This window comes from Nostoc sp. (genome assembly GCF_036918015.1).
In the GTDB taxonomy this organism is placed as follows: domain Bacteria; phylum Cyanobacteriota; class Cyanobacteriia; order Cyanobacteriales; family Nostocaceae; genus Nostoc.
Map to the genome: position 1 here is coordinate 1 of NZ_JBALEO010000007.1, position 115,343 is coordinate 115,343.

The 115,343-nt window shown below is 41.8% G+C and carries 94 protein-coding genes and 3 tRNA genes (1 of these 97 running past the window's edge); 54 read left to right on the forward strand and 43 right to left on the reverse strand.

Annotated elements, in window-relative coordinates:
• A partial coding sequence (locus tag V7K61_RS00765) for a FecR family protein (protein WP_335050064.1) occupies window positions 1-1,175 on the reverse strand: 1,175 nt, incomplete at its 3' end.
• Window positions 1,176-1,725: 550 nt separating this feature from the next.
• On the opposite strand from V7K61_RS00765, the gene V7K61_RS00770 reads away from it, so the two are divergent.
• Window positions 1,726-3,042, forward strand: coding sequence for a hypothetical protein (locus V7K61_RS00770; protein ID WP_442936283.1), 1,317 nt, complete (start codon window positions 1,726-1,728; stop codon window positions 3,040-3,042).
• A 127-nt stretch (window positions 3,043-3,169) separates the two neighbouring features.
• On the opposite strand, the gene V7K61_RS00775 is transcribed toward V7K61_RS00770, so the two are convergent.
• Window positions 3,170-4,060, reverse strand: a complete 891-nt coding sequence (locus V7K61_RS00775) for a sulfurtransferase (RefSeq protein ID WP_335050066.1) — start codon at window positions 4,058-4,060, stop codon at window positions 3,170-3,172.
• 25 nt (window positions 4,061-4,085) lie between these two features.
• On the opposite strand from V7K61_RS00775, the gene V7K61_RS00780 reads away from it, so the two are divergent.
• From V7K61_RS00780 to V7K61_RS00795, 4 genes are all read left to right on the forward strand, one after another.
• Entirely contained in the window at window positions 4,086-5,009 is a 924-nt protein-coding gene (locus V7K61_RS00780; protein ID WP_335050068.1) for a tRNA (5-methylaminomethyl-2-thiouridine)(34)-methyltransferase MnmD, read from the forward strand.
• 500 nt (window positions 5,010-5,509) lie between these two features.
• Complete coding sequence (locus V7K61_RS00785) at window positions 5,510-6,754, forward strand: two-component system response regulator (RefSeq protein ID WP_335050070.1); 1,245 nt, start codon at window positions 5,510-5,512, stop codon at window positions 6,752-6,754.
• Between the two features lie 392 nt (window positions 6,755-7,146).
• Window positions 7,147-8,526 carry a bifunctional UDP-N-acetylglucosamine diphosphorylase/glucosamine-1-phosphate N-acetyltransferase GlmU gene (gene glmU, locus V7K61_RS00790; protein WP_335050072.1) on the forward strand — a complete coding sequence of 460 codons (1,380 nt, stop codon included), beginning with the start codon at window positions 7,147-7,149 and terminating at the stop codon, window positions 8,524-8,526.
• Window positions 8,527-8,642: 116 nt separating this feature from the next.
• The gene (locus V7K61_RS00795) at window positions 8,643-9,065 is read left to right on the forward strand and encodes a DUF29 family protein (protein ID WP_335050074.1); all 423 of its coding nucleotides are present in this window, start codon (window positions 8,643-8,645) and stop codon (window positions 9,063-9,065) included.
• Here V7K61_RS00795 and V7K61_RS00800 read toward each other — a convergent pair.
• Entirely contained in the window at window positions 9,056-10,009 is a 954-nt protein-coding gene (locus V7K61_RS00800; RefSeq protein WP_335050076.1) for an isoaspartyl peptidase/L-asparaginase, read from the reverse strand. The genes V7K61_RS00795 and V7K61_RS00800 overlap by 10 nt on opposite strands.
• Entirely contained in the window at window positions 10,009-10,203 is a 195-nt protein-coding gene (locus tag V7K61_RS00805) for a DUF2256 domain-containing protein (protein ID WP_094350216.1), read from the reverse strand. The genes V7K61_RS00800 and V7K61_RS00805 overlap by 1 nt, the downstream gene beginning before the upstream one ends.
• Before the next feature lie 767 nt (window positions 10,204-10,970).
• Between V7K61_RS00805 and V7K61_RS00810 the strand changes: the two genes are divergently transcribed.
• Window positions 10,971-11,177, forward strand: coding sequence for a hypothetical protein (locus tag V7K61_RS00810; RefSeq protein ID WP_335050078.1), 207 nt, complete (start codon window positions 10,971-10,973; stop codon window positions 11,175-11,177).
• A 107-nt stretch (window positions 11,178-11,284) separates the two neighbouring features.
• Window positions 11,285-11,533: a hypothetical protein gene (locus V7K61_RS00815; RefSeq protein WP_335050080.1), complete on the forward strand. Its 249-nt coding sequence runs from the start codon at window positions 11,285-11,287 to the stop codon at window positions 11,531-11,533.
• Between the two features lie 897 nt (window positions 11,534-12,430).
• Here the strand turns inward: V7K61_RS00815 and V7K61_RS00820 are convergent.
• The 5 genes from V7K61_RS00820 to V7K61_RS00840 form a co-directional block, all read right to left on the reverse strand.
• Window positions 12,431-13,288, reverse strand: a complete 858-nt coding sequence (locus V7K61_RS00820) for a PEP-CTERM sorting domain-containing protein (protein WP_335050082.1) — start codon at window positions 13,286-13,288, stop codon at window positions 12,431-12,433.
• A 954-nt stretch (window positions 13,289-14,242) separates the two neighbouring features.
• Complete coding sequence (locus V7K61_RS00825; RefSeq protein ID WP_335050084.1) at window positions 14,243-17,299, reverse strand: hypothetical protein; 3,057 nt, start codon at window positions 17,297-17,299, stop codon at window positions 14,243-14,245.
• 198 nt (window positions 17,300-17,497) lie between these two features.
• Entirely contained in the window at window positions 17,498-20,245 is a 2,748-nt protein-coding gene (locus tag V7K61_RS00830; protein ID WP_335050086.1) for a tubulin-like doman-containing protein, read from the reverse strand.
• Between the two features lie 20 nt (window positions 20,246-20,265).
• Window positions 20,266-22,098 carry a vWA domain-containing protein gene (locus tag V7K61_RS00835; RefSeq protein WP_335050088.1) on the reverse strand — a complete coding sequence of 611 codons (1,833 nt, stop codon included), beginning with the start codon at window positions 22,096-22,098 and terminating at the stop codon, window positions 20,266-20,268.
• Between the two features lie 998 nt (window positions 22,099-23,096).
• Entirely contained in the window at window positions 23,097-26,021 is a 2,925-nt protein-coding gene (locus tag V7K61_RS00840; protein WP_335050089.1) for a GAF domain-containing protein, read from the reverse strand.
• Between the two features lie 133 nt (window positions 26,022-26,154).
• On the opposite strand from V7K61_RS00840, the gene V7K61_RS00845 reads away from it, so the two are divergent.
• The gene (locus tag V7K61_RS00845; protein ID WP_335050091.1) at window positions 26,155-26,541 is read left to right on the forward strand and encodes a hypothetical protein; all 387 of its coding nucleotides are present in this window, start codon (window positions 26,155-26,157) and stop codon (window positions 26,539-26,541) included.
• Window position 26,542: 1 nt separating this feature from the next.
• Window positions 26,543-27,676: a quinone-dependent dihydroorotate dehydrogenase gene (locus V7K61_RS00850; RefSeq protein WP_335050093.1), complete on the forward strand. Its 1,134-nt coding sequence runs from the start codon at window positions 26,543-26,545 to the stop codon at window positions 27,674-27,676.
• 62 nt (window positions 27,677-27,738) lie between these two features.
• Here V7K61_RS00850 and V7K61_RS00855 read toward each other — a convergent pair whose 3' ends face one another.
• Window positions 27,739-28,461, reverse strand: a complete 723-nt coding sequence (locus tag V7K61_RS00855; protein WP_335050095.1) for a hypothetical protein — start codon at window positions 28,459-28,461, stop codon at window positions 27,739-27,741.
• A gap of 323 nt (window positions 28,462-28,784) precedes the next feature.
• Between V7K61_RS00855 and V7K61_RS00860 the strand changes: the two genes are divergently transcribed.
• The 4 genes from V7K61_RS00860 to V7K61_RS00875 all read left to right on the forward strand — a co-directional run bounded on the left by V7K61_RS00860 (window position 28,785) and on the right by V7K61_RS00875 (window position 30,949).
• Window positions 28,785-28,914 (forward strand) — tRNA-OTHER (locus V7K61_RS00860).
• A 73-nt stretch (window positions 28,915-28,987) separates the two neighbouring features.
• A tRNA-OTHER gene (locus tag V7K61_RS00865) sits at window positions 28,988-29,114 on the forward strand.
• Between the two features lie 70 nt (window positions 29,115-29,184).
• Window positions 29,185-29,310 (forward strand) — tRNA-OTHER (locus V7K61_RS00870).
• A 37-nt stretch (window positions 29,311-29,347) separates the two neighbouring features.
• Window positions 29,348-30,949: a TROVE domain-containing protein gene (locus V7K61_RS00875; RefSeq protein WP_335050097.1), complete on the forward strand. Its 1,602-nt coding sequence runs from the start codon at window positions 29,348-29,350 to the stop codon at window positions 30,947-30,949.
• 194 nt (window positions 30,950-31,143) lie between these two features.
• On the opposite strand, the gene V7K61_RS00880 is transcribed toward V7K61_RS00875, so the two are convergent.
• Window positions 31,144-33,108: an ATP-binding protein gene (locus V7K61_RS00880; protein ID WP_335050099.1), complete on the reverse strand. Its 1,965-nt coding sequence runs from the start codon at window positions 33,106-33,108 to the stop codon at window positions 31,144-31,146.
• A gap of 151 nt (window positions 33,109-33,259) precedes the next feature.
• Between V7K61_RS00880 and V7K61_RS00885 the strand changes: the two genes are divergently transcribed.
• A complete protein-coding gene (locus tag V7K61_RS00885) occupies window positions 33,260-33,919 on the forward strand; it encodes an exonuclease (RefSeq protein WP_335050101.1) in 660 nt (219 codons plus the stop codon).
• Between the two features lie 96 nt (window positions 33,920-34,015).
• Here the strand turns inward: V7K61_RS00885 and V7K61_RS00890 are convergent, their stop codons facing one another.
• Window positions 34,016-34,861, reverse strand: a complete 846-nt coding sequence (locus tag V7K61_RS00890) for a peptidoglycan-binding domain-containing protein (RefSeq protein WP_335050103.1) — start codon at window positions 34,859-34,861, stop codon at window positions 34,016-34,018.
• Window positions 34,862-35,125: 264 nt separating this feature from the next.
• Here V7K61_RS00890 and V7K61_RS00895 point away from each other — a divergent pair, with 264 nt between their 5' ends.
• On the forward strand, window positions 35,126-37,423 hold the full coding sequence (locus V7K61_RS00895) for an NB-ARC domain-containing protein (protein ID WP_335050105.1): 2,298 nt from the start codon (window positions 35,126-35,128) through the stop codon (window positions 37,421-37,423).
• Window positions 37,424-37,607: 184 nt separating this feature from the next.
• Here V7K61_RS00895 and V7K61_RS00900 read toward each other — a convergent pair whose 3' ends face one another.
• Entirely contained in the window at window positions 37,608-39,980 is a 2,373-nt protein-coding gene (locus V7K61_RS00900) for a CHASE2 domain-containing serine/threonine-protein kinase (protein WP_335050107.1), read from the reverse strand.
• Between the two features lie 487 nt (window positions 39,981-40,467).
• Here V7K61_RS00900 and V7K61_RS00905 point away from each other — a divergent pair, with 487 nt between their 5' ends.
• The 5 genes from V7K61_RS00905 (at window position 40,468) to V7K61_RS00925 (ending at window position 44,437) form a co-directional block, all read left to right on the forward strand.
• On the forward strand, window positions 40,468-40,596 hold the full coding sequence (locus V7K61_RS00905; protein ID WP_335050110.1) for a hypothetical protein: 129 nt from the start codon (window positions 40,468-40,470) through the stop codon (window positions 40,594-40,596).
• Window positions 40,597-40,720: 124 nt separating this feature from the next.
• Complete coding sequence (locus V7K61_RS00910) at window positions 40,721-41,242, forward strand: LabA-like NYN domain-containing protein (protein ID WP_041565194.1); 522 nt, start codon at window positions 40,721-40,723, stop codon at window positions 41,240-41,242.
• A gap of 95 nt (window positions 41,243-41,337) precedes the next feature.
• Window positions 41,338-42,942 carry a 2-isopropylmalate synthase gene (locus tag V7K61_RS00915; protein WP_335050112.1) on the forward strand — a complete coding sequence of 535 codons (1,605 nt, stop codon included), beginning with the start codon at window positions 41,338-41,340 and terminating at the stop codon, window positions 42,940-42,942.
• Window positions 42,943-43,017: 75 nt separating this feature from the next.
• A complete protein-coding gene (locus tag V7K61_RS00920) occupies window positions 43,018-43,524 on the forward strand; it encodes a GNAT family N-acetyltransferase (protein ID WP_442936284.1) in 507 nt (168 codons plus the stop codon).
• A gap of 232 nt (window positions 43,525-43,756) precedes the next feature.
• Window positions 43,757-44,437 (forward strand): ester cyclase, encoded by a 681-nt coding sequence (locus V7K61_RS00925; RefSeq protein WP_335050114.1) that lies wholly within the window; start codon window positions 43,757-43,759, stop codon window positions 44,435-44,437.
• A gap of 168 nt (window positions 44,438-44,605) precedes the next feature.
• Here V7K61_RS00925 and V7K61_RS00930 read toward each other — a convergent pair whose 3' ends face one another.
• Window positions 44,606-47,062 (reverse strand): HEAT repeat domain-containing protein, encoded by a 2,457-nt coding sequence (locus V7K61_RS00930; RefSeq protein WP_335050116.1) that lies wholly within the window; start codon window positions 47,060-47,062, stop codon window positions 44,606-44,608.
• Window positions 47,063-47,492: 430 nt separating this feature from the next.
• Between V7K61_RS00930 and V7K61_RS00935 the strand changes: the two genes are divergently transcribed.
• The 4 genes from V7K61_RS00935 to V7K61_RS00950 all read left to right on the forward strand — a co-directional run bounded on the left by V7K61_RS00935 (window position 47,493) and on the right by V7K61_RS00950 (window position 50,552).
• Window positions 47,493-47,750, forward strand: coding sequence for a type II toxin-antitoxin system ParD family antitoxin (locus tag V7K61_RS00935; RefSeq protein WP_335050118.1), 258 nt, complete (start codon window positions 47,493-47,495; stop codon window positions 47,748-47,750).
• Window positions 47,747-48,040: a type II toxin-antitoxin system RelE/ParE family toxin gene (locus tag V7K61_RS00940; RefSeq protein ID WP_335050120.1), complete on the forward strand. Its 294-nt coding sequence runs from the start codon at window positions 47,747-47,749 to the stop codon at window positions 48,038-48,040. Before V7K61_RS00935 ends, V7K61_RS00940 begins: the two co-directional genes overlap by 4 nt.
• A 304-nt stretch (window positions 48,041-48,344) precedes the next feature.
• Entirely contained in the window at window positions 48,345-48,752 is a 408-nt protein-coding gene (locus tag V7K61_RS00945; protein WP_335050122.1) for a hypothetical protein, read from the forward strand.
• Window positions 48,753-49,109: 357 nt separating this feature from the next.
• Entirely contained in the window at window positions 49,110-50,552 is a 1,443-nt protein-coding gene (locus V7K61_RS00950; protein ID WP_335050124.1) for a RecQ family ATP-dependent DNA helicase, read from the forward strand.
• 226 nt (window positions 50,553-50,778) lie between these two features.
• Here V7K61_RS00950 and V7K61_RS00955 read toward each other — a convergent pair whose 3' ends face one another.
• Entirely contained in the window at window positions 50,779-51,792 is a 1,014-nt protein-coding gene (locus tag V7K61_RS00955) for a hypothetical protein (protein ID WP_335050126.1), read from the reverse strand.
• Between the two features lie 88 nt (window positions 51,793-51,880).
• On the opposite strand from V7K61_RS00955, the gene V7K61_RS00960 reads away from it, so the two are divergent.
• Window positions 51,881-52,027, forward strand: coding sequence for a hypothetical protein (locus V7K61_RS00960; protein ID WP_335050128.1), 147 nt, complete (start codon window positions 51,881-51,883; stop codon window positions 52,025-52,027).
• A 27-nt stretch (window positions 52,028-52,054) separates the two neighbouring features.
• On the opposite strand, the gene V7K61_RS00965 is transcribed toward V7K61_RS00960, so the two are convergent.
• The 6 genes from V7K61_RS00965 to pheS form a co-directional block, all read right to left on the reverse strand.
• Window positions 52,055-52,381, reverse strand: coding sequence for a DUF4926 domain-containing protein (locus V7K61_RS00965; RefSeq protein ID WP_335050130.1), 327 nt, complete (start codon window positions 52,379-52,381; stop codon window positions 52,055-52,057).
• A complete protein-coding gene (locus tag V7K61_RS00970; protein ID WP_335050132.1) occupies window positions 52,378-52,710 on the reverse strand; it encodes a DUF6883 domain-containing protein in 333 nt (110 codons plus the stop codon). The genes V7K61_RS00965 and V7K61_RS00970 overlap by 4 nt, the downstream gene beginning before the upstream one ends.
• Before the next feature lie 85 nt (window positions 52,711-52,795).
• Window positions 52,796-53,371: a Uma2 family endonuclease gene (locus V7K61_RS00975; RefSeq protein WP_335050135.1), complete on the reverse strand. Its 576-nt coding sequence runs from the start codon at window positions 53,369-53,371 to the stop codon at window positions 52,796-52,798.
• 174 nt (window positions 53,372-53,545) lie between these two features.
• Complete coding sequence (locus V7K61_RS00980; RefSeq protein WP_335050137.1) at window positions 53,546-53,716, reverse strand: type II toxin-antitoxin system RelE/ParE family toxin; 171 nt, start codon at window positions 53,714-53,716, stop codon at window positions 53,546-53,548.
• Window positions 53,713-53,928 (reverse strand): hypothetical protein, encoded by a 216-nt coding sequence (locus tag V7K61_RS00985; RefSeq protein ID WP_099100612.1) that lies wholly within the window; start codon window positions 53,926-53,928, stop codon window positions 53,713-53,715. Before V7K61_RS00985 ends, V7K61_RS00980 begins: the two co-directional genes overlap by 4 nt.
• 45 nt (window positions 53,929-53,973) lie before the next feature.
• Window positions 53,974-54,966: a phenylalanine--tRNA ligase subunit alpha gene (gene pheS, locus V7K61_RS00990; RefSeq protein WP_335050140.1), complete on the reverse strand. Its 993-nt coding sequence runs from the start codon at window positions 54,964-54,966 to the stop codon at window positions 53,974-53,976.
• 447 nt (window positions 54,967-55,413) lie between these two features.
• Between pheS and surE the strand changes: the two genes are divergently transcribed.
• From surE to V7K61_RS01050, 12 genes are all read left to right on the forward strand, one after another.
• Window positions 55,414-56,220, forward strand: a complete 807-nt coding sequence (gene surE, locus V7K61_RS00995) for a 5'/3'-nucleotidase SurE (RefSeq protein ID WP_099100611.1) — start codon at window positions 55,414-55,416, stop codon at window positions 56,218-56,220.
• Between the two features lie 276 nt (window positions 56,221-56,496).
• Window positions 56,497-57,393: an MBL fold metallo-hydrolase gene (locus V7K61_RS01000; protein ID WP_334718755.1), complete on the forward strand. Its 897-nt coding sequence runs from the start codon at window positions 56,497-56,499 to the stop codon at window positions 57,391-57,393.
• A gap of 132 nt (window positions 57,394-57,525) precedes the next feature.
• A complete protein-coding gene (locus V7K61_RS01005; protein ID WP_335050143.1) occupies window positions 57,526-58,599 on the forward strand; it encodes a bifunctional riboflavin kinase/FAD synthetase in 1,074 nt (357 codons plus the stop codon).
• A gap of 138 nt (window positions 58,600-58,737) precedes the next feature.
• The gene (locus V7K61_RS01010) at window positions 58,738-59,646 is read left to right on the forward strand and encodes an AAA family ATPase (RefSeq protein WP_335050145.1); all 909 of its coding nucleotides are present in this window, start codon (window positions 58,738-58,740) and stop codon (window positions 59,644-59,646) included.
• A 274-nt stretch (window positions 59,647-59,920) separates the two neighbouring features.
• Window positions 59,921-60,178, forward strand: a complete 258-nt coding sequence (locus tag V7K61_RS01015; protein ID WP_335050147.1) for a type II toxin-antitoxin system RelN family antitoxin — start codon at window positions 59,921-59,923, stop codon at window positions 60,176-60,178.
• A complete protein-coding gene (locus tag V7K61_RS01020) occupies window positions 60,168-60,530 on the forward strand; it encodes a type II toxin-antitoxin system RelE/ParE family toxin (RefSeq protein ID WP_335050149.1) in 363 nt (120 codons plus the stop codon). Before V7K61_RS01015 ends, V7K61_RS01020 begins: the two co-directional genes overlap by 11 nt.
• A gap of 185 nt (window positions 60,531-60,715) precedes the next feature.
• The gene (locus V7K61_RS01025; protein ID WP_335050151.1) at window positions 60,716-61,318 is read left to right on the forward strand and encodes a cytochrome C; all 603 of its coding nucleotides are present in this window, start codon (window positions 60,716-60,718) and stop codon (window positions 61,316-61,318) included.
• A 286-nt stretch (window positions 61,319-61,604) separates the two neighbouring features.
• Window positions 61,605-64,397: a preprotein translocase subunit SecA gene (gene secA / locus V7K61_RS01030; RefSeq protein ID WP_335050153.1), complete on the forward strand. Its 2,793-nt coding sequence runs from the start codon at window positions 61,605-61,607 to the stop codon at window positions 64,395-64,397.
• 104 nt (window positions 64,398-64,501) lie between these two features.
• Window positions 64,502-64,960, forward strand: coding sequence for an aspartyl protease family protein (locus V7K61_RS01035; RefSeq protein WP_335050155.1), 459 nt, complete (start codon window positions 64,502-64,504; stop codon window positions 64,958-64,960).
• A gap of 101 nt (window positions 64,961-65,061) precedes the next feature.
• Window positions 65,062-66,543 carry an HNH endonuclease gene (locus V7K61_RS01040; protein ID WP_335050158.1) on the forward strand — a complete coding sequence of 494 codons (1,482 nt, stop codon included), beginning with the start codon at window positions 65,062-65,064 and terminating at the stop codon, window positions 66,541-66,543.
• A gap of 250 nt (window positions 66,544-66,793) precedes the next feature.
• Window positions 66,794-67,126: a low molecular weight protein tyrosine phosphatase family protein gene (locus V7K61_RS01045; protein ID WP_335050160.1), complete on the forward strand. Its 333-nt coding sequence runs from the start codon at window positions 66,794-66,796 to the stop codon at window positions 67,124-67,126.
• Window positions 67,123-67,806, forward strand: a complete 684-nt coding sequence (locus tag V7K61_RS01050) for a class I SAM-dependent methyltransferase (protein WP_335050162.1) — start codon at window positions 67,123-67,125, stop codon at window positions 67,804-67,806. Before V7K61_RS01045 ends, V7K61_RS01050 begins: the two co-directional genes overlap by 4 nt.
• Before the next feature lie 293 nt (window positions 67,807-68,099).
• Here the strand turns inward: V7K61_RS01050 and V7K61_RS01055 are convergent, their stop codons facing one another.
• The 4 genes from V7K61_RS01055 to V7K61_RS01070 are packed head-to-tail and all read right to left on the reverse strand — an operon-like array spanning window position 68,100 to window position 70,115.
• Window positions 68,100-69,011, reverse strand: a complete 912-nt coding sequence (locus V7K61_RS01055; RefSeq protein ID WP_335050164.1) for a metallophosphoesterase family protein — start codon at window positions 69,009-69,011, stop codon at window positions 68,100-68,102.
• 14 nt (window positions 69,012-69,025) lie between these two features.
• Window positions 69,026-69,445 carry a cupredoxin domain-containing protein gene (locus V7K61_RS01060; RefSeq protein WP_335050166.1) on the reverse strand — a complete coding sequence of 140 codons (420 nt, stop codon included), beginning with the start codon at window positions 69,443-69,445 and terminating at the stop codon, window positions 69,026-69,028.
• On the reverse strand, window positions 69,442-69,732 hold the full coding sequence (locus V7K61_RS01065) for a peptidase (protein WP_442936285.1): 291 nt from the start codon (window positions 69,730-69,732) through the stop codon (window positions 69,442-69,444). Before V7K61_RS01065 ends, V7K61_RS01060 begins: the two co-directional genes overlap by 4 nt.
• A gap of 26 nt (window positions 69,733-69,758) precedes the next feature.
• Window positions 69,759-70,115 carry a hypothetical protein gene (locus V7K61_RS01070; RefSeq protein ID WP_335050170.1) on the reverse strand — a complete coding sequence of 119 codons (357 nt, stop codon included), beginning with the start codon at window positions 70,113-70,115 and terminating at the stop codon, window positions 69,759-69,761.
• A gap of 489 nt (window positions 70,116-70,604) precedes the next feature.
• Between V7K61_RS01070 and V7K61_RS01075 the strand changes: the two genes are divergently transcribed.
• Together V7K61_RS01075 and V7K61_RS01080 are read left to right on the forward strand one after the other, a co-directional pair.
• Window positions 70,605-71,279 (forward strand): sigma-70 family RNA polymerase sigma factor, encoded by a 675-nt coding sequence (locus V7K61_RS01075; protein WP_335050172.1) that lies wholly within the window; start codon window positions 70,605-70,607, stop codon window positions 71,277-71,279.
• Window positions 71,280-71,376: 97 nt separating this feature from the next.
• Window positions 71,377-72,108, forward strand: a complete 732-nt coding sequence (locus V7K61_RS01080; protein WP_335050174.1) for an anti-sigma factor — start codon at window positions 71,377-71,379, stop codon at window positions 72,106-72,108.
• A 587-nt stretch (window positions 72,109-72,695) separates the two neighbouring features.
• Here the strand turns inward: V7K61_RS01080 and V7K61_RS01085 are convergent.
• From V7K61_RS01085 to V7K61_RS01115, 6 genes are all read right to left on the reverse strand, one after another.
• Window positions 72,696-73,139: a hypothetical protein gene (locus tag V7K61_RS01085; protein ID WP_335050176.1), complete on the reverse strand. Its 444-nt coding sequence runs from the start codon at window positions 73,137-73,139 to the stop codon at window positions 72,696-72,698.
• Between the two features lie 202 nt (window positions 73,140-73,341).
• Window positions 73,342-75,885: a penicillin acylase family protein gene (locus V7K61_RS01090; protein ID WP_335050178.1), complete on the reverse strand. Its 2,544-nt coding sequence runs from the start codon at window positions 75,883-75,885 to the stop codon at window positions 73,342-73,344.
• A gap of 87 nt (window positions 75,886-75,972) precedes the next feature.
• Window positions 75,973-76,800: an ABC transporter permease gene (locus V7K61_RS01095; protein ID WP_335050180.1), complete on the reverse strand. Its 828-nt coding sequence runs from the start codon at window positions 76,798-76,800 to the stop codon at window positions 75,973-75,975.
• Window positions 76,801-77,097: 297 nt separating this feature from the next.
• On the reverse strand, window positions 77,098-77,916 hold the full coding sequence (locus V7K61_RS01100) for an ABC transporter permease (protein ID WP_335050182.1): 819 nt from the start codon (window positions 77,914-77,916) through the stop codon (window positions 77,098-77,100).
• Window positions 77,913-78,905 carry an ABC transporter ATP-binding protein gene (locus V7K61_RS01105; RefSeq protein WP_335050184.1) on the reverse strand — a complete coding sequence of 331 codons (993 nt, stop codon included), beginning with the start codon at window positions 78,903-78,905 and terminating at the stop codon, window positions 77,913-77,915. Before V7K61_RS01105 ends, V7K61_RS01100 begins: the two co-directional genes overlap by 4 nt.
• A gap of 516 nt (window positions 78,906-79,421) precedes the next feature.
• The gene (locus V7K61_RS01115) at window positions 79,422-80,300 is read right to left on the reverse strand and encodes an NmrA/HSCARG family protein (protein ID WP_335050186.1); all 879 of its coding nucleotides are present in this window, start codon (window positions 80,298-80,300) and stop codon (window positions 79,422-79,424) included.
• Window positions 80,301-80,430: 130 nt separating this feature from the next.
• On the opposite strand from V7K61_RS01115, the gene V7K61_RS01120 reads away from it, so the two are divergent.
• The 5 genes from V7K61_RS01120 to V7K61_RS01140 all read left to right on the forward strand — a co-directional run bounded on the left by V7K61_RS01120 (window position 80,431) and on the right by V7K61_RS01140 (window position 85,006).
• Entirely contained in the window at window positions 80,431-81,348 is a 918-nt protein-coding gene (locus tag V7K61_RS01120) for a LysR family transcriptional regulator (RefSeq protein WP_292738891.1), read from the forward strand.
• Window positions 81,349-81,653: 305 nt separating this feature from the next.
• Entirely contained in the window at window positions 81,654-81,995 is a 342-nt protein-coding gene (locus V7K61_RS01125; protein ID WP_335050188.1) for a hypothetical protein, read from the forward strand.
• Window positions 81,996-81,997: 2 nt separating this feature from the next.
• The gene (locus V7K61_RS01130) at window positions 81,998-82,393 is read left to right on the forward strand and encodes an HNH endonuclease (protein WP_335050190.1); all 396 of its coding nucleotides are present in this window, start codon (window positions 81,998-82,000) and stop codon (window positions 82,391-82,393) included.
• A gap of 123 nt (window positions 82,394-82,516) precedes the next feature.
• The gene (locus V7K61_RS01135; protein WP_335050192.1) at window positions 82,517-83,257 is read left to right on the forward strand and encodes an RNA methyltransferase; all 741 of its coding nucleotides are present in this window, start codon (window positions 82,517-82,519) and stop codon (window positions 83,255-83,257) included.
• Between the two features lie 174 nt (window positions 83,258-83,431).
• Complete coding sequence (locus V7K61_RS01140) at window positions 83,432-85,006, forward strand: serine hydrolase (protein ID WP_335050194.1); 1,575 nt, start codon at window positions 83,432-83,434, stop codon at window positions 85,004-85,006.
• Window positions 85,007-85,323: 317 nt separating this feature from the next.
• On the opposite strand, the gene V7K61_RS01145 is transcribed toward V7K61_RS01140, so the two are convergent.
• Together V7K61_RS01145 and V7K61_RS01150 are read right to left on the reverse strand one after the other, a co-directional pair.
• A complete protein-coding gene (locus tag V7K61_RS01145; protein WP_335050196.1) occupies window positions 85,324-85,860 on the reverse strand; it encodes a peroxiredoxin family protein in 537 nt (178 codons plus the stop codon).
• A 157-nt stretch (window positions 85,861-86,017) separates the two neighbouring features.
• Window positions 86,018-86,629: a peroxiredoxin gene (locus V7K61_RS01150; protein WP_094350168.1), complete on the reverse strand. Its 612-nt coding sequence runs from the start codon at window positions 86,627-86,629 to the stop codon at window positions 86,018-86,020.
• A gap of 131 nt (window positions 86,630-86,760) precedes the next feature.
• Here V7K61_RS01150 and V7K61_RS01155 point away from each other — a divergent pair, with 131 nt between their 5' ends.
• From V7K61_RS01155 to V7K61_RS01165, 3 genes are all read left to right on the forward strand, one after another.
• Entirely contained in the window at window positions 86,761-88,956 is a 2,196-nt protein-coding gene (locus V7K61_RS01155; protein ID WP_335050198.1) for an amylo-alpha-1,6-glucosidase, read from the forward strand.
• A gap of 466 nt (window positions 88,957-89,422) precedes the next feature.
• Complete coding sequence (locus V7K61_RS01160; protein ID WP_335050200.1) at window positions 89,423-90,907, forward strand: galactose oxidase-like domain-containing protein; 1,485 nt, start codon at window positions 89,423-89,425, stop codon at window positions 90,905-90,907.
• Between the two features lie 207 nt (window positions 90,908-91,114).
• Window positions 91,115-92,050 carry a hypothetical protein gene (locus tag V7K61_RS01165; RefSeq protein WP_335050202.1) on the forward strand — a complete coding sequence of 312 codons (936 nt, stop codon included), beginning with the start codon at window positions 91,115-91,117 and terminating at the stop codon, window positions 92,048-92,050.
• Between the two features lie 439 nt (window positions 92,051-92,489).
• Here V7K61_RS01165 and rpsU read toward each other — a convergent pair whose 3' ends face one another.
• Both rpsU and V7K61_RS01175 read right to left on the reverse strand, forming a co-directional pair.
• Window positions 92,490-92,681, reverse strand: a complete 192-nt coding sequence (rpsU, locus tag V7K61_RS01170; protein WP_069073774.1) for a 30S ribosomal protein S21 — start codon at window positions 92,679-92,681, stop codon at window positions 92,490-92,492.
• A 132-nt stretch (window positions 92,682-92,813) separates the two neighbouring features.
• Window positions 92,814-93,140 (reverse strand): RNA recognition motif domain-containing protein, encoded by a 327-nt coding sequence (locus V7K61_RS01175; protein WP_292730931.1) that lies wholly within the window; start codon window positions 93,138-93,140, stop codon window positions 92,814-92,816.
• A 464-nt stretch (window positions 93,141-93,604) separates the two neighbouring features.
• Here V7K61_RS01175 and V7K61_RS01180 point away from each other — a divergent pair, with 464 nt between their 5' ends.
• From V7K61_RS01180 to V7K61_RS01195, 4 genes are all read left to right on the forward strand, one after another.
• A complete protein-coding gene (locus tag V7K61_RS01180) occupies window positions 93,605-94,999 on the forward strand; it encodes a TldD/PmbA family protein (protein ID WP_335050204.1) in 1,395 nt (464 codons plus the stop codon).
• A gap of 534 nt (window positions 95,000-95,533) precedes the next feature.
• Window positions 95,534-96,064, forward strand: coding sequence for a pentapeptide repeat-containing protein (locus V7K61_RS01185; RefSeq protein WP_334836549.1), 531 nt, complete (start codon window positions 95,534-95,536; stop codon window positions 96,062-96,064).
• Window positions 96,065-96,714: 650 nt separating this feature from the next.
• Window positions 96,715-98,208, forward strand: coding sequence for a DUF1565 domain-containing protein (locus V7K61_RS01190; RefSeq protein ID WP_335050206.1), 1,494 nt, complete (start codon window positions 96,715-96,717; stop codon window positions 98,206-98,208).
• A 131-nt stretch (window positions 98,209-98,339) separates the two neighbouring features.
• A complete protein-coding gene (locus V7K61_RS01195; RefSeq protein ID WP_335050208.1) occupies window positions 98,340-99,140 on the forward strand; it encodes a hypothetical protein in 801 nt (266 codons plus the stop codon).
• A gap of 67 nt (window positions 99,141-99,207) precedes the next feature.
• Here the strand turns inward: V7K61_RS01195 and V7K61_RS01200 are convergent, their stop codons facing one another.
• Window positions 99,208-101,277 (reverse strand): tetratricopeptide repeat protein, encoded by a 2,070-nt coding sequence (locus tag V7K61_RS01200; RefSeq protein ID WP_335050210.1) that lies wholly within the window; start codon window positions 101,275-101,277, stop codon window positions 99,208-99,210.
• Between the two features lie 484 nt (window positions 101,278-101,761).
• Between V7K61_RS01200 and V7K61_RS01205 the strand changes: the two genes are divergently transcribed.
• Both V7K61_RS01205 and V7K61_RS01210 read left to right on the forward strand, forming a co-directional pair.
• Window positions 101,762-102,022 (forward strand): hypothetical protein, encoded by a 261-nt coding sequence (locus V7K61_RS01205; RefSeq protein ID WP_099102761.1) that lies wholly within the window; start codon window positions 101,762-101,764, stop codon window positions 102,020-102,022.
• A 321-nt stretch (window positions 102,023-102,343) separates the two neighbouring features.
• Window positions 102,344-102,901: a PEP-CTERM sorting domain-containing protein gene (locus V7K61_RS01210; RefSeq protein WP_335050213.1), complete on the forward strand. Its 558-nt coding sequence runs from the start codon at window positions 102,344-102,346 to the stop codon at window positions 102,899-102,901.
• Between the two features lie 162 nt (window positions 102,902-103,063).
• Here the strand turns inward: V7K61_RS01210 and V7K61_RS01215 are convergent, their stop codons facing one another.
• On the reverse strand, window positions 103,064-105,424 hold the full coding sequence (locus tag V7K61_RS01215; RefSeq protein WP_335050215.1) for a PhoX family protein: 2,361 nt from the start codon (window positions 105,422-105,424) through the stop codon (window positions 103,064-103,066).
• Between the two features lie 504 nt (window positions 105,425-105,928).
• Window positions 105,929-108,268 (reverse strand): PhoX family protein, encoded by a 2,340-nt coding sequence (locus tag V7K61_RS01220; RefSeq protein WP_335050217.1) that lies wholly within the window; start codon window positions 108,266-108,268, stop codon window positions 105,929-105,931.
• 266 nt (window positions 108,269-108,534) lie between these two features.
• On the opposite strand from V7K61_RS01220, the gene V7K61_RS01225 reads away from it, so the two are divergent.
• Window positions 108,535-109,488 (forward strand): glycosyltransferase family 2 protein, encoded by a 954-nt coding sequence (locus tag V7K61_RS01225; RefSeq protein WP_335050219.1) that lies wholly within the window; start codon window positions 108,535-108,537, stop codon window positions 109,486-109,488.
• A 199-nt stretch (window positions 109,489-109,687) separates the two neighbouring features.
• On the opposite strand, the gene V7K61_RS01230 is transcribed toward V7K61_RS01225, so the two are convergent.
• The 5 genes from V7K61_RS01230 to rpsB form a co-directional block, all read right to left on the reverse strand.
• Complete coding sequence (locus tag V7K61_RS01230; RefSeq protein WP_335050221.1) at window positions 109,688-110,035, reverse strand: hypothetical protein; 348 nt, start codon at window positions 110,033-110,035, stop codon at window positions 109,688-109,690.
• A gap of 246 nt (window positions 110,036-110,281) precedes the next feature.
• Window positions 110,282-112,777 (reverse strand): ATP-dependent DNA helicase RecG, encoded by a 2,496-nt coding sequence (gene recG, locus V7K61_RS01235; protein WP_335050223.1) that lies wholly within the window; start codon window positions 112,775-112,777, stop codon window positions 110,282-110,284.
• Window positions 112,778-112,914: 137 nt separating this feature from the next.
• Complete coding sequence (locus V7K61_RS01240; protein ID WP_335050225.1) at window positions 112,915-113,757, reverse strand: hypothetical protein; 843 nt, start codon at window positions 113,755-113,757, stop codon at window positions 112,915-112,917.
• Window positions 113,758-114,000: 243 nt separating this feature from the next.
• Complete coding sequence (gene tsf / locus V7K61_RS01245) at window positions 114,001-114,945, reverse strand: translation elongation factor Ts (RefSeq protein ID WP_335050227.1); 945 nt, start codon at window positions 114,943-114,945, stop codon at window positions 114,001-114,003.
• A gap of 262 nt (window positions 114,946-115,207) precedes the next feature.
• Window positions 115,208-115,343 carry the final stretch of a 30S ribosomal protein S2 gene (gene rpsB / locus V7K61_RS01250; RefSeq protein ID WP_335050229.1) on the reverse strand. Its footprint extends 659 nt past the window's final position, so 136 of the gene's 795 nt are visible here — the last part of the coding sequence; the start codon falls outside the window, past its right edge; its stop codon occupies window positions 115,208-115,210.

Below are 115,343 nucleotides of genomic sequence, written 5' to 3' on the forward strand. Positions count from 1 at the left end.
GTTACGGGTATTACGGGTGTTGGGTCTGTTGGCGTTACGGGTGTTGGATCTGTTGAGGTTACAGGTGTTGGTGTTACGGGTATTACGGGTGTTGGATCTGTTGAGGTTACAGGTGTTGGTGTTACGGGTATTACGGGTGTTGGATCTGTTGAGGTTACAGATGTTGGCTCAATTGGGGTTACTGGTGTTGTCTTAGTTGGGGTTACTGGTGTTGTCTTAGTTGGGGTGACTGGCGTTGTCTGAGTTGAGGTGTCAGATGTTGTCTTAGTTGGGGTGACTGGTGTTGTCTGAGTTGAGGTGTCAGATGTTGTCTGAGTTGAAGTGTCAGATGTTGTCTTAGTTGGGGTGACTGGTGTTGTCTGAGTTGAGGTGTCAGATGTTGTCTGAGTTGAGGTGTCGGATGTTGTCTCAGCTGGGGTGTTGCGTGTAGGAGGTAGATTCATTTCAAATACTCCCTCGCCTTTTATCGGTGGCTGTGCTTCCAAAGCCGCAGCAGTTTCAGCTTGAACACTGGTGATTGCAGGATCGGGTGTAGGCACAGGACTCTGCCTGTTCAAATCAAGTTCCCGAACCATCTGGCTCGTTTCATAAAAATTTCTGAGATCAAAATCATATAACCTCTGAAATTCGCCTTTAACTATAATCACCATTTGCCCTGCTTCCAACACCTGAGTTTGAGAAGCTTTCTTATTAGAAACTTCAATGCCGCTATTTGTTAGCGCGCCTACAATCGTGGTATCTGTTTGTTGGTCGTAGCGTACAAATAATGCTGAACCACGAATTGCTGCTGCTGCATTTGGTGTTTGTATACGTGTTTGCCCCTTTCCTGGTGGGATGAGCAACAATACAGTCCCATTTGTCAGTTTAAAGTCACGAGTCTTCGGCAAAAATTGAAATAACGCTTGTTCTCCAACTCGTGCCAAAGAGCCATCATTAAAACGCAAATCTGCTAGAGAAGCTCGACCAGTTGACAACCCGTCTCCAGGGGTCATTGCATCTAATTTGCGTGCAGGACGTTTCTTCAATTTATCTTTGGGTATCAGTTGTACGATGTTGCGGAGGTTCTGAATCTCTGCTCGCGTTAGAGGAGTTATAGCGCTTACGCGATTTGGCAGAGGAAGTACTATAACTCCCCATAAACCAATCACCAATAATGGAAACGATTTATAAAACATAGTTTGAGAAATTTTGACCTTCAACTAATATCATAAAAATTAAAGTTTAAGCTAATGCTAATTGTTGTAAGAGTTTTTTAGGTAAATTAGTTTAAATTTTAATTTTAATTTAATGCATAAAATAGATAATAAGTAAAATATATGTATTTAATTGATCTAAGTTTTTTTTATGAATGAAACTGAAATTGTATGTAATCAAGTCCGTGGGAAATTGGGAAGTTAGTATTTGATATAAAAAAATAAACAAGAAATACCTTACATATAATCCTTTCTAATCACTTCAGGCAGAGGGTCATTAATTATGGGGTACAATAACTTGCTAAGATTTATTGTTAAATTATCCACTAGCTGTATTTCACTAAAATTTAAGCAGGTATTTTATCGAAGCATCTCAGTTTTACAAAAAAATCTGGGAAAAATCCGAAAAGAAGCAATTTTAGTTTGTAGTTTCAGTATATACCTACAAAGCTAAAATAGATGCAATCAACTGTATCTTTGTAGTCGGAACTTCCGATACAGCTTGTGGGTCTACATTTGCCAAACGCAATCAATGCGATCTAACCAGATGCGACTCAAGAACTGGAAAAATTTGTTTTTTTGTATTTTGTTAACATCCAGTGGTGGAAGCTGGTGTTGCATTAGAGTAGATGCGGCAGAATCTGCAATTACAGATGTTTTGCATCCTAATCATTTAGCAACTATACAGTTAACTCATGAGCAGTTATGTCATAAGTTGGAGCAAAAGGCAATTAACTCTTTGTGCAACCTGTCGAGTGAGTCACATACTTTAGACTCTCGGATGCCATTAAATCTGGCACAGCAAACATCAGAAACGACTCAAATCCCAGATCAAACTGAAGAACCTATAGATACTCAAAAGCAAAATGAACCGCCACAGCTAGAATCTCCGCCAAATAATTTGCCCATATCTCCTTCAGACTCAAAGGAGCAACTATTAAATTTACCTGAGAGAAAGTATTCTCAAAGGCGAGAGAGGTTGATAGAACTGCTACGATCGCCAAAACAACCGTTTGAATCTGATAGCGATCGCGAATTGGGGTTGCGGGTGCGGTTACGACCCCTAGAACAACAGCTACCACCACCCACAGAACAACCTGTACCTCAGTTTAAACCTATTGGCTATCTACAAGGACGTGTCGGCTACTTCCAGACGAGTAACATTTTTTCCTCAAATGATAGCCCCATAGAAGATGGTTTAATTATTTCTGGACTGACACTAGCCTCTACATATTTCCCTTTAGGATCTAAGACTTTTGTAAATGGCTCAATTGATGGCAATCTGATTCGTTATATAAATCAGTCACAATATCATTACAATCAGGTGAGATTCAATCTCAGTCTTTACCAGCAGCTATCCCAACGAATGTTTGGAGAAATCAGTTGGAGCAATCAACAGTTATTTTATGCCAACAGCAGCGATCGCTTCGATAGCTTCAAAGCAGGCGATCGCTTTTTAAATGAAAATTCCCTACAACTGTCTTTGGGACGGCGAGATCCCTTAACTTCAAGATTAACCCTAGATAGCTTCTACGAATTGAGTGTAAATTTTGCCGATCCCCAAAGTCGTAATCGGATAATCAATTCCTTTTGGGTGTCTCTGAACTACTACTTGCAAAAGCCTCTCCAGGTTGGTATTGACTACCAAATGAGTTTATCAGACTTTACACAGCGCGATCGAGAAGACGAATTTTATCGGCTATTCGGACACTTAAATTATCGAATATCCGATACCATTTATATGAATGTCCAGGCTGGAGTAAGTTTAGGTAGTTCAACCGCCGAAAACATTGATTTTGATGGCTGGTTCTTCAGTATTAATTATGGCTTGCAATTAGGTAAGTTTTGAAATTTGTCCTTTGTCATTAGTCATTTGTCCTTTGTGATTTATCCTTTATTAAAAAAACTAATGACCAATGACCAATGACCAATGACTAATGACCAATGACCAATGACTAATGACCAATGACCAATGACTATAAATAGGAAATCCAATCACTCCAGCTACCAGCATAAAGTTTCCCCTTGCTAATACCAGCTAATTCTAAAGAAAGTAAATTCACACAAGCAGTAACGCCAGAACCGCAATAAACCAATATTTCTTCGGCTGTTTTTAGCTTTTCCCACCGACGCTGTTGTTCTTCTTGAGGAAGTAAGTAGCCGGAAGAGTCTGTAACTTCTTGCCAGGGATAGTTAACTGCACCGGGAATATGTCCGGCAATTCGATCTATTGGCTCTCGTTCGCCTCGGTAGCGATCGCTCTCTCTTGAATCTACCAATACGACCTCGTGGCTATCTTTCCGGCTTTTCACTGCTGTAATATTTACCACCTTTTCTGTTTGTACTTGAGGGACAAACGTACCCATTCGCGGGGAAGAAATAACATCTGTAACAGAATACCCAGCTTTTTGCCATCCAGCCAAGCCGCCATCCAGTACTGCTACTTGCTCATGTCCTAGATAGCGCAACAGCCACCATAGACGAGATGCAAAAGCAAAGCGCGAATCATCATAAGCTACAACTAAACTTTTTTGATAATTTACCCCAATCGCTGCCAATTTGTTAGCTATATCATTAGGGTTAGGTAAAGGATGTCTTCCGCCATGCTTACCCACTGGACTGGAAAGATCCTGATTCAAATCTAAGTAATATGACCCCTCTATGTGACTTATTTTATACTGTTTATGTCCTAGTTGTGGATCGGCTAAAGAAAAGCGACAATCCACAATAACGACTTGCGGATCTTCTAGATGTTCAAACAGCCAAGCTGGCGAAACAACAAATTGGGGACTTGTACTGAGCGAAGCCGTTGGCGTGGTCACTGAGCGTAGTCGAAGTGCAGCCTCTCCAAGAGTTGTATTGGGCATTAGTCATTATTGAGTTTTTTATAAGATGTCAAACTTAGAGAATTTTACACCTAAGTTAACAGCAGATGGTTCTTTCACCTTTGTCTCTCAAGAGTTTGGTGAATCTTTTCACAGCGATTCTGGAGCTACGCAGGAAAGTTTTTGCAAGTTTGTGGAACCTACTCAACTGGCTACAGCAGCGCAAAAACCAGTCTTGCGACTATTGGATGTTTGTTATGGTCTAGGATATAACACAGCTGCTGCTTTGCAAACAATTTGGGCAGTGAATCCTAGTTGTTGTGTTGAAGTAATCGGTTTAGAACTGAATCCAGCAGTTCCACAAGCGGCGATCGCTCATCGATTGTTCGACAATTGGAACTGTAACTATATTGAAATTTTGAAAAAGCTAGCTTTTGAGCATCAAGTACAAACACCTTACCTGAAAGCAAAGCTACTAATTGGCGATGCTAGAACTACGATCGCCCTAGTACATCAGTCGGGTTTCTGGGCAGATGCAATTTTCCTCGATCCCTTTTCACCACCACAGTGTCCTCAATTATGGACTGTTGAATTTATTAAACAGTTGTCATTGTGTTTACACCCAGATGGTTTATTAGCCACTTATTCTTGTGCTGCTGCTGTACGTACAGCACTTTTGGCTGCTGGCTTAGTGATATATTCTACCCCACCCGTAGGAAGGCGATCGCCTGGTACTGTGGCAACACATTCTCAAAATGCTGATTTTAAAGACCACTTCCCAATCACTACCCTCTCAGAAGTTGAAAAAGAACACTTGCTAACTCGTGCTGCTATTCCCTATCGCGATCCTCAATTGAGCGATCCAACTGAAGTCATAGTCAGGCGGCGACAACAAGAGCAACAAACCTCTTGTCTAGAACCTGCCTCTCATTGGCGAAAAAGGTGGCTATTCGGAACACAAGGCAGGCATTTTATGGGAACTAGTTTGTAGTTTGATTACAATATCATACAATATGCTACGCCTTTGAGCTGCAAGCCTAATTGAACGAGTTTTTACAAGCCAAATAGCTTAACTATATGTTAGTATTCAATATTACATCCTCTTTAACAGTACTGGAGTATTCCCATAATTGAGTAAAAACATTTATATCTAAATGATTACTATAAAGACTTGAAACTCAAAATCCGATATCTCAATGTAAAGCACGCAATTATAACGCTTTCTGACGCCACAAGGCTAAAAAATCTCCGTAAAAAACCTGATTTAACATTTGTGAGAATTTATCATACTGGAATTACAAGCAAAAAATTTGACAACAAGAGACACCTTGTTCGTAACATAAAAGATACATGCTGCGAAAAATTCCATCGGCAGCTTGACATCATGCATAATCCATATAGAAACTCTGACTCAGATACAGTCGAATCTTAAATTTGTTTTTAAAATCTGACACTGTTAACTAAACTTGTGCAAAAACTTGGAGTGCCTTTGTGATTCAATGGAAATCCAACTATACAGGCTTTACAGAAAAAATTGTTAATGGGTCAAACCCCATTAGCACAGTGAAGAGTATCGGTTCAAATCATGCCGTGGAATCGCAAAATGCGGAAGGTTATTCTTTAGGCTTATCTCAAGAAGACCTTATGCTTGAAGATAGGCAAGCAATGTCTTCTTGGATAAAATCTGATGTTAATTGTGATGATGATTCATTGGTCTCTAGAACACTACAAGCCAAAGGTTCTAAAGTGAATGGGTTTGATTTAGATCCACCGAAGGTTTTAGTTGTTGACGATCATGCCGCCAGTCGGATGACTGCTGTCGCCCTCTTGGGGATGGAAGGATACGAAGTGATTGAGGCGGACAGTGGTTCTATTGTTGTGGGATTGGTAACTCAAAAACAACCAGATTTGATTTTGCTGGATGTCATGATGCCAGGAATGGATGGATTTGAAGTCTGCCAATTGCTTAAACAGGATGAGCAGACTAGGCTAATCCCAGTAATTTTTATTACAGCGTTAAATGACAGGCGATCGCGCATTCGGGGAATTGAAGTTGGGGCAGATGATTTTCTCACTAAACCCTTCGATCGGGTGGAACTAGCGGCGCGTGTCAAGTCCTTGGTGCGGCAGAAACGTCTAAACGAAGACTTAGACCATGCCGAACAAGTGCTATTTTCCATTGCCATGTCTATTGAAAGCCGCGATCCCAATACAGGCAACCATTGCGAACGTCTAGTAAAACGGGGACAAGTTTTTGGTGAATACCTCAACCTCTCACGCTATCAAATTCGAGATTTGATGTGGAGTGGTTATCTCCACGATATCGGAAAGGTAGGTATTCCCGATGCTGTGCTGCTAAAAAAAGGCAAACTCACCCCCGAAGATTGGCAAATTATGCAGCAGCACGTTTTGATTGGAGAAAAAATCTGCCAACCACTACGGAGTATGCGCGGTGTAATTCCGATTATTCGTCATCACCACGAACGCTGGGATGGCTCAGGCTACCCCGATGGACTCAAGGGGGATGATATTCCTTACCTAGCGCAAGTATTTCAGTTAATTGATATTTACGATGCCCTAACCAGCGAACGACCTTACAAAAGAGCTTTTACTTCAGCAGAAGCACTTTTAGTGATGCAAGAAGAAACTGATTCCGGTTGGCGTAACCCCAAATTAATGCAGCAGTTTGCAGAGTTTATTCGCTCTTGTCAGGAAAAAGGGAAGAGTAAGGAATAGAGAGTAATGATTTGTAGCTGCTGTCAAGAACGCTAATTGGTATGATGTTGAAGAAGAATTCAACTATTCTGAATTCAGGAGTCAGAATAAATCAGTCGGGGATTCAGACCGGCGCAGGTCTTGTTGCACCACCAAATTTTCAATTTGGTGGGGGCGCAAAAACGCCGATTATTCATCCGCTTTTTCGGAAATAATTCATTGCTGAATTCTGACTCCTGACTCCTGAATTCTGTTCGATAATCTCTGCTTTTGAGGAGTAAAGTTATACCGACTCCTGAATTATGACTCCTTTGATATTTTCAGTCTTCTATAATTAGCTGGTATGATTTGAGCCGAGATTTTAAAGTACCAACAGCATTAATCACAATTTCACTGATAGCTGATAGCTAATTATGGTAGTTGTAGCAATTCTAGCGGCGGGACGCGGCACACGGATGAAATCACGCTTACCCAAGGTTTTACATTCTTTGGGTGGGCGATCGCTAGTAGAGAGAGTTCTCGAAAGTGTAGAACCACTTTCGCCCTCACGGCGAATCGTGATTGTGGGATATCAATCCGAGGAAGTTCAAGCCGCCATGCATTCAATTCCCAGTTTGGAGTTTGTCGAACAGACTGTGCAATTGGGGACAGGTCATGCTATCCAGCAATTACTTCCTCACTTGGAAAATTACACTGGAGATTTGCTGGTACTTAACGGCGATTTACCGTTAATACGCAGCGAAACTCTTAAGCAGATGTTACAAACTCACGTCCGAAATCAAAACTCTGCCACTATTCTCACCTCGCACCTACCTGACCCCACAGGCTACGGGCGAGTTTTTTGTAACGATGAAAATATTGTGCAGGAAATGGTCGAACACAAGGATTGTACGGCTGTTCAAAGAGAAAATCAGCGGATTAACGCTGGAGTTTACTGCTTTCGCTGGCCAGATTTGGCAAAGGTGCTTCCTCACCTCCAGGCAAACAATGCCCAAAAAGAATACTATCTCACTGATGCCGTGACTCAAGTCGGAAAAGTGATGGCAGTGAATGTGGAAGATTACCAAGAAATTCTCGGCATTAACGATCGCTTGCAACTGGCAACAGCATCCGAAATTTTGCAAAAACGAGTCAAGGAAAAATGGATGCTGGCGGGTGTCACCCTCATCGACCCCACAAGCATCACCATTGATGAAACAGTGGAATTGCAGCCAGATGTAATTATTGAACCCCAAACTCACCTGCGGGGAAATACGGTAATCCAAACAGGAAGTCACATTGGACCGGGGAGTTTAATTGAAAATAGTCAGTTAAGTGAAAATGTCACAGTGCAATATTCAGTAGTCATAAATAGCACCGTGCAGGCCGGAAGTCGAATTGGCCCTTATACTCATTTGCGCGGTCAGGTACAGGTGGGTGCTGGTTGCCGTGTGGGGAATTTTGTGGAATTGAAAAATACGCAATTAGGCGATCGCACCAATGCAGCACATTTGTCATATATAGGCGATACAGTTGTCGGCAATCAGGTGAATATTGGTGCTGGTACAATTACTGCCAACTATGACGGCGTAAAGAAACATCGTACCAAAATAGGCGATCGGACGAAAACTGGTGCCAATAGCGTTTTAGTGGCTCCAATTACCTTGGGTGATGATGTCTACATTGCAGCTGGTTCTACTGTGACAGAAGATGTGCCTGATGATTCTCTGGTAATTGCCCGTAGTCGTCAGGTGGTGAAACCAGCTTGGCGAAGGAAAAATGTTGAAAATGAAACCACAGATCAACATAAATAATTCATCGGTGTGAATCGCGTTTGATCTGTGGTTTTAGACTATAAACCACGATTTTTGCTAGATGTCTAATCTAGCTAAGATTAGTAGTATAGCCAAAATCTCAACACATAACATACATGGAAGAACTGCTAGAACTTAGGCAATTTCTAGAACAAGGCAAAATCCATGAGGCGCTACTGTTGGTGGATGAGTTAGAAGAAATGAGCCTCAGTGACAAAATCAATAAAATTGATAGTTATGGTGTGATTCTGCTCATCCATTTAATTAAACAAATGGCCGAAAAACGTTCGACTCGCTCTTGGGATGTTTCAATAGAAAATACAGTGCGGGAAATTAACAAAATAAACAAGCGCCGCAAATCCGGTGACTTTTACTTGAATCAAGCAGAATTAATCGATATTCTGGAACAAGGATATCAAGTGGCACTGAAAAGAGCGGCGCTAGAAGCTTTTGAGGGGCGTTATGAAGCCCAAGAATTGGCCGCAATAGTTGACCAGCAAGAAACTTTAGCCGAAGCCCTGAAACTGATTCAACAATAGCCGATCAGTTCGTTGCCAGTCCATTCCAAAGTATCACCAACTTTTTCGCCATCGTGGTAGGCGGCGAGTAAGATTTCGCTAGTTTTTCCCCAAGCGATCGCTCCACTAGCATCTAAGGCGATCGCTCCCAAATCGCGTTTGTTCTCGTGGGCTTCCCCAAAGGATCGCTGCATCGCCTCCTTCAGTGACATCCCATCAGTGACACGCACTACAATCCGGGCAGCTAAACACTCATCAATGATATCTTCGCCAATGCCAGTACAGCTAACACCAGCATTACTAGTCGCATAATTACCTGCTGGCATCGCCGAATCACTTACCCTGCCAATCCGCTCAAATCCCTTACCACCAGTAGAAGTACCAGCAGCTAGCTTACCAGATGCATCTAAAGCTACTACACCGATGGTACCGCGTCCGGCATTGCTGGTTTCTAGCAGTTCGGGTTCTGCTACCACGCCAGCCATTGTGCTTTGAAAATTATCCTGGCGCTCTTGTATCCACTCTTGTAACCGCAAATCAGTTAAAGCGTTATAGCTGGGAATTTGCATTTCCCGCGCCAACTCAGCTGAACCAAAATCTGATAGCACTCGGTCTGGCGAGCTTTGTAAAAATTGCGCTAAATCAATCGGATTTTTCACCCGCGAGATATTAATCACACCACTAAACCGCCCTGATGCACCATCCATCAGGGAAGCACTCATACGAATTTGTCCATCAGATTGCAATACCGAACCAGTACCAGCATTAAAGCGGGGGTTGTCTTCGAGCATTAGGCAACCCTGCACCACTGCCTCTGAGGCAGTTGCTCCTGACAATAATAGAGAATAAACTTCCTCTATTACTGTATGGAGCGATCGGCGCACCGCCTCTAATCCGCCTTTACCGTGGAGAGAACTACCAGCCCCTCCATGAATAATTAATTTAGGTTGCACCTGTAACTCCATTAATCTCTTGCGCTATTTGCGTCTGTATTGCGGTTGGTTTCATTTTGAGCTTCAGAACGGCGACGACGACAACGTTCTGAGCAATATTTCACATCGTCCCAACAATCTTGCCACTTTTTACGCCATGTAAAAGGACGTTGACATACCGGACAGATTTTTGTGGGTAGGTCAGATTTAGAACGAACACGTCCCATATAAATACTGTGTAGATGAGAATTTAATTTCTGAGGGAGATGGAAGATAATTATAACCAGTTTGCTACGAAGGCAGGATAAATTCGACGAACAAATATATTGTCAATCTATCCTTTGACTTATTTGCAATATTTTTTCGTAGATGAGAATTGAATTTCTGAGGGAGATGGAAGATACTTGTAACCAGTGTGCTACGAAGGCAGGATAAATTCAACGAACCAATGTATTGTCAATATATCCTTAGACTTATTTGCAATATCTCTTCTAAAAAGAGAGAGGCTTTGAATCTTACTATCCTTCTCTTTTAGGAACTTGCAAAAAATCAATTATCCCAAATTATTTGTAAGTAGGTAGGCAGAATAAAACTAAACTATGTTAACAAAGATAAACAATACTCAAACCCTTTTCCCTCCTGCTTTCTGTCTCCTGCCTCCTGCCTTATCTCAACTACAAATATTTACACCCATCTACTTAGCTCTGCTGACAATATAGCTAAGAGATCGAATGAAACAGCCCTGGAGTTAGGGGGATTTAAAACTGCCTAAAGTCAGAGCGAAACACTTTTCAAACTAATCTCGAAATACTAAACACGTAAATAGCCTGATAGTATCATGTTTTTTGTTGTCGTCAGCAATAAAATAAAATTTTACGTAAAACTACTATTCATAAAATTCTAATAGTGCTATTGTTTGTATGCTGCTAAAAAACAAGTTGTAGTGGCACGACAACAAACACGTTTACCTTACTAACTCTTAGGAAAGAAAATCATGATTATCAACGATCTTTCTCATGTAGAAACCGTTCTTGAAAATGAGAATGTTCAAGGTGGAATAGCTTTTGCAGATGCTACTTCAAGATCACGCGCTGCTGGTAGAACCATCGCTATCACAAGCATTCAAACTGATACCATTGCTATCTCCGGCAGAATCAGCGTATCTGCTAGTGCTGGTACATCTAGTGCTACTGCCGCCTAAATATGCCTTAGTCCTACAGTGTACTACAGTGCATTTTAGATAGAAAAATTGCTGAAAGTTCTCAAAAACTTTCAGCAATACACTCGTTTTTCAAAGAGAGCTTTTTTATGGAACGATTAAGAATTTCCGATCTCAGTTTTTGTGAAGATGAAGTTTCCGATCTTAGTCAAGTACAAGGGGGAGTTGTATCTGCTTACGCACGTGGTTATTCTACTGCTAAAAATAGCAGTTATAAAGTAGAAAACGGCACTATTACAGCTACTTATAATGCTGCTATTGCTGTCGGTGTTGCTGCTGCTATTGTTGATGATGGTGAGGTTCTTGCATCTGTCGATACATCGGCAACAGTTTTCTAAAGCTGGCATAACCAAATTGTAGGAAGCTTTTATGGGCTATATCCATAAAAGCTTGTTAGGAATATTTTTATACCTCTATCTTATACCACATATAGCAGTATAAGACAGTAGGTAAAAGCGACACTTCGGCGTTGCTTAATGACTATGCTTGTTTTTGAGTTCAAAGCTTATAAAAAGTCAGCCCAGATAACAGCAAGTAGATAATGCAATTCTGACTGTAAAAATTCATTCCAAATAGGCTGTATTTGGCTATAGATGAATTTTAAAAATACAGCTAAAAAAGATTTGCATAAATTATTGAATTGATTGTGCTGTATTTGCAGCTAACTTTCCTTTTGCTAATGAACTTAACTTAATGGCAAGACTTACCAGTGGAGAACAAGCATGGTCTTCTATCTCTTAGTTTTACGACAACTGTAAAAGGGGTACTCCGGGTTTAAAACGATATCCACAGTTCCAAAAATATTGTCGCCCTGTTGATTACAAAAAATCAGGGTAGAAACTTGTGGATGATCGAAAATCTATAACTTTTAACAACAAAAAAGCATTGGGCGATTAAATTAAGAAAGCGTCAATGACCTATAATATCGGCTAGAATACACGTTTGTAAGTGTGGCCGTGTAATGCGTAGGGACGAAAACGCAGAAATAAAGTGCGATTCATTCAGTCGAAACTAAATAATCGGGGGATTACTGGCCTCTACAGGGTAATCCATGAGGATTGAGTTCGCACTTTAATCCCTTCTAGATGACAACTTCATTTTTATCGCTATTTATTTGCATTTCTTTAATGCTTGTCTATCAGGGTGCAAAATCACAAAATTATCTGCATACCTAATGACTTGGGGTTTCCATAAATGCCATTTCCCAGACCTGAACTTCTCTTAGTGCAAACATACTAAACAGACCTTAAATCCTGATTAACCAACAACGCAGCCGAAGAAGCTCTTTTACGCTTGCGTATTGAGACAGCACCAAACATAGCGCAACTAAACAGCGAACCTAGAATTGTTGAGGGTTCTGGGATAGTATAGACACTCACCTGATTAATTTTAGATTCTATTAATAATAAACGAGTTGACTTATCGAAAGTACGGGAATATTTACCCTTAAAGGTAGTCAAAGCATATTCTTGTGTTCCGCCAAAAGATTTATCAGAAGTCTTTGAATCAAAAGTTATGTTACTACTCGGTTCAAATACAAAAGCATCATTGTTGCCTATAGTTGATAAATTTCCAGAAATCTTGAAAGAGTCCAAAGGCTTATCACTATCACTATCGATGTCGTATAACTCATATAAGAACTCTCCACTAGCATTTGCACGTTCGGTCACTGCATCATCAATGGATGTTTTAAGGTTAAATAAGCCACTGAAATCAAAAGAAAACTCTTTGTCTACTATAAAATAATAACCGGTAATCGCAGCCAAGCTTTCCGCCGACCCTGTATAGCCATCACCCTCACCTCGAGCTTGACTCAAGGACAAATTAGAGGCAGAGTTGTTTGCCTTGATATTAAACTCAGCCTCAGCCTTAGAATCAGCAGTTACTTGACCACCTGTGCTAATTGCTGTGGTAACATTATCAGTTTCAGTCCCAACATCTAAAGTGCTGCTACTAAAGTTGTAGATGTTAAATGTTGACTCAGAATAGGCAAAGGTAGCAGCTTGGCTCGGTAAGGTTGCAAATATCGAAGTAGCGATCGCTGGAGTAACCAATGCCAAAAAACGCTTCACAACTTTGGTGTATTTTTTCATACAATTTTTTGTTTTTCTTTCACGATGTTAAGATTGCAAATTTGTCATGCTTGTCTACTGCCTTACTAATGAGTAAGAACAAATTATAGGCAAGCAGGATGGTCAGCTTGGGAACTTTTCAAGCCATGTTTGTCTTATGTAGAAGAAATCTTCTATTTAAGGACGAATTTTTATTTACCAGTTCTACACCTTTATATAAGTAATAACCGTATAAGTAATTTACTCATTAAGTCTGGGGTGCAGTGAATTGGTTACATACTTATACTAGTCGTGCATCCACTAGTTTCTTGTAAAGCTTGAGTAAAAAAGAGCGTTTTTTAATTGGAATTTACGTAAGGATTCCGTAGGGAGAAGTTCACAAATTCAGTAGGGAGAGTTCACATAAGTGATGTTGGGGCCAGAGCATCCTTTGATAGCAAGCAAGTCACTGTAAAATCAAGCAACGATCGCCTGTACCAATTGTCGAAGTCAGAGTTGGTAGCAATAAGGTTCGGTTAAAGTGCATAGTCTAAAGATCGCCCTTAGTCCCCCTTAAAAAGCTACGGTGTACACGCAAGTCCTAAAAACCTAGCTTGATAAGACTTTCCTCATTCCAAGTCCGAAACTGGGAATGCATTCATTGAGTCAGAGACTCAATATCTGACTGGAGGCATAAGACCTTCATTGGTGTCAACTTAAGCCCCAGCGAATCGAATTCGCGGTTACACAAACAAAGTCCGCCTGCGCGGACTAAAAAAATTGAGTGTTTGAAACCCACGGAGGTGGGTTTTGTCTGTGTAGATGCGATTTCTAACTGCCTATTTAACGTTAAGTTGACACCAATGTAAGACCTTGCGACCCTACGTTCGCGGAGTGTCCCGCAGGGATGGAATATTTTTTTAAATAGAAGTCCTTTAGGGGCTGGGGTTAGGTCTATATTCAATTTCCAGAGAAGTAAAAAAGGTGATTGAATGCCTAATTCAGAGGGTTATAGTCTGAGAGCAGACGATCTAAAAGTTTACGTTCGTAAGGATTTAAAGATGAGGCAGATGTTGCGAATTCCTGTAATTTATGGTAAATAAAATGACCTTCAAATGTTTCGATATGTTCTTCTAAGTCTCCATAGAGTTCCTGAAAGGTGAACTCAGTTGCTAAAGCTAAAGTAATTTGTTCTCGGTCTTTACCAAGTGACCGACCGTTAAATTGATAATCACCTTGAGAATTCTGGGATAATAGCCGAAGAGCGATCGCTAAAATCACTGTTTGATAAGCTAGTTTTAATTCCCTACCAGAACCAATTTCTTCTGGGATTAAATCGGGAATGTTTTCGTCTTCATCGATTTGTTCGCTCTGAGTCCGTTCATAGCAGTCTCGATAATACTCAATTTGACTGAGAAAATAAGCCGGAAAGCCCAAGGAACGAGTCAAAATACACAGCCTTTGCTCATCTTCAGCTACTAAGGCGGTTAAACTACGACTAAAGCGGCTGTAAAACGCAAAAATTTGTTCTTTATCTTTTGTTCCTACCCAGAGGGTAATCTCCCGTTGAGAAGTTGGGTTTAAGTTAGTGTCAATATCTTGAATTCGCAGCAACAAATTAGCACTATCATAAAGTTGATTCAAACGCAAATTAGCTGTATTGGCGGCAATTAAATCTGATTGCTTTAATACTTCGCCAATAGACAAATTACCCAATTGCTCGAATTGCTGACGAGCAAAGGGGATAAGTTGATTCTGAAATTCTTCAGTAGAAATTTTCCACGACTGAGAACGGCTAACCTGTTCCTGAGTAAACTTCTCTGTCGGTAATGTGGAAAGGAAACTTTGGTAATAAGCATCAATATCTGCATCAGTCAGAACTGTCAGCCGAATTTCGGAGAACTTTGTGGTAGCTCGATCGCGTTGAGCAACCAAATTATTGTATATCTCAGAGAAATCAGACAGAGTTTGACGTAAGGTTTCAGTTCTTTGTTTAGCTGTTTTAATCAAATAATTTAACGCCTCGACACGGAGATTTTGGGCGTATAAATCGTACTCTAACTTTAATTGTTCATTATAACTGCGACGTAATTCTACGGCGGTTGCTTTAATAGTGCTTTCTAATCGTTTAATTTGTTTCTGAACCTTCTGAATGCGATCGCGGATATTAGTGCTGTACTTGAGCCAAATTATACCTAAGTAAGTCAAAATTGTTACCGCAGTCCAAAGCAGATAAGTAACTAAGTTCGCCCAAAACTTTTGTAATAGCAGCCATAGCGTTGATTGACTGAAAATTCCGGTCAGAATCAGCAAGGCGAATATTGCACCAGTAACCAAGGTAGGATAAACGATTAGATACTGTGACCGAAAACGGTTTTCTTCCGTGAGCAGTTCATCTAGGTTATCTGTAGCTGTTTCAAGTTGATTTTCAATCGCCGTTAAGTGGTTCTGAGCGACAACGATCGCAGTTTCAGCTTGTTCACGAGCGCGAGCGATCGCCATAAAGCGAATTTGTCGAGCTTGTTCGATTTCAGCATTTAACGCTTGACGATAGTCATTAACTGCTGTTTCTAGCTGTTTCTGAGTTGTTTGTAGCTCTTGCAGTTGTTCTTCAGATTTTCTTTCAGCTAAACTATCTTGTAATTGTTGCTGCCGCAATCTTAAGGATAGAACTTGGTTAAGCAGCTTTTGAGTGTCTTCTCGATCAATTGTTACCTGCAATCTTGAGTCGAGAAATGCTTCAGCCGTTCGCAGTTCTGTAACCAAATTCTGAGATTGATCGCCAATGGCATCGGTTTGCAGTTCCAAATACAAAAAGGTCAATATGTTTAATAGCCTAACTCCTTCATTTAAGCCTCTAGGTGTAGCATCAACATAGCTATTTATGCTGCGATCTAGGAAGCTGGTGAGGTTTCCTTGTAGTTGTTTACAACACTTTTCCAACGTGCGCTTATAAGAAAGTAGCTCTTTATTTTCAAATTGCCGATAAGCACGTTGCAATTCCATCCCATATTCCCGCGCCATCCCTGCCTGGATATCAATACGCGGATTAAAATCTTGCCAAACTGGTTTACCGTTGTCTCGTTCTAATTGCAGAAAAGCATTACTGAAATCTTCACTGAGAACAAATCCTTTAGCATCTAATAAGCATTTGCGACTTGCTTCGGGAGTGAATTCTGCCTTTGGTAAAAACTGCTCCCTGATAATATCGGCAGCAAAGGCAGCACTCAAACGGTTAATAGTTGTTTCTCCTGCGAAAAACAATTCTCCATAACCAAATGAACTATAGGCGGGTATTTTTCCCCGTACTTTTTGTGCGCCAAGCAATAAGCCGCTGGTTTCCGGTTCCACGGTGAGAAAACCTGCCAAAGCATCAGCATAGCTAGGCAAATTATCGCTCAGTCCCCCAATTCGCTCATCCATCAGCCAGCAGTTATCAAAAGGTGGTACTTTTTGACTACCTGTAATCACAACCCCACTGGTCATTTTGTAATCTAACTCTTTCAGGAAGGCGTAAGCAGCACCGTAATCAGCAGTTGTGGCTTGGGTAAATAACCCTGGCAGTAGCAATAAAGCTTCTAAGCTGTAAGGAATATCTGTAAAGTATTTAGAAAATAGCCAACGAATCAAGCGTACTATGTCAAAAACTACTCCCCTAGCAAATTGATTGCTGGCTGATAGCATGAGATATACTCGATGCGTGCTGCTGATTTCTACTCCTTGGCGTTTCGCTGCGATCGCTTCTTTTGATTGACTAGCTGTTTTCAATAATTCAATCAGTGCAGTTTGCAGTTCGCCTGTCGCGTCGCTGAACTGGGTACGGATTTTGGAGACATAAGCTTGTTTACTATGAGTTTGAGCCAGATCAAAACTCGTGTCAGCAAACTGATCTAACTCGCCACTAAAGCCAAAAGTTTGACCATCCCAAGTTAAGTTATAAGTTTGGATTAAACAAGTTTGATCGGCTGGAAATTTTTGCAGTTGCCGTTTAATGGCTGTACAAAAAGCGGCACTGTGAGGATCGAGTGCAAGTAAAATAGTTGGTTTTGGCATGGGGACACTCTCTCTCAGAGGTTGTTTGAAAAGTATTTCGCTGTGACTTTAGGCACTTTAGATCCCCCCTAACCCCCCTTAAAAAGGGGGGAACCGGAATCAAAGTCCCCCTTTTTAAGGGGGATTTAGGGGGATCTAAAATTTTTGATACCGACAAGAGGACTTTTCAAACATCCTCTCAGAGTGCAAACTATAGCGCTAAATAATCACATCTAAATCTTCCAGGTAAGCTTCAATTTCCTGGATTTCCATTTCTACCTGTTCTTGAATCTGGGCATCAACCTTGCCATCTTTTAAAACCTGATTGAGGTGATTGATGTAGTTTTGCAAAGTAGATTTGGCTTTTTCTTGGTCTTGGTGGGTAATCCGCTCAACTTTGTCAGAAATTTCCTTGACTAGAGGCAAGTTACTTTTGAAAGCTTTAAATGCTGATTTGCGATCGCTTCCCAATGGCAAAACTCCGCCCTCTAATCTTTTCGCTTGTTCTGTAGAAACAAAATATTTTTTACTCTGATTGACAACCAATTTATAAGGATCGGGTGCCAGCGCTAATGCAAACCAACGCAACGCCCCACCGTCGTCTTCTGGAGGAATTAAATTAGCTAAGTTTGTCCAATTGCGATGTAAGTGCTTGAAGACTTTATTCGGATCTAGGTAAGCTGACTCCAGTTCCCTCATGCCGTTGAAGGCAAATAAGGGAACACCGACTTCCACCCGAAACAGCATCACCTTATGGGGTTCGCCTGTCGGTACGAAAGAAGGATTATTATTTCCTTTAGGCAAGCGATTAGAAAGAGGTGGATCGCTAAAAATTGTGTTGTTGCTCTCTACTCCGTAGTAATAAAATTCTGTGATTAAGTGCTGCTGTTGAATAGGAATTTCCGATACTTCATATTGCCAAAGGGGAACTGCAAGTTTGCCAAGTTGTTGCAAATCTTGCCCTGCATCTTCGGGATTACTATCTGCTAAAACCTGCTCAACAGTCATACTGGTGAGCGGATAGTAAGCTTCATCGACAAATTTCAGAATTTCGTTCTTGACATCTTCAGCTTTTTTCTCAGACCAATTGGTTAAAGTTTGAGACTGTTCTCGATGCCAACGGATAAAATCTTCGCCAGCAACTTTGGGACGTTTCGATTGCAGATTGATGCGCTGAATGGTGTGAATAAAAGGATTATCGTTACTTCCTTGACGGTTGACCTCGTGATAACTCTGTTCTATATCTCGATAAACTTTATCTAAGTTGCTGTGTAGACGCTGACACTTTTCCTGGATTTGCTCTACCTTCGCCCGCAGTACACCATAGAGTTCAGCCGCTTTATCACACCGTTTCCAATGTAAATAAGTCTTCCACTTTTGGTCAGCCCGTTCTTTGTATCTCTGACAAGCTGCTTGGATCGTGTTTTTATTTGGGAACCAAGTTTCTGCAACTTCTTTAATTTTTTCTTCTTGTGGTTCTAATTTCAAAGCATTAAAACTGGATTGCGCCTCTTGCGACTTACGCTGGACACTTTGCTGTAGTTCGTCTAATTTTTGGGAAAGTTTGCTCAAAAATTCCAAAACATAAGCTAGTCCATTGGGACGATTAAGACCGCGTTCCCAGAAAGTTGCGATCGCAGCAGATGCAGTCTGTTCTAAGCGAGAAAAACTCAATCCCAGTTCTTGAGCCGTCCGTTGTTCAAATTGATCTAACTGCCGTTTGTAGAGTTCTTTGATTGTCGGCAAAGCTGTCCGATCCTGACGGATTTCGCCAATTCTAAATTCGGGTTTCATCTGTCCACCGCGATCGCTTTCTGTCAACGCATTTAGGAGAGTAGTCGCTTCTGCTAATTTGCAATCTTCCAAAAACCGGGTGATGTCGCTTTCTAAATCAAGTGTTGGGGTAGATGCCATCAACTCATTTTTCAGCAAGCTTTGAGCATCCTCTAATTTCATCCGCTCATATTGCTGTACTGGCAGAGTCAGGGTAGCAAAGCCAAAACTACAGTAATTGATATTGCGCCCTCGAACTTTTTCACCAGTTGCCAGATAAGCGCGAATATTATCAGCAACGTTAGCAGCGTCTAAACCGATTTGAGAACCAATCTGGATGTACAAGCCATCTGCAACTAAATTTTGCAAATCGTCTGGACGACCAACTACAGTTCCATTTTTGTTAACCCCGTCAATTAAAAATACAGCATCAAAGGGAGGGCGATCGGCTTTGATTTTTTTAATGCCATAATCAATCTCAATACTATTAGATGGTGACAATCCCCAAAAGTGTTCGATTTCCTTGAGAGCGCCATAGGCATTAGACTTCACCAAGTGAGTTTGGGGAATATTGGCAAACACTCTCGGTAAAACAAATACCCCCGTAATATTAGAAAAATTATTCAGATGTTCTCGTGTTAAAAAAGCTGTATCTAAGAATGTGCCACTGCCCGTTCCACCAGCCAAACTGCCAACAATAAAAACTTCGACACCATCCCGACTGGAAACTTGAAAGTTATCTGAAAATGCTTGTTTACTAGTGCGAATTTCGCGGACAGCATTGATTGCTTGAGCAATTAAAGCGTCAATATCGCCTACTTTCGCAAACAAGGCGAGCCGTCCCCGGGCCCGAATCTGTCCAGCGCCACTGATCAAGCTGGCAGCGGAAATGTCTCTAGGCCACCATTCAGCGATGTGGTCGTTACGTGTTAACGGTAGGGGATTTGCAACAGAAATTGCATAAAGTTCATTAGGTTCTAAGATAACCTTGGTGCCATCAGGTGATTTTTCTCGTTCTTGGATATTTTCGGTAGTATCAATAGAAATAAAACGAATAACTTCTGGAACTGAGCCGTAAACATCTATAAATCGCTTTTTGAGTTTGAGTACAACTTCATAACCCGTTCCTCCTAGCCCGATAACAACGGTAGGACGAAAAACAACCGTGGGACGCACAACCGTGGGACTTAACATTCACTTTCCTGTGATATTATTCAAAAATTTGTTTGCCCACTGCTTGTTTCAGAGGGTCTTTGGTGTTCAATCCAGTTAAATTGCAACTTAACGTTGCCAATCTCGATGATGTCCTCGTTGAAGAGTTCATCTGTATTTATCTTTTTAGTATTGACAAAAATTACACCTTTCAAACACCGCAAATCTATATTCTTTTTGCCTAACCGCCAAACTGTGACTAACTCGGCATCAGAATTTGTCGCAGCGATAGCTGGTATCAATTCACTCAGGCATACTCTACCCTTGTGTAGGTTAGTGAGACTAATTTCTTCGTCTTCCGATGATTGTGGCAGTGGTTCTAGCACTACCAACGCTCCTTCTAAGCGTTTACGGTTGCGGAAATCTTCGGCTAATTCCAATGGAGTTTTGCGTTGAATCAAACAAATTACTATTAGGGCAATTAACAACACCAACAGCAGTAAGAGCAACCAAATAACTATTTTTCGCCATAGTGGCATCAAAATATACAGATGAGCTTCCGCACTGACAGGGCTAGCAATTGAGTTATCTGGAGTCAGGACTAAAGTGAAAGTGCGATCGCCTGCAAAACTGCTATCAGTAATCTGCAACTGCACAGGAATTCTACTTTCTCCTGGTTGTAAGGATATGGCTGCTGAAGGCTCTGCTATAGAAACGTCTTTGGAATTGCCTTGTAGTTGTAAGCTAGCTGTTCCAGATATATTGGTGCGAAGTACCAAAGTTTGGGTTTCAGTGGTTTTGCCTGCTTCTATTGAGCCAAAATCTATCTTTGTGGGTTGTATTTGTAGTTGTGACTGAATGGTTACAGGGAGGTCAATTTTAATTGGTGCGATCGCCTGATCTGCACTTATCAACACCAAGCGCAAGCTACTAGCGCCCCCTTTTGCCTCCGGTGGTATCTGTAAACGCACAGGGATTGCTGTTGCTTGATTCGCAACTAAGTCGATGGTGCGATCGGATGAAATTAAGCGAATACCACTTTGCTGAGGGTCTTCCAGTTGCAAACTTACCTTAGAATTGACATTACTAATACCATTAATATTGAGCGGTTCAGTAGTTGCTCCCGGTGATACTGGCGGTAAGTTGGCAGTGGGTAAATTAATATCAAGTTTGGGTTTAATAAGCGCTGGCCGGATATTTTGAGCCAGTTGGTTCAGCTGAACTCCTCCAGGATCTCGCAATACCTGCCCCTTCCCACAAAGCGCTGGATTGCTAGCAAAGTCATTTAGTTGCTTTTCGTGTTCTTTTAATCCTAAAGACACAAAAAATATGTATGGCTTGCATTGTTGCTCACGTAGAAATTGGGTATTACCAGGAATAGAAACAGGGTTAGAAATACCACGTACATCTTCTAATCCATCCGTCAAAAATACGATACTAACAGTACGACCAAGAGCATCAGCACGTTTATTTAACAGAGCAGAATGTTGCAAAGCCTTTTGTACAGCCTTCCCTGTATGAGTACGCACACCCTCAGCTTGAAGTGAGCTAATTATTTGCTTGAGTTTACCTCTGTCTGGGTTACTGTTAATAGTGATATCATTGGCATTTAGGGTGACATCTCGATCGAAGCTATAAATAGTAACTGTGTCGCCTAATCTGGCCGTATTCACAAATTCAGTAATAGAATTTTTGACTGGTTCAAAAATATTTTTTGTTCCACCTACACCACGCATGGAAGCAGAAGTATCTACAACTAGAATCCAGTCAATTCCCCCTTTTGGAGTAGTCTGAGCAGATGCATTACACAAGTTAGGAATTGATATTAGACCCAAAACAAGAATGCTTCGGATTAAACGAAATCTCAACAAATGCTTAAGGTATCTAAAGCTCATTGATAGATTCCTCCAGGCACATAAATTTTATATTCACCTTTCTCAAAACGGTAGCTTAAGAGTCGGAATTTAATCCTCTTGATGCTTGTAAATATTTTGTAGCATCCATATAATTCTCTTTGCTGTAAACTTAGAATCCATAAACTGACAATTATAATTCGATGTACTGATTCCATCTCATTACCTAAAAAATGTAGGCTCAAGCTGCTATTGCCATCCCAAAAGCAATATAAAAGGTTGATTAAATATGTAAATACGATATGTAATTTCAAAAATATATTTTGATTTTATTTATGCAAAGTATTAAATTTAATATTTAACCAATAATTAAATACTGAATATTTTCTAGAATTTTCTGTTTTAATAACATTTGTTAATGAAATTAATAGAAAACTTTGTACAAGTTGTCCAGCTAATTATTTTTCCTCTGAATTAAAATTAATAATAGTTTTTATCAGTGTTTTATCAAGTTATATGTTAACTATATTTTAAAAAAATGTCACGTTTTTTGGAGATATTCAAGTTAACAAAAGCTAACTGTTGAACGGGAGCATCTCACCTTTGCAAATATACCTGGCGATTAGAAATCGCGGCGACACAAACCAAGTCCGCCTACGCGGACTCAAAGAATTTGAAACTCACGGAGGTGGGTTTTGTCTGTATAGCCGCGTTCGCCCTTGGCGTGCCGGAGGCATCATTCCATTCGCCAGGGCAAGCGTGTTTTTACACTCATTGAGATGCTCCCCTGTTGAACTCTTTATAGACTCAGTAAATATATACAAAATAGTTGAGATAATTGCCAATATAATTTTATATTTACGTTTAATTAGCCTTGACAGTGACAAAGATAAATTGTTAACGCTTGTAGTTATAGCAGTTCTCGTACAAGTGAGGTAATTAACCACCGTACATCTGTACTAACCTTCACTGCGGGAAAATGAAGCGCATCTGCATTTAAATTTCAACCCTTAATTGCCATGATTTTACGCAAAGCTGCACTAAGAATCATGAACAGCTAACGGCAGCAACAAGCGACTGACTACCCGATTATCTGGTAACTGATAGAAATTCAACTCTCCTCCTAGTTCTTGCATGAGGTTTTGACAGATCACCAGATGTAAAGCTGGTGGTTGGTCGAGCTTGGAAGGAGCAAGCACATCTTTAGGTGTATTATCATGTAGTTCCGTGAGTAGCTGTGGTTCGATCGCACCGTTATATGTGATCGATAATTCTAGGGATGTGTGATGTTCAGCCCCTCCAGTTGTAGAAGAAGAATATTTTATATCTGAGGGTCTTGACGCATCTAAACGGCGACACCAAATATCAATTCTGCTACCGGTTTGAGAACGGTTACAGGCAGTAACCAATAATTCATGAATAACTAATTCAATTTTGACAATATCACCAGCGATCGCCATTGCAGATTGAGCGCTGGAGGGAGGAACGCCTCTAACTAATGAAGAATTCTTGGGCGCTTCTTGCTCGTCAATTGCTTGTCCCAATCCATGTACCCCAATCCACAGCTTTTGTTGTTTAAGTAAATTGTCGATGCGTTCGAGCGATCGCTTCAGTAAACTAGCTATGGGCATAGTTTCCCAACTAATATGTAGCTGCCAGTTCTCAAGTTTTAGCATTCCACTCATAGAGGTAGCTGTATGGTCTAACTGCCGCAGCAATAGCTGGTAGCGCATCTGAGTCAGTTCATTTGCAGGAATGCCCAGATCGTGTATTTGTTTCAGGGAGTGCGCCGTTATTCTTTGAATTTCCTCTAGACGACGATGTTTGTACCAGTTGAGTTGTCGTAATTCTTCGGTTGTGGATTCTAAAAGTCGGGTAATTTGCTTTTCACGACGCCACCAGGCTAATTGAGAAATCAGAGTTGCTGTTGCACTGAGGTTTTGTTCTGACCAACGACGCTCTTGATAGTCTACAAGCAACACGACACCAGTGGTTTCATAATCAGCGGTTGTACGTAATGCCATTACCAAAATTTGACTTTTGTCTGGAACATTCAACCATTTCCTGGTTTCCGGGGGTAAATTATCTACCTTCAAAGTCAGATAATTCTCTGTAGCAAGTGCCCACTGAATTAAGGCTTCAGACTGGATATAAATAGATGCATCAGAAAAAATCCCAAATTGGCTATTGTCAATCACTCCAGGAATAATTTCTGCCCGACTTTCACCAGGTGCCCAGGATAGCATTAGCGCTAGGGGACAACCCAAAATTGAGGTTATTTGTTCGAGGGCTGTAGATTCTAAATGCTTTTTTTCGACCTCAACGCTGTTCTGGGATTGTGTCAAGATGCGTAAGCATTGCTCAAATGCCTGGGAAGTTTTTTGCTGTTGGGTGGTGCGGTTATGTAATTGCCACTGACGAACAATTACACCAATCTGTTGACTGACAGCCCACAGCAATTCTTTTTCCAAGGTTGTCCAAGAACGATGGGTGTCATGAGTAATCAGCAAAAGTGCTGCTGGGATATGCTCATGAGTGCATTTACAAACAAGTAGCGATCGCACATTATTCTCTAACAACAAGGGTCGCCAGTTAAAAAAGCGTAAATCTTCATCTAAGTTCTCAATTTCCACCGCTTGAGTTGAACTTTGCAAAAGCTGCCCATCTAATTCTTTGAGGGTCTGAAGGGTAAATGCCAACGGACGACGATTTTGGGGCTGACTTTGGTAAGTAAATTGATAATTCTTCTGCTCAGGGTCATACTGCAACAGCAAAAAGCGGGTAGCACCTAATCGAGCTAAAACTCTTTTAGCACAACTATGTAAAGTTGTCTGAAGGTCATGTTCGCTATAGATACCTTGAGCAACTTGGCTAGTGAGTTGGGCATCCTCTTGAATCTGTTTGATCGTGCTTTCCATGCTTTCGGTCGGTACAACCAGAGAAATTAAACCAGCAACACCCTGAACGAAATTTCTGTCTGTGTCTGTCCAGATGCGAGGTTCATTGCTTTCCACCGCCAAAAAACCGACTAAGTTCTTTTGCCAGATAATCGGAGCTGCTAGGAGCGATCGCACCTTCAAACGTTGCAGCAATTTAGCCGTAAAATGGCTTTTTAAAGAACTGCGGGCATCACCAATGGAGACAATTTGGTTAACTGCCAAAGCATAATAAAAATCGCTCAAGTCCTGTACAGTCATTCCTGCTGCTTGCTGACTGCTAGAATTGCGATCCATTTTGACCAGCTGATTGCTCATTCGACACCAAAAGTAGCGCCCTTCGCGCTCAAACCAGTAAACATTTGTCCGGCTGGGGGAGACAAATTTATGAGTTGCTTGCACCGCTGCTTCAAGTCTTTGATTCAGGTTGCTGAGGGTGCGTAAATTTTCTAGCAATTCTAATAATGGTTCGTCAGTTCGCCTGGTTTGCTTTTGGTGCTTATGCATTTCATTTTGATAAAGCACTGCCCCCAGTTCACCTAAAACCATCATCAAACGTGCTTTTGTTTCTCCTGTCAGTAGGTAGCCCCAGCGTTCTGAACCCAGTAATACCAAGCCCAAGCAACGGTCTTTGTAGCGAATCGGTAAAATAATCGTTCCTTGGATTTGGAATTTTTCGGCAACTTTTCGCCATTCGGCGGCACGGATTTCAGTTTGCAAATCAGCTACGCCTAAAGGATGCTGTTCAATTACTACTTGCTCTAATAAATCTCCAGGACTGAGAACAACCCTTTGGCGTAAAAAGCTCATGTCGCGATCGGGTGTGATGCCCCCTTTTCCAAATAATATGTGATTCAGGCGATCGTAAAGAGCAATCCAAATCAGTTTGTAGTCAAACTCTTCTTTGAGATAAGAAATAGTAGTTTCAATCAGAACGTCAACATCATCTTCTTCTCTGAGGCTCTGGAGGACGCGCCCCAAAGAGAGGATCTGCTGTTCGGCGGCTATAGGTTTTTGTGGCTGCCCCATCTGATTTATTGGTTAACATAACTTGTAATATATAAGATGCCCAGAAAAGCACCCTGAGTAATATTGTCACGAGTGTTTGCTGAAAGCTCTAGGTAAGGGGTTCTTGAAGTTAGATTTATGGAGTGCTAGAGAAATGGTCGAAACTTCGTCTGATGCCCAAGAGGAGCAAAGACAAGTCTCAGAGGAAAAACGAGAATCTGCCGAAGATACCAGGCTCCTAGAAGAGAAGCAGCGAGAGTCTGGTGAAGATTTTCGGCTTTCACAAGAGGAGCAGCGACAACTTGCTGAAGAAATGAGAAATTCTGCCGAAGAAATGCGGCAGATCGCTGAAGAAATGAGAAATTCTGCTGAAGAAATGCGGCAGATTGCTGAACAAGTGCGGCTATTTAAAGAAGAACTCCGGCAAGCTAAAGAGGAAGCACGGCAAACTAAAGAGGAACTCCGACAAGCTAAAGACGAACTCCGGCAAGCTAAAGAGGAAACGCGGCAGTCTACCGAATTCCGTAGTGTTAAGGATTGAAATGGATATTTATCAACTTGCGATTCGTCCACTTTTGTTCAATGTGGTAAAAACCGATTCAGAGTGGTTACACCAGCAGACGATTCGCAGTTTTAATTGGCTATCGCAAACGCCTTCTAGTTGGATAAACCAACGCTTAAAGAAGTCTTTATGCCTGTACGATTCACGTTTAGAACAAAATTTGTTTGGGCTAAACTTTCCAAATCCTGTAGGGTTAGCAGCTGGCTTCGACAAGGATGGAGTCGCTGCGGGCATTTGGTCTAACCTGGGTTTTGGCTTTGCAGAACTAGGAACTGTAACTTTTCACGCACAGCCCGGAAATCCGCGTCCTCGTTTGTTTCGCCTCCCGTCGGATAAAGCTGCTCTGAATCGGATGGGCTTTAATAACAGTGGTGCAGCAGTAATGGCGGCACGTTTGTCACAAGAAAAGCATGAGTTAACCCGATCGATACCCATAGGGATAAATTTGGGAAAATCTAAGATAACCCCCCTAGAAGCAGCCGCACAGGATTATCTCGATAGTTTTCGTTTACTCAAGGATTTGGGAGACTATTTTGTTGTTAATGTCTCTTCTCCCAATACACCAGGATTGCGATCGCTCCAAGATGCTTCTATGCTCAGTGCCATCTTAGATTTATTACAACAAGAAAATACTACATATAAACCAATTTTTGTCAAGATAGCCCCAGATTTATCATGGGAAGCGATCGCTGACATTATAACTCTTGCTAAAACCTACCAACTGGCAGGAATTATCGCCACTAACACCACCATCAGCCGTGATGGACTGAAAACCCAGGTGATAGACCAAACTGGCAAATCACCCCAGGAAGAAGCCGGCGGAATTAGTGGTGAACCATTGCGCGATCGCTCCACTGAGGTAATTCGTTTTATTTGGCAGCAAACCCAAGGACAAATCCCGATTATTGGGGTTGGTGGCATCTTTACTGGTGAAGATGCTTGGGAAAAAATTACTGCTGGTGCTAGCTTAATTCAGGTTTATACAGGCTGGATTTACGAAGGCCCAATGATGGTACGCCGAATTCTAGCTGGTTTACTTTCCAAGCTAGAACAAAGCGGATTAAATTCCATCAACGAAGCTGTAGGTTTACAAACAAAAATTCCAAAATTCTAATTACGAATTACGTTAGCGCAGCGTTAGCGACGCAGGAGCGTCATTACGAATTACGAATTGTTTTAGCCTTCTTCTTCCACTGGGAAAAACTCCTTAGTTTTTTCCGAGTATGTCCAGGCAATGCCATCAGGGTCTTTGCTGCGACTCCACTCAGGAAACTCTGGATCGTTTCGCCGTTTATAAACTGTGCTGGAATAGACATTGAGCCGTTTCGCAAGTTCAGATTGGATGAGAGAGCCAAAAATTAACTGTTTTTCCAGCGATCGTTTAGCTTCCTCATGTGTTTGCTGTGGGAGTGCTTCGGTTTCTAGTTCTTCCTCCTGTGGGGTTGGTGGTGCTAAGAGCGATCGCGCAGTTTTAGTAACTGGTTGAGCCGGAAGTTCTTTAACAGGCTCACTACTATCAAGAATATTGCCGAGAATGCTAGCAGTTATAAAGTAATAAGACTGCCCTGCATCTTCAGAGTTGACTATACTGGCACCAAATTCCGAGGCTTTACTATCCAAATAGCGTTTTGCCGTTGTTCCAGGAAAATTGCCCTTGATTGCCAAGTCCATTGGCGTCAGTCTGCCCTGATTTTCGCGAACCAATTGATGAAAAATTGGGTTAACTCGCACAGTCCACTGTTGCCATTGATATTCCTGCCAAAGCTTGAAGGCAATTACCAGCACAATTACCGCCAGTAAAATTCTCCAAGTGGCAACTAGGAAAATAATCAAAAACGAGATGGGCAAAAGTAGAACGAGAAAAGCCTTACCGTTACCTTCTATGGGTTTCTCACTCATGCCGATTTTTGCCAAGTGAATTTTAGTAAATAATATTATCTATCTTGGCAAAAATTGTGTCACTTTTTTGTATCTTTTGGCAAAGTTGCGGCAAATTTGCCGGCAAAATCTTTATTCAGTAGGTGTTATAGGCTTATTACCTTTTTGCTCATATAAGATTGGTCTGCGATGCCTACGGCGGTAAACTACGCGCAAAAGTTTTTACCAGAGAAAATAAGTGGGTTTTTAACTCAACCAAGAACTCTATAAGTTAGCTTACCAGTCCCTTGACAACAAATAATACGTATACTACACTTGTAATACAAGTCAACTTTACTTGATATGTGGTGGGTAGCTCAGTGGTTAGAGCGCCTAAACATCCTTATTCAATCCTTGCCTGAAAAGGCCGACGAATTGAGGGTTATCGCCTGCCAAGCGGGAGGTCGCAGGTTCGATTCCTGCTCCACTACACCAAATAATTTGAGATTTTTAATTTGAGATTTTTAATTCAATCCAAAATCTCAAATCTCAAATCCAAAATTTTTATGTGGCGGGTAGCTCAGAGGTAGAGCGCTAAAAATCCTTGTTCACCTCTTGCCTGAAAAGGCCGATGAATTAGGGTTATCGAATAGGGTTCGAGAGGTCGCGGGTTCAAATCCCGCTCCGCTACACCAAATAATTTTGGATTAAATTTAAAATCCAAAATCGTTCGACTGAGCGTAGCCGAAGTCCAAAATTTCCATGTGGCAGATAGCTCAGTTGGTAGAGCGCCGAAAAACATCCTTGTTCACACCTTGCCTGAAAAGGCCGACGAATTAGGGTTATCGCCTGTTAAGCCGGATGTCGCAGGTTCAAATCCTGCTCTGCCACCTTTCATTTTTGCCCGCAAGGGCCGGGAGATGAAGCGATGAATTACAATTTTTTCACTAAAAAGAAAACAACTACACCCCAAAATCAACCTATCCCCGGACGAGAAGCAGAAATGGTTCAGGGGCGTTCCGGCGGTTGGATGTTCAACGCTGGTATCTGGAAAATGCTGCGCCGTTGTTTGTTGGTTGGCACAGCAAAAAGCACTTACTACGCTGGTAAACAGGAATTAACAGAGGATTTTGTGACAGTTGTCAGACAAGCTGTTGCCAAAAATCCTGGCCGTGTAGCGGAAGAAATTTTGTATGCTAGCGATGGACGCGCCATCAATAACAGTGCGCCTATCTTGGCTTTAGTGCTGCTATCGATGGGTGAAGCACCAGAAGCAAAACAGGCGTTTGGTGAAATCTTCCCGCAAATTGTCCGCACTGGTAGCCACTTCTACGAATGGTTAAACTACACCAAATCTCTGCGGGGATTTGGCAAAGTAGTGCGGGAAGCTGGTAAAACTTGGCTCTCAAGGGAAGATGTCAAGGGTTTAGCTTATCAACTATTGAAATATCAACAGCGTCAAGGCTTCTCGCACCGAGATGCGTTGCGGTTGTTCCATGTCAAACCGCCTACAGAAAATCACCGTCAATTATTTGAGTGGGTAGTTAGAGGCTGGGAAGAATTGCCAGCAGATATCCCCTCAGAAGCGTTGGCGCAGATTTGGTGGTATGAGTGGCTGAAGCGGAATCCAACTCAAACTCATGAAGCTATTTCCCAAGGACGCCTAACTCACGAAATGGCTGCACCTGTGGGCAAAATGGATCAGCTTGCTTGGCAGCTGCTATTTCAGGAAATGCCAATAGGTGCAATGTTACGTAATTTGGGTTCTTTAACTGAACTGGGTGTGTTACGAGCTGATGAAAACGCTAATTTGCTGCAAGTGGAAGCAGTTCTTAATCGCAGAGAACATCTGCGTAAAGGTCGCATCCATCCGATTGATGTTTTGAAAGCACTCAAAACATATCAATCTGGTGGGACATTAGGACGCAGTAAGAAAACTTGGAATCCAGTTCCTCGAATTGTGGACATTTTAGAAAAAGCGGTTGAACTGTCTTTTGATGTTGTGCAACCCACACGTAAAGTATTCATGCACGCCGTAGATGTTTCTGGTTCTATGGGTAACTTGGTTGCAGATATGGGACTGACTTGCTGTGAAATTGCCACCACAATGGCACTGGTGACAGCAAAAGCAGAGAAAAACTACATGATTCGCGGCTTTGCTACGGAATTCCGGGAATTAGGTATCACTGCCAAAGATAGTTTTAGTTCTGCGGTTCGCAAAGCTAGCAATCAAAACTTCGGTGGAACTGATGCATCGGTAGCTTATGACTGGATGATTAAGAATAAGTTTAAAGCAGATGTAGTCTGCTTTTGGACTGACTCGGAAAGCTGGGCTGGGTATAAGCATCCAAGTCAAGCGCTGAAGGAGTACCGCAAAAAGGTAAATCCTAACGTCAAGGCGGTGTATATCACCTTGACACCGTACCAAATTACTTTGGTAGATCCTGAAGATTCGCTATCTTGGGATTTGGCAGGGTTCGACCCAGGTACGCCTCGGATCATCCAGATGCTAGCTACGGGTGAATTGTAGATATTGCTGAAGGGTAAAGGATAAAACACTTTATCCTTCATGCTTCATGGCGGGTTATCCTTGTTCGCAACTTGCCTTTCGGGGCCGGAGAATTTAGGGTTATCGGTTATGTCTCCACCATTGTGGGGATTAGCGGGTTCAACCCCCGCACCCGCCTTTGTTTGATTTTTAGCTCACGCAAACAAGAAGGCGATTTAATTTTTGAATGGTCGTTTTTCTATTTTAGCGATGGGTAAGAGTAGGGTGTCTTCGATGTGCGATCGGACTTGATCAGAAGCACTGTTGAGGCAATAAACAAGTAATTTATTAGCATTGTAATACTGTTGAACTAAGTCCCGTTGCCTTTCTGTGAACTTCCAGTCATGCCCAATATTACGATATTTAATTAACATTAATCTTAGTTTCCCTGCTAAATCTTTTACTTCATTTGACCAATCATCCTGCCAAGAGTTTTCATATCCTCCACCATATAAAAAATCCATAGAGCTACTATAGTCAAGAATCTTTTTCTCCAAGTTTTGAAGCAATTTTACTAAGTCTGGTTCTAAACAATAATGCTTAAAATCAGTCTTTTTAGGAGCATCACCAAAAGCATACGCTAATTCAATGTCAAGATAAATATCATTAAATTCGTTAGATTCTTCTGTTAATTTTAGACCTAAAACAAAAGCGATTTCAGGATTAAAATCATCTTCAAAGAAAGCTACAACAGGATTAGGGCAAAGATGATCAATTACATAATTAATACTGAGTGCTAAATAAAAGTAAAACGCTCTAATGCTTGGTTGATTAAAAGTACATTTGACAGAAGATGATTTTTGCTGTACCCAGACAAGAAATAACTGCAACTCAGGTTCTCCTTCTAAAATTGCATCAACTTGTTGTTTAATTAAAGGTAGCTGACTATTATTTAATTCTTTAATTAATAAACTAAAATTTTCTACAGATGCTACACGAATAACTGTATGGAGATAATATTCATCATCACAATTTTTGATCAAAGAGCGATCGCATAAATCATCAATTACCCGTTGTCGCCGATTTTTTGGTACATCCCAAAGTAAACAAAATAGCCATACTTTTGGTACAGTAATATCTTGATTGGGGTAAAATCCAAAACGGCAGAGAAGTTTATAAGCCTGTATATTATCATTTTTGAGCTTATCAAACTGACGTTGAACAAGTTTTTCTATAGTCCTATATCTTAATATATCTTCACGGTTGTCCTGCCAGTAAACTTTTAAATTACCTTGAGCTTCTTTGACAATCTCAGGACTAAGGATAACCATAGCCTCAGCATTTCCGCCATAGGCTTGATGCATTTCACTAAGAGCAGCATCATTTATACTAATTTTGCAAGTTTCAAAATACTGTTGCCATGACTCCTGCTTCAATCCATCCAACTTATAATTCGTAAAAGTTTGAAGACGTTTTACTGTATGCTCATAAATTTGTTCACGGCTTGTGATAAGCGTTATCGACTGTACACTTTTATGACCTAGTAAGGTTAATAGTTCTACATAATAGCTATAATATGGTTCTATGAACTCGCCATTTATTAAAGCAGGTTCAAGATTATCAATTAAGACACCAATTTTTCTAGCTTTTAGCTGGATTTTCAATTGCTCCAGCATAGTAATAAAATTTTGCTCTGGATTTACTTTAAAGTAATTTATAAGCTTGATTCTTACCCAATCTTCTACTGAGTTCAGGTTCTGGGGTGTGCTTCCTACACGCAGTTCAAGATATTCTAAACGTTGAAGCTCAAACCATTTTGTAGCTAAGGTGGTTTTACCTATACCGCCCTCTGCGTGAATTAGAATAACTTTTGCACCTTCGTTAACAAGGTTGTTGAGGTGTGCGATTGCATCCTCACGGCCCACAAAATTATTATTGTTGATTGTCGTATCTTGAAGTTGCTCTGTTCTAGGTTCGTTAGCTGGAATATCAACTATCTTTTCCCAATTTAAACCTAGCTTTTTACAAATTTCTTCAAAATTAAGTCGGTCAACTGGCTTACCGCTAAAAAAGTTATGTACTGTTGATCGAGCTATTCCTAACTCTAAAGCTAAAGCCTTTTTACCCAAAGCATTACGAGTTAAAGCTTTGTTTGCTTGTTCTATTCCTTTTAAAGATGCTTTAAGCGATCGCCCAGTCATATTTTAAATATGCAACTTTGAATAATTTTAACTGAGTTAATTAAAAGTCATACGTACTCATACACAAAGTCAGACATTCTGGACTTATGACTCAAACACAATCTCAGACACCAGCCCTCGAAGCTAGTTGATGTAGTCATTCACAACACTTATGAAATCTACCTACATCAACGGACGATGCTACTATCAAGGCAATAATGGTGTTTTTCTCCCTGCTGTCACCACAGTTTTAAAAGCGACACAGCCACCAAAGTCTCTAGCCGCCCTTTCCCATTGGCGCAATAAAGTTGGCGATGCAGAAGCAAATCGAATTGCTGCTAACAGCCGCCGTCGAGGAAATGCCTTGCACCAGTTGATTAAAGAACATTTGCAAGGTTACTCGTCCAAACCTGACAGCAACCTGATTCAGCCTTACTGGGATAGCGTTCAATCTGTGCTAAACCAACTTAGCGATGTTCCACTGGTTGAGCAACTTGTACCTAACTATCAGGAACTTTACGCCGGGAAAGTTGATTTAGTTGCTCGTTATCAAGGTGTTCCCCATTTAATTGAATGGACTACAGCCGAGGAACCAAAACTGAGATTTGATAAGCTTTATGACAAGCCTTTACAACTAGCTGCTTATGGTGGTGCGATAAATCGGTATTATAGCGATCGCCTCTTTAACTGCAAAATTAACCATGCTCTCATTGTCGTAGCCTTACCAGGTGAGGAAGCAGAGATTTTTGAATTTGACCGTGCAAGGCTAATTCATGTCTGGCATCAATGGCTTAATCGACTGAATTTTTTCTTCAGTGCAGTTGCTGCATAAAATTGCGATCGCCTACGCTCGGACGGAAGCGATCGCACTTTTTAAAAGCACAACGCAAAAATTTGATTGCTCATCAATTATGCAACTCCCGAATGATTAATTAAACAATTGCCCCAAGAAATTTATAATTGGTTTCCAAAAGATACCAGTTAACACATAAGGAGCATATTGCAAGATAGATAAGCTAGGCTTGAGTGAAGGCTTCATCGGTAAATTTTCTAACAAAAAAGGCACTACACAGGTGAGTCCATAGGCAGTTGCTAAAGCAGTAGTGAATTTAGGGGTCTGACCTGGTATAGGACTATAATAAATACCCAATAGGATGCAACAAATCATCAAAAATTGCTCCCATAAAAACCATGATTGCGGCGACAAAAAATAAATTAACCTTGGAAAGCTTTTATCAATTTTTTGTCGCATTCCCAGCAATACTGCCCAAGTTGCTGCCCCAACAATGCCATCATTCTTCAATCCATAAACTCTTTGGAAGCGTTTCACTGCTCTTTCTGTTGCACTGTCAAAATAGCTAGTAGGTTCTTTTTTCAAAAAGCCTTCATCATAAAGGATAGTTTGCAGTTCCTTAACCGCCTTCCTTAATTCTGGGGACTTAATTTTTTGACTCCGAGAAAGTTTTGGGTACAAAAGGCAAGCCCATGTCAGTGGGCCAACCACTCCATCTGCTAGAAGATTATTTCTTTTTTGAAATTCTTTTACTGCCTCGTCTGTCTCTAAATCAAATTTACCAGTAATCTCTGCAAGTAAACCTTGAGTTTTTAATCGCTCTTGCAATTCGTTGATTGATTCTTGTACAGACTTTGGTGTAAACTCACGGTAAAGTGTCGGAAGTTTATTAAAGACACAGACTTGTTTTTCTTCAGGAAAATAAAGTCGAGATTGTTTTAGACCAACCAAGATACTTACAGTTTGAATTAGTTTATTCATTCAGTACTCCTTTGTTGTCAGAAGTTAAAACGATAATTCAGCCAGAGTTTTTCGTTGGTTGTCAGGATAGATGTTCCATTTGGATGCAGCCTGTTACCAACAATGATGAACTTAGTAATTAGCCTACTAAATTGACCCTAAATAGCGTAATTAATAATGTTAAAAATTTGTTATTGAAAAATTATTAATACAACATGGTAAAAGTTTTGTTAGTTAAAATGTTGCTAACCAACATTTAACAACAAAACTAATAGGGTGATATTTATGTCAGATCAGTCAGAGCGTGGGAATCTGTCTAAAGCTTGGTATCAAAAGGTTTTACAGGATTGGGATATAGATCGTTTACTGACTGACTTGGAGTCTAAAATTCAAGAGCGATACAGGCAAAATTCTAAAAAAGACCTGTTACTTGGGTTGCTATGTGGGTATAGCTTGACAAAGATAAGTCAGGATTTGTACAGAGATAACGCTGGTGTAAGAGTGCAATTGAGCAATATCTATCGAGATATTGAAACTTTGACAGGAGAACCCGATAACAGCGTCAGATCAAGCAACCTTATTTACATTCTTGAGATGTATGGATATCGCAGAGGTGTTGCTATCCCCCACAATCTGCCATCACCAACCTACACAGAATTTATTGGGCGCGAGGTAGATATGAAAAAGCTACTGGAACGCCTTTCGCCAGAGCATGGCGCTCACATGATTACAGTTCATGGCATTGGTGGCGTAGGGAAAACGGCGCTGGTGTTAGCAGCTGCTTACTTGTGCTTAGAAGCTAGTAACGAAAATAGTTCTGATGCACCTAAATTTGATGCAATTATTTTCACTTCAGCTAAACAACAAGAACTGATTCCCGATATGATTTTGCAACGGCAGCAAGGACAGCGTAACCTGCGCGAGATTTTTCGGGTGATTGCCAATGCCTTAAATGACTCTACAATTATTCAATCTCCTCCCAATGACCAATTTGAGCGTGTACGCCAATGTCTTTCTAAACAGCGAACGCTTCTGATTGTGGACAATATGGAAACTATAGAGGACAGGGATGAGGTTATAGAATTCCTATACAATTTACCCATTTGCGTCAAAGTAGTAATTACTACCCGCGAACGAATTGCCCTGCTGCCAATCAGTCTGCGAAACTTGCCCTTGAATGATGGTTTGCAGTTGATTCAGCAACAAGCTGAAGAAAAAGGTATAACTATCCAGGATAAAGACTCTAGCTTACTCTACGATCGCACTGGGGGAATCCCTCTCGCTATTGTCTACGCACTCGGTCAAGTTTCTAGTGGCTACTCTTTGAACTTCGTATTGGAGCAGTTAGCCTCCGCTAAAGGCGATGTGGCTCGTTTTTGCTTTGAGGAATCAGTGCAAGGTATGAAGGGAGAGCCACCACACAAGTTACTCATGTCACTGGCGATTTTTCCTGACGCTCCTATCCAAGCTGCTGTGGCTGAAGTTGCTGGACTGACATCCGATCCTGATTCTGTCAGTAATGGCTTGGTACGTTTGCAGCAACTCTCGTTAGTGAATCTCAACCCAGAGACTAAGCGATACGAGATGCTCTCTCTGACTCGTGAGTATGCCTTAGCACAATTAGCCGCTTACCCAGATTTTGAGAGGGAAGCACGGAGGCGTTGGGTGAGATGGTATCTAGATTTTGCTTACAGTTACGGCGGAGAAGATTGGGAAAAATGGATACATTACAACAGGTTAAAGGAAGAGGAAGGAAATCTACGAGCAGTACTTTATTGGTGTAAAAACCAAGACCACTATGCAGAAGTTAGGGATTTGTGGTTGCTCTTAAACCACTACGCTAATCTCTATGCTTATTGGGACGATCGCCTCGATTGGTTGCAATGGCTGACAGAACAATCAGAACGACGTGGTGAATGGTCATCTTTGGTAAAATTCATGATCCGCAAAACCTGGCTGCTAATTCGGGAGTGTTCGCCCCAAAGTCTCACACAAGCAGACGAAATATTGCAGCGAGCATGGGTTTTACGCGATCATACAGATTCATGCGTTCAAGCTGACTTAGCCGAAAGTATGGCTAGACTGCGAATCCGACAGAAGAATTATCCAGATGCACGCCACTGGTTAACGGTAGAAGAAAAATTAGCGATCGAGGCGAATCTAGACGAGCGACAGCACATCCGCTATTTTATTCCCGTGCTTTATCATCGGGCTGAAATCTTTTATTCAGAAGGGGAATATTTTTTAACCAAGAAGCTTTTTCAAGATGTGATGAAAAGTGCAGAAAAAATTAATTGGCATCGGGTGATTAATTCTGCTCAAAATTGGCTTGCTGATATTGCCATTGAACAAGGCGATCGCGATGAAGCTCAAAAGCTATTAATTCAAGGCTTAACTGTTGCCAAAAGCAGCAACAATAAACGGCGTCTAGCTCGTTATCAACGTTCTCTTGCGCGCTGGGAGAAAAAGTGGGGAAGTGTCCAGAAAGCCTGTCAATTGTCAACTCAGGCTATAAATAGTTTTAAGCACTTGGGAATGACAAGGGATGCAGAGGAGATGCAAACTTTACTTGATTCCCCATAATTGTCTGCAAACAACGCATTTCCGGTTAGAGAGACGCGATAAATCGCCGTCTCTACAATGGGCTACATTTTACCGCCAGCGATCGCACTTCTAAATCTTACAAAATAAACAAGATACGTTGTTTGTCAACACAATGTAATATAGCTTAGTAAGAATTGCGCGATCGCTTTCCCTGCATTTCTTCTCAAGGATTTTCTGAGGATGATTCTGAGTAAGATTTTGTGGGAATGCCTAAATCGTCTAAAGTATTCATTAATAAGTCATCTTGTGGAATATAGTCTCTGTATTGGGAATTTACCAAATCGTCAACAGCTTTCAGAGCTTCAAGATCCTTAAGAGCTTCGGATGCAGACTGATATCGCTCTTTGAAGTCATCCAGCACCATTTTACTGAGAATCTTAACTAGGGAGTGACTTACCTGAGTGGGTAGTTTACCGCCGTAGGCATCGCTCCATTTGATTTCCCCATTTGCATCTCTATCTAGCTCGCGGGGTGCTACACCAGTTAAGGCTTTAATCCCAACCATGCCAACTGCATAGATATCACTACTGTACTGTGGACGCCCAAAACATTGTTCGCTTGGTGCGTAACCCTGAGTACCAATACCAATGGTGAAAGGGGTTGACTCTTGGCGATCGAGTTGTTTGATGCCGACTTCCTTGACGGCTCCAAAGTCAATCAACACTAATTTTCCGTCTGAGTGTCGTCGGATGATATTGCTGGGTTTAATATCCCGATGAATCACGTGGTTTTCATGGACAAATGTTAATGTTTGCAATAAGTCTCTGATAATTTTGATCGCGGCAATTTCTTCAATTGCTCTACCTGCTGGAAGTTCTTGATTTAAAGGATGACCAATTATCTGTTCTTGGACTAAATAAAATTCTTCATCTTCTTCAAAATAAGCCAAAAGTTGAGGAATCTGAGCGTGCCTTCCCAATTTTTCTAGTGTTTGTGCTTCTGAGTGAAATAAACGTCTGGCAAGTTGCAATCCTTCTGGTTTGGTGTTGGCTGGTTTTAATTGTTTGACAACACATCGCGGATTACCAGGACGTTGGGTATCTTCGGCAATGTAGGTTTCACTAAATCCACCAGAACCGAGAACTTTGACAATTTTGTAGCGTCTCGCCAAAACTTTCCCTGCTAAGGCTAAATCTCGTTGCTGAATTAGGTGTTGGAAGTCATCTTGTTGGCTGATAATCTCTTGGACAACGGGTGAAGTTTTATACTTCTGAAAAATGTCTACTAATTGGCGTTTTCTGATGCTTTCTCTGATGACTGAGGTTGCCAAATAGCAAATTCCGGTCATGGCGATCGCCATCATTGGTAGACTAGTGGGAAAAATTAATTGACCATAGACAAATAGCCCATAACTAATTCCTCCCCAAGCGCCAGACAGAGCAAGGCTATAGAAAAATCTATGGATGCTACGTTTGCGTCTGCTAATCATCAAGGCTGAACTGCCCACTAGGATTAGTACAAACAAACCCTGCAATGGTGGACTATTAATTCCTGGGGCGATCGCTTTCCCTGTCATCAAAGTTGCGATCGCATTGGCGTGAATTTCTACGCCCGACATCGGGTCAGTGCTATTACTACCGGCGACTGGATAATAATCATTATGTAACTGATCTGTTGCACCAATCAGCACAATCTTGTCTTTGAATACCTTTCCTTGCTGCAAATAGGTGTTCCAATTTTCCGGGTCGAGTACGTGCCAAAAAGGTTTTTGCTCAAATGTACCCGCAGGCCCCCAAAAATAAATGCGATCGCCCTTTGGTCGGGGATAATTTACTTGTGCTGCCTTCAGGGCTGCTTCATCAAAAGAGAGTCGCTTTTTGGTAAATAAATTATCTTCACCTAATAACTTGGGAAACTCACTCGCTAATCGATGAACTTTTCCATCTACTTCTAAAGGAAAATTAACTGAGCCAATGGATACTGACCCTGTACGAAACATTTGTTGTGGGTCTGTTAGTTGCGTAAAAGACCCTTGGTGCGTCTGAGAATTTTCGTAGACGGCTGCTAAGGTAACTTTATTGCCATATTTTTGCAATACTGCCTGAAATTGGCGATCGTCTGTAACTCCATAGCTGCTTGCAGTATCAAAAACTACATCTAATGCTACAGCGCGGGCACCTGCTTCGATTAATTTTGTTATTACCTGGGAGTATGCAGCCCGTTTATAAGGATAAGATTTCAGTGTTTCTAAGTAGGCATACTGTTTTGGATCTGTTTTATAGTACTGTTCGGGAACCGATATTGACTGATCGTCTATTGCTAAAATTACAATGTCTTCTGGAGGCACAATCGGCCCGCGCAGTTGAAAAAAGCCAGAAAGCACCTGATTTTCCATCAATTGAACCAATTCCCCGCCAGAAGCGCTCAATAGTGCGCCCCCAATTGCCCAAGTACCTGCCAGTAGATGACCTAAGCGAACCATCCACCGGGAGTGGCGAGCAGATGCTGTTGAAGTCACTTTTGTTGGTTTACTTGACAGTCTATTGGCAGTAGAGACATAGTTTTTAGTTAAGGTAGACGTAGGTTCTTCTGCCATATCGTGTTACTGATTGATTTTAGTCCAACATTTTTATTTATTCAGACCGCGTTTTAGTGTAAACACATTGAAATAAGACTTAAATGATAATCTTATACATTTGTAAAGTATCTTCTATTCATCAACAAACTTTTATTGGCAGAGCCAGCCCCCAATAAATTCTTACTCAACCACTACTTAATTTATGCTTTTTCTGTTGAATGAGTTACAAGTAGTGATTGTCTCATAGATCGGAGCCGGATATACTCTACCTGTGAATTTGGTTGTGGCAAGATTTTACCCTTATCCTAACCAACAACTACGTTACTAACTGGGTGCTATACCAGAAGCAGTCCCAAGGCTGTCTTCTGTCTCTGGTGCAATGTTGGTAATCTCCAGAAAGCGTGTTCTGATACTGACAGCTTTACCGAAAGATAGGCATTCATTTATATCTTACCTTAAGCCGATGTTATACCTCTTTAGGAGTAAACTTTAGTGTTATGCAGCGATGAATGCTGTTACTGGGTCAATTTTATGGGTAGATTTTGATCGCCGAGTGGCTCTTGCAGTGCTGGAGGTGAATCAGGTTAACACCCAGGATCTCAACTTCAATATTGCAGGCGTTTTTATGTCTTGAAAGAGGTAGGATAAAAGCTATAGATAAAGAACTACGTTATAGATATTAGCAAACAAGGCATTTGAAAATTGCTATAATCTATTGTTCCATCTAAATTCATATATATTATTAGGTGTAAATTTTTATGGGTTCTCCAATGAATCGTCTGTCTATTTTTGTAGATGGAAACAATATGTTCTATGCTCAACAAAAAAATGGCTGGTTTTTTGACCCGCGGCGAGTCTTAGAATACTTCAAACACGAGCAATCAGAAACAACATTAATTAATGCCTTCTGGTACACTGGCTTAAAAGATCCACAAGATCAGCGAGGTTTCAGAGATGCTCTAATTAGTCTAGGATATACAGTACGAACTAAGATTCTGAAAGAATATTATGATGATACGTCCGGTCGCTACTCGCAAAAAGCGAATTTAGATATTGAAATTGTTGTAGATATGTTTAATACAGTAGACCAGTATGACCGAGTAGTATTATTCAGTGGTGATGGAGATTTTGAAAGAGCAATCGAACTATTACGCTCAAAAAATACACATATTACGGTAGTATCAACGGAAGGAATGATTGCTAGGGAACTACGCAATGCTACTGATAGATATATAGATTTAAATGATATCAGAGATCAAATAGAAAAAACTGAAGGTTAGTAGCTTTAACAATTATTTACAAAAATAAGAGTAAAAGAAAAACTAGGGTTGAAGATATATTAAGCCACAAGTAAACACTAAACAAGAAACGGCAAATGACAAACAAAACAGATCGAATCATCATTTTTGATACAACATTGCGAGATGGAGAGCAGTGTCCGGGAGCGACTTTGAATATAGACGAAAAGCTAGTTATTGCCAAGCAATTAGCGCGTCTAGGTGTAGATGTAATTGAAGCAGGCTTTGCCTTTGCCAGTCCTGGAGATTTTGAAGCAGTCAAGAAAATTGCTCAAATTGTCGGGACAGAAAATGGCCCGGTAATTTGTAGTTTGGCAAGAGCGATTAAAGCAGATATTGAAGCGGCTGCGGAAGCATTAAAACCAGCAATTAATGCCAGAATTCACACATTCATTTCGACTTCTGATATTCATTTAGAGTATCAATTGCGAAAGTCACGGGCAGAAGTGCTAGCGATCGCCGAAGAAATGGTAGCCTATGCCAAGTCCTTCATGACAGATATCGAATTTTCGCCGATGGATGCGGCCCGTACCGATCCAGAATTTCTATATCAAGTTTTAGAACGAGCGATCGCAGCTGGTGCAACAACAGTTAACATTCCCGATACTGTAGGTTACACAACCCCTAGCGAATTTGGGGCAATGATTAAGGGCATTATCGAAAATGTCCCCAACATCGACCAAGCGATTATTTCCGTTCACGGCCACAATGATTTAGGCTTGGCAGTTGCTAACTTCTTAGAAGCTGTGAAAAATGGCGCGCGGCAACTAGAATGTACAATCAATGGCATTGGCGAACGCGCCGGCAATGCCTCACTAGAAGAATTGGTAATGGCGTTGCACGTGCGGCGGCAATATTTTAACCCTTATCTCGGCAGACCAGAAAATTCTCAAGAATCCTTGACAAATATCGACACTCGACAAATTTATAAAACCTCACGCTTAGTTTCCAATTTGACGGGAATGTTGGTACAACCAAATAAAGCGATCGTCGGGGCGAATGCTTTTGCCCATGAGTCTGGAATTCACCAAGATGGTGTGTTAAAGAACAAACTCACCTATGAAATTATGGATGCCCAATTGATTGGCTTGTCAGACAATCAAATAGTTTTGGGCAAACATTCGGGTAGAAATGCTTTCCGCACCCGATTAAAAGAATTGGGCTTTGAACTGTCGGATACTGAGTTAAATAAAGCCTTCGTCAGATTCAAAGAAGTAGCAGATAAAAAGAAAGAAATTTCTGATTGGGATTTGGAAGCGATCGTTAACGATGAAATCCAACAAGCACCCGATTTATTCCGGGTAGAGTTGGTGCAAGTTTCCTGTGGTAGCAACGCTCGTCCTACTGCTACAGTTACTCTGCGTACTCCAGAAGGTGAAGAATTAACTGATGCTGCGATCGGTACTGGGCCAGTTGATGCAGTTTACAAAGCCATCAATCGGGTGGTGAATGTGCCCAACGAGTTGATTGAGTTTTCTGTGCAGTCAGTAACAGGTGGTATTGATGCCATTGGCGAAGTAACGATTCGTTTACGTTATGAATCTAAAGTGTTTTCTGGTCATGCAGCAAACACAGATATCATCGTGGCATCCGCACAAGCTTATGTAAATGCGTTGAATAGGTTGTATGCATCTTTGCAAACTCAACAAAAGCCAGAGGAAGTAACTGCACAAAAAGTCTGAGATCGGAATCTGTGAAACTGCCAGTTTTTAGCTGATGCTAACAAACTCCTCTCCAACTTTGGGGAGGAGTCATTTGTGAATTCCAAAAAATCGTTGGAAATTATGCTGACAGAAAAACATATAACTATCAGAGAAGCTACTACCAAAGAAGATTCACTGATTGCAAAACACTTTTACCAAATGTGGTTAGATATTGGTGTTGATGAGAGCAATATACTTCTGGAGTCGCAGAATATTACCCTCCAATTTATAGAAGAAGCGCGTCGAGATTTGTTTTACAAGGCTTTTGTTGCAGAGATTGATAATACAGTTGTGGGTTCTATAAGTTGTCAACTGTTTGCAGGCTTATACCCGAATGTTTTCAAAGATGAATACCGCAAATTTGGATATATTTGGGGTGTTTACGTTGAACAATCTTACCGCAGACAAGGAATTGCCAAATCTCTAACTAATAGAGCAATTGAATATTTAAAAGCGATCGGTTGCACGCGAGTAGTTCTTAACGCGTCACCATCGGGTAAACCAGTTTACTCCAGCCTCGGTTTTGCTGAAGGGAATATAATGCAATTAGATTTGATTTAACAAAACAGAATTCATTTCTGAATTCTGTGTAACTAGCGGATGAATAAACCTAAATCCGATAGGATAAGTTTCTCGCTCAAGAAGCATCCGTGTTTGCTCATATTCGGATTTGTACAACAGGTCAATTTTATTGGGTTGATTATGAATATTGTTTACTTTTTTAGATTTTTCGATTGACTTGTATGCATAAAACTTTATTCTGAGAAACGATGTTTATAATCAGTCAGCTTGTATGAGTAGCGAAAAAACTACAGAATTGCCACTCTGGGTACAAGATAGAGATATAGTCATTGCTCATGATGAAGAAGTACAGTGGCGAGAAGGAAAACGCCCTGATTATTCTTACACCAATGAATTTCTTCATCAAGAGAGTAAATTTCAGCATCCTGAAGGTTCTTTAGAAGCGATCGCTCAAAATTTAGTCCGAAATTTTGAGATGGAAGCTTCTAATAAATCTAATCCTCAACAGTGGCTTTCGATTGTTACTGATAAGTTTAAAATGAGTACTAATGGAGGGCAACAATTCACTGCTGAGGATGTTGCAACTGAAGGAACTTATAATCTGTTTTTGGGTGAAACTGAGCAATACAGTTCTGAAACAGAAACCTTTGAATCTTCATTTCAAGTTTTTCATACAGCCTTTCCTAATGGCTTTCTTTGGGAATTAACAGAAATCCTTTCGGGGCCGCCTAATGTTACCTTTAAGTGGCGACATTGGGGAACATTTAATGGTTCCTATAAGGACTATGCACCCACAGGTGAAACAATAGAAATCGTCGGAGTTAGTATTGCTCGCGTGACTAATGATTTGAAGATTGAGTCTTTAGAGCATTATTTTGATAATAATGTCTTTCTTCAGAAATTAACGGCAGGTGGTTGTCCTTTCCATTCTCAAAATCAGAACAGTCACTAATTTTGGTTTAGTTATAGTCTATCGAATAGCACACTCGATCGGCGCTCTTAGTAAACAGTAGTGAATGTCGATCGAGTGATTACAATCATCGAACATCTGCAATTGAAGACTTATTATTAAAACTGATGAGGGAATACGGATAAATTTTAATAAATTGAAAAATGCCGTTCATGGTATTCGTGTTTGCACAGTAGTAGCTGGTGTGTTGACTGAAGGTGTAAACCCAGCCAGTTTACCTGACTTCTGGGGTACAAAGTCAGTTTCTTTGCTACCTTGAACCTCAGATAAGTAGCAATCTCGCACTGCCAACAACAAGCCTTTGATGGCATCTGGTGCGCCTGTTTTAACTAAATCGTCTGCCTTTTTGAAAAAATGCGATCGCCATTTACCATCGTTATTGCCATATAATTCTATTAAATACCAACCTGCAAGATACTCAGCTAAAGGATCGAGACAGAAACGGATTCTGTCTTTGGCAGAACCGATAGTTTGAATCAGGTGTAGGCGCTTTTCCAGATAATTGAGGTGTGCTTCGGGGTCATCAATACCCAAAGCTGCTAATGCAGCAATAGCATCTGCACGCTTGGCGGTTCCTGGTTGATAACTTTGCTGCAAGCATTCCCAGGCGATGGTTTTGGCAATTTGATGAACAGTGCGGTCATCAAATTGATTGTCTGTAACATCACGATTGAGTTCATTGATATAACCCAGCATCAAATTAGGAATATTCTCTGGCAACGCAGAAATATTAGATGTAACATCTTTACTGGCGATTAACTGTTCAGCATAGAGTTTAGCCAGCAAGACAGTAATATTATTTTGACCGACCATCAGAGAAAGACGGTTACAAGCGTCAAAAAATTCCTGGTCAGTAAAGCGATCGCGTTTACCTCGCTGCATGAGATAAGCTTCCATAAAGGACGATAGTTTATTCGCCTCAATCCGCAAAGGTTTAATTATCGTCTTATTAACCCGCCCCAGCTTTTCCTCAATTCGGGAAGTAATCACCAATGCATTCACTGGAAACTCTGGCGACTCCGGCTCAATTGCTTCTCGTGTAGTGGCATTCATTTCTGAGAATCGGTCTACAATTACTAGAATGCGTTTTTTTCTTAACAAACGTAACAGTAACTCTTGACAAATCGGCTCTGGTTCATCAATTAAAGCTTGCAACTGTCCTCTGATAGCTTCTATAAGCGGCGACTTACCTTCAGTTACCCGAAATTCTTCTTCTAACAGCACAGGTAACATCAAATGTTTGCAGAGTTGTTGGTCTTCATCCTCAGCCATTGCCCATCCAGCGATTCGACACGCTAAACTGGTTTTACCTACACCCCCTTCCCCACCAATTACTAGACAGCTACGTTGTTTCTCGAAAGTTGAGCGCAAGTTCTCATTCATCAGTTGGGGAACTGTTGTACCATCCAGAACAACGGGAATGGGAATGTAACAGGCGCGACTGCTAACCGTATCCTTTTTGGGAAATTGTTCGCGGGCTGCTTTGATATATTTAGTTACCCACGCATCTAATACTCTGGGATGGTAATGAAACCAGCCAACAAATAGTACATATCGCAGAGGTACATTGACGCTGATAAATGGGAGAGAAAAATCTGTGTAAGGTTTGAGGGCGTTGTTAATTTTCAACAACCATAAAGGGGCTACCCGCAAGAGAATTAACCACACGGAAGGTAATAAGATCAGGTAGGCGGCAATTCCCAAGAGTAATTTATGCCCAAATAGCCATTCTAGAACTCTATCAAAGAGGCGAGTTTCTTTTTCTGCTTTCAGGGCATTCAGAGGGCGACGTATCAGCCTAGTGTCCGTCTCTGTGAATTTATCTTTGTGTTCTTGGATAGTTGTCAATACCTGCTCAAAGTCTGAGATGACTTTCTGCAACTTTGAGCTAGGTAAAGCATTTGCTTTATCCTGAAAGCCTGCCGCTATTCCTCCTAAACCTTTGATAGCACCTAAACGCACGTAAAACTGGTTATCATTCAACAGGGCAATTAAATTAGGGACAGCCGATACTGCTTCTGTACCCATTGCACCCAAGGCGTAGGCAGAATTGTAACGTACAGCGGGGTTATTATCTTTCAGGGCAGCAGTTAATACTGGGACAGCTACTTTCGCTTCTACACCAATTTTTCTGAGTGCAGAAGGAACATAAATGCGAACGAATTGCTCCTTGTCTTGTAATGCCGCCATCAACGATGGAACTGCTGCTTTGGCTGCTGTACCAATATTTCCTAAAGCTAAGGTGGCGTACAAGCGCACTTGTCCATCCTCATCGTGCAATGCTGCACTTAAGGCTGGGACTGCTGGTGCTGCTTCTGCACCCAAATCTCCTAAAACCGAAGCGGCGTGCCAGCGAAGATTAATATCCTGATTTTTCAACGCTTCAATCAGAGACGGTACTGCTGGCGAACCAATATTAACTAATGCATCTGCGGCAATGCTACTGATGTGAGCATCGTTATCTATTAGCTTCTGAATTAGAGGAGCAATTTTGCTGTCAGTAGTAATTTGCGCCCAGCTATTGCTTGTGCATAGTAGGAACAGCGTCAGGCATAAGACAACCACCTTGAGCGCACTAAGTAATACTTGTCTGGTGTGCTTTGTCATTGAATCGGATTGAATCACCCGATGAACAACTCCAGTCAGAGAAACTACACTTAGATTGTAATCTAACTGTGAATGCGGGTTAGCGATGTCTATGACGGGCTACGCTTACGTACTGCTTTGTCCACGCTTTGCTCAAGCTTGATTAGCATTGGGATTTAAACGTATCATAATTTTCTCTGGTTATGTCAAATTTTTAAACTGTGCCTAACATCCACCTTGACGAAACACCTTGGTACGAGAAAGGTAAATATGAATGGTTAGGGTAGCGATTACAAAATACAATTGCGGTTTACCACATCGGTAGTCGTCACCAGGAAGGTAAATACTTACGGCATTTGTGGGATGGTTAATTACCAATCAATAATTGCTTTTGATGTAACAATGCTGTTAGAATCTATATCAGAATATTAATTATATAAAGCTAAAAAATATGTACATCCAAATTAAACCAGAACTAGAGCAATTTATTCAGGCACAGCTTGCAAGTGGTAGATTTACTAATGCAGATGATGTCATCAATGAAGCCTTTAAACTGTTACAAGAAAGAGAACAGCGAATTGAAGAATTACGGCAAAAAATTTCTGTAGGAACTGAGCAAATTGCTAAGGGACAAGTAACTGACGGCGAAGTGGTATTTGCCAGATTACAAGAAAAAATTCGTCTAATTGCTGAGGAGTCCTCTGAATGAGTAATTATTCATTTTCAGATGCAGCAATTCGAGATTTAGATGAAATTTGTGAATATATTGCTCGGAGTAGCCCAAAAGCAGCCAGTAAACTTTTTGATGACATTCGCTCCAAATGTAAATTAGTAGCGAGTTTCCCTAATATGGGAAAAAGCTATGGAAGGCTTGTACCAAATCTGGGCGGTTTTGTTGTGGATGATTACATTATATTTTACTATCCAAGAGAAGACGGAATTAGTATTACTCGTGTTGCCAGTGGTTATCAAGATTTAGAATCTTTGTTCGTAGATTAATAATTAAACTAAACTGTAACTATGTTTTTGATCTAGTACTTATCGCCCGATTCAGGGGCATAAAACTAACTTAGTACAATACAAATACGATACAAGAAAATTGTAGGTTGGGTGGAGGCTTTGCGTAACCCAACATCCTGATATATGTTGGGTTGCGCTCCGCTTCACCCAACCTACGTCTACGTCTAATGAACTATTTTGCGTAGATAGTCCACTACGTGCATTTCAAAAATCAAATACTAGTCCTATAGTATTTCAAAATACTTCAATATGGACTGATTTTAAACTGTTTGGTGAGCCACGTATGGCAGGTGTAGAAGCTAGTCAAGTCATGAACGATTACAAGAAAATTAGATTAAGTCCTCAATACTCAAAGTTAAGAACTATTGACACAGCCCTAATTTGTAAAAAATCAGTTAATTGGTTAAAAAATACATTATCTGGCTTGTCTGGTAAAAATGTAATTATTAGCCATCATGCTCCTAGTGCAAAGTCTATACCTTTTCAATATCAAGAAGATATTTTAAGTGCTGCTTATGCTTCAAATCTTGATACTTTAGTTGAGGAGTCTGGAGCATTATTATGGATTCATGGCCACATTCACAATCAATTAGATTATCAAATCGGTTTGACTCGCGTTATTTGTAATGCGCGTGGTTATCCAGATGAAAAAAATAATTACTTTAATCCAGGATTGTCAGTAGATATTTAATAAATATAGCAATCCGATTTGATTTTTAAAAAAATCTAAGCATAACCTTCAGATAACACTGCAACGTCTCTAATTCACTGTTACTAGGTTAAGCCAAGAGACGCGATGAATCGCCGTCTCTACAAAAGACTGATGATTGTAGAGACGGCGATTTATCGCGTCTTTGTGATGAGTTATCGCATCTTTAGCAATCTAAAATTTTCATCAAAAAACCTTAATCGAACCGTATTGTAATAACTATAATTCATTCTTGCAGTCAGCGAGTTGCAACCTAAGATGATGAAATTACTGAACCATTAGCTGGATAACAAAGGCTATATTCAGTATTCAAGGATATGGGTGCATTTACCATTGATTATGAATCAGCCTACAACAAAATCTTGGCAAGAAGTCCTCGCTGCTTTTAAAAAAATCTGGGGTTATGAAGATTTCCGTCCACCACAGGGAGAAATTGTCAGTAGTTTATTATCACAAAAAGATGCGCTGATTATTATGCCTACAGGTGGCGGAAAGTCGATTTGTTTTCAACTTCCCGCACTGCTACAAACAGGATTAACTTTGGTAGTTTCGCCCTTAGTGGCGCTGATGGAAAACCAAGTACAGGAACTACGAGAAAGCCACCAGAAAGCAGCACTTTTGCATAGTGAATTATCTTCATCTCAACGCCGTGCAACTCTGCAAGCTTTAGAACGCCAACAGCTAAGATTACTATACTTGTCACCAGAAACTTTACTAAGTGTCCCAGTGTGGGAAAGATTATGTCACCCGCAATTGCAAATTAATGGTTTGATTTTAGATGAAGCTCATTGTTTGGTGCAGTGGGGTGATACTTTTCGCCCAGCTTATCGCAGATTAGGGGCGGTGCGTCCGGCATTGCTAAAATCAAAACCACCAGGAACAAAAATTAGTATCGCCGCTTTTACTGCTACTGCTGACCCCTCAGCCCAAAAAATTATTCAAACAGTTTTACAATTACAGCAACCAGAGATTTTTCGCTTGAATCCCTACCGTCCGAATTTGCATCCCAGCGTTCGCATCGCTTGGACACCACGAGGTAGAAAACAACAATTATTAAAGTTTATTCAAAATAGACCGCAACAATCGGGATTAGTTTATGTTCGCACTCGGAGAGATAGCGAAGATTTAGCCCAATGGTTAGCAGAGATGGGTTACGCTACAGCTAGTTATCATGCGGGATTGGGTGCAACCGAACGCCGTGAAGTAGAAGCAAGCTGGTTAAGTGGCAAAATCCCCTTTGTTGTGTGTACCTGTGCGTTTGGTATGGGGATAAATAAAAGTGATGTGCGCTGGGTAGCACATTTTCACGCGCCGCATTTGCTATCTGAATATGTGCAAGAAATTGGCCGGGCTGGAAGGGATGGGAAACCAGCAGAAGCGTTGACGTTGGTGAGTGAACCTACGGGGTGGTTAGATGCAGGGGATAAGCAAAGACAGGAGTTTTTTCAAGAACAAATGCGATCGCAACAACAAATAGCGCAGCAACTTGTGAAAAAATTACCAAAACAGGGAGAAGTTAACGCAGTAACTCGACAATTTCCCGAAGGTGCTACAGCTTTAGCTTTACTCCACAGCAGTGGTCAGCTAAACTGGCTTGATCCTTTTCACTACACCATTAAGGAAGCCGTGAAAAATCAACCAGCGACCCAATTACACGCCGCCAAACAAATGCAGCAATATTTGACTACAAAGCAGTGTCGTTGGCAGTTTTTGTTAAACGCCTTTGGTTTTGACAAAGAAGCAACTAACCTGCGTTGCGGACATTGCGACAATTGCCGCTAAAGTGAGGTTGCGATCGCAGAAGAGTTTCTCGCCAAATACTTAGGCGGTAGATTTGAACCTTTGGCAGATATCCCCGGTCATTCAGGAATAGTTAAATAAAGTTTCAGTATTGTGGTTACTGTCATTTACTGACCACATTAATATTTTTAATTTGCAATGATTCATCGATACAACAACTGATTCCTAATTTCATCAGCTGACCTTAAACTGAGATTCTAAGTTAGCATTATGGACAAATTTGAGAAAAAGTCAGGTTTTTTATCGCAGAGTTTGTATAAACTCTTACTGCTAATTCTTCCGGTTCTCCTAGACAATCACCATAACATCCGTTAACAAAAGCTGTCCCTCGATCTCCAACTAACTCAAGAACAAAACGACCTGCTTCTCCTCCGGCAGAAAAATCAGTTTGCTGATAGTGTCTACCTTCTGCAAACCCCTGTGTTTGTATATGACCGATGTACTTTTTAAGTTCTTTGCAGTCATTCAATTGAGTAATTGCTTGTTTGTAATAAGAGTTATACTCTCTAAAACCTAGATAATTTCTATATTCAATTGGTATGATTAATCCGGGAGTGAGATTTGTAGTAAAAGCTATACAATAAGAAATTAAAACTATTGTCAACAATAGAACTATATTTTTGAAATTATGCTGCCTCCGATATTGCTTTTGAATTTTACAAGATATATAAATACAAACAGCAGGAAATATTAGCAAAAAGCTACAAAGAAGATTCAGTGAAATAAAGATATCTATATATATCAGTTTAGATGTTAATTTTAATGCTTTATCATTTGAATTTCTTTTTATCAAAATACTATCAAGTGTTAAAGTTATAATTAAAATTATTGGAGATATAAACAGAAAAGCAGTCAGTAAATATAAATATATCAAAATACTATTAGTATTAAGAGGTAAAATTATTAAATTAAGAATACAACCTATAAACACAGCAGTAATAGCGGCGAAAAAAGAAAAGTTTTCACACCGATCGTTAAAAGTAAAAATAGTCGCTGTACTGCAAGATAGAGCAACAAATAATGCCATCGAAAAACTAAAAGGAAAATCACCTGGATTATTTAACCAAACTCCAACAAAATCATCTCTGAAAATAATACTTGGTAAGGCTAATAAAATTAGAAAGGGCAAACTAACGATAAATATTAACCTAGTAATAGCTGTGGCTGATGCTGTAGAATTTAAATAGTTATAACTTTTCTGCATTTTCAATTTTTTATCCATAGCAGTTGATTTAAATACTTAATTAGTAACTAGGAAATTGCAAATAAATAGTTGATCGTCTGTCTGCCTTTTAAATTTAAACTAAGAAATGGCATCAGCCGCATTGCTTTATCCAGCGTTGAGTACTTGTTCTGCGGTTAGCTGGAATTCTGGGAAAATAGTAGAAGCGATCGCACAAGAGGTTCTCGCCAAATACTTTGTAATACTCAAGCTCCATATCTCTTACTTCCGGTAGTTTCGACCATAGTAACATTCACGAGCTTTAAGCACTCTGATGCTCAGACTCTTCCTTTTGCAAGAGAAAATCGAGATAGTCTTGTAATTGTAATAGCCTCGCTCCAGATAGCTGGCGTAACTTAGCTAAAATCATTTCTTCTTGCTGCCACTGGGCAACGGGAATAATTTGAGATGCTGGTACCTCAATCGTCACATGGGGCAAATCAAACCCTTCCAGACTATACCCGTCTTCTTCTCCTTCAGGCATGGGGTAATATTCCACAATTGTTCCAACATTCCCTCGCTTCAGGTTGTATTCTGGTAAATCTTGCGCTAAGGCAACTTGAGAGAATAAGGGGTACTGTACCTTCATGAATTCGCTCCTTGATGTGGCACTAAGGTAACAAATTTGGTTGTATCGTTTGCAACCATCCAAATGGTTAAGATATTGAGTTCAACGCCATTAATCCCTCGCAGACACGCACGAATGGCATACTTCTGCCCATAACGAGTTGTTTTGATCGCCTCGGCAGGTTGTGTTAAAACTTGAGCGCGTAGATCACGTTCGAGTTGTTGCCAGTTGTCTAGTGTGTACCCAGCCCTAGCTAGAAATTTAGATTTATCGTCTTTTGGCAACGGCACAAGCAGATACTTGGTTAGCTTTTCTTCTGCGATTATTGCATCCTGCGGTAAAAAAGCCATTGACTCATGGCATCAATTTTGGCTAGGAATTATTGACTATATTTTACTCTGGGACGCTGGTCTTCTGCATATTTGAGATATTGCTTTATCCCGCGTTGAGTACTTGCTCTACAGTTAGCTGAAATTCTGGGAAAATAGTAGAAGCGATCGCAATATTTCCAGTAAATCTGGTTTCTTCATAAAACCCGTCAACTAATATCAGAACGGTAACTGCATTTATTTGTGGATCGACAATCCAATATTCAGCAATTCCCCTTGCGGCATACTCGGAACGTTTGTAGCGATAGTCCCGATCTTCGTTAGCTTTGCCAGGAGAAACGACTTCAACAACTAATGCTGGAGGTGGCATATCCAGCGTAATTGTGGATCGCGTTGCACCTTGTAAGGCTGTTGCAAGTTCATCCGTCAACACAACTAAGTCAGGAATGCGAGTTGTCGCACGAGAACCAGCAACAACAATTTCAACTTTGTTACTTAACCGATTGAACGGCACGAACTTGAGAAAATTGACCAGCAAAAAGAGAGATATCTGGACATTTTTTGGGCTTTCGGGTGGCATTGCAACTAACTCACTTGCCACAAGTTCATAATGACTATCCGTGCCATCGTCATATTTCAAATATTCCTCAAGCGTTAGACGTTTGCCAGTGATTGCAGTCATTGAATTATTCAATCCTAAATCCAAAATTTGTCAGTAGGAAAATACTATAGTACCTACAATTCAGTACACTTCATCATGAGTGCCGATATCAATTAGCAAAATTTCTTCTTCCCCAGATTCTATATTTTGTACAAAGTTAAAGACAATGCGACAATCATAGTCCACTGAACACGCCTAAGCTCCAGACAGTTTGCCTTTAAGTTTATGAGTCTGCAACAATGGATCAAATGGATCGGCGGTTAGTAGTGCTAACCGCTCTCCAATCCGCTCTTGTAATTCTGGCTGTCGTCGTACCAATCGCTTAAATGCTCGTTGAAACGATGATGCCAGAACTATAGCTCTCACTTGCGTAACTCATCCATGATTTGAGTAACAGTTCCACGGAACACTTTACCCGTCTGATATTCTACTTGTGCTTGAGCGATATTAGCAGCAATTTCAGAACGCCGCCGTTCTGCTAGTCGATGACTGATCAGATCAATTAATGTTTCTTGTTCATCTACTGATAAGTCTTCAATGCTTTCTAAAACTCGATCTAACCTGGAAACTGAAGTCATTATTTATTGTTACCTTGCTTGCAGTACATAACTATTACATAACTCCTAAAATTGCTGCAAAAACCGCAAATCGCTAGCATACAAGCGACGAATATCATCGATTTGATGTAACACCATTGCAAAGCGTTCTACACCAAAACCAGCAGCAAATCCAGTATAAACTTCTGGATCATAACCCACAGATTTAAGTACATTTGGATCGACCATACCGCAGCCCATAACCTCCAGCCAGCGTCCATTCCACTGCAAATCCACCTCAGCCGAAGGTTCAGTAAAGGGGAAATAACTGGCGCGGAAACGAATTGGTAAATCGCCAAATATTGCTTGTAAAAATACTTTAATTGTGCCTTTGAGGTCTGTAAAAGTTAGTCCCTCATCAATGGCTAAAAGTTCTATTTGATGGAAAACTGCCGAGTGAGTCGCGTCTACATTATCTCGCCGATAAACTCGCCCTGGAGCCACGACCCGAATCGGTGGTTCTTCTCTTTCCATGTAACGAATTTGTACTGATGAGGTGTGAGTCCGTAAAAGATTACCATCTGGCAGGTAGAAGGTATCCTGCATATCACGGGCGGGGTGGTCAGGTGGGGTGTTGAGAGCCTCGAAATTATAATAATCTGTTTCCATCTCTGGCCCTTCAGCCACGGTGTAGCCCATACCGACAAAAATATCCAGTGCCCGGTCGATAATGCCGTTGAGGGGATGAATGCGACCTTGGGGGCTATAAATTCCTGGCATAGTTACATCCAGAGTTTCCGCCTCTAGCTGTACCTGAATTTGCGCCGCTTCCAGGGCGATACGTTGCTGGTCTAGACTAGTTTGCAAGGATTCTTTGACTGTATTGGCGATCGCTCCAATTTTTGGCCGTTCCTCTGCACTCATTTGCCCCATACTTCGCAACAGTGCCCCCAGTTCCCCTTTTTTACCCAGATAGTTAACTCTGAGTTCTTCCAGACGTTCTAAGGTGTCGGCGGCTGCGATCGCTTTTTCTCCTTCTTGCCGCAGTGCTAAAAGTTGAGCTTCTAAATTGCTAGTCATTAGTTATTAGTCATTGGTCATTAGTCATTAGTCTATAGTCAAAAGCTGTGAACTGGTCGATAAATAAACTTATAGTCATACCATTAACATCAGCTAAAGGTGAGGTTGAAACCAAACCTCTGTTTATCAGTTATAGACAATTGGGCTAGTACAGCGAGCGTGTAAATCCAGCTAACATCTCACTTAACCAGACTTGAGGATTGAGCAACTTGTCTTAAAGGTAGGCAAAATTCCGCCACACTATCTAGCGAGTATAAATATTTTTTTGCTACTTGTGACCTCAGACATTGACAAATGGCTAATAACAAATAACTAATAACTAATGACCAATGACTAACTAATACAATTCTTGGAGAGGCTGCGCCAACGGCTTGTCTACGAGACGCTTTGAGCGCAGTCGAAACTCAGTACAAGTGACCAATGACCAATGACTAATGACTAATGACCATGAAATTACTAATTAGCAACGATGACGGCATTTCTGCTTTGGGTATTCGTACCCTAGCCAACTACTTGGCAGAGGCTGGCCATGATGTGAGTGTAGTTTGCCCAGATCGAGAGCGATCGGCAACTGGACACGGGTTAACTTTACACCAACCCATTCGCGCCGAAATTGTTGAAGGGATTTTTCATCCTGCTATCAAAGCTTGGGCTTGCGATGGTACGCCTTCAGATTGCGTCAAATTGGCGCTGTGGGCTTTACTGGAAACTCCCCCAGATTTGGTTCTCTCTGGTATTAATCAAGGTGCGAATTTGGGAACTGAAATTCTGTATTCTGGCACTGTTTCTGCGGCAATGGAAGGTTTAATTGAAGGCATTCCCAGTGTAGCGCTGAGTCTTATAAGTCACACATCTAAAGACTTTCAAGCTGCTGCTAAGTTTGCCACAGTTCTCGTAGACCAGTTAGCCCAAAAACCGCTGCCAGATTTAATGTTGCTCAACGTCAATATTCCTGCGGTCAAATGGGAAGAAATTGCCGGAGTTACTCTCACCCGTCAAGGCCTACGGCATTACATTGATGTATTTGATAAACGAGTCGATCCTCGTGGAAAAACGTACTACTGGTTAACCGGAGAGGTAATTGAGGATGTAGAACCCCCAACCGGATCAAATCTGCCTCAAAATGTACCGTTAGATGTGCATGTTGTACGTAAAAACTACATCAGTATAACTCCGTTACAATACAATCTTACTTATGCAACTGGATTAGATAAATTATCTGAGTGGGAATTCGATTTTCCTGGAATCATTTGATTTATCAGGGAAAAAATGAGGTTATTCAAATGCATCACGGAAAAAGTAGGCTATAACGTAGGGGCACTCTTGAAATAACCGATACACATTCACCCCAAAACCTGGGAAATTCTCACTGACGTATTTCATTCACATTTACACAATCAGCCAGAAACAGGATATGCTGTTTTACCAAGAAATCCTCCCTCTAGCAAAATCGGAGAGACAGCATAAACTTAGACAAAATAAGTAACAATTCTTTCATTTATCGCCCGCTCAGTCCAGCAAGCAACACCCATGTCTAGGATAGAGAATCAATTTACCGTACAATTTTGGGGCGTTCGCGGCAGCATCCCCAGCCCAGGGCCAAACACTGTTCGTTACGGCGGTAATACCCCTTGCATATCAATGCAAGCGGGCGATAAACGCTTAGTTTTCGATGCTGGCACGGGACTACATGTTTTGGGGCAATCTCTGTTGCGCCAAATGCCGTTAGAAGCTCACATATTTTTTACCCACTCTCACTGGGATCACATGCAAGGTTTTCCCTTCTTTACGCCAGGGTTTGTGAAGGGGAATGACTTTCATATTTACGGCGCGATCGCACCTGATGGTTCTACCATAGAACAGCGCCTCAACGATCAAATGTTGCACCCGAACTTTCCCGTACCCTTGCAAATTATGCAAGCCAATTTAAATTTCTACGATGTTCGGCCGGGGCAACCAATCCACATCGATGACCTGATCGTAGAAACAGCACCTTTAAACCATCCAGGTGAAGCTGTCGGATACCGCGTCAACTGGCGTGGTGGTGCAGCTACTTACATCACTGATACCGAACATTTTCCCGATCGACTCGATGATAATGTGTTGTGGCTAGCTCGTAATGCTGACATCTTAATTTACGATTCTACTTACACAGACGAGGAATACCACTCGCCAAAATCCCCGAAAATTGGCTGGGGACATTCTACCTGGCAAGAAGCGGTAAAAGTGGCACAAGCTGCTAACGTCAAAACTCTGGTGATTTACCACCACGACCCCGCGCACGATGACGACTTTTTGGATCGTGTCGGCAAAGAAGCCGCTGAAAAATTTCCTGGTGCTATTATGGCACGGGAAGGATTGGTACTTCAGGTTCCGACCTCAGTTGTCTTATCAGAATCTTTTCCTGTTAGCAAGTTGTCTTCCTAAAGATTGCGATCGGAGGAATTGGAGATTTTAGATTAGATTGGTGATCAGAGGCTTTCAGCGCTCCTGAAGGCGGTTTACCATAGGGTAGCTTCCTGCTGAGAGCTAAAATAAACCTAAAATCTCAGAATCCACGTGCTAAATTTGTCTAAAAATGGGTGTTCTGTGCGGGTTGCTTTTTCTAGCGTTGGGCTACTAACGCCGACTGCTGTTGCCCTTGGCAAGTTTGATGGCGTTCATCTTGGTCATCGAAGGGTAATTCAACCAGTCTTGCACACTGGTCACTTGTCAGGAGCTAGTAGTCCGCACTCAAAGGGAAATCAACTGACAAATCAAGAATATACCTATTCAACAGTTGTCACCTTTGATCCCCATCCACAGGAGTTCTTTACAGGGCAACCCCGGACTTTGTTAACGCCACTGGATGAAAAAGTCCAACAATTGCGATCGCTTGGGGTAGAACAATTGGTACTACTACCCTTTGACAAAGAATTGTCTGCGTTGACCCCCGAAGAATTTGTCGAAAAAATTCTCGTGCAACAACTGCGATGCCAGCGAATTAGCATCGGGCAGGATTTTTGTTTTGGCGAAAAGCGCAGTGGTACTGCTCAAGATTTGCAATTACTCGCCGCCAAGCACAATATTCCCGTTACCATCGTTCCCTTACAAACTTATACAGGTGAATCGCCCATCGAAAGTAGTTGCGTCAGTACTACTCCAACTCAAGATGCCCGCATTAGCACTTCATTGATCCGCCAAACCCTTGAGCAGGGAGATATCGAAAACGCAAATCTATTACTAGGACGCCCCTACACCCTCCTTGGTGATGTCGTCCAAGGTCAACAATTGGGCAGAACAATTGGCTTTCCCACCGCCAACCTCCAATTACCAAAAGACAAGTTTTTGCCTCGCCAAGGAGTCTACGCTGTCCGTGTTTTCACTCCCGATGAAATAACAGATACCGCTCCTAGTGAGAACTTGGGCGTAATGAATATCGGTAATCGCCCAACTGTAAATGGTACTTATTCATCTGCGGAAGTACATTTATTCGATTGGTCAGGTGATTTGTATGGCAAAAAACTGGTCGTGCAGCTAGTTAAATTTTTGCGCCCCGAACAAAAATTTCCTTCTCTCGAAGCCCTGAAAACACAAATTCAACTTGATTGCGTTATTGCTAGAGAAGTTTTGAGTGCTGGAGTGCAAAGTTAAAAGTTAGCAGTTAGGAGTTAGGAGTTCTGAGTGGGAACAATGTATTTAGGGAAATTGGGCATAGGGCATTGTGAGAACTCTTCCCTCATTCGCCCCATTCCCCGCTCCCCACTCCCTATTCCCCATTCCCCGCACCGCATGAGAGAAAAAATTGACGCTTTAACACAAAATCTGGCTCTTACCATCGTTGGCAAAGCTGAGGCAATACGTTTAGTGCTAGTTGCCTTGCTAGGTGGTGGTCATGCCCTGCTAGAAGATGTCCCTGGTGTTGGTAAAACCCTACTCGCTAAATCTTTAGCTCGTTCACTGGATGGGAAGTTTCAACGGCTACAATGTACCCCTGATTTACTGCCAACTGATATTACTGGCACTAACATCTGGAACCCAAAAAACGGCGAATTTACTTATCTTCCTGGGCCAATTTTTACCAATATTCTCCTAGCTGACGAAATTAACCGCGCTACACCCCGCACTCAGTCAGCTTTACTAGAAGTTATGGAAGAACATCAGGTAACAGTCGATGGTGTCTCTCGTGCAGTTCCTCAGCCCTTTTTTGTAATTGCCACTCAAAACCCTATCGAATATCAAGGTACTTTTCCCCTGCCGGAAGCGCAAATGGATCGGTTTATGTTGTCGCTGAGTTTGGGCTATCCTTCTGAGGCAGAAGAACTTCTGATGCTGCAAAATCTTCAAAATGGTGTCAAAGTTGCTGATTTACAGCCTTGTATTACCTTGGCAGAAGTACAGGAATTGCGTTACCTCTGCTCTCAAGTAAAAGTAGCACCCTCGTTGCAACAGTACATCCTCGAATTGGTACGAGTAACACGGCAAGATGAGGAAATAGCCCTTGGTGTTAGTCCGCGTGGCACATTAGCATTACAACGGGCTGCCCAAGCGCTAGCTTTTCTATCAGGGCGTGATTATGCCATTCCCGATGATGTGAAATTTCTCGTCCCTCATGTTCTTTGCCATCGCCTGATTCCTAGAGGAGGACGGAATGCAAGAACTGTTGTTGAGCGATTATTGCGATCGGTTTCTATTCCTTAAGGTAACGTGAGTTCGATGAACTCAAAAACCGCTATCCGAGGTGGTGGTAACTGCATTTCTTGCTGAGGAAAATATTTTTTTACGCTTTTACTCCGGTTTTTTCTGCGTCAGTTTGCACATTGCGTATCAATTCATCCAAACTATCAGGGAAATTTCCTCGCACCGCCATTTTAGTAAATACCTCATAATATTCAGACTTAACTGAACTCAAGTTTCCTGAACCTGCCGGAATTTGGGCGTGTTAGGATCTCCTACAAAATCAGGTAGACAATAAATGAAAGCGATCGAAGTTACCGGCAGGATTGATTCTCAAGGAAACCTAGTTTTAGATGAGCCGATTCAGGGAAACACTTATCTTCATCAGGTTCGGGTAATTGTGTTAGTTCCAGAACCAGCAGAAACAGAAGAGGTTGACCCTGATGATACACCCGTTGAGGAGATTAAAGCTAGCTTGAGGAGAGCCTTACAGCAAGCAAAAGCTGGTCAAACTAGACCAATTAGCGAGCTATGGGACAGGATTGATGCAGAGTGATAATACGGTTTTAATTCGATTTTCTGATGAGTTTGAGCAGGAACTTTACAGACTATCAAAAAGATTTCGCAATATTCGCTCTGATGTTCAACCGATTATTGAGCAATTACAACAGGGGAGTTTGGTCGGCGATCGCATTGCGGGAATTGGTGAGGAATATGTTGTTTCTAAGGTGAGAGTTCGTAACAGTAGTATCCAAAAAGGTAAGAGTGCTGGATACCGATTGATTTATCAAGTTGAGTCACCTACAAGTATTTTGCTATTAACGATTTATTCCAAATCTGACCGAGAAGATATTGGTGCAAATGAAATCCGAGATATTGTGGCTGATTTTTCTAGTGAGTCAGGTTAAAACTACTAGAACATTTTCCTGGGCTTAGTCAGTGGTGCCCTGAATAGACATTTATATTACTGTTATCAATATGAAAAATGTGTTGCTTGACAAAACTACTTACACAAAATTTGAAACACTGCCAATACTGCGTAAGTCTTATGATTAGCACAAGCGCCACTTTTAAATATTTGGGAATGTGAGGAATGTCAATTTTTGTTAAGCGCAAGATCCGCGATGCCTACGGCGGGCTACGCCAACGCCAAGCACTACAGCCAAGCGCCGAACGTGAATTCAAACGCCAATTTTTCGGTTTACTTCTGGTAATTGTAACGTGGAGTTTAGCTATGGGCTGGCTTCTAGCCTTGGCAACTAATGCCCAAAGTGCGACTCCTCCCGCTGAAATTGGCACTGTTGACGTAGTACCTGCACAATACCAACTGGGGCAAGAACTGTATTTAGAAAACTGCTCCAGATGTCACATTGCCATACCACCAGCCGTTTTACCTACCCAAACTTGGAAAAATATCCTGCAAGACTCGCAGCACTACGGCGCACAACTCCAGCCTTTAGTCGATCCGCAACGCATCTTGGTGTGGAAATATCTTTCGACTTTCTCCCGTGTGCAGCTAGACGATGAAGAAACACCATATCGCGTCAATAACTCGCGTTATTTCAAAGCTTTGCATCCAGGAGTTGAGTTACCACGTCCCGTCCAAGTTGGCAGCTGTGTCAGCTGTCATCTTAGTGCTAATGATTACAATTTCCGCCGCCTGACATCACAAGAGGCAGAGGGGCAGAGGAGATAGGGGGCAGAGGGGAAAGATCCTGAGAAAGTTCCCCCTTGCTCCTCTGCTCCTCTGCCCCCCTGCTCTCCCATCTGGGGGCAAAATGATACTATGAAGAAAGAGTAAATATAAGATAAGAGTTCAAACCAATCATTTAATAAACTGATTGGCTAGTTTTTATCCTGTTTTTGAGGTAATTCTCATTTCACACCCATCCACGACCAAGACGTTTGGGCTGGGTTAAATGTTTATAATCAATGCCAACCCTTTAATTCCCATCCCCCTTGATTCAGTTCTATAACCTGCCATGCTAAAACTTTTGTTGGGCGACCCCAACGCTCGTAAGCTTAAAAAATACCAACCTTCTGTTACTGAAATTAACCTTTTAGAGGAAGAAATTAAGGTTCTTTCCGATGATGAGTTAAAAGGTAAAACCGTCGAATTTAAACAACGGATCGCTAAAGGTGAAACCCTAGATGACATATTGCCAGAAGCTTACGCCGTTGTCCGGGAAGCAGCACGGCGAGTCTTAGGCTTACGGCATTTTGATGTCCAACTTCTTGGCGGTATCATTTTGCACGTGGGGCAAATTGCCGAGATGAAAACTGGTGAAGGTAAAACACTAGTTGCCACCTTGCCAAGTTACTTAAATGCCCTTACTGGTAAAGGTGTACACGTCATCACCGTCAACGATTACCTAGCTCGTCGGGACGCTGAATGGATGGGACAGGTGCATCGCTTCTTGGGGCTGAGTGTGGGGCTAATTCAGTCAAGCATGACTCCTAGTGAACGCCAGAAAAACTACGACTGCGATATCACTTATGTTACCAACAGCGAGGTCGGCTTCGACTATCTGCGGGATAACATGGCAACATCAATGGCAGATGTGGTGCAACGCCCGTTTAATTATTGTGTAATTGACGAGGTGGACTCGATTTTAGTTGATGAGGCGCGGACACCACTGATTATTTCTGGGCAGGTGGAAAGACCTACAGAAAAGTATCTACAAGCTGCTGAAATAGCATTCACACTCAAAAAAGACGAACATTACGATGTGGATGAAAAAGCTCGTAACGTGCTATTGACAGACGAAGGGTTCGCAGAATCAGAAAATCTTTTGGGAGTCACAGATTTATTTGACCCAGAAGATCCTTGGGCGCACTTCATTTTCAATGCAATTAAAGCCAAAGAACTTTTCCTTAAAGATGTAAATTACATCGTCCGCAATGGTGAAGTAGTAATTGTGGATGAATTTACTGGTCGGGTGCTAGCCGGACGGCGTTGGAGTGATGGATTACACCAAGCAATTGAAGCGAAAGAACACGTCGAGATTCAGCCAGAAACTCAAACTCTCGCGACAATTACTTACCAAAATATGTTCTTGCTGTATCCAAAACTCGGTGGAATGACAGGAACGGCAAAGACCGAAGAACCAGAATTTGAAAAAATTTACAAACTCGAAGTTGCGGTAATTCCCACCAACCGCGATCGCAGACGCGAAGATTTGTCTGATATGGTGTTCAAGACAGAAGCAGGCAAATGGGGGGCGATCGCCAAAGAATGTGCCGAAATGCACCAACTCGGCAGACCTGTATTAGTGGGAACCACTAGTGTAGAAAAATCCGAACTTCTCAGCCGACTACTAAAGCAGTTGGAGATTCCCCACGAATTACTCAACGCCCGACCGGAAAACGTCGAACGTGAAGCGGAAATTGTCGCTCAAGCAGGACGCAAAGGTGCTGTTACTATTGCTACCAACATGGCTGGTAGAGGTACAGACATCATCCTGGGTGGTAACTCCGAATATATGGCGCGTCTAAAGCTGCGGGAATACTTTATGCCCCGGATCGTCATGCCAGAAGATGAAGATGCCTTTGGTGTGCAAAGAGCAGCCGGATTGCCTACAGGACATGGTGGTGGTCAAGGCTTTGTCCCTGGTAAGAAAGTCAAAACTTGGCGGGCTTCGCCAGAAATTTTCCCGACTCAGTTGACAAAAGAAACCGAAAAACTACTCAAAGATGCAGTAGAAATTGCCGTGCGTGAGTATGGCGATCGCAGTTTACCGGAATTGGAAGCAGAAGACAAGGTAGCTGTGGCGGCAGAAAAAGCTCCCATCGATGACCCTGTAATCCAGAAATTGCGGGAAGCATACAACCGCGTCAAGCAAGAATACGAACAATTTACTACCCGCGAACATGATGAGGTAGTGGGAATTGGGGGTTTGCACGTAATTGGTACAGAACGCCACGAATCACGGCGGATTGATAACCAGTTGCGGGGACGTGCAGGAAGACAAGGCGACCCTGGAACCACCAGATTCTTCCTCAGTTTAGAGGATAACCTACTGCGGATTTTTGGTGGCGATCGCGTTGCTGGGTTAATGAATGCTTTCCAAGTGGAAGAAGATATGCCCATCGAATCTGGGATGCTTACCCGCAGTTTGGAAGGCGCCCAGAAAAAAGTTGAAACCTATTACTACGACATTCGGAAGCAGGTATTTGAGTATGACGAGGTGATGAATAATCAACGTCGTGCTATTTACGCCGAACGCCGCCGGGTGTTAGAAGGTCAAGATTTGAAAGAACAGGTGATTAAATACGCTGAAAAAACGATGGATGACATCGTTGATTACTACATCAACATAGACTTACCCTCGGAAGAGTGGGAGTTAGAAAAGTTGGTTGAGAAAGTCAAAGAATTCGTCTATCTGCTAGCGGATTTACAAGCGAATCAATTAGAAGATATCACAGTCAGCGAGATTAAAGCCTTCCTCCACGAACAGGTGCGAATTGCTTACGACCTCAAAGAAGCGCAGATTGACCAAGTTCAACCCGGACTAATGCGCCAAGCTGAACGCTTTTTTATCTTGCAACGCATTGATACCCTGTGGCGGGAACACCTGCAACAAATGGATGCCTTGCGTGAATCGGTAGGATTACGCGGTTATGGGCAAAAAGATCCGCTGATTGAGTATAAGAGCGAGGGTTACGAACTCTTCTTGGATATGATGGTTAACATTCGCCGAGATGTGGTTTACTCGTTGTTCATGTTCCAGCCGCAGCCGCAGCAGATGGTGCAAGCTTCGTCTGAGATGGTGTAGTAGAGAATATATTACGCAGAGACGCAGAGGTGCAGAGAGTGCTTTTGCGTCTTTGTGTTTTAAGGCATCTCTCAAAAATATTTTGTTTTCAGGAGTTTGCTGAAATGGGTAAGCTGATACTACCAAATCTTCAGGGTAAGCGAATGGGGCAAGTAATAGTTACCCTCACTGTGACGAATCGAATTGATCGAGTTTTGGCACAGCGAGGCTTTATTTCTCCAGAGGAAGTTCGCTGTTGTCTTTTGGATGATGTTTTAGTTGATACGGGCGCAACTTTGCTGTGTTTACCTGCTAGCATTATTAGTCAACTAGGTTTAGTCCAAGGTGGAGAAGCCCAGGTAGAAACTGCTGCTGGAGTTAAGCAGGGGCGAATTTTCCGAGATGTTGAACTTAGTATTGCAGAGCGTCAAGGAACCTTTGATTGTCTAGAACTCACAGAAGTACCTTATGCCCTTTTAGGTGTAACACCAATGGAAGTTTTAGGGTTAGAACCAGACCTTAAAAATCGGAAGTTGCGGATTTTACCGATGAATTCTGAGCAAACTTATCTGAGTGTATTGTAAGCGATCTATGTTGATGCTGAAAGCAGGTACTCCCTTTTTCAGTAAAGTTAATTTCATTTGATAAGAAGAATATGAATTTATGCTATTTGTGTGGCAGGGAAATGTTTGATGAAAAAGTTTATCTTAAAAATAAAGATAAATTTAGTGAAGAACCTGCTTTAAAACATAAGGAACATATTATTCAAAATGCCTTAATAGGTAGGCTAAAACCCAATAATATACTTTGTAAAGCTTGTGGTAATAAATTAAATGATACAATCGATATAAATTTTGTAAATATATTCGCATCAATTACAGAAATATTACAAAAAAAGAATGTTCAGAAAGAGAGAAAAAATAACAGCCCAGAATTAAAAGGTCATTTTCTTAATAAAGAAACACAAGAAAAAATTAATGTTATTATAAAAGACTTGAAAGCGAGTCCAGTCAAGCCATACTACAAAGTTGACTATGAAAATAAAATAATCAAGATTTATGCTAATGAATCTATAGCAAAAAATTATAAAAATAGAGTTTTTAGTGAAGTTAAAAATCAAATAAATGATATCCAATTATACGAAATAAAGTACATAACAGATATATCATCAGAAAATGGGTCGCTTTTTTTGTATTTTACGGAAGGTATTGATAATTGCAATGAAAAATTATGTTTAGGTTTGAATAAGATAGCTACAGGGTTTGCGTATCATCACGGAGTTAGAAGAACAGATTTAGTCAGTAGTCTTGACATAACACAAGACAATGAAAAAATAATTTATTCCAAGAATGTAATTCCATTCTTTCCCATAGGGTGTTTTGATATATTTCTAGAGTTAAATCGACCTGAACTAGAAAGTTATTATCCTACCCATACTCTGATTCTATTTACACAGAAATATACCAATGATAAAAAATTACTTTACTGCTATATAGACCTTTTTAGTACATTTCAATTCTATGTCTTACTAAATGAGAACTATGAAGGTGATGATATACATAAAGAATATTACCAAACTGTACTTGGTCAGGAATTACCTGAAATAGAAATTAGAAAAATAAGGCCAAAGCTTTTAAATGTTATCATTGAAAATTTTAAAATAGACAGAAGTAAATACAAAGGTAGCTCAACTAATGATTTGTATGATTTTGTAGAAGAAGAATATAAAAAAATTCAGTTAAAATCCCAAATAAAGATTGATGATATATTGGTAAATATTGCAAATGATTTAATGATTTGTTATTCAGTTTCTCAAGTAAGTAAATTATCCAGTTTGCCTAATTTTCCCCTAAAAGATGTAATTAATAGTTTTAGAAATTTTAAAAGCTTACATCTTCAATGTTTTTTATCAGAAATTAAGCATTACTTAGATAAAAATAGCTATATCTTTAGAAGATATTTTTATGAGGATGATGGTAATGATGAAGTAGAAATTTTATCTACACCAGACGAAATAATTGCATCTTATAAAAAGAATGAGCTACCAATTAAAGCATACGGTTATAGGAAATTTCAGCAACTACAAAGTTTTGCTAATTCAACACCCAAAGAAGATATTTTGCACACTTTATACCAAAAGAAGCTTTACAGCCAGCCATTGAAGTGAGTGAAAAACATTTTGAGCAAGTTGATATTATTGATACTAATGAATGCTTCTGAAAAGGGAGATAGTAAGTTTTTCTCTATCATTAACTAGGCAACCAGAGACAAGCTAGCCTATAAAGTAGCTGATATAATATGAATAGCAGTCAAGAGGCCTGACCTTTTGAGATCGCGGAAGCTAGGTCTTCCCTTGACTGATTTTTATTGTCTAAGAATATAAAATAGCTATGTATTTGCTGTATACAGATTAATTAATGAAAAAGCTTTTATTTATCTGTAGCCAGAATAAATTGCGAAGTCCTACCGCCGAGGCTGTATTTTCTGAATATGAAGGATTTGAAACAGACTCGGCAGGTTTAGATCGCCATGCCGAAGTACCATTATCAACAGAGGCTATTCAATGGGCTGATATTATCTTTGTGATGGAAAAATCCCATAAAAATAAACTATCCAAAAATTTTCAGCCTTTTCTGAAATATAAAAAAATTATATGTTTAGATATACCAGATGACTATGAATATATGGAACCAGCTTTAATTGAGTTGTTAAAACAGAAAGTTTTACCTTTATTAAAAATAAAAAAATGAATATTCAAGAAGCTTTTAATATTGCCGCAGGAGATTACGATAACTTACGTCGTGTTTTAATTCCCTGTTTTGATGACTTTTACAAAACAGCCGTTGAAATCATCCCAGGTGATTGCACTGCACCGCTGAAGGTTCTAGATTTGGGTGCTGGTACTGGACTTTACTCAGGCATGGTTCAGTCGATATTCCCGAATGCAGAGTTCACCTTGTTGGACTTAGCCCCTGAGATGTTAGAGAAAGCTAAGTTGAGATTTAGCAAAATGGGTAAATCTCCCAAAATCTTAATTGGTGACTACATTGAGACTGATTTAGGTGATTCATATAACCTGATAATTTCTGCCTTATCGATTCATCATCTGTCAAATGTTGACAAAGAAATTCTTTATCAACGGATTTATGATGTTCTCAATCCTGGAGGGATATTTATCAACGCCGATCAAGTTCTCGGCAAAACCCCTGATTTAGAACAACTTTACCGTCAACACTGGTTAAATTCTGTCCGCGCGAAGAATATCTCAGAGGAGGATCTCAAAGCTGCACAAAAACGCATGGAATACGATCGCATGGCAACCCTGGATATTCAACTTAGCTGGTTAGAAGCAGCTGGGTTCCAAAATGTGGATTGTTGGTATAAAAATTTTAGCTTTGCTGTTTTTGGTGGTTATCGACCAAGTATTTAACTAAGTAAGTAGGTTCAAATAATTAGAAGAGGCTTTCGCAGAGAACCTTGCCGGGATGGCAAGGCTAAATTTGTGGATTAAATTTATTTTTTGTTTCTCCTCGCGTCTCCCGTACCCTTCGCTACATTACGCGCTAAATATAACTTAACAGCAGCAACATTTACTGATACAGGCTTTCAAAACACCTGGGAACCCAGTCGCTACCAAAAAAGCCCCAAAGGTCTGGTTACTGACTTTACTGGTGGTAAACAAGTCCTTCGATTATATCCTAAAGCGCCCAGAATGCGATATTTCTACCCCAGAGCATGTTGGTCAACTCTAGTATCCTTCCCGGAAATTACCTCAACTGTGCGGAATCCAAGCACCGCCAACAGATTATTTTCAGGGAGCTTGACGGGAGCAGGTTGATCGCCGTGACCTGGAGCGGGGAGAGGATAGGCAGTCGCCGCAGCGGCGTGGAAGCGAATATTGCCTTCGCTATGCTCAATCACTTGATGGATATGCCCCGTTAACACTGTTACCGATGCAAAGCGAGATAGCAGTGAAAGCAACTTAGCAGAATCGGCAGTTGCCCATCCCCATTTGGGATAAAGGTCATATAGAGGAATATGGCTGAAAACAACTAGAGGCGTATCTTGTTTCTGCGTTGCCAAATCTTTGGAGAGCAAATCCAGTTGCGCCTCACCTAGTTTGCCTGTGCCGGTTGCCCCAAAGTCCAGCACATTGGTCAAGGAGACAAAGTGTATTCCCGCTTGATCCCAAACCTGTAAACCCTCTTTGACATCCTTTCGGTTAAAAGCTTCGTCATAGGCTTTGCCGCGATCGCCAATCGTATCGTGTTCCCCTGGTAGAGTAAACAGTGGGACTTTCAATTGGGAAAGCAGTTGTTTCGCCAGATCGAATTCTTCTGGTTTAGATAAATGGGAGATGTCTCCGGTGTGAATGACAAAGGCGGGTGGAGTGGGTAAGGCATTGATCGCATCGATCGTTTTCTGAAGCGTATCGGTCACGTGTTCATTTGCAGGTTTTTTGAAGCCGATGTGCGTATCGCTAATTTGAACGAAGGAAAACGGTGAAGTCGTAAATGATTTTTGAGCATTTGGTTCTCCCACCTGACAGGCAGTTAATAAGCCATTTGCACCAACAGCCCACACAATGCCAAGTCCTGTCCAGCCCACGTGTTCAATAAATTTTCTGCGTTGCATTGGTATTCCTCTGGTTAGTTTTTCTTATTTGTTACCGTCAACGTCCCTTTCATAAAGGGATGAACTGAGCAAATATAGGGATAGGTTCCCGGTTTGGTAGCGGTGTAGTTCCAGGTTTGATTGGTATCCAGTGCTTTAGAGTTGAAAGTACCATCCGTAGCCGTCGCCGTGTGGGGTTCTTCATCGACATTGATAAACTGAACAGTTTTACCAACAGCGATCGCCAAATTCGCTGGCTCAAATTTGAAATTACGAATTTTGACCGTAGTATCGGCAGTTTGTTGGCTAGTTTGGGGTTGCTCCTTGGGTTGATTTTTCATCGCCATTGGTTGGTTCGTCATTGCCTTATGGTTCGGACTACAGGATGACAACGACAACAGGATTACCAGAAAGGCACTGGCGATCGCTATGAAAAAATAAGAAATGTATTTCATGAGCGTTCTTTTATCCGCTTTGGTTGCTGGCGTTTAGCAAACAGTCCGGTCAGCGAGAGTCCGGTAGCCACTAAGCCAATCAGACCTAGCCCATTCAAAACTGGCAAAATGGCATCAAGTTTGAAGATTTGGAAGGTGTGAACAGTGATTAAAAATGCAGCAAGCTCTTCTTGATGCAACCATGTGTCGGCGATGGCAATGCTAATGCCAGTCAGAGCAGTAAAGAGTAACGGCAAACAAAAGAGTGTAGCAATTAGCCGATGGTACTTGCGAAATGTGTTTTTCATCATATTGATTCAGTAACGCCAGTTTTTTAGTCTGCTGTAAATTCTTGCAATTGATTTTCAAGGTTATGGCGATAGCCTCGATCGCTTAACGTTTGCTCAGGTAGTCGATTCGCTTTGACAGCAGCTTGAATAATGTCTTGAGCCGTGATTGTTCCAGACGCGATCGCCGACATCAATGCACCATTGCTGGGAATGTTTTGGTCTTTCAAGTAGCCTTGATACGCCAGATAAGCCAGATTAAAAGGCTTGAGTTGGTTTCCAGAGGGTTGATTTGCCGCGTAGGGATTGAGGCTGATTGGTAAGGTTTGAGCCTGCGCCGCAGCAGGCAAAATGGTGGCAGAGAGAAGCAATGTTGTTAACAGCACAGAAATAGAGCGTCGCATAGAATTACCTTTGAGATCGGTTATTTGGCTACAGCGGTTTTACTGACCTTCAATGCATGGATGCAGCACAAACTTTCAAGCAAATTGGTCGAATCCAAACTGCTAAAAGTGCAAAATATGACATACCAAAGAAGGGGATTGCGGATTGACGATATAAATTTCGTCGGGGCATTCCAGTTTTAAAAGCTGTAGGAGTTGGTAGGTAAACAATTAGCGTGATTTCAGGAATTTAGTTGCAACTTATGCCTGGAAAGAATGCTAACTGGCTTACTTACTTTTCTCTACCTTTAAGACGACTGGGAACCAATTTTGGATTTAAAATCTTCAAATACCCTTGCTAGACTGATGTTCACGGTTCATTCGGTTTGAGGCGTAATAGCAATCAGAACGAAATAACTTACTTCTGCAAAATTTCGACGCTAAACTCATCTAATTAGCTTCACCAATCGTTTTAGAAATGAAAGTAAGTTTGCTCTATACTCAAAAGTTGTGAAATCAGGATTGGCACTCACATTGCAAGATGCATTGGGCATTTTTGCAGAGAAATTAGCCTCGGTCTATTCACCTGAATCTATGGATCTAAGTTCTCCCGATCGCCATTCATCAGAACCGTCATCCTCCAGCGATGCCGCACTTTTGGATGACCTGAAGGCAAAGCAACCAACGGCGTTAAGGTGTCTCTACGAGCGCTACGGCAGTGTGGTGTATGGAGTTGCACTGAAAGTTTTGCAAAGCCAGCCGGAAGCCGAAGACCTAACCCAGGAAATTTTTCTATCATTATGGCAGCGTCCGGTTGACCCTGCTCGCCACGGTCATTTGATGCGCTACCTGATTGTCATGACTAGATCGCGGGCGATCGACAAATTGCGATCGCGCAGTCGCACTCTTAATTTGGTGCAACGTTGGGGGCAGAATATCACTGCCGCACCCCCCGCGCCTACTCCGGTTGAGCAGGCTGTTTTCAATGAGCGATCGCAGCAAGTGCGGCAGGCATTGACCCAGCTTTCAGATCAGCAACGACAGGTGATTGAACTGGCGTATGATGCCGGACTGAGCCAATCAGAAATTGCCCAACAACTGCATAAACCCCTGGGAAGCGTGAAAAGCTGGACTCGCCAGGGACTCTTGAAACTGAAGCAACTTTTACAACACTCCATTGACTAAGGTTATGACTGAAAACGACTCATGATACAAGCCCCTAAATTTATTTATGGGGATCATTAATTTTGAATTTTGAATTTTGAATTCGGAGCGAAGCGACGTGACTGAACCCCTTACTCCTCAAGCAATCGAAACCTTGGCAGCAGGCTATGTTGTGGGCGACCTCGATCGCGCCGAAGTAGAAGTTTTCGAGCAACTGCTGGCAGAAAATCCCGCATTAGTGGCAGAAGTGAAGCGGCTTCAGGCAACCTTAGACCAGGTTGTTTACAGCTTAAACAGCGTTGAACCGCCTCCCCATCTCCAATCTGCCATTCTGGCTGCCACTACCACGACTTTCCAACCCTCCCAGAAACCGTCTCGCTTCCTCTGGTACACCGTCATGGGTAGTGTCGCGGCACTCCTAATTCTGTATTTAGGAGTAGATAACTATCGCTTGCGACAGGATTTCCGTATGGCTCAAGATATCAATACCCTACTGCAACAGTCCCAGACACAACTGTTCTCTCTCAAGGCTGTGAATGCGTCGGATACTGCTGCGGGTAGCTTTGTAGTGAATCTAGGACAACGACAGGGGATTCTAGCCGTGCAAAATCTGGTGGCTCCCCCTACAGGGAAAGTCTATCGACTTTGGGCGATCGCTGATGGCGAAAAAATTCCCTGTGGTACTCTGAAAATTAATCCCCAGGGAAAGGTGCTAGATAAATTTTGGATGCCTGCCGACTTTTATGACACAGGTATCTCTGGATTATTCGTGACTTTGGAATTGTCTGAAACTAGCCGTTATCCAACCGGAACTATCGTGATGCAGAGTAACTCATCGACCCATATCTAACCTCAGTAACTCACGCTCTATCCCGAATGCGGACTTAGCAGCGTGATGTAGTATGCAATGGGGAATCCTAATCGCTGGGTTCTGATTAATGGGACTTAGGGATTTCCAAGAAATAAATTATCCAAAGAAACGTAGATGCTTCTCTACGAGACGCTACGCGAACGGCTTGCCGCAGGCTACCACAGAGGCGCAGAGAACACAGAGAGAGGAGAAATAGAGAGGGTTTTATGTCCGTTTTAGGACAATACAGTTCAGATAAGCCCAAAACACTTGTAGAGACGGCGATTTATCGCGTCTTAAAAACCCAGAATTGTTGCCAGTAGCCCTTAACTGAACCGTATTGCGTTTTAGGATATTTTTTATTTGGAAGTCCCTTATACCATTTCTTTGTGAGGCTGCGCCAAATTTTCTTTCTTCCTTTGTGTCCTTTGCGCCCTTTGCGGTTCGTTCCTTATATAATTTGGCGCATCTTTATATAGACAAAAAATACCCAAAAAAGAGCCTCAAACAAGTGTTCGTTGGTAATTAATCCCACAGCATTAACCAATCCAGCACCGATAATTGCGGAGGTGGGAGCCAAGAGTTAGTTATTTACCAGAACAGTAGCTATTAATTTCGTTGACTATTGAACTTTCTTCGCTACTACTTTTTTGCAGAGATACCAAAAAGCCCTTTGCTGCTGGTAGATTCTTTTTATCTATGGCTGTTGCTGCATTATTCAATTCCTTGCTGATGTTCTGATAGAGTGTGAGAAAGCGTCCTTGGAAACCTTGCAATTTTTCATCTTTAACTTCTAGTGCTTTCATCTCTGTGGCAAGTGGGTCTATCTTACCAGCAAGTTCAGTTAGAGCTTTGGAACCTTTTGCTGGATTGGGATTTTTCGCGAATTGCTGACCTAGAGTAGATGCCTGATTGGCAACCTTGATGACTTTATTACATTGAGCAACTTTACTTTCTCCACAACCTGCAAATAATAAAGCGATCGCAGTAGTAACTGAAAGTATAAAACTTTGCTTGAATACGCGTTGCATAGGTTCTATGATCTCCAACTATATTTAGTGAAAGTTGGACAGTAGAAATGGATGGTTAGAGAAAATACTTTTTCTAAAAAGAATATTTATTTCTGTTTTTAACTTTCTTTCTGCCCTGTTACTTTATACTTCATTTTTTCGATAATGCGTATGTAATTATACGTAAATATCCCAATTTTAAATTAGATAGTCGTGTCGTCCTTTACTCTACCAATTTTGGAATTAATCTCAGTGTTGGAGTCGTATTTTCTGTAACATTCTTTGATTCCCATAACATCTGGTGGTATTCAATCTTGCGCCAAGGTTCAACCATATCGTTGTAGTGGCTATGGAAAGCATGGCCTGATTGTCCAGGGGTGTGAATTGCTACTGAGTTATCTAAATTTCCTAAATCTACAATCATCCGCAGTGAAGGAATATCAGTCACTTCAAAGGATTTATTTGCTCTCCAGCGATTAGCATTCACTGTTTCGCCGTTGCCAGATGTAGCAAATGCACCACGATTAAATAAAGCTTCAATCGGTGCAACCCCAGATTTACCCAAGGTGGCATTCCGAAAAGTAATGGTATGCAGCTTGCCCCAATTCCAGTTTTTCTGGTCTTTGCTTTGAATTCGTTCTAGTTCATCCACGGCTTTTATAAAGGATTGCCGCAGGATTTGGTCGCGGTTCTCAACTTTTGGGGTGTTGCGGTTGTCCCACCAAGAACTGTTGGGCTGTTTGACCAGATTTGCTACCACAGCATACCAGCGATCGCCTCCATCAGGAAAGTACTTTTCAGGCAACTGATCGTGAAATGTATCTGCTAGCAAGTGTTTCCAGAATACTTCAAATAAAGCAGCAGCAGGCGATGTCATTTCCAACTGCAAATTCCAATCTTGCAGTAGTTTTTGGGCTGCTTGTAAGCGGGGTGTATCAACAGTGATAGATTTTAATAGTGGCACTAATGTCTGTGCATTTAAATTGCGATCGTCACCCTGTATCTGCTGCACATCCTTTAAAGAAATTGGCTGCGTTTGTTGTGAAATCATTTCAACGATGCGCTTTGCTCGGTAGCCATAAACCCAATCTGCGGTAATCAGGTAAGGATATTCACGCATAACTAAATTATTGGCAGTAGCAATATAACCTTGAGGTGGATTAAAACTTTTGGGCAATTTCTCAAAGTCAATATAGCCTTGCCACTCATATTCATCCGTCCAACCAGGAACGGGATAACGCCCATCTCCTTTAGCGCGGATGGGGAATTTACCAGGCATTTGGTAGCCAATATTGCCATCAATGTCAGCGTAAACCAAGTTTTGAGCCGGGACATCATAGTTACTAGCAGCAGTGCGGAATTCTTGCCAGTTTTGGGCGCGATTGATTTGGGGAATAGCATACGCTAGTTTGGCAGGTGCTAGGGCTGTCCAGCGCAGGGCTACGGCGTAGTTTTGGGGTATTTCTAACGGCTGACTTGGCTTGAATTGCTTCAGATTTGGCGAAACATCAGAGAGAATCGGCCCATGTCGGGTATAGCGTACCGTTTGGACAATCGGCTGACTTCCGGCTACTTGAATCGTCTCTTGTACGAGTTGCATATCAACCCATTTGCCATTGACCTCATACTGATTAGGGTTATTTGGGTTGATTTTCTCGATGTATAAATCCATTACATCAGATTGTACATTGGTGACACCCCAGGCAATGCGATCGCTATGACCGATAATTATCCCAATCATTCCCGCAAAGGAAAAGCCAGAAACGTTGTAGGGACATTCTGCACTCTTCGGTGTGCAGTGCAAACCAACCTCGTACCAAATAGAGGGAATTTGCACACCTAAATGGGGGTCATTCGCCAAAATGGGCTTACCTGTAGCCGTCCGCTGACCAGATATTACCCAGTTATTTGAGCCAATACCTATTCCCGTAGGCCCGATGAGTTTTTCTAAAGCTATCATCGGCTTAGTAATTGACTCTAAAGCAGGTAATGCCTCTGGAGAATTGAGAAGTACTTCAACATTATTGTTCCTTCCTTCCTCTGCTTCTCCTGTTCCTTGCTGAAACTCAGGTAAAATAACTGGCAAGTCTTGAGGGTATGGTGGGAAAAGTTCCTCTACTTGAGCAGGAGTAAGAGTTTTGAGCAAAATAGCACGTTCAATTTCACTCTCGAAATTTCTGCCCAAGTCGTAAGCCATTACCTTACCCCAAGTCAGAGAATGCAGTATTTGCCAAGGTTCTGGCTTATACCCAGGATTGAGAAACTTTAGCACAGCGTATTCTAGACTCATGGCGCTACCTTGATGCTCTGTCAAATAGGCATTGACACCATCGGCATAAGCTTCCAGGTATGCCTTCATCTCTGCATTAATTTCCTGAATTTCTTGCTGCGCCACCCTTGCCCAACCCATTGTCCGCAGATATTTATCAGTGTCAACTTGAGAAGAACCAAACATTTCTGAGAGTCGCCCAGAACCAATGTGTCGCCAAAAGTCCATTTGCCAAAAGCGATCTTGGGCGTGGATATAACCTTGCGCCATAAATAAATCGTGGGAGTTGGCAGCATAAATATGGGGAATTCCCCATTTATCACGCTGGATGGTTACTTCGGCTTTCAGTTCGGGTAGTTGAATTGTGCCACTCTCTTGCGGAAAGGATTGGCGCACGGTGTAGGTAGCAAATCCCACTAACAATAGCCCTAACACTAACAGGAAAATCAGAGTAATTTTGAGTCTTTTACGTAACCAACCCTTCCTGGAGTTTTTCATTGGAGATTCCCGTGGCATTGTTTATAAAAGTGCAATCTACCCATTGAAAATACACCTACCTGAGTACACTGCTAAAATTTTGTTGTACTAGCTGCCAGTAGAACAATAGTATCGCTCTCCTATTTTCCAAAGCTGGAGTGCAACCATTAGAAAGATAATGCCTGCGATTGGCGAGACATAACAAAACCACAAGGGCACTAAAAAAGCATCTTCTTTTTCAAGTACTGCAAGTAAAGGAAAATAACTGACGCAAGCAAGCGGTATCAAGAAAGTAAAGAATCGCTGAAACCACTTGCTATAAATTGCAAGAGGGTACTGAGCCGTTTCGACTCCTCCATAAGTGAGGATATTCATAATTTCGAGAGATTCAATAGTCCAGAAAGTGATGGTTGCTTGCATAATGACAATGCCAACAAAGAGCGCAACCCCACCAAAAAATGAAGTGCCCAAAAGCCATAAAGTTTTAAAAGTTAAAGGTATGTGGAGAGATGAAAGTGACCACCCCATAACAACCATTCCTTGAAAAAATCTTCCGATTCGTTTCAAAGTAAACTCTTTACCTAAAAGCTGAAGTGCTGTAGTGCGTGGACGAACAAGTAAACGGTCGAAGTCTCCACTTTTAATTATTGTTGTAAATGAGTCAAAGCCTCTTCCAAGAGCATCAGCACAAGCAAAAGAAATATTAATTATTCCATAAAATAGAGCAACTTCATTTAAAGTCCACGTACCAATACTATTAAAACGACTAAAAAGTGCCCAGACTCCAAAAAATTCAACAGCAGTTCCTAAAAGCTGCCCTATTACTTGCAGCCAAAAGGAAACTTTGTACTGCATTTGCGACTTAAAAGATACAGAAATATATCGAAGGTAAAGCAAAAAATCATTCATAGTCGCTTTGCAATTTTTATCTAACATAAATTAGCTAATACCAATTCTGTATAAAGATGCGCCAAATTATATTAGGACTTACGCAAAAATTGCTGAAAAGCCTAATTTATCGAACCGCCAAGACGCCAAGAACGCCAAGAATTCGTAAAGCGTGCGTAAGTCCATATATAAGGAACGAACCGCAAAGGACACAAAGGAAGAAAGAAAATTTGGCGCAGCCTCACAAAGAAATGGTATAACCTATCTTCCTACTTGAAAAATTACGAATTACGAATTACGAATTACGAATTACGAATTACGAATTACGAATTACGAACTATATACTTATCCTCCTTGAATTACAAGCTTTTTGATGCCATATTTCACAAGTACACGCCCAAGGATAATAATGACAACTATCCAAAAAGCTTGATGCAGCACAACATTGAATAGGGCATTTGGTTGAAGATTACCAGTAAAAAGACGAAAAGGTTTGTCGATAAGTCCTGAAAAAGGAAGTGCATTCAAAAAAGGCTTGCTCCACTCAGGAAAAAGTGGCAAAGGAACAATCATGCCAGAGAAGATAGTAACAAGAGTAGGTAGAATACTATTAATTCCCTCGCCCGAAATTGTCCACATAATTGATACAGTCAGAAGCATAGTTAATGCAGACGAAAGTAAAATTGCGCCAATAAAAGAGATAAGAAAGGCAACAAAAGAAGCAAAGGAGGGTGGAAAAGAAAGCGACCATTCATCAAGCCCCAAAAGGGGAAAAATAAAAATTGTGACACCAAGAAGCGGAATAGCACGAAGTATCAGGGGCGTTGTGCGAAGTGCCAAAGCGCGGGTAAACCAAAAATTATAAAGGTCTGTAGGTCGGAGAAGATCGTATCCGACAGCACCAGTTCGGATGAGTTCTTGAATATCTCTATCACCTCCCCAAGGGACAATCGCCATCAGAAACGCCTGTCCCAGCCAGACATATCCTACAGCTTGTTGAAAAGTGATAGGTTGAGCAGAGGTTGTATGAGTAAAGAATGCCTGTAAAACCATTACTTTCACTAACCCCCAGAAAAGCTGAGTTCCAATACCTGCCAAAGCAGCAGCACGGTATTGCAACAGCAGGGTAAATCTAGCAACAAATAGTGACCAATATGCTTTCATGGGACAATTCCGGCTGAAATTGCATAAAGTTCAGCAACTATCTCTTCAATGGGTGGATTTTCCACAAAAAGATCCTCTACTTCGTGTTGTGAGGTAACTTGGCTAATTAAAGACGCAGCAGAAAGCTTTGTGGGATCGAAGGCTAGAGTTACGGTGCGACCTTCTTTAGAGATAATACTGACTCCTTCTTTTTCAAAGAAGAAATCATCGTTTGCTAGGTCGATTCTTAAGTACCGACGCGAGGAAACTTGAGAACGCAGTGCTTCTAGAGTTCCATCACAAAGGATCTCACCTCCACCAATAATAATTATGCGATCGCACAATGCTTCGATATCATCCATATCATGGGTAGTCAGGATGGTGGTCACTTGATGAGTTTTATTCAGCGCTTTGATAAATTTTCTGACTGCAAGCTTGGAAACTGCATCAAGCCCGATGGTGGGTTCATCAAGAAAAAGAATTTCCGGTCTGTGAAGCATTGCGGCTGCAAAGTCACATCGCATCCTTTGACCAAGGCTTAACTGTCTCACCGGAGTCGAGAGAAAGCTTCCAAGACCAAGCAAATCAATCATTTCTTCGCGTGTCTGGCGATACTCCGATTGGGGAACGCGATAAATATCCCGCAGCAAATCGAAAGACTCAATTACTGGCAAATCCCACCAAAGTTGTGTTCTTTGACCAAACACTACACCGATACGATTAACGTGCTTAATTCGATCTTTCCAAGGAGTTCGTCCGCCAATTAGGCATTTTCCACTGGAAGGTACGAGAATACCGCTTAAAATTTTAATCGTAGTCGATTTCCCAGCCCCATTTGGGCCAATGTATCCTACAAGTTCTCCCCGTTCCAGGGAAAACGAAACTCCTTTGAGGGCATAAACTTCTTTTGTTTTTCGCTGCACAAGTCCTCGTATTGAACCGAAAAGCCCAGAGGAACGTTCAGACACAAAGAAAGTCTTCCTGAGATTTTCGACAAGAATGTGAGACATATTTTGTTAGTCTGTTATTGCGAAGAAAGGCAGGGGGCAGTGTTTCGACTACGCTCAACAACCAGGCAGGGGGCAATAAAATGGGCTTGGCGGATTAAGAATTGTGTTGGTAGAGGTAGCTGGGGTGAGTAATGTCGGAGCGATCGCTAGAGGAATGAAAAATTTCGAGATATACCATTTAATAATAAGTAAATTGCCAATGCAATACCCATACCAAGAATCACCCTAGAAGTATCAATCTACATTCCAATACAAAGAAATACTCCCTCGGCAAATGCATTGTAGGATTAGCATAAGAAGAGGGAGAAATGAAGTATTATTGCTAATGATTAAAATCTGTTGCGGAACTTCTATTAAGTACCCGTAGGTAAATATATTTGATATTTTTCTTCAGCTATCGTGACATCTGGACAAACAGTCAGGATTCAAATACCAACTTATAACCAGTTAGCAGGTTCCAGTTCTAATCAGGTTGTAATTGTCAATTCACATTTTTGACCTGACATCAGACGCGCTTTAATCTGGTTTTGTCCAGTCGTGGTCGCGCAGATAGTATTCAAAGTCGCTTGAGGAAGGAAAGTCACGTTTCAACTGTGCTAAATCCGCTCCGTAGCCGACATTCTCAAACCAGCGATACATAATGGTCACTTCCTCCCCAGCTTGCTGCTCAAACGCTTCAAACGGAATTTGCTGGTATTCGACAGTTTTGCCCAACACGAGGCTGAACGCGGCAGCGATTTCTGGCATGGTCATCTCCACACTGGCGACTTCGATTTCGTGGTTCAAGAACTCGGCGGGGCGATCGAATACCTCAGCGACCATTGCCCCGTAATCTTCTTCAGAAAGTTGCTGCAATTTTGTTTCAGGACTAAGCGGTTGGGAGAGCGTGCCCTGCTCCACCATTGGACGCATTGAGGCGTAGTTGTAAAAGAAGAAAACTGGACGCATGATTGTGTAGGGCAAACCAAGCGATCGAACGTACTCTTCGACAGTAAATTTACTGTCGAAATGGGGAATGCCCGTGTTGCGTTCGGCGCTGCCCACAGAACTGTAGACGAAATGCTGAATGCCTGCCGATGAAGCTGCGTCTGCAACGCTTTTACCATCTCGGATCTCGGCTTCTAATCCACCTTCTTTAAGAAAGGTCTGCAACGAAAAAACGCCATAAGCACCTTCCAAAGCGCGATCAACGGAAGCGCGATCGCTGAAGTCTCCTGTTACGAGCTCTGCCCCCGCTTGTTGGAGTGCTTGGGCGGCGGGCTTGTTTGGATCGCGCACAAAGGCACGCACCTTGAAGTTACCGCGCTTTAAAAGATGACGCGCCACTGCGCCGCCCTGATTGCCCGTGGCTCCGGTGACTAAGATAATTTGTTCTGCTGTTGTTTGCTGTGTCATGTCTGTTTTTTTTATGCTGTTTGTGTGTTTGAAATTTATCTTGTCTAAACAGTAACTTGTACAGCAAAAGAGAAAAAGTAGTTAAAATTCAAAACAGTTATGCAAAAAATTCAAAGATGCGTTTCGGTTAATGGACAAGCTGAAAAGCCTGATGATTTTTATCCGCTCCGCTCAATCTGGCAGCTTTTCGGAAGCAGCACGACACTTAGGTATGGCTCCTTCAGCCGTGAGTCGAGCCGTATTGCGCTTGGAAGATGACTTGGGGGTGCGCTTGCTCCAGCGAACAACTCGCAGTTTGACCCTGACCGAAGATGGCAACCGATTTTATCAACGCTGTCAGCAAATTCTCAACGATTTGGAAGAAGCCGAACTCGAAGTCAAACAATCGCAATCAATGCCGCTTGGAACATTGCGGCTCGATCTGAGCTTTGTGTTTGGCAAAATACATATCGCTCCGGCTCTGCTGCAATTTATCACACAATATCCAAAGCTAAATCTGAATGTTTCTTTTAACGATCGCACGATCGATCTGATTGAGGAAGGTATTGACGCGACAGTGCGGATTGGAATGAGCAGTGATAGCCGTTTAATCATGCACCATCTGGCAACTGCACGCTACATCACTTGTGCCTCGCCGCAGTATCTTGCCCAGTATGGCACGCCCACAACACCCACAGAACTTTTGCAGCATCGCTGTGTCAACTTTATCTATCCACAGACTGGGCGAGAGCCTAAATGGAAGTTTGAACAAGATGGAAAAGCGATTGACCTTTCTGTTGACAGTTATCTGCGATTCGATAATTCAGAAGTCATTTTAGAGGCGGTCATTCAAGGAGCCGGTGTAGTTCAATTTCCCAAATTTATCGCAGCCAAAGCGATCGCGCGTGGAGACCTCCAACCAATTCTTCAATCCTACGCGACCCAAGTTGGATTACCGATCTCCGTGTTGTACCCGCAAAAACGCTATCTCTGTGCTAAAGTTCGCGTCTTTGTTGAGTTTATGACAGAATTGACGGGTGCATTAAAGCGAGTTGATGTTGTAGATTGAAAGCTCGAACCAGTGGAAGAATGACTAGCCCAACGGCAAAGATTGCGCTGAACTGTTTAGACCTGACGCAGGCATTCACTTACACCGCTAAAATGATTTCAAGGAAACTCTTCAGCAGAACTACGATGCTGAAAATTAGTCTGTAAGTACTGGTGCGATCGCAGGAGGCAAAAAATGCGCTTGGCTGGATTAAGAATTGTGTTGGTAGAACCAGCTGGGCCGATAAATATCGGCGCGATCGCTAGGGGAATGAAAAATTTCGAGATATATCATTTAATAATAAGTAAATTGCCAATGCAATCCCCATGCCAAGAATCACCCTAGAAGTATCAGAGGAATTATCTCAACAATTAGCACAAGTAGGCGATCGCTTACCTGAACTACTTGCTTTGAGTCTCCAACAACCAGCTATACCAGCACAAGTTTACCGATATATCTTAGATTTTTTGGCTAGCAACCCCACTCCCGAACAAATTGCTGAATTTAAACCTACTCCCGAAATGCAAGAACGATTGCGTATCTTGCTAACACGAAGTAACGCAGGTGAACTCACACCCACGGAGTTGAAAGAACTAGATGAATATGAACGTATTGAACACTTAGTTGTGATGATTAAAGCAGGTAACTTATCTTATTTGACCAGCTGACTGTGAGTGCAACCTATATTCCGATTGTTCTTCGCCGACTGGTAGAAGAACGCGCAAACTACAGATGTGAATATTGCCAATTACCCGCAGGAGTTGCCTTTTTTGCCCATGAGATTGATCATGTTATTGCTCAAAAGCACGGTGGCGCAACAAATGCTGATAATTTAGCCCTCACCTGCTGGCGATGTAATCGTCATAAAGGCACTGACTTAGGATCTTTCGATCCAGAAACAGGGGCTTTTAGTTTTCTCTTTAACCCACGCACCCAGAAATGGGCTGAACACTTCACATTTTCACAACTGAATCTAGTGGGATTAACGCCTATGGGACGTACAACGATTAGATTACTACAAATAAATAGTGACGAACGACTAGCTGAACGGCAAAGATTGCGCTGAACTGTTCAGACCTGACGCAGGCATTCACTTACACAGCTAAAATGATTTCAAGGAAACTCTTCAGCATAACCACGATGCTGAAAATTAGTCTGTAAGTACTGGTGCGATCGCAGGAGGCAAAAAATGGGCTTGGCTGGATTAAGAATTGTGTTGGTAGAACCAGCTGGGCCGATAAATATCGGCGCGATCGCCAGGGTAATGAAAAATTTCGGTCTATATAATTTAGTATTAGTGAACCCCCAATGCGATCCGCTTTCGACGGAAGCTTTGATGATGGCTGTTCACGCTCAGGAAATTATAGAATCTGCGGTAACAGTGGCAACCTTACCAGAAGCATTGCATGGATGTGTACGGGCGATCGCTACTACTGGTCGCGTTCGCAGTTTAGAAACACCTTTAGAAAATCCTCGCACTGCACTACCCTGGTTACTGGAGGAACCAGAAAAACCCACAGCACTGATTTTTGGCAGAGAAGACCGGGGATTAAGCAATGAAGAATTAAATTATGCACAGCGGTTTGTTGGCATTCCCACAAGTCAAGATTATGTCGCCCTAAATTTGGCTACTGCTGTAGCAATTTGTTGTTATGAATTGTCACAATCTGCCCAAAAACTTGACATTCAAACCTTACCTCAAATTGAACTCGCACCCTTAGATGTTGTGGAAGGATACTACCAGCAATTAGAATCAGTATTACTGAAAATTGGTTATGTATATCCCCATACGGCAGCTAGTCGTATGGGAAAATTTCGCCAATTGTATAATCGCGCTCACTTGAAAACTGGGGAGGTGGCGATGCTGCGAGGAATTTTGCAGCAGGTAGAATGGGCCCTGAAAAACCAGAGGGATAGTGAAAACTTGTAATTATTCGTTTAATATATACGCAATCATCCCCCCAAAATAATTAATATGGCTTAAACTAAACACAAAAATGCTACTTAGTGGCAAAGTGGAATTTGAGTATTAATATTGCTTAAAGATTAAGTTTGGGGTCAAGAGTCGGCAAGAAAACAGTCAAGTCGGTCACAAGGAGTAACGGTGTCAGAATCAAGTGGCGAACTAACAGCTTTCTCGCGGCGTCAACCCTTAAATCGCCGCCAGCAGCCACAAAAAGTTCAAAAAGTGGTCAAAAAGAGAGTTAAAGCTAACAGTCAGCAGCAAACAACAAATGGGCAAGAAGGGGTACTAACACGCCCAAAAAATCAAATTAGCCCTCCCCCAATCCCTGGCGCTACACGTAGGGTAAAATCTGGGTTAGTTATGCCAACGGCAGTAAAACCAATACCTAGTGTCAAGGGAAAAATTCCTCCCTTTCGACCAGGTGCTGTGATGGTTAAAACAGTGCGGATGGAAAAGCCAAAAACAGGCAGACGCTCATCGCGAAAAACCCAGTTAAAGCCAATGGCCAAAACCGTATTGTATGTTTTGCGGTTATTGATTGTGGGTATTGGGATGGGTGCAATTGTTGGCACTGTATTGTCAGTATTAGACCCAGCCAATCGCATCAGCACAAATTCAGCGTCGCAATCTAATAATAATGTTAATAATGTGGCGCGATCGCAGCCACAACCTACCCAAACTCCCCCAGCCGCAGCTTCGAGTCTATACCTATCTCAGGAAATTAACTCTTTGAAAAATGCCGTGCAAAATTTGGCGGCTACCAACCCAAATCTCACACCTGGAATTTTCTTAGTAGATTTAGATACTGGTAATTATGTAGATATCAATGCCTCTACCAGTTTTCCGGCGGCTAGCACGATTAAAGTACCGATTTTGATTGCCTTTTTTCAGGATGTGGACGCGGGGAAGATTCGCCTAGATGATATGCTGACCATGCAACAGGATATGGTAGCCGGCGGTTCGGGAGATTTGCAATACAAACCACCGGGAACTCAGTACGCCGCTTTGGAAGTAGTCACTAAGATGATTACAATCAGCGATAACACGGCGACAAATATGCTGATTGCCCGACTGGGAGGAATGGACGCTTTAAACCAGCGTTTCCGTAGTTGGGGATTGACAGCCACAACAATTCGTAATCAACTCCCAGATTTGCAAGGGACAAACACTACTAGCCCCAAAGAATTAGGGAATTTGATGGCGATTGTAAGTCAAGGAAATTTAGTCAGTATGCCATCACGCGATCTCATGCTTGATATCTTGCGTCGCACCCAAAGAGACACTCTGCTGCCATCAGGTTTGGGGACAGGTGCAAGAGCATACCACAAAACCGGTGATATCGGCACAATGTTAGCAGATACAGGTTTAATTGTTGTTCCAACCGGCAAGCGCTACATAGCCTCTGTCATGGTACAACGTCCAGCCAACGATCCTCGTGCCGAAAAATTGATTAGCTCAATTTCTCGTGCAGCTTACCAAGAGTTTAGCCAGAATGCTGTCACACCAAACAGCTCTACAAACAGTGTACCCGCAAATGGTTATCAGCCCCAGGTTGCGAATCCTGCTTTACCTAACGGTACAACAAGCACTGCACCCATGAGCATTTATCAACCTCCTGTTGTCACTCCTGTACCTAACGGCATGGGAAGTACAGTACCCACAAACGGTTATCAATCTCCAGTTATGAATCCCCAGTATTATCCTCAAAGATAATTTTTAATTCGTAATACTCCCTAAATATGTGAAACTATTAAGATTTGATGATTTGATTAGGGTCTAAATTACCATTCAAATCTTAGAGGATGTTTGAAAAGTCGTGATTGATGTATCAAATATTTTTTACCCCTCCCTAACCCTCCCCTTATAAAGGGGAGGGAACCGGATTTTTCTTGTTTCCCCCCTTTACAAGGGGGGATTAAGGGGGGTGATTAAAATCATAGTCAAACACTTTTCAAACATCCTCTTAAGAGTTCCCAATTCCTAATTCCTAATTTTTAGCACCAAATGCAATTTATTTTGAATATTTATAGTCAATTGAATTGTTCTAACAATGTCTCAACACTAGCATTGCTATCCAAAAAAGAAAATAAATGCCAGTAGCGCAGTTTTCCTTCTTTATCTAATACAAATTGTGCTGGCAAAGGCGCTCCCAGCGCTTGTCCTGCTTGATATGTACGAAATACTCGACAACTAGGATCGCTCAATAGTGGCATTTTTAAGCCTAAATCTTTAACAACTATTTGACTCTGCCTTTCATCCGTACTAGTAATCATTAAAACTTCTATACCGCGATTTTTAAATTGTTCGTAATTTTCATTCAAAGCTTTGATGTGAGGAAAACAAAAAGGGCAATATTGCTTTTCGGTAAAAATGCGAGTAAAGGCGAGTAACACTGGTTGTTTGCCTTTATAATCAGACAATCTTACTAAAGTTCCGTTGGTAATATCTGGCAATTGAAAGTCTGGTGTTCCCACTCCCAATCTGAGTTGATTGCTAGCTGGAACTGGTAAAAAATTGCGGAAGAATCGCTCATTTAATAAGCCACTAAAGTCCGTTGAAGTCAACATATTTTTAACCTTGATTATTTAAATACTATTTTATAAAAAACCACAGATATTTACGGAGGTTGACATTGTTTAATGTGTATCTCTGTTTATCTGTGGTTCTCATTGATTTTGCTTTTAACTCCAAAAGGCTGGATTAGAGTTTTTTGGCTAGCGAAATTTAGACAGCAGAGAAGTAGACTTTAGACTTCACTGGGTCAGGATTCATTGTCTTGTCACCAGGTTGCCAACCAGCGGGGCAAACTTCATCAGGGTGAGACTGAACATACTGAATTGCTTGTAATGTCCGCAGAGTTTCATCAACGCTACGACCAAAAGCTAGATTGTTAATGGTGGCGTGCTGTATGATACCATCTTTATCGATGATGAACAGACCACGCAAGGCAATACCTGCTGCTGGGTCAAGAACGTTGTAATCGGCGCTGATTTCTTTCTTGATGTCGGAGACTAGAGGATAATTCAGGTCGCCGACGCCACCAGACTTACGATCTGTTTGAATCCAAGCGAGGTGAGAGAATTCACTGTCAACGGAAGCCCCAAGGACTTCGGTATTGATTTTCTTGAATTCTTCGTAGCGATCGCTAAATGCTGTGATTTCAGTAGGACAAACAAAGGTAAAGTCTAGTGGGTAGAAAAACAGAACGACATACTTACCGCGATAATCGGAAAGTTTGATTGTCTTAAATTCCTGATCTACCACAGCCGTTGCTGCAAAATCGGGAGCTTGTTGACCAACGCGGAGGCTTCCTTCGGTTCCGTAAGTAAGGGACATTAACCTAATTCTCCTTTATCGGTTTAGTAGCGTTGGAATTTGGGTCAAGTAAAATTTACCCATCCACGCTCTCACAGTTTAATTACGATCTGTTACGACTATATCATACTCATAACGATTTTGAGTAGCAAATGCCTGATTTAGATACAAGAGAATGGTTACTTACCAATGGCTTAGGAAGTTTTGCCAGCGGTACAATTTCTGATGTCCGCACACGCACCTATCATGGTTGGCTGTTTGCCGCCACAAACCCACCTTCTGGAAGGACTCTGCTGTTTTCGCACCTAGAAGCTAGCTTGGAAATATTAGGGCGCGTTGTGGCACTGGGGACAAATGTTTGGGGTAACGGTCAGATTGAGCGAACTGGCTACGAACAGCTACGCCGTTTTGATATTAACCCAGTTCCTAAATGGACTTGGGGTCAAGATAACTGGCAATTAACCAGGCAATTGGTGATGCCCTATGGTTTGGTGGGGATTGGGGAGCGGGGGAGCAGGGGAGCAGGGGAGCAGGGGAGCAGGGGAGAAGTTGCAGAAAGTTTTTCCCCTCTGCCCCTCTGCCCCTCCGCCCCTCTGCCTCTTATACCCAATGCCCAATTTTGCCATCGAATTTTAATCCAGTATCGCTACGAGGGAAGTGAAACAGCGATTTTACGGTTGCGGCTGTTGATAGCAGAACGTGACTTTCACCACCAGCAGACTGCTAGTCAAGAATTACAGTTTTCACAATTGCTAGGGGAACAGCAAGTCTGTTTACAAGCAATCAATTCTGGGCGCTTCGGCATACCTTGGCACTTGCGCTGGACACAAGGAAATTATCAACCAGATGCAGTTTGGTATTGGGATTATAGATTGTCTGAGGAGACAAAACGGGGATTAGGCGACAAAGAAGACCTCCACAGTCCTGGTTACTTGATAGTCACACTTCAACCAGGAGATACGGTGACTTTAGAAGCACGAGTCGGTTTTCCCGACTCAGTACCAGGTGTTCTCACCATCAAAACCTTCGCAGAAGCTGTGGAGGCAGAGCAAGAAAGGCTCTCACAGATTTTTGGACGGAGAGACTCAGGCAGGGGGGCAGGGGAGCAGGGGAGCAAGGGAGCAGAGGAGCAGAGGGGCAGGGGAGAAGGGGAGCGGGGGAATAATTACGAATATCCAATTCCCAATGCCCAATTCCCAATCTGGCAACAACTACTCAAAGCAAGCGATCAGTTTATCGTCTATCGAGCCTCAATTGCAGGCCCCACAGTCATTGCTGGTTATCATTGGTTTAATGATTGGGGACGCGATACATTAATCGCTTTACCGGGGTTGACACTAGTGCCACAGCGCTTTGACCTAGCAAAAGGAGTATTGCGAACTTTTGGGCATTATTGTCGCCACGGTTTGATTGCGAATGCATTTCCCGATCTCAATGGCGAACCAATTTATAACAGTATTGATGCGGCATTGTGGTGGATTGAAACTTTAGGACTTTATTTAGAAGCTAGCCAAGACTGGGATTTTTTAGCAGAGCAATTCCCTGTAGTACAGCAAATCTATAAAGCATTTGTCGGTGGTACACATTTCAATATCCAGGTCGATGCTACCGATGGGCTAGTTGGTTGGGATGCTCCTGGTGTAGCTCTCACCTGGATGGATGTGGTAATTGGGGCACACCCCGTTACACCCCGTTACGGGAAGCCGGTGGAAATCAATGCGCTGTGGTATTCTGCTTTATGTTGGCTGAGTCAGTGGGCAGAGCGCTTAAGCCAAATGGAATATGGCTCACCAGTGCGTCTCACTAAGCAAGCACAGCGTTATGCTAACCAAGCACAACACGTGAAAACCTCACTGCAAAAATTTTGGAATCCTCAGCTAGGTTATCTGTACGACACTATTGAGCCGGACGATCGCCGGAATTTTCAAATTCGTCCGAATGCCGTTTTGGCGCTGTCGCTACACCATTGTGGGTTTCCCGAACAGCAAGGGTGTCAGATATTAGATTTGGCAACTACCAGCTTGCTCACACCTTATGGTCTTCGCAGTCTCGATCCAGGAGATCCCGAATATAAAGGGAAATATGAGGGTAATCAACAGCAACGCGATCGCGCTTATCATCAAGGCACTGTTTGGACTTGGCTAATTGGGCCGTATATTCGGGCTTGGCAACGTTTTTATCCACAACAATCGCTGCCTTTTGATTGGCAACCCTTGATAGATCACTTTTTCTTTGACGCTTGTCTTGGTTCTATTTCTGAGATTTTTGATGGCGATTCCCCTCATACACCCAGAGGAGCGATCGCTCAGGCTTGGTCAGTTGCCGAAGTAATCCGCCACATTAAATAGTTGTAGGCATACAGATGGTCTTGGATAATTATTCTTGATTAATATCCATTCACAAATTAATATTGCTAGTTTTAATCTACAAAACTCTTACCATACAAGATTTTTATTAATTGATCTGATTATCCAAAAGTGACTAGAGATTTTCGATGATTTCACCAATTGAGTCCGCAAAACCAAAGATGTTTATTTTCTTCTGTGAGAAAATATGTGATGATAAAACTCCATGAATAAGATGTAGTATTATTTGTAGCAACAATGTCTTTCAGCCTGAAATTTAGATATTCTACAGGATTGATGATTGACAGCGCAATTAATATTAATAAAGCTGATTTTATATTTCCTTATTATAAAAAACATCATATCTTAACGCTAAATAGGCCAAAAGAAGTATAGATATAAATTGAGAAATCAATTAATAAAATAAAGGGCAAAAAATCAAGTCCACGTAGGAATAATTGTAAATAAAATGACTCAAACTAATAATAAGACTAACCTTCAAGAGGAAACAGATTTAGGGACTTTCATTGCTCAGGCTACTACTACAGATAAATGGCAAGTATTGTCTTACAGTGCTCCAATTCTACCTATACATGCCGCTCTACTTCGTACTGGTAAGATATTCTTTTTCTGTGGCTCAGGTAACGATCCCAATCGGTTAAATACTCCCTATGACAGTGTGGTTTGGGATATCAACAAGGGAACCTTTTCCCGGCAAGCGCCTCCATTGGATAGTAACAATCAACCTATGGATCTTTTTTGCGCTGGTCACTCCTTCCGCCCTGATGGTCTTTTACTGGTTGCAGGTGGAACTTTGCGCTATGACCCATTTTATGGTTCACCCTATGCTCTGATGTTCGATCCCATTGCTGAGAAATGGGTCAAGATCCTATCAATGAATAATGGTCGCTGGTATCCTACTGTGTTAACACTAGGCAGCGGTCGAGTCTTAGCAGTGTCTGGCCCGGATAAAGATGGCAAGCTCAATAGACAACCAGAAATTTATTCTGCTTTCTTTCCAAATGGTTGGAAAGCTTTTCCAACAACTAGTGCTTTACCGGCATACGCGCATTTGTTTCTATTAAGTAGTGGAAAAATTTTTTATTCAGGTGCCCAGATGGGTGGCACTGGAGTAACACCAAGGATATTAAGCCTGCCAGAGACATTTACACAATCCATTACAGAAACAGTAGTGACAGGGCTGCAAGACATAGCTTTTGGCGATCAAGCTGCCAGTCTCCTTTTACCACCTGCACAAGATCAAAAGGTGATGATTCTCGGTGGGGGTAGTGGTAAGACAGCAACAAAGAGGGTAAATATTGTCGATTTAAAAGCTAATAATCCAACTTACGTAGCAGCAAAGCCTTTAAACTATGCTCGGATGCATCACAGCGCAGTTATATTGCCCGATCGCACAGTGTTTGTTTGCAATGGTAGCAAAATGAATGAAGATACAACACAATCAATGCTGCCAGCAGAAATCTACAATCCAGCTACAAATACCTGGACAGTAGTAGCTAAACAAACTGTCCCCCGCGTATATCACTCGGTGGCCTTGCTGCTACCAGATGGTAGGGTAGTCGCAGCTGGGGGGAACCCTCAACGGAGGGTCAATGAACTGCGATTAGAAATCTATAGTCCTGCGTATATGTCGCGATCGCGTCCAGTTATTCAGAGCGCTCCTCAAACTGTTACCTACGGGCAGCAATTTACGATTCAGACACCCCAAGCTGCGAATATTAAGTGGGTTAGTCTGATTAGACCAATGGCAACTACCCATTCCTGCGATACAGAACAAAGGTTAGTGGATGCACCCATTATTTCTAGAAACGCTACTTCTCTCAAGGTCACGGTCATAAACAATCGAAACATCGCACCCCCAGGCTGGTACATGCTTTTTATTAGTGACAAGAATGGAACACCTTCAGTAGCAACCTGGACGCAAATATATTAGAGGATGTTTGAAAAGGGTTTGCTTGAGCCTCAAGTGCTACTCAGAAGCGCGATCTTAAATCCCAAAACTCCGATTCTCTCGTAGCAGTTTCTCGGTAGCCAGGGTAGTGAAACACACGCTTGAGGACTTTTCAAACAACCTCTTAGCCTTATCTGTTTATGTTCACACTGCTACCTAATAAAAGTCATTAATTTTAGGAAGGAAAATATGAATTACAAGGTATCACGTCGCCGATTTGGACAGTTGGCACTTGCTGGAACTGTAGTATCTGGACTTAGTTATCTAACCAAGAAAGCTTTGGCAGAAACACCAAGTTTAAATATTGTAGGTATAGGTTCTAGCCCGCTGGTTACTACTGACCAAACGGTTATTACAGAGGTAAACACCACTGAATTAGTAGAGAACACTGCCTTAAACAGTGTCAGCACAGATATTAAGCCTGTAGGACTAGTTTTGCAATCCTTAATGACAGGAAAGGCTCAAGTACTTACGGATAAAAGTACACCTCTATTAGAGCCTAATGAGATATTGAGTGGTTTTACCTCTTTAAGCGATGGCACACTTGTTGTAGCCATTACTCCGGTTGCGATTAGTCGGAGACAGCCGACACCTACTCGCATTACATTTTTGGGTACGCCTGTAAAAAGTTTGATAGTCTCAGGACTTAAACCAAATCAACAGCTTGGGAGCTTGCTAGGTACTAATGATGGGCGACTCATTGGTCTAGTAGGAAAGAAGAATGGTACACCACCGATCAGATTGGTAGATATTAATCTTCAAACAGGAGAGATAAGTTCTATTAGTAAGATTAAATTCCTGGACGATGAGCGGGTCAGCAATCTAGCTGAGTGCCCAGATGGAATACTTTATACCTCTCTAGTTGGTGCGTATGGTGAGACAACTCTGGTGCAGATAGATCCAAATCAAAAAAAGCCCATCAGACTAGGACAATTGAAAGTTAATGGTCAAGCATGGAATAATGGCTTACAAAGCTTAGTTTGCTCTACAACAGGTCAACTCCTCGCCTTTGGAGCGATGAGATATGAGACACCTAATGCTGTGTTTATTGTTGATAAGAAGAGTGGAAATATGACTCGGCTACAAGACTTTGATACTGCTCAGATTACGCGTACTCGTGCTTAGAAGGAATTAATCTGATATCTCTAGCAAAAAAAACTGCCTAGCCCTCATCTTTGCTTGAGGGCTTTTTATTGGCATTGATTGGTACAGCTTATTATTAAGAATATTTTTGACTTATTTTCTAATTAGTTATAGCGGTTATCAGTTTAGTGAGGTATAAGAACCCCACCCCCAACCCCCTCCCCGCTCTTCGAGAGGGGACTATGATGTACCTCGTGTGATTAGGAAACGCTATACCCCTGGAAATTCTGATTGATACAGAACAGCAGTAACTTAAGCAAATTTATAATAATTTTAAGAGATAGCTTAGATCGGGAAAGGTTGCCGATGTTCAAAACTTACTCATTAGATTCTCCTTTGGAGTACAGCGATCGCCTTTTCGACAGCTAAGAATCTAATGAGAGAGCGTGTTAGCATAACTAACCGGAGGTATTGCTAATTGTTAATTACGACGGAAATTTCTCTTGCGTTGTTTGTGTCGAGCGACTTCTTTGCGCTTGTGTTTTTCCAAAGGCGTTTCAAAGTGACGATTCTTTCTCATGTCTGGAAAAATACCTGCTTTGGAAACTTCCCTCTTAAATCGGCGTAAGGCTGACTCAATTCCTTCATTTTCGCCCACAAATACTTGGGTCATTTATCATCTCCTACTTAATTGGTACTGGGCAATTTAAGCCATCCAGTAGACCGGAGCGCAAAAAGGGCAGATAATGATTCTGCCCTTTAGACGTTAAAACTTAATTTTTGATCTTAAAGCTTAGTAGAAAGCTTAGTAGCGGGATCTATTGTATCCACCACCACCACCACCGCCGCGGCGATCGCCACCACCACCACCAAAAGAACCACCTCTATCTTCTTTTGGTTTAGCCTTATTGACTTTGAGGTCGCGTCCCATCCACTCAGCTCCATCAAGAGCGTCAATGGCAGCTGTTTCTTCAGCTTCTGTGCCCATCTCTACAAAGGCAAAGCCGCGTGGACGACCTGTTTCACGGTCAGTAGGTAACTGAACCCGCTTTACAGTACCGTGTTCGGCAAACACAGAATTGAGGTCATCTTGTGTGACCTCGTAGGATAGATTACCTACATAAATTGACATGCATTATCTCCAAAATCATAGGTGTGTAGAGATTTAGATTTCGGAGGCAAGCTTGTTAAGACCAAAAGGGAAAAGCCTGTCAATACTAAAAACAAAGAATGTAACCGAATTTTATTCTCACTTGATTATCTTAGCACATCATTGAGTTCTTACCCAGCGTAACTCAAGATTGGGGGTTGGAGATTGGGCACAAAAGGCAGAATTGCAAAGGGGCACAGAGGAAAAACTTACTGCAAATTCTCCTCTGTTTTTCCACTCATTCATAGCAATTTGAAAAATGATTGCGACGGATGGATTCACAGCAAGCCAGACGCAGCAAGGCAATTCCCAATCCAAAATCTCAAATTTAAAATCTAAAATGGTATCATCATTCCCCAGTACCCAGTCTCCTCATAATATTGATTAGCAGAAATTCCCCAAATAATTGCAGAATAAATGCAGTTCGTCATTGTTACTAATTGGAAATGCCGACTACACTTGCTGACGCACAAAATTTACTTTCTGACCTGATCGCTCGCTACTGTGGGCGTGTAGATTATCTGATGATTCGCCTTGAAGAAGCAGAAGGGACTGATATCTTGTTGCGTGGCGACAAGGTAGAAACCCTCAGTGAAGGCATCTCCATTGGTGGTCATATTCGCGCTTGTTATAAAGGCGGATGGGGGTTGAGCTGCTTTAACCATCTGGCAACAATCAAAGATCGCATAGAAGAAGCGATCGCAGCTGCGCGGATGGTTGGTGATGAAGAAACTTTACTTGCACCCATTGACCCGGTGCAAGCAGTATGCATTCTACCCCTAAAAGGTACTGACCCCCGAAACATCCCACTATCGCAGAAAAAACAATTGTGCGATCGCTATGCCCAATTGCTTAAAAGCGTCGATCGCCGAATTACCACTACCTCGGTGCGTTATGGTGACAGCGCCCAAAAAGTGATCATTGCTACTTCCGAAGGTACTTTGATCGAGCAATCTTGGGTGGATATGGAAATGCGCTTTGCCGCCACCGCCAGAAATGGCGAAACCGTACAAACTGGACGGGAAACGACTGGCTCTCGCAAAGCTTACGAAGATTTAACTAGTTTGGATGAACAGGTACAAGGTGCTGCTCAAAGAGCGATCGCCGCTTTATCTCTACCACCAGTCAAAGGCAACACTTACACTGTAGTCATTGACCCAATTCTCACGGGTTTATTCGTCCACGAAGCCTTCGGACATCTTTCTGAGGCTGATATGGCTTACGAAAACCCCGATCTCCTGGAAGTTATGACCATCGGACGGCGGTTTGGCCCAGAAGAACTGCAAATTTTTGATGGTGCGGCTCCAGAGGGACATCGCGGTAGCTATTTTTACGACGATGAAGGCACACCTGCCACTACTACTCAGCTAATTAAAGATGGAGTTTTAGTGGGACGTTTACATTCTCGTGAAACTGCTGGCAAATTGGAGGAAGCGCCTACGGGTAACGCCCGCTGTCTTAACTATCACTTTACTCCCATTGTGCGGATGACAAATACCTGGATTGAACGGGGTAAAACACCAGTTGCAGACTTATTTACCGATATCAAAGAAGGAGTTTATGCCCGTAATTGGTTGGGTGGGATGACGAATGGGGAAATGTTCACCTTTAGTGCTGGGGAAGCGTGGATGATTAGGAACGGCAAAATTGCTGAACCTGTCCGAGATGTGACGCTTTCGGGAAATGTATTCCAAACTTTAGCGGATATTGAGGCACTTGGTGATGATTTTTACTGGGATGAATCTGGTGGTTGTGGTAAGGGAGGGCAAAATGGTTTGTCAGTGGGTTGTGGTGGCCCTAGCCTCCGAATTCGAGATGTAGTAGTTGGCGGGGAAACATGAACTATCCACTTTAGTTGTAAGAATCATAATCTGCAAAAGAATAGGAATTGGTTTTGCCATAACCTCTGCCAGACGAACAACACAATTGAGTATAGCGATCGCTTTGCACTAATGCTTAACGTGAGTTTCCAACGGAGGCTCACGTTAATTCTTAAATTTTTAAGGTGAGTAACATCCCTCCCAAGTATGAAATTAACTCATAACTCTAGGTAGTAGCGCTAGTATTTGAAAAATAGCTACTCTAGATAAAGTTGATTCAATATCGACTCTAATTTGATTCATCACACTAATCCTCCGTGGCGCGTGCTGGGGATTTACTGTTAGTCGTCTGGATAGTCCAAAATTATTCATAATTGATTCCTTGCAGACTCGTTACTACTGCGCTAAGGTAATTCGTAATTAAAGACTATTTCAGACTCTTATTTAAACACCCAAACTCAAACAAAGCCACGTATAGATAAAGGGCAATTACACATAAAAATTACGAATTACGAATTACGAATTAGTTAAACGTTCCTTAGCACAGCGACAGATATGAAAGCAGATCAACTCCTGAAAAACTATGCCGCAGGTGTCAGAGACTTTACTGGTGTCAACTTGAGCGAAGCCAATTTAAGGGAAGCTAATCTCAGTGGCGTAATTTTAGATCGAGCAATTTTAGATGGAGCTAATCTGAGTCACGCTAATTTAGCCCACGCTAGTTTGATTGAAGCAGACTTAAATGGAGCAGATTTGAGCAATGCGGATCTCAGTAGTAGCAATTTAAGCGGAGCAATTTTGGATGGAGCTATCTTGGATGGAGCAGATTTGGATGGAGCTAATTTGAGTCATGCTGATTTGACGGTTGCGAAATTGATTGAAACTAATTTGAGTGAGGCGGATTTGCAGGAAGCAAACTTGATAGCGGCGAATCTAGATGGAGCGGATTTAAGTGGTGCAGACTTAACTGTAGCTGACTTATCCCAGGCAAATCTCACTCAAGCAGATTTGAGCCAGACAAATTTGAGCGGAGCCAATTTGGATGGAGCCAATATAGAAGGAACTATTTTGGATGAGAATGTTTAATCTCATTTTCTTACAGAGCAAGGGTTTTGGGTTGCTGACTCAATACATTAACCAAAACAGTACCTCGGAACACCAAGATTAATCTCCTCTCCGCAGGCGTGACAGCTTACACACAAGTTTTTTAGAGTTGCAATGGCATTATTTTGACTGACAATGCGATTGTTTCGACTAACAATGCCATTGTTTCGGCTAAGGGACTTTTCCAGTTAAACAAATATTCTATTGTAGGGGCGCAAGTCCTTCATAGATGTCAATTTAACGCTAAACCCGCTTGGTGACACAACGTTTTGCCCTCACCCCCAGCCCCTCTCCCTTGGGGAGAGGGGAGTTAGACATTACAATTCCCCTTCTCCCTTGGGAGAAGGGGGATGAGGGGCTTAAGTTGACACCAATGAAGGCCTTGCGCCCCTACAAATATACAAATAATTTGGGATAATAATTTATTTTTTGCAAGTCCCTAACAATACCATTGAGATGAGAACTTGGAATGTTGCACAAGAGTCTATAACTTGTGTGTACACACGATCGGCTTCTCAGAAAAAGTCAGGTGGATATATTTTCTATACACAAGGATATTACTGTGAAAAAGTTTGCTACAAGTATTGTTATTTACGATTGTCATAATTAAAACAATTGACTCTCAACTATCAATGGTGAATTCTACCCTCGTCGTCACACTCTATGTCAACCCTATGACAGGGAATGATAGCAATACTGGTTCACGGTTGAGTCCATTTAAAAGCCTCACCCGTGCTTTAAAAGTAACCAAAATCCCGACGATAATTCATCTGGAGTCGGGGACTTACAACGCCGCTAGTGGTGAGGTGTTTCCACTAATCGTCCCTGGAGAAGCGACAGTGGTGGGTAATGAAGCTAACAAAGGTGCAGAGATTGTAATTTCTGGGAGTGGCGAGTTTCAAAGTCCCAGTTTTGGTATACAAAATATTACGCTGCTCTTGGTAGATAATGCCAGTCTTTTAGGTGTAACTGTCACCAATACCTCAGCCAAAGGTACTGGTATCTGGATTGAATCGGCTGCACCTACTTTAAGTAACAATACTCTGAGTAACTGTGGGCGGGAAGGTGTGTTTACCACTGGTACTGCCAAACCCGCAATTTTAGATAACGTATTTGTGCAAAATACTGCTAGCGGGTTAGTAATGGCAGGTCATAGCCAGGGAGAGGTACGGCGGAATGTATTTCAAAGAAACCCTTTAGGCATAGCAATTAGTGACTTTGCTGCGCCAACGATCGCCAATAATAAATTATCAGAAAATCGCACCGCGATCGCACTTTCTCGCAATGCCCAACCTGTACTACGTCAAAATCTCATTGCTAACAATACTCAAGGTGGTTTATTAGTCAATGGCAATGCAGTCCCCGATTTAGGTAATACCGAAGATCCAGGTGATAATATTTTTCGCGATCATATTGAATTTGATTTATATAATGCCACTACACAAAAGCTAGTTTCCGTAGGTAATCAATTAAATCCGTCTTTAGTCAAGGGTTTAGTAGAATTACTCCCAAACAATCGAGTCGCCACTTTGACCGAATCCTCATCTCCCGAATTAGAGGGACATTGGGCAGAACCATTTATTCAAGCATTAGCGAGGATGGATTTAACTCATGCGTTTGCCAATGGTAGCTACCAGCCAGATAAACCCATGACTCGCGCCCAGTATGCAGCTTTGGTAGCGATCGCTTTTAACCCATTTCCCAAAATCTCAGCACCTGATTTTACGGATGTACCCAAGGATTTTTGGGCTTATAGCGCTATCCAAATCGCGGCTAGCGGTGGCTTTGTTGGCGGATTTAGCGATCGCACCTTCCGCCCCGATCAAAGTGTGCAGCGGCTACAGGTGATTGTCTCCTTAGTAAACGGACTGGGACTACCAGCTGTCGATCGCGGTGTTTTAGAAATATATAGCGATCGTCATACCATCCCCGACTACGCTAGGACAGCTGTTGCTACTGCTACACAACGGGAAATCGTTGTCAACTATCCAAATCCGAAAGTACTTGCACCTTTACGTTTGGCAACACGTGCCGAAGTTGCAGCGATGGTTTATCAGGCATTAGTCGCCATTGGGCGAACATCTGCGATTAAATCAGTCTATGTGGGGTTGCATTCTAGAAGTTGACAAGTAGAATAAGGAACACTGCCTATTGGCTTGACAACTATTGGAAAAATAAACCATGTAGTTAAAAGCACGCTAGGCTAATATGCGATGGGTGACAAATTTAAGACCTATTGCCTAAAGCTAATAGCCCCATGTTAACAACACTTCCAGACACCTCTGCCAACTTGGCGATCGCCTTATTAATTAACTATAGTTTCGATCTCAGTGGGTATAGTGCCAATGAGCTAGTTGAGCGTTGGCAAACGCAATACCCCCTTAATTGGCTACACCTGGCAGTGATTGAGGCACTATATCAAGGTCGTTATAAAGCCGTTTCCGTACAGCAAATTTTAGTATTTTGGCAGCGCCGGGATCAAGCTACATATCATTTCAACATGGAATTTGAACGGATGATTTGTAGCAAATTTCCCCAAAGCTTAACGTCATCGGCTGCACCAGTTCTACCGCCAGCCAAGAAAAAACCCACTCTAGAGCAAGTTACGAGTCCTCAATTACCACCAGCTAGGATTCGCAATGGCTATCAACACAACAATACTGCGACTCTCCAACTGAAAAGTTATGAACCAAAGACATCTTTGAGTGAAGAAGATGGCAAGCAGGAAGATAGAGATAATAAAACTGTCTTGAAGTCTCCGCTTTCAGGGAAATTTACCTCTTCGGCAACCCTTGAGCGATTATCTGCTGTCAGCCAGAGGCAAACTTCACAAGAAAGTCCAGCGCTTTCCCCATCACCAAACCATCATCAACGACAGCCAAAACTGCTCCCACCGGCTCCTATTCATGCCCCAATCGGGCAATTTACCCCCGAAACAAGCGATCGCTCTGATTCTTTTACATCTAAACTCAAAGCTATGTCTGGGGAGCAGGGGAGCAGGGGAGCAGGGGAGCAGAGGAGCAGGGGAGCAGAGGGGAGAATGACGAATGACGAATGACAAATGACAAATGACAAATGACGAATGACAAATGACAAATGACAAATGACAAATGACAAATGAGATTTTATTCTGCAACTAACAGCTTAAAGCGTTCATCGTCGGCAATATCATCAAAATCTAGGTCAGTTGCTGCGTCTTCTTTATACCTGGGATTAAGTTCAATCGCTTGTTGTAGAGTTAACAGAGATCGGTCAACTTGTCTTTGCAGTGCGTAACAGGCTGCTTTGTTGTAATAGGCACTGGCGTAATCTGGCTTAATTTCTAAGGCTTTGTTAAAACTAGCGATCGCTTCATCATCGCGTCCCAATCTTACCAATGTATAACCGTGTTTATCCCAGATTTTGGGAGAATTAGGTTGGAATTCCAGCGCTTTCTCAAAGGAGACGATTGCCTCTTCGTATTGTTCTAATGCTACTAGGGAAAGACCGCGATTTAACCAGGCAACGGCGTCGTCAGGTTTGATTTGCGTAGTTTTGTCAAAGGAGGCAAAGGCTTGCTGATGTTGTTGTAAGTTTCCAAAAGCAACGCCGCGATCGCACCAAGCTTGATGATAATCTGGCTGAATCGCAATCGCTTTATCGTAGGATGCGATCGCATCTTGGTAGCGTTTCAATCTTCCTAGAGTTAAACCACGTTTTAACCAAGTTACAGGTTCATCAGGTTGGATTTTCACTGCTTGGTTATAAGCTGCGATCGCATCTTCATAGCGCTTTTGAGAAAACAGATCGTCTCCCTGTTTTACATACTCATCAGCAGTGAATTCTGGTTGTTGTGGCTGTTCCTGTATTTCTTGTTCAAATTCAAAATTCACCACTTCTAGAATCGATTCTGGCGTAATTTCAGTTAGTTCTTGAAGAATCAGATCCTTTCTTTCTTGGGCATCCAATTGTAACTCAGAGAGTTGAGAAACAAACTCAGTTTCTAATCTTTCTAACTTCTCTAAAATGAGAATCTTTTGTTGTTGAGCATTCCATTGTAATTCTGAGAATTGCGAACTAAACTCAGAACCAGATTTTTCTAAATTCTCAATGATTAGCTCTTTGGATTTTTGAGCATCAACTTGTAATTCAGATAATTGCAATTTAAATTCTGACTGCAATACTTCTAAACTCGCAATAATTTTATTTTTTTGTTCTTGAGCATCTACCTGTAATTCAGATAATTGAGATTTAAGTTCCCGCTCAAATATACCTAAACTATCAACGGCAATCTCTTTTTGTTGTCGAGCATCAACCTGTAATTCAGATAACTTTTCTACAAGTTCTACCTGTAATTTTGTTAAACTTTCAAAAATTATATCTTTTTGCTGTTGAGCATCAGACTGCCATCCAGAAAGTTGAGATGTGAACTCAGACTTTGATATTTCTAAATCAGTAACGGCTAGTTCTTGCTGTTGCTGCACACCTAACTTTAACTTAGACAGTTCTTCTGCCATAACAGATGCTAATTTTCCTAAATTCTCCAGTGCTATATCTTTTTGTTGTTGAGCATCAAACTCTAATTTAGATAATCCTGAAGCAAATTTTGACTCTAAATTTTCTATATTTTCTTGAGATTTTTTTAGTTCCGCTTCTAATCTACTTAATATCTGTGCTTTAGCTAAATCTAGATCGGAGATCAGAATAGATACATTTTCTTGTTCATTTTTAATTTTTTGTTGTAAAGTAGTTGCTTCCTGTTCTAATTCATAATTTATTTTTTTCGCATCTTGAATAACATTTTCAGCTTCTTGTTTAACGGTGGTTAGCTGATTTTGTAATTTTTCCATTCCCTGGACTTGTTGCATTGCCCTATCAACAATTTCCCGAATTATCACCCGTCGCAACAGCCATAACAAAGCAATGACTGCGACTGGAAAGAGACTTAGTATAACTAGCCAAATATCGAGTAATATAGTTGTGCGGCTAAAAGTGCTTTTAAAATCAGATTGAACTTGCTGTTGAATTCGTTTTTCTGCTCGTAGTCGTGCTAACTCTTCCCGTTCTGAATTCGATAACACCGGAGTCGGAGTTAGTGCTGGGTTTGGTGATGGTGCAGATTGTCCACTGGCGATTCCAATGGATAACAATAAGGGTAAAAATACAATAGTACTTTTTCCAATTAAAGCGAAAACAGCTTGATTTTTGCTCTGCATAACAACCATCTGAGTCTGTTGGTCAGTTTTTGAAGCGGCGTGCCTCTCTCCAATCTATAACAGAATTAAGTGGTTAAATGTTGTAGAGGGAGTGTAAAATTCTGAGCTATCCTTAACTAATCCGTTTTCTCGTCCTGAGTGTACGTACAACTTTAGTCGTAGAGTGTAGTCAAATTTGGGACACTTTTTGGTGAGGTACTACTATAATGTTACTACGTTGCGATCGCTGCTAAAGATGGTGAAAGTCAAGCAGTAAAAATAATAATTTATCAGCCAGTGGAAGACAAAATGCGAAAGCATCGACGCTTTTTTAGACCATCCACCGAACAAGGTTCGGACTTTGTTTTTACAGATAACAGGGCGTTTAAACTAAAAGTTCTACCTGTATGGGAAGTGTCATGTGTGGTTACTTCGCATTAACATTAGATTATCTACGGTCAGTAGATTACTTGTCCTCAAATTAACTTAACAAAGGCGGTAGAAAATGGGTCGCATAAATCCTTACACACTGCAATTGCAGATTACCCGAATGTTTGAGCAAGGGCAATCATTGTTTGCCACAACCAAGGTGCAGGAATGGTTGAAAGAACGTAAACATAATCCAGAAGATTATGACATTCTTTTCCATAAAAAACCCGCACCTCCTGGTTCCAAAGAAGTGATGGTTGTGGAAATTGAATTACGCCGCAAAGATGGACAACCTGTAGATCCGTGGTTGCAGGAACAAGCGAATCTCCATGCCTGATTTTCGCAACTATAGCAGTCCTAAATTAGATGTGAGAACTTCTTTTTCTTTTCTTGGCATTTCGCAGAAAAAGCGGTTTGTTTATTTTCACACTTAGATAGGATTGCTATATGTGAGGGCTACGCCTACGCCCAAACTCAAAACATAACCTACTGTAAATATTGAAATAAGTTTACACAAAATTTATATATATTTGACAATCTTAAAGATTTAACAAAGATCATCTTTTGTTGGTTATTTCTTAACCTATGTACATTGGTTAAAAGTTTATTTAAGTGAAATTACAGAATTATTCATTTTTTAGCTTCGGAGCTTTTTCTGATGAAATTAGCTAAAGATATTAGCGTTGCGGCTTTTGCTGTTGCGATCGCGGTTGCTGCTGTTGTTAAACCGACGCAAGCTGCCTTAGTGAATTATGATTTTACCGTAAATGCGACATCTGGCGATCGCCCCGGTCAGTATTTCGGCTCTTTTCGGTATGATGACTCGACCTTAACTGCGATCGGTGAGGAAAATCTAGGCGTTAGCAATGGATTATCTATTGTATTTGACTACTTAGGGACTCAGTATACAGAGGCAAGTGATTTTGATTATCCATCATCTCCTGTAGTCAGCTTTACAAATGGCAACCTGTCAGGACTGAGCTATTTAGTCGAAGATCGGTTTTTGATTGGTAACGATCCAGGTAATCCAAATAGAGGAGGAACAAAATTTTATAGCATTCTGAGTGCTGACTTATTGTCTACAACAGAGGTGGGTGCGGTCACTTACTCTAAAAGTACATCCGTACCAGAACCGATGACTCTTGGTGGTATAGCGATCGCTAGTGCTATGGCATTCGGAATGAAACCCAAAAGACTATCTAAAGTAACAAATTAATAGTCCTACTTTGAAAATTAATATAGAGACGTTAGATAATAACGTCTCTACACACATAGTTATACCAATTTGAAAAAAGAATGCGACAAATAGACCATTTGTAGAGACGCGATTCATCGCGTCTTTACCCAGGATGTGTTGCAATCATTAATTGAATTGGTATTAAGTAAAACTACCAGTAGGATTCTTACGTCTAATGGCAATTACAGATGGTTTGGGAAGACTTCTAGGTTGACCCTTACCACCGTCAGCAGTTGAGATGTTGCTTGGCCAACTACTACCACGAGGGACAGTCCGAGCCTGATTGAATGTAACACCATTCAAATCCAGTAATTCAATCTCACGACTCAAAATCGTACCATCATTAATTGGGCTATCTTCGCCGGGATGTTGTACCGAAATAATCAGCGTATCTCCCACAAAAGTTGGCCCGGTCATCTCACAACGCACTGGCCCATGAGCAAAAGGTATTACCTCTCCGGCATTCTTACCAGTAGTAGGAATATAGAATAGCCAGTTATTACCGAAAACTCCTGTGAAGTTAGAAACATTACCACTGGCTGTGTGGTCGATGGTAGTTACTGTCCCGGCAGCACCGACATTAAAACCATTATGAGTGGTGGTAGACATATCCGTTACACCCCAAATATTTGCCTTATTGTCGAACACTAAGTTATCTACATTGGCAAAACCAGCACCAGAAATAGATCCGGCTTCGCCACCCTGAGCAAATCTTTGCCAACGGAAGGTTAGACCAGTACCATCGGTACTATCTTCAATAATTTTGTACAATCCCCCGGATTGCTGCGTTGCGTTGACATTTGTACTCAACTTGGCAACTTGGAAAATGCGCGAATCTGGATAACCGTCGCTTCCTGGCGCACCATCAGTATAGGCAATGAACACTTCTTTGGTGTTTGGATGCACTTCTATATCTTCTGGACGTGCGGTGGGCGTTCCGCCAGCCAAATTCGCTGCTAAGAAAGCATCGCTGAGAATAGCACCTTGGGAAGTGTAGAAGTCAGATAGTTTTTTACCTTGATAAGCAGGCAGTCTCTCTGCTTCATTGGTGCGATCGACTGCGAGGGAACCACCATCTGTAGTTTGACCTGCAATCCCATTGCGTTTTGGTAGTGGTAAAAGACCATTTCTTTGAGCCGAACCCAAAGCAGCAAATTCTACAGAAGAAATTACCGATGGCGGAATGGGATTGGTGGGAGCGTTTAAATTTAACGGTATCCATTGACCCGTACCATTTGGATTGTAGCGGGCGGCATACAATGTACCACTTTCCCACAAACTGCTGTTAGCTTTATTGGTTGGTGAAGAAATAACACCTGCGCTGACAAATTTCCAGGTGTGTCCCCCACGTCTGTCATCACCCATATAGGCGATTAATGGCTTCCCAGCTTCGGCACGGATGGCAACGTTCTCATGACGGAAACGACCCAGTGAAGTATGTTTGCGAGGGCGGAAATTCGGATTAACAGGGTCAATTTCGACAATCCAACCGTATTTTTCACCAACTAAACCGAAGGTCTTACCAGTAGTACCATCGATGTAACCTGTTTGAGTACCATTAGGGTTGACTGATTCTGTGACACCAACAAAAGCTCCTACACTTCCTTGAAAGTTTTCTTCAGCACTTAAAATAGTTCCCCAAGGAGTTGTACCGCCAGAACAGTTATACGCAGTGCCAATAATTTTGTCGCCTAGTCCATCGGAAGATAGGTTAAATACTTGGGTTGCAGCTGGGCCAGTTGCGATGAGATAGTTTTGATCGCCTTTTTGGTAGCTACGACTTCCCCAAGAAGTGACATTTTTATATTCATCACTCCTTTGGCTATTAATTCCCAGCCCAGAAAGACCATGAAGGCGGCGATTTCTTGCATCACCTTTAACCACAGCATAACGGTTACTAGAATTACGTCGGGAGATGCGGACGATTGATCCGCCTAAGTTATATAGAACTTCGCCGTCAAATTCAATACCTCTGGTGGCAGGTAAAGCCCAACCAATCACTGATTCAAAGGTGGTAGGCAATCCTTTAACATCAGCAGGAGCTTCTGGTGCTAGATCGGAAAATGGAAAACTCACATATTCGTGATTGACCCACAAATAGCCGACATCGTTAGTTCTGCCCAGAGGAATGAAACCTGTATAATCGTTGTTGTAACCAAAATATTCATCTTTGTTAGGAAAGACGCGATCGCCCCAGCTGATAATTACATAACGTTCGTACTCTGGTGGCACTACCACATCATCAACTACGTTGTAGCTATTTAACTTCGCATTTGCAGATACATTGATTACCTGTCCCTGACCGATTCCCGTTGGCAAGAAACTTTTCTGCTGTTTATAAACGGGTAAGGAATGGGGTAAGCGCACTGGTGTAAAGCTCAGTCGCCTGTTGCTTGCTCCTGCAATACTAGAAACACCATCTATAATCGTCTCACTCAAGACAGCCGCACCAGCACTGCCAGCAAAAAATACTAAAATTTGTCTGCGACTTAATTTAGACATTAAACTCTCCTCTGTTGTGACACTAAAAATTTCATAAAGGCAAATCTTGATTACTGACAAAAAAAGCCATCAATTATTTACGTCAAATGCCGCAGATTTTGAATGGTAATTAACCTGTTATTAACAAAATGTTTTTGCTATTTAGGTTACATAACCAGACAAAAATTTTCACTTTTTCATATAATCTAATTACCAAAAATTAACCCAAGGTTATATCTTGATTAATGGAGATTTATTCTAAAATTAACTAAAACCTTTGTTGTCTATGAAATTTCACGAGAATAAGAGGATGTTTTAAAAGTGGTCAGCTGTAATTTTAGGCACTTCTAGATCCCCCTAAATCCCCCTTAAAAAGGGGGGAACCGGAATCAAAGTCCCCCTTTTTAAGGGGGATTTAGGGGGATCTAGAACGTTTTGCTACCAAGAAGAGGACTTTTCAAACAACCTCTTAGAGATGCAACGCGTAGCTTTTTAGTTCAAAATTTAACTCTGAATTCTGTCTTGTTAAATAAACTTACTGCGAGAATTTTTTGGGCGGATACCAATTACAGATGGTCGGGGAATACCTGTAGCTTGCTCCTTACCACCATCATTTTTTGAGATATTACTCGGCCAACTACTGCCACGAGGTAAACTCCGAGTTTGATTGAATGTAGTACCATTCAAATCTAGTAATTCAATGCTGCGACTCAGCATTGTGCCATCGTTAATTGGACAATCTTCACCAGGATGCTGTACTGAAATAATCAGTGTATTTCCGACAAAAGTTGGCCCGGTCATTTCGCAACGCACTGGCCCATGAGCAAACGGTATTACCTGTCCGGCATTTGCACCACTGGTAGAGATAAAAAATAGCCAGTTATTACCGAAAACTCCGGTAAAATCAGAAACATTACCACTAACAGTATGATCGATTTTGGTTTGCTTACCTTCAGCACCAACATCAAAACCGTTGTGAGTGTCGGTAGACATATCCGTGACACCCCAAACATTTCCCTGATTGTCAAAAACTAGATTATCAACGTTGGCAAAACCAGCACCATTAACTGAACCGGCTTCGCCACCTTGGGCAAATCTCTGCCACCGGAAGGTTAAACCTGTGGCATCGGCACTATCTTCAATAATTTTGTACAGTCCTCCTGATTGCTGAGTCGCATTGGCATCTGTACTTAACTTAGCAACTTGAAAAATCCGCGAATCAGGATAGCCATCACTTCCCGGCGCACCATCTGTATAGGCAATGAACACTTCTTTGCTAGTTGGATGCACTTCTATATCTTCGGGACGCGCTGTAGGAGTTCCCCCGACTAAATTTGCAGCTAAAAAGGCATCACTCAGAACAGCACCTTGGCTAGAGTAGAAGTCAGAGAGTTTCTTATTTTGATAATCAGGTAGTGCTTTTGCTTCGTTAGTGCGATCGCATTTAAATGTACCACCATCTTTGGTTTCACCTGCAATCCCATTGCGTCTCGGTAATGGTAAAAGACCTTCTTTTTGTACCTTCTGCAACGCAGCAAATTCTACAGAAGATAGAACTGTCGGCGTAATTGGATTGGTAGCAGTAGTTAAAAGTAACGGTATCCATTTACCTGTACCGTCTGGATTGTAACGGGCAACATACAAAGTTCCCTTTTCCCACAAGCTACTGTTAGTTTTACTGGTGGGTGAAGAAATAGTGTTTGCACTGACAAATTTCCAAGTGTGTCCCCCCCGTCTGTCATCACCCAAGTAAGCAACCAATTTTTTGCCTTTTTCAACGCGCAGGGCAACATTTTCATGGCGAAAACGACCCAACGAAGTGTGTTTGCGGGGGCGAAATTTCGGATTTTTGGGGTCAATCTCTACAATCCAGCCGTATTTTTCGCCAACTAATCCAAAAGTCTTGCCGATAGTTTTCTCTGTATAATCTGTCTGAGTACCATTAGCTTTGACTCCTTCTGTGAAGCTATTTTGGAAGTTCTCTTCCGCAGATAAAATCGTTCCCCAAGGAGTTTTACCGCCAGAACAGTTGAAAGCTGTACCAATAATTTTGTTGCCCAATTCATCAGAGGAGAGATTAAAAACTTGGCTTGCAGCCGGGCCAGTTCCGATTAAATAATTTTTATCACCTTTTTGGTGGTTGCGACTTCCCCAAGCTGTGATACTTTTGTAGTCATCATTGCGTTGGCTATTGATTCCTAACCCAGAAAGACCATGAATGCGGCGATTTTTAGGATCTTTGACTACAGCAAAACGTTTATTCTTATTTTGGCGAGAGATGCGGACGATTGAGCCGCCTTGATTATATAAAAATTCACCTTCAACTTCAATATTTCTGCTGGAGGGTAAAGCCCAACCAATTACCTTTTCAAATGCGTCGGGCAATCCTTTAAGATCGGATGAATCTTGTACTACTAAAGTAGAAAATGGAAAACTAATATATTCATGATTCACCCATAAATACCCTACATTATCAGTTTTACCAATCGGAATAAACCCAGTAAAATCGTTATTGTAACCAAAATAATCATCTTTGTTAGGAAAGACGCGATCGCCCCAACTGACAATTACATAACGTTCGTATTCTGGTGGCACTACCACATCATCAATAACGTTGTAACTACTTAACTTAATATCCGCAGATGCATTAACTACTTCTCCTTGACCAATTCCTGTTGGCAAGAAATTTTTCTGTTGTTGATAAATTGGTAGGGGATGTGGTAAACGTACAGGTGTAAAGCTTATACTAGCGGTTTTTGCCTCTGCAACTCTAGCAAAACCATTTAGAAGTTTGTCTCCCAAAATAGCAGCACCAGCACTGCCAGCAAAAAATATTAAAAGTTCTCTCCGACTTAATTTAGACATCAAACTTTCCTCTGAGTGACAGAAAAAATTAGTAGAAATAAACTCTAATTTATGAAAATTTACGGTATTTAAAATAGCTAATAACTTATTAATAATAAAGGGATGATTATTTTATTATTTACTCTAGTTGACAATGATTAAGCTTAGGTTATAAGATAATTAACTAAAAATTATCACCTTTTCCTATTTCCTTAGCTCAAATCAATTAAGGAACAGTGTCAGCGCCCCATCTGTCCTATCCTGGAGATGGATAAATCAATAGTGTTGTGGGTGAGACTGTGTTTTTCAGCGTTGTGATACCGACTTATAATCGCCAACCGATTTTAGAAAAGTGCCTCCGCGCCTTGGAGTTGCAAGAGTTAAGTCAGGCAAGTTCAGTTACTAATTACGAGATTGTCTTGGTAGATGATGGTTCTACTGATGGCACATTGGAGTGGTTAGCAGCACACAAAGAAGAGTTTCCCCATGTGCGCTGGTTTCAGCAAGATCATGCTGGCCCAGCTGCGGCTCGGAATTTGGGGGTAGAACAGGCGCAGGGAGACACAATTATCTTTATTGATAGCGATTTAGTAGTGCTGAAGAATTTCCTGCAAGCTCATGCTGACGCGTTAGTGCAGGGAAAGGAGAAATTGGGGAGCGATCGCTTTTTCACTTACGGCGCAGTTATTAATACTTGTAATTTCAACAATCCAACGGCTGAACCCTACAAAGTCACAGATTTTTCAGCAGCTTTTTTTGCTACGGGAAATGTAGCAATTCCTAAACATTGGTTAGATAAAGCCGGACTTTTTGACACCAGCTTTCAACTCTATGGCTGGGAAGATTTAGAACTAGGTGTACGACTGAAAAAACTAGGCTTGACACTAATTAAATGTCCAGAAGCCGTAGGATATCACTGGCATCCAGCATTTAAGTTAGAGCAAATTCCCCGATTAATTGACCAAGAAATTCAACGTGGACGGATGGGAGTGTTATTTTATCAGAAGCATCCCACATGGGAAGTGCGAATGATGATTCAAATGACTTGGCTGCATCGATTACTTTGGGGAATTTTGTCACTTAACGGCGCATTGAATGAACGAACAATGGCTCCGTTGTTGCAATGGCTAATTAACTTAGGTAAACCGCAATTAGCTTTAGAAATTGCCCGAATTTTCCTCAACTGGTATAACGTAAAGGGTGTTTATCAAGCGTATGCTGAAATGCAGCAAGCATCGTGATTGAATAGTGAGGAGTGCAGAGCTAGGTCTAATACCATTTCCAAAAAACTTTGCAACACATGAATCGGTTGTAGGGGGGTATTGCAATCATTGGTGTCAACTTAACATTATTGGCTAGTTTTAGGGCGTGTGGCGAGGGTTTTGCAACTTGTTGAGATGAATACACGCTACCTGCGGTCGTTAACTCCAAGATCGCATCTCAAGAATTATTTCTGATCAACTGCAACAAGATAGACTCAAGACTTTGTAATGCCGCGTTTGTGGTGCGCTGATGTTCTTCAAAATTACGTTGATGTTGTTCATGGCTATCACGTAATTCAAGTAACACATCATCCAAAATCGCACTACGATCCAAAACACGGTCAACGTTACTGGTTAGCTCTCTCATTTCTTGGCTTAGTTCATCCAGTTGTGCCTGTGTGTTAGCTTGTCTAATGGTTAAATTGTCTAATTGTTCTTGTGTACTAGTTTGTCTTTGTGCCAACCCCAAGATTATTTGTTCAATACGGTCTATTCGGTTAGGGAAATATTCGGGTGTATCAGTCATTTTCCTTGTGTTGAACTCCTACAATTTTACTTTCTCCTTTGATTCAATATCCTCAAACACCGATAAATATTGTTTTTAGGGCAGCGTGATAGTTAAATTATTTAATCGCTAGCACTACCTGATACAAATAACGCGATTTTCTACCTACTGAGATAACCCCACTAAATCACACTTTCCCACAGCGATCGCTACAGGGAATCAAAGGGTTATGCGGGTTAGTCTTCTACTTCAGAATTATTATATATATTATGTCAAAATCGCTCCACCCATCAACCGCTCATACCGATACTTCAACTCTTCTTTCATCAAATACCAGCGCTCTAAAGTTGCATCCATTTCTATAATTTTCTCGGCTGCTTGGCGCGCTAAAAGTAAAACTTCCTCATCGTCAACCAAACTCGCTAAGGTAAAATCTGGCACTCCTGATTGACGAGTTCCCAGTACTTGCCCTGGCCCACGAAAACGCATATCCATCTCGGAAATGAAAAAGCCATCCTGAGATTGTTCCAACACCTTCAATCGTTGTTGAGCATCAGGACTCCTAGAACTGCTCATCAACAGACAGTAAGATTGAGCCGCGCCACGACCGACACGCCCCCGCAGTTGGTGCAGTTGCGATAAGCCAAATCGCTCCGCATTTTCAATGAGCATTACTGTAGCATTAGGTACGTCTACACCAACCTCAACAACAGTAGTCGAAACCAAAATTTGCGTTTGGTTATCACGGAATTTAGTAATAGATTCATCCTTGTCGGCTGAACTCATGCGACCGTGCAGCAGCCCTACTTGAAAATCAGGAAAAACGCTTTCCTGTAACTTTTGATGCTCGTCAACAGCCGATCGCAAATCTAATTTTTCTGATTCTTCCACTAATGGCAAAACCACATAAACTTGTCTACCTTGGACAATTTCTCTGCGGATCAGGTCATAAGCATGGTTGCGTTGCTGACCTGACAATACTGTTGTCTGAATCTTTTGCCGTCCCGGTGGTAACTCATCAATTTGGCTCACATCCAAATCCCCATGTATCGTCAGTGCTAAGGTTCGGGGAATCGGGGTAGCTGTCATAGTTAACACATGAGGTTGATTGCCTTTTTGCTGCAAACGCGCCCGTTGTTCTACCCCAAAGCGATGCTGTTCATCTATGACTACTAACCCTAATTGCTGAAAGTTTACAGGGTCTTGAATCAAGGCATGGGTTCCCACTAACAGAGGCAATTCCCCAGTTCCTAACTGAGAGTGTATTTGTCTTCGTTTCGCAGCTTTAGTCGAACCTGTAAGTAATTCCACTGGTAAATGCAGCAGGTTAAACCAACCCACTAACTTGCGATAATGTTGTTCTGCCAAAACTTCTGTGGGAGCCATCAGCGCCGCTTGGTAGCCAGATTGAATTGCTGCGAGGATAGCTAACACGGCGACGACTGTTTTACCAGAACCGACATCACCTTGTACCAAACGATTCATAGGCACAGGTTTTTGCAAGTCGTTGAGAATGTCGTTGAGAACTCGTTGCTGTGCGCCAGTGAGTTTAAAAGGCAGTATTTCATGAAATTTCTCTACAAGTTGACCGCGTGGGACAAGGATGGCGCTGGTTTGAATCGCTCTTGCTTGCTGTTGACGTTGCAGTAACCCAAGTTGCAGGTAGAAAAATTCGTCAAAAACTAGGCGACGACGGGCAACTTTTAAAGCGTCACTATCGCTGGGAAAATGGATATTAGCGATCGCATCTTTCAATTCCATCAAACCATACTTCTGCCGCAAACCACTTGGCAAAGGGTCTTTCAGGTTAGCCGCAGCAGGCAAAGCAGCAATTACCGCCTGTCGCACTGTATTTGCCACCACGCCCTCAGTCAGCCCATAAATTGGTACTACCCGCCCAATATTTAGCGACTCAATCGTATCTCCTGGATTTGCCAAAACCTCTAGTTCTGGATTATCCAATGTCAAGCCGTATTTACTTTCTTTCACCAATCCACAGGCCGCCAGAATGCTACCTACTGCATAACGGCGTTTTAAACTTTCTTGCCAAGCGCGACTGCTAAAGCGCGTACCTGCATAAAAACGACCAATTTTGATTTGACCGCTGTTATCTTTTACTACTAGTTCTAAAATTGATAATTTCTGATTTTTAGGGCTAGTAAAGCAGTTGCAACGCTTCACTGTAGCCACTATTGTCACCGTCTCACCCGCCTGTAACTCGCGGATATTCACCTGACGCGCATAATCAATGTGGTCACGAGGATAGTAGAAAAGCAAATCGCGGACGGTATGTAAACCAAGCCGTGCCAAATTATCAGCTTTTTTAAACCCTATCTCAGGTAAATCACTAAGTTTTTGCTCAATTTTCGGTGCAAGTCTCCGACTCACCTCAGAGATAATTTTAGATTTTGGATTTTGGATTTTAGATTGATAAGTTTTCCCTTGCTCCCCTGCTCCCCTGCTCCCCTGCTCCCCCTGCTCCCCCTGCTCCTCTTGCTGTAGTTGGGAAAGATACCTACGAGTCTCTGCTACTAAATGCTGCCTTTCTTCCTGTGCTAAATGTGGATAACTAGCAAATTGCACCGCTAGTCCTTGCCAACGGCGGCGTTCAGTATGGGGTAAGCCTGTTGGAAATTTCCCCAAAGTTAGGCTCAGAAATTCACTGAAACGGTATTCTCTGCCCATCAAGTCTGTAAAGCCACGTTCAGCTTCTATTGCCAAGGCTTTGTGCAATCGTATCCAATCTGGTTTTTCATTAGTCATTGGTCAGCAGAGTTAGAAGTTAGGGAGTTAGGAGGAGCCACTGCGTTGCGGGGGTTCCCCCCGTTGTAGCAAGTGGCGTTGAGGAGTTAAGAGTTAGGAATAAATAACTCATAACTCATAATTCATAACTCATAACTTTATTCAAACCAACTAGCGCGCCATGCAGCTTCAGCTTCAGCGATCGCCTTTTCTTTATATCTCTTTTTATACTCTCTTCCTAGTTTGTTTAGCTGAACTAAAATACTGCGGATTCGCTTGCGATCGGAGGAAAGGGTCACATCAGCAAATTCAATTTCTCCTAGCCGCAGGTTAATAGCCATGATTTGAGTCAGTCCAGAATCTTCTGACTGTTGCTCATTTTCAATTTCAATTACTAAGTTTAATAAATTGGGTGGCCCTGGCATGACCTCAGCAGATGCTTCTGATGCTGCCGCCGCTGCTGCTAAAATCGGTTCTGGTAATTTTTTCGGTAATACTCCAGCTTTTTGTAACAAAATATTAGCATCATGCGAAAGTTTTTTCAGTATCTCTTGCGCGACCTCTTCTAATTTCTGTTGCCATTTTGCCAGTTCTATCGGATCGGAGGTGTTGGCAGTGAGATAGTGAGAATTAGAAGTGTCCAGAAATAGTGAAGATGAAGAGGGTGTTACTTCCTCATCCATCTCATCTTCCTCATCCACCTCATCTTCCCCTGATTCTTCACTTGTAAGATAAATGAGCAATTGTTCAGCTGCGAGTTGACCCAACTTACGGATGGCTTGTTGCAATTGTTGGCGCTGATTCAATGACAAATGCAAAAAGTTTTCGGGATATCCTTGAGTGCAGAGGTGGTAACTTGCGAGAATCAACTGTTTGCGTACAGCTAGTCCCAAGGTATTTAGATAACTAGCATAAGCACTTTGTAGTTCGATTGCGATCGCCCGGATCGCTTCTTGGAGTGCTGCAATATCCTGCTCAATTCGCTCGATTGCTCTTGCCATATTTTTTCGCTCTTGCCCATCTGAACCATTACATAGTACAAATGTACAAATTTATTTTAGGATAACTTTTCAGAGAATTTTAGATTTTAAATTAAATGCGAAATTATCTGTATTTACTAAATAAAATACAGGTCAGGCTATTTGCTTGACCTGTCCTTTAAGCAGTTAGTAATTAAGAATTACAAGTTATGAAGCTAACTTCCTATTAACTCCTAACTCCTAACTCCTAACTCCTAACTAATATTACTTAGTGCCCATTTGTGCAGCAACTTCATCAGCAAAGCTGATTTCTTGCTTTTCAATGCCTTCGCCCAATATATAACGGACAAAGCGAGTCACTTGAATCTCTTCGCCTAATTGTGCCTTCACTTGCTTTATCAAGTCTTCTACGGAAATACTCTGATCGCGAATGTAAGGCTGATCGAGCAAAGTCAATTCTTTCAGGCGTTTTTCAATCCGTCCCTGAACAATCTTTTCTTTGATGTTTTCAGGCTTGTTCGCCAAATCATCCTTGCCCATTTCAATGTCTTTTTCCTTTTGGGCAATTTCGGCGGGGATTTGGTCTACGCTCACATACTCGACATTGGGACAAGCCGCAACTTGCATTGCAGTGTTCCGTGCCAAGGTTTGGAACTCTGAATTAGCAGCCACTGACTCAGTTTGGGAACCCAGTTCTACCAATACACCAACTCGACCGCCAGTGTGAATGTAGCTGTCTACTACGCCTTGTGTGCCTTCTGCTATTGCAAAATTAACAAAGCGGCGCACTTGGATGTTTTCACCAAGAGTGGCAATAGTTTGCTTGATGGATTCTTCTACAGTCGCACTTTCATTCTCAATATAGGGTTGAGCCAGCAAAGACTCAACATTATCAGCAGTTGCCGCTTGCTTTGCTAGATTCTTAACTAAAGCTTTAAAAGCCTCGTTACGAGCAACAAAGTCGGTTTGGCAGTTGACTTCTATGAGTACACCCACCCGACCTTCGGGCTGAATGTAAGTCTCTACTAGACCTTCTGCCGCAATGCGATCGCTTTTTGCCCCTGCCTTAGAGATGCCCTTTTTCCGTAGCCAGTCTGCGGCTTCTTCTACGTTGCCTTCAGTCTCTATCAGCGCCTTTTTGCAGTCCATCATGCCAGCACCAGTTTTTTGGCGTAGCTCTTGGACGAGTTTTGCAGATATTTCCGCCATGTTGCCTCAATTCCTAACTTGACCTCGAGTTGTAATCACTCACCTAATTTAGTACTGAGTACTGAGTTTTGTTAGAGTTAGCGGGGTGTTTAGCCCCTGCCGAGTTTTGAGTGTTCAGTTATCAATTTTATTCTTCATTGACAAATCACAACTTACAACTTCAAAAATCAAGACTCAGCACTATTCAATTTGCTGAGTCTTTCTATCTTACTCAGGACTTAGCACTCTTCACGGGCTAAACGCCCCGCTTCCGCTAACAGCACTATTCTTCTGTTTGTTCGTCGGGAATTACGGCATCAGTATATTCGGTTTCTTCGTAGTCATCGTCATACTCACTACCGTCGTAATCTTCGTAATCATCTTCAGCATCCAGCTGACCGTGACGACCTTCATAAATA

Coding starts and splice junctions, on each gene's coding strand:
- V7K61_RS00770 (WP_442936283.1), top strand. CDS start 1,726: ATGCGATCTAACCAGATGCGACTCAAGAACTGGAAAAATTTGTTTTTT.
- V7K61_RS00775 (WP_335050066.1), bottom strand. CDS start 4,060: ATGCCCAATACAACTCTTGGAGAGGCTGCACTTCGACTACGCTCAGTG.
- V7K61_RS00780 (WP_335050068.1), top strand. CDS start 4,086: ATGTCAAACTTAGAGAATTTTACACCTAAGTTAACAGCAGATGGTTCT.
- glmU (WP_335050072.1), top strand. CDS start 7,147: ATGGTAGTTGTAGCAATTCTAGCGGCGGGACGCGGCACACGGATGAAA.
- V7K61_RS00795 (WP_335050074.1), top strand. CDS start 8,643: ATGGAAGAACTGCTAGAACTTAGGCAATTTCTAGAACAAGGCAAAATC.
- V7K61_RS00800 (WP_335050076.1), bottom strand. CDS start 10,009: ATGGAGTTACAGGTGCAACCTAAATTAATTATTCATGGAGGGGCTGGT.
- V7K61_RS00805 (WP_094350216.1), bottom strand. CDS start 10,203: ATGGGACGTGTTCGTTCTAAATCTGACCTACCCACAAAAATCTGTCCG.
- V7K61_RS00810 (WP_335050078.1), top strand. CDS start 10,971: ATGATTATCAACGATCTTTCTCATGTAGAAACCGTTCTTGAAAATGAG.
- V7K61_RS00815 (WP_335050080.1), top strand. CDS start 11,285: ATGGAACGATTAAGAATTTCCGATCTCAGTTTTTGTGAAGATGAAGTT.
- V7K61_RS00820 (WP_335050082.1), bottom strand. CDS start 13,288: ATGAAAAAATACACCAAAGTTGTGAAGCGTTTTTTGGCATTGGTTACT.
- V7K61_RS00825 (WP_335050084.1), bottom strand. CDS start 17,299: ATGCCAAAACCAACTATTTTACTTGCACTCGATCCTCACAGTGCCGCT.
- V7K61_RS00830 (WP_335050086.1), bottom strand. CDS start 20,245: ATGTTAAGTCCCACGGTTGTGCGTCCCACGGTTGTTTTTCGTCCTACC.
- V7K61_RS00835 (WP_335050088.1), bottom strand. CDS start 22,098: ATGAGCTTTAGATACCTTAAGCATTTGTTGAGATTTCGTTTAATCCGA.
- V7K61_RS00840 (WP_335050089.1), bottom strand. CDS start 26,021: ATGGGGCAGCCACAAAAACCTATAGCCGCCGAACAGCAGATCCTCTCT.
- V7K61_RS00845 (WP_335050091.1), top strand. CDS start 26,155: ATGGTCGAAACTTCGTCTGATGCCCAAGAGGAGCAAAGACAAGTCTCA.
- V7K61_RS00850 (WP_335050093.1), top strand. CDS start 26,543: ATGGATATTTATCAACTTGCGATTCGTCCACTTTTGTTCAATGTGGTA.
- V7K61_RS00855 (WP_335050095.1), bottom strand. CDS start 28,461: ATGAGTGAGAAACCCATAGAAGGTAACGGTAAGGCTTTTCTCGTTCTA.
- V7K61_RS00875 (WP_335050097.1), top strand. CDS start 29,348: ATGAATTACAATTTTTTCACTAAAAAGAAAACAACTACACCCCAAAAT.
- V7K61_RS00880 (WP_335050099.1), bottom strand. CDS start 33,108: ATGACTGGGCGATCGCTTAAAGCATCTTTAAAAGGAATAGAACAAGCA.
- V7K61_RS00885 (WP_335050101.1), top strand. CDS start 33,260: ATGAAATCTACCTACATCAACGGACGATGCTACTATCAAGGCAATAAT.
- V7K61_RS00890 (WP_335050103.1), bottom strand. CDS start 34,861: ATGAATAAACTAATTCAAACTGTAAGTATCTTGGTTGGTCTAAAACAA.
- V7K61_RS00895 (WP_335050105.1), top strand. CDS start 35,126: ATGTCAGATCAGTCAGAGCGTGGGAATCTGTCTAAAGCTTGGTATCAA.
- V7K61_RS00900 (WP_335050107.1), bottom strand. CDS start 39,980: ATGGCAGAAGAACCTACGTCTACCTTAACTAAAAACTATGTCTCTACT.
- V7K61_RS00905 (WP_335050110.1), top strand. CDS start 40,468: ATGAATGCTGTTACTGGGTCAATTTTATGGGTAGATTTTGATCGCCGA.
- V7K61_RS00910 (WP_041565194.1), top strand. CDS start 40,721: ATGGGTTCTCCAATGAATCGTCTGTCTATTTTTGTAGATGGAAACAAT.
- V7K61_RS00915 (WP_335050112.1), top strand. CDS start 41,338: ATGACAAACAAAACAGATCGAATCATCATTTTTGATACAACATTGCGA.
- V7K61_RS00925 (WP_335050114.1), top strand. CDS start 43,757: ATGAGTAGCGAAAAAACTACAGAATTGCCACTCTGGGTACAAGATAGA.
- V7K61_RS00930 (WP_335050116.1), bottom strand. CDS start 47,062: ATGACAAAGCACACCAGACAAGTATTACTTAGTGCGCTCAAGGTGGTT.
- V7K61_RS00935 (WP_335050118.1), top strand. CDS start 47,493: ATGTACATCCAAATTAAACCAGAACTAGAGCAATTTATTCAGGCACAG.
- V7K61_RS00940 (WP_335050120.1), top strand. CDS start 47,747: ATGAGTAATTATTCATTTTCAGATGCAGCAATTCGAGATTTAGATGAA.
- V7K61_RS00945 (WP_335050122.1), top strand. CDS start 48,345: ATGGCAGGTGTAGAAGCTAGTCAAGTCATGAACGATTACAAGAAAATT.
- V7K61_RS00950 (WP_335050124.1), top strand. CDS start 49,110: ATGAATCAGCCTACAACAAAATCTTGGCAAGAAGTCCTCGCTGCTTTT.
- V7K61_RS00955 (WP_335050126.1), bottom strand. CDS start 51,792: ATGGATAAAAAATTGAAAATGCAGAAAAGTTATAACTATTTAAATTCT.
- V7K61_RS00960 (WP_335050128.1), top strand. CDS start 51,881: ATGGCATCAGCCGCATTGCTTTATCCAGCGTTGAGTACTTGTTCTGCG.
- V7K61_RS00965 (WP_335050130.1), bottom strand. CDS start 52,381: ATGAAGGTACAGTACCCCTTATTCTCTCAAGTTGCCTTAGCGCAAGAT.
- V7K61_RS00970 (WP_335050132.1), bottom strand. CDS start 52,710: ATGGCTTTTTTACCGCAGGATGCAATAATCGCAGAAGAAAAGCTAACC.
- V7K61_RS00975 (WP_335050135.1), bottom strand. CDS start 53,371: ATGACTGCAATCACTGGCAAACGTCTAACGCTTGAGGAATATTTGAAA.
- V7K61_RS00985 (WP_099100612.1), bottom strand. CDS start 53,928: ATGACTTCAGTTTCCAGGTTAGATCGAGTTTTAGAAAGCATTGAAGAC.
- pheS (WP_335050140.1), bottom strand. CDS start 54,966: ATGACTAGCAATTTAGAAGCTCAACTTTTAGCACTGCGGCAAGAAGGA.
- surE (WP_099100611.1), top strand. CDS start 55,414: ATGAAATTACTAATTAGCAACGATGACGGCATTTCTGCTTTGGGTATT.
- V7K61_RS01000 (WP_334718755.1), top strand. CDS start 56,497: ATGTCTAGGATAGAGAATCAATTTACCGTACAATTTTGGGGCGTTCGC.
- V7K61_RS01010 (WP_335050145.1), top strand. CDS start 58,738: ATGAGAGAAAAAATTGACGCTTTAACACAAAATCTGGCTCTTACCATC.
- V7K61_RS01015 (WP_335050147.1), top strand. CDS start 59,921: ATGAAAGCGATCGAAGTTACCGGCAGGATTGATTCTCAAGGAAACCTA.
- V7K61_RS01020 (WP_335050149.1), top strand. CDS start 60,168: ATGCAGAGTGATAATACGGTTTTAATTCGATTTTCTGATGAGTTTGAG.
- V7K61_RS01025 (WP_335050151.1), top strand. CDS start 60,716: ATGTCAATTTTTGTTAAGCGCAAGATCCGCGATGCCTACGGCGGGCTA.
- secA (WP_335050153.1), top strand. CDS start 61,605: ATGCTAAAACTTTTGTTGGGCGACCCCAACGCTCGTAAGCTTAAAAAA.
- V7K61_RS01035 (WP_335050155.1), top strand. CDS start 64,502: ATGGGTAAGCTGATACTACCAAATCTTCAGGGTAAGCGAATGGGGCAA.
- V7K61_RS01040 (WP_335050158.1), top strand. CDS start 65,062: ATGTTTGATGAAAAAGTTTATCTTAAAAATAAAGATAAATTTAGTGAA.
- V7K61_RS01045 (WP_335050160.1), top strand. CDS start 66,794: ATGAAAAAGCTTTTATTTATCTGTAGCCAGAATAAATTGCGAAGTCCT.
- V7K61_RS01050 (WP_335050162.1), top strand. CDS start 67,123: ATGAATATTCAAGAAGCTTTTAATATTGCCGCAGGAGATTACGATAAC.
- V7K61_RS01055 (WP_335050164.1), bottom strand. CDS start 69,011: ATGCAACGCAGAAAATTTATTGAACACGTGGGCTGGACAGGACTTGGC.
- V7K61_RS01060 (WP_335050166.1), bottom strand. CDS start 69,445: ATGAAATACATTTCTTATTTTTTCATAGCGATCGCCAGTGCCTTTCTG.
- V7K61_RS01065 (WP_442936285.1), bottom strand. CDS start 69,732: ATGAAAAACACATTTCGCAAGTACCATCGGCTAATTGCTACACTCTTT.
- V7K61_RS01070 (WP_335050170.1), bottom strand. CDS start 70,115: ATGCGACGCTCTATTTCTGTGCTGTTAACAACATTGCTTCTCTCTGCC.
- V7K61_RS01085 (WP_335050176.1), bottom strand. CDS start 73,139: ATGCAACGCGTATTCAAGCAAAGTTTTATACTTTCAGTTACTACTGCG.
- V7K61_RS01090 (WP_335050178.1), bottom strand. CDS start 75,885: ATGAAAAACTCCAGGAAGGGTTGGTTACGTAAAAGACTCAAAATTACT.
- V7K61_RS01095 (WP_335050180.1), bottom strand. CDS start 76,800: ATGTTAGATAAAAATTGCAAAGCGACTATGAATGATTTTTTGCTTTAC.
- V7K61_RS01100 (WP_335050182.1), bottom strand. CDS start 77,916: ATGAAAGCATATTGGTCACTATTTGTTGCTAGATTTACCCTGCTGTTG.
- V7K61_RS01105 (WP_335050184.1), bottom strand. CDS start 78,905: ATGTCTCACATTCTTGTCGAAAATCTCAGGAAGACTTTCTTTGTGTCT.
- V7K61_RS01115 (WP_335050186.1), bottom strand. CDS start 80,300: ATGACACAGCAAACAACAGCAGAACAAATTATCTTAGTCACCGGAGCC.
- V7K61_RS01120 (WP_292738891.1), top strand. CDS start 80,431: ATGGACAAGCTGAAAAGCCTGATGATTTTTATCCGCTCCGCTCAATCT.
- V7K61_RS01125 (WP_335050188.1), top strand. CDS start 81,654: ATGCCAAGAATCACCCTAGAAGTATCAGAGGAATTATCTCAACAATTA.
- V7K61_RS01135 (WP_335050192.1), top strand. CDS start 82,517: ATGGGCTTGGCTGGATTAAGAATTGTGTTGGTAGAACCAGCTGGGCCG.
- V7K61_RS01145 (WP_335050196.1), bottom strand. CDS start 85,860: ATGTTGACTTCAACGGACTTTAGTGGCTTATTAAATGAGCGATTCTTC.
- V7K61_RS01150 (WP_094350168.1), bottom strand. CDS start 86,629: ATGTCCCTTACTTACGGAACCGAAGGAAGCCTCCGCGTTGGTCAACAA.
- V7K61_RS01155 (WP_335050198.1), top strand. CDS start 86,761: ATGCCTGATTTAGATACAAGAGAATGGTTACTTACCAATGGCTTAGGA.
- V7K61_RS01160 (WP_335050200.1), top strand. CDS start 89,423: ATGACTCAAACTAATAATAAGACTAACCTTCAAGAGGAAACAGATTTA.
- V7K61_RS01165 (WP_335050202.1), top strand. CDS start 91,115: ATGAATTACAAGGTATCACGTCGCCGATTTGGACAGTTGGCACTTGCT.
- rpsU (WP_069073774.1), bottom strand. CDS start 92,681: ATGACCCAAGTATTTGTGGGCGAAAATGAAGGAATTGAGTCAGCCTTA.
- V7K61_RS01175 (WP_292730931.1), bottom strand. CDS start 93,140: ATGTCAATTTATGTAGGTAATCTATCCTACGAGGTCACACAAGATGAC.
- V7K61_RS01180 (WP_335050204.1), top strand. CDS start 93,605: ATGCCGACTACACTTGCTGACGCACAAAATTTACTTTCTGACCTGATC.
- V7K61_RS01185 (WP_334836549.1), top strand. CDS start 95,534: ATGAAAGCAGATCAACTCCTGAAAAACTATGCCGCAGGTGTCAGAGAC.
- V7K61_RS01190 (WP_335050206.1), top strand. CDS start 96,715: ATGGTGAATTCTACCCTCGTCGTCACACTCTATGTCAACCCTATGACA.
- V7K61_RS01195 (WP_335050208.1), top strand. CDS start 98,340: ATGTTAACAACACTTCCAGACACCTCTGCCAACTTGGCGATCGCCTTA.
- V7K61_RS01200 (WP_335050210.1), bottom strand. CDS start 101,277: ATGCAGAGCAAAAATCAAGCTGTTTTCGCTTTAATTGGAAAAAGTACT.
- V7K61_RS01205 (WP_099102761.1), top strand. CDS start 101,762: ATGGGTCGCATAAATCCTTACACACTGCAATTGCAGATTACCCGAATG.
- V7K61_RS01210 (WP_335050213.1), top strand. CDS start 102,344: ATGAAATTAGCTAAAGATATTAGCGTTGCGGCTTTTGCTGTTGCGATC.
- V7K61_RS01215 (WP_335050215.1), bottom strand. CDS start 105,424: ATGTCTAAATTAAGTCGCAGACAAATTTTAGTATTTTTTGCTGGCAGT.
- V7K61_RS01220 (WP_335050217.1), bottom strand. CDS start 108,268: ATGTCTAAATTAAGTCGGAGAGAACTTTTAATATTTTTTGCTGGCAGT.
- V7K61_RS01230 (WP_335050221.1), bottom strand. CDS start 110,035: ATGACTGATACACCCGAATATTTCCCTAACCGAATAGACCGTATTGAA.
- recG (WP_335050223.1), bottom strand. CDS start 112,777: ATGACTAATGAAAAACCAGATTGGATACGATTGCACAAAGCCTTGGCA.
- V7K61_RS01240 (WP_335050225.1), bottom strand. CDS start 113,757: ATGGCAAGAGCAATCGAGCGAATTGAGCAGGATATTGCAGCACTCCAA.
- tsf (WP_335050227.1), bottom strand. CDS start 114,945: ATGGCGGAAATATCTGCAAAACTCGTCCAAGAGCTACGCCAAAAAACT.